Annotated in this window: 84 protein-coding genes and 2 tRNA genes (2 of these 86 only partly in view); 25 read left to right on the forward strand and 61 right to left on the reverse strand. The window is 52.8% G+C overall.

The window, feature by feature from the left end; all coding sequences use genetic code 11:
- From BOC67_RS08155 to BOC67_RS08170, 4 genes are all read right to left on the reverse strand, one after another.
- Positions 1–776: the 5' portion of a FecR family protein gene (locus tag BOC67_RS08155; protein WP_291909178.1), read on the reverse strand. The gene continues 376 nt to the left of window position 1, outside the view; only the first 776 of its 1152 coding nucleotides appear in the window; it begins with the start codon at positions 774–776; its stop codon lies beyond the left edge, outside the window.
- Between the two features lie 74 nt (positions 777–850).
- Positions 851–1435 (reverse strand): sigma-70 family RNA polymerase sigma factor, encoded by a 585-nt coding sequence (locus BOC67_RS08160; protein WP_291909181.1) that lies wholly within the window; start codon positions 1433–1435, stop codon positions 851–853.
- A gap of 204 nt (positions 1436–1639) precedes the next feature.
- A tRNA-Cys gene (locus BOC67_RS08165) sits at positions 1640–1710 on the reverse strand.
- A gap of 49 nt (positions 1711–1759) precedes the next feature.
- Positions 1760–1830, reverse strand: a tRNA-Cys gene (locus tag BOC67_RS08170).
- Between the two features lie 201 nt (positions 1831–2031).
- Here BOC67_RS08170 and BOC67_RS08175 point away from each other — a divergent pair.
- The 4 genes from BOC67_RS08175 to BOC67_RS08190 all read left to right on the forward strand — a co-directional run bounded on the left by BOC67_RS08175 (position 2032) and on the right by BOC67_RS08190 (position 5246).
- Positions 2032–2910 (forward strand): nucleoside phosphorylase, encoded by an 879-nt coding sequence (locus BOC67_RS08175; RefSeq protein WP_291909183.1) that lies wholly within the window; start codon positions 2032–2034, stop codon positions 2908–2910.
- Positions 2911–3036: 126 nt separating this feature from the next.
- Positions 3037–3822, forward strand: coding sequence for a diaminopimelate epimerase (gene dapF, locus BOC67_RS08180; protein WP_291909184.1), 786 nt, complete (start codon positions 3037–3039; stop codon positions 3820–3822).
- A gap of 21 nt (positions 3823–3843) precedes the next feature.
- Positions 3844–4782, forward strand: a complete 939-nt coding sequence (locus BOC67_RS08185) for a magnesium transporter CorA family protein (RefSeq protein WP_291909186.1) — start codon at positions 3844–3846, stop codon at positions 4780–4782.
- Positions 4783–4793: 11 nt separating this feature from the next.
- Positions 4794–5246, forward strand: coding sequence for an NUDIX domain-containing protein (locus tag BOC67_RS08190; RefSeq protein WP_291909189.1), 453 nt, complete (start codon positions 4794–4796; stop codon positions 5244–5246).
- 60 nt (positions 5247–5306) lie between these two features.
- On the opposite strand, the gene BOC67_RS08195 is transcribed toward BOC67_RS08190, so the two are convergent.
- Together BOC67_RS08195 and BOC67_RS08200 are read right to left on the reverse strand one after the other, a co-directional pair.
- Positions 5307–6329: a hypothetical protein gene (locus BOC67_RS08195; protein WP_291909191.1), complete on the reverse strand. Its 1023-nt coding sequence runs from the start codon at positions 6327–6329 to the stop codon at positions 5307–5309.
- Positions 6330–6350: 21 nt separating this feature from the next.
- Complete coding sequence (locus BOC67_RS08200; RefSeq protein ID WP_291909194.1) at positions 6351–7154, reverse strand: queuosine precursor transporter; 804 nt, start codon at positions 7152–7154, stop codon at positions 6351–6353.
- 343 nt (positions 7155–7497) lie between these two features.
- On the opposite strand from BOC67_RS08200, the gene BOC67_RS08205 reads away from it, so the two are divergent.
- Complete coding sequence (locus BOC67_RS08205) at positions 7498–10044, forward strand: YfhO family protein (protein WP_291909195.1); 2547 nt, start codon at positions 7498–7500, stop codon at positions 10042–10044.
- Between the two features lie 109 nt (positions 10045–10153).
- Positions 10154–11656, forward strand: coding sequence for an oligosaccharide flippase family protein (locus tag BOC67_RS08210; RefSeq protein ID WP_291909197.1), 1503 nt, complete (start codon positions 10154–10156; stop codon positions 11654–11656).
- Here the strand turns inward: BOC67_RS08210 and BOC67_RS08215 are convergent.
- The 6 genes from BOC67_RS08215 to BOC67_RS08240 form a co-directional block, all read right to left on the reverse strand.
- Positions 11653–12399 (reverse strand): glycosyltransferase family 2 protein, encoded by a 747-nt coding sequence (locus BOC67_RS08215; protein ID WP_291909199.1) that lies wholly within the window; start codon positions 12397–12399, stop codon positions 11653–11655. The two genes, BOC67_RS08210 and BOC67_RS08215, sit on opposite strands and share 4 nt — an antisense overlap.
- A 15-nt stretch (positions 12400–12414) precedes the next feature.
- On the reverse strand, positions 12415–13656 hold the full coding sequence (locus BOC67_RS08220; protein ID WP_291909201.1) for a glycosyltransferase: 1242 nt from the start codon (positions 13654–13656) through the stop codon (positions 12415–12417).
- 3 nt (positions 13657–13659) lie between these two features.
- A complete protein-coding gene (locus BOC67_RS08225) occupies positions 13660–14658 on the reverse strand; it encodes a polysaccharide deacetylase family protein (protein WP_291909202.1) in 999 nt (332 codons plus the stop codon).
- Positions 14645–15343 carry a methyltransferase domain-containing protein gene (locus BOC67_RS08230; RefSeq protein ID WP_291909204.1) on the reverse strand — a complete coding sequence of 233 codons (699 nt, stop codon included), beginning with the start codon at positions 15341–15343 and terminating at the stop codon, positions 14645–14647. Before BOC67_RS08230 ends, BOC67_RS08225 begins: the two co-directional genes overlap by 14 nt.
- Positions 15336–16172: a hypothetical protein gene (locus BOC67_RS08235; RefSeq protein ID WP_367115547.1), complete on the reverse strand. Its 837-nt coding sequence runs from the start codon at positions 16170–16172 to the stop codon at positions 15336–15338. Before BOC67_RS08235 ends, BOC67_RS08230 begins: the two co-directional genes overlap by 8 nt.
- Before the next feature lie 261 nt (positions 16173–16433).
- Positions 16434–17117: a C40 family peptidase gene (locus BOC67_RS08240; protein WP_291909209.1), complete on the reverse strand. Its 684-nt coding sequence runs from the start codon at positions 17115–17117 to the stop codon at positions 16434–16436.
- A 141-nt stretch (positions 17118–17258) separates the two neighbouring features.
- Between BOC67_RS08240 and dnaE the strand changes: the two genes are divergently transcribed.
- The 5 genes from dnaE (at position 17259) to BOC67_RS08265 (ending at position 25378) form a co-directional block, all read left to right on the forward strand.
- On the forward strand, positions 17259–20900 hold the full coding sequence (gene dnaE, locus BOC67_RS08245) for a DNA polymerase III subunit alpha (protein ID WP_291909211.1): 3642 nt from the start codon (positions 17259–17261) through the stop codon (positions 20898–20900).
- Between the two features lie 122 nt (positions 20901–21022).
- Positions 21023–21340 carry a thioredoxin gene (trxA, locus tag BOC67_RS08250; RefSeq protein WP_073087077.1) on the forward strand — a complete coding sequence of 106 codons (318 nt, stop codon included), beginning with the start codon at positions 21023–21025 and terminating at the stop codon, positions 21338–21340.
- 187 nt (positions 21341–21527) lie between these two features.
- Positions 21528–23663, forward strand: coding sequence for a M43 family zinc metalloprotease (locus BOC67_RS08255; RefSeq protein WP_291909215.1), 2136 nt, complete (start codon positions 21528–21530; stop codon positions 23661–23663).
- A 2-nt stretch (positions 23664–23665) separates the two neighbouring features.
- Positions 23666–24841, forward strand: coding sequence for an aminofutalosine synthase MqnE (gene mqnE, locus BOC67_RS08260; RefSeq protein ID WP_291909217.1), 1176 nt, complete (start codon positions 23666–23668; stop codon positions 24839–24841).
- Positions 24842–24850: 9 nt separating this feature from the next.
- Complete coding sequence (locus BOC67_RS08265; RefSeq protein ID WP_291909219.1) at positions 24851–25378, forward strand: DUF192 domain-containing protein; 528 nt, start codon at positions 24851–24853, stop codon at positions 25376–25378.
- Here the strand turns inward: BOC67_RS08265 and BOC67_RS08270 are convergent.
- From BOC67_RS08270 to BOC67_RS08280, 3 genes are all read right to left on the reverse strand, one after another.
- Positions 25366–25653 (reverse strand): hypothetical protein, encoded by a 288-nt coding sequence (locus tag BOC67_RS08270; protein ID WP_291909221.1) that lies wholly within the window; start codon positions 25651–25653, stop codon positions 25366–25368. The two genes, BOC67_RS08265 and BOC67_RS08270, sit on opposite strands and share 13 nt — an antisense overlap.
- A 26-nt stretch (positions 25654–25679) precedes the next feature.
- Positions 25680–27242 carry an FMN-binding glutamate synthase family protein gene (locus BOC67_RS08275; RefSeq protein WP_291909223.1) on the reverse strand — a complete coding sequence of 521 codons (1563 nt, stop codon included), beginning with the start codon at positions 27240–27242 and terminating at the stop codon, positions 25680–25682.
- Between the two features lie 367 nt (positions 27243–27609).
- A complete protein-coding gene (locus tag BOC67_RS08280; protein ID WP_291909225.1) occupies positions 27610–29874 on the reverse strand; it encodes a c-type cytochrome in 2265 nt (754 codons plus the stop codon).
- 167 nt (positions 29875–30041) lie between these two features.
- Here BOC67_RS08280 and BOC67_RS08285 point away from each other — a divergent pair, with 167 nt between their 5' ends.
- Entirely contained in the window at positions 30042–31310 is a 1269-nt protein-coding gene (locus tag BOC67_RS08285) for a nucleoside transporter C-terminal domain-containing protein (RefSeq protein WP_291909227.1), read from the forward strand.
- A gap of 157 nt (positions 31311–31467) precedes the next feature.
- Here the strand turns inward: BOC67_RS08285 and BOC67_RS08290 are convergent, their stop codons facing one another.
- The gene (locus BOC67_RS08290; protein ID WP_291909229.1) at positions 31468–31866 is read right to left on the reverse strand and encodes a DUF4259 domain-containing protein; all 399 of its coding nucleotides are present in this window, start codon (positions 31864–31866) and stop codon (positions 31468–31470) included.
- Positions 31867–31938: 72 nt separating this feature from the next.
- Positions 31939–35469 (reverse strand): chromosome segregation protein SMC, encoded by a 3531-nt coding sequence (smc, locus tag BOC67_RS08295; RefSeq protein WP_291909232.1) that lies wholly within the window; start codon positions 35467–35469, stop codon positions 31939–31941.
- Positions 35470–35736: 267 nt separating this feature from the next.
- Between smc and BOC67_RS08300 the strand changes: the two genes are divergently transcribed.
- On the forward strand, positions 35737–37968 hold the full coding sequence (locus tag BOC67_RS08300; protein WP_291909235.1) for an FUSC family membrane protein: 2232 nt from the start codon (positions 35737–35739) through the stop codon (positions 37966–37968).
- Positions 37969–38369: 401 nt separating this feature from the next.
- Here the strand turns inward: BOC67_RS08300 and uvrA are convergent, their stop codons facing one another.
- The 6 genes from uvrA to BOC67_RS08330 form a co-directional block, all read right to left on the reverse strand.
- A complete protein-coding gene (uvrA, locus tag BOC67_RS08305; RefSeq protein WP_291909237.1) occupies positions 38370–40835 on the reverse strand; it encodes an excinuclease ABC subunit UvrA in 2466 nt (821 codons plus the stop codon).
- Positions 40836–40977: 142 nt separating this feature from the next.
- Positions 40978–41562: a hypothetical protein gene (locus BOC67_RS08310; protein WP_291909240.1), complete on the reverse strand. Its 585-nt coding sequence runs from the start codon at positions 41560–41562 to the stop codon at positions 40978–40980.
- 174 nt (positions 41563–41736) lie between these two features.
- On the reverse strand, positions 41737–43323 hold the full coding sequence (gene bshC, locus BOC67_RS08315) for a bacillithiol biosynthesis cysteine-adding enzyme BshC (protein WP_291909242.1): 1587 nt from the start codon (positions 43321–43323) through the stop codon (positions 41737–41739).
- 195 nt (positions 43324–43518) lie between these two features.
- Positions 43519–44988 carry a glycoside hydrolase family 130 protein gene (locus tag BOC67_RS08320; RefSeq protein WP_291909245.1) on the reverse strand — a complete coding sequence of 490 codons (1470 nt, stop codon included), beginning with the start codon at positions 44986–44988 and terminating at the stop codon, positions 43519–43521.
- 18 nt (positions 44989–45006) lie between these two features.
- The gene (locus BOC67_RS08325) at positions 45007–46278 is read right to left on the reverse strand and encodes a glucose-1-phosphate adenylyltransferase (protein WP_291909247.1); all 1272 of its coding nucleotides are present in this window, start codon (positions 46276–46278) and stop codon (positions 45007–45009) included.
- Positions 46279–46310: 32 nt separating this feature from the next.
- Positions 46311–47738 (reverse strand): glycogen synthase, encoded by a 1428-nt coding sequence (locus tag BOC67_RS08330; RefSeq protein ID WP_291909249.1) that lies wholly within the window; start codon positions 47736–47738, stop codon positions 46311–46313.
- A 109-nt stretch (positions 47739–47847) separates the two neighbouring features.
- On the opposite strand from BOC67_RS08330, the gene BOC67_RS08335 reads away from it, so the two are divergent.
- Both BOC67_RS08335 and BOC67_RS08340 read left to right on the forward strand, forming a co-directional pair.
- Positions 47848–48741 carry a DUF72 domain-containing protein gene (locus BOC67_RS08335; protein ID WP_291909252.1) on the forward strand — a complete coding sequence of 298 codons (894 nt, stop codon included), beginning with the start codon at positions 47848–47850 and terminating at the stop codon, positions 48739–48741.
- Between the two features lie 85 nt (positions 48742–48826).
- The gene (locus BOC67_RS08340; protein WP_291909255.1) at positions 48827–51751 is read left to right on the forward strand and encodes an FAD-binding and (Fe-S)-binding domain-containing protein; all 2925 of its coding nucleotides are present in this window, start codon (positions 48827–48829) and stop codon (positions 51749–51751) included.
- A 66-nt stretch (positions 51752–51817) separates the two neighbouring features.
- On the opposite strand, the gene BOC67_RS08345 is transcribed toward BOC67_RS08340, so the two are convergent.
- Genes BOC67_RS08345 through BOC67_RS08360 form a run of 4 tightly spaced genes read right to left on the reverse strand, consistent with a single transcriptional unit; the run spans position 51818 to position 58291 of the window.
- The gene (locus BOC67_RS08345; protein ID WP_291909258.1) at positions 51818–52573 is read right to left on the reverse strand and encodes a class I SAM-dependent methyltransferase; all 756 of its coding nucleotides are present in this window, start codon (positions 52571–52573) and stop codon (positions 51818–51820) included.
- Positions 52574–52575: 2 nt separating this feature from the next.
- Positions 52576–55749: an efflux RND transporter permease subunit gene (locus BOC67_RS08350; protein ID WP_291909260.1), complete on the reverse strand. Its 3174-nt coding sequence runs from the start codon at positions 55747–55749 to the stop codon at positions 52576–52578.
- A 23-nt stretch (positions 55750–55772) separates the two neighbouring features.
- Positions 55773–56918 (reverse strand): efflux RND transporter periplasmic adaptor subunit, encoded by a 1146-nt coding sequence (locus BOC67_RS08355; protein WP_291909263.1) that lies wholly within the window; start codon positions 56916–56918, stop codon positions 55773–55775.
- Positions 56919–56944: 26 nt separating this feature from the next.
- A complete protein-coding gene (locus tag BOC67_RS08360; protein WP_291909266.1) occupies positions 56945–58291 on the reverse strand; it encodes a TolC family protein in 1347 nt (448 codons plus the stop codon).
- A 162-nt stretch (positions 58292–58453) separates the two neighbouring features.
- Between BOC67_RS08360 and BOC67_RS08365 the strand changes: the two genes are divergently transcribed.
- Both BOC67_RS08365 and BOC67_RS08370 read left to right on the forward strand, forming a co-directional pair.
- Positions 58454–59158 carry a TMEM175 family protein gene (locus tag BOC67_RS08365; RefSeq protein WP_291909268.1) on the forward strand — a complete coding sequence of 235 codons (705 nt, stop codon included), beginning with the start codon at positions 58454–58456 and terminating at the stop codon, positions 59156–59158.
- Positions 59159–59194: 36 nt separating this feature from the next.
- Positions 59195–60223 (forward strand): hypothetical protein, encoded by a 1029-nt coding sequence (locus BOC67_RS08370; RefSeq protein ID WP_291909272.1) that lies wholly within the window; start codon positions 59195–59197, stop codon positions 60221–60223.
- 50 nt (positions 60224–60273) lie between these two features.
- Here the strand turns inward: BOC67_RS08370 and BOC67_RS08375 are convergent, their stop codons facing one another.
- Together BOC67_RS08375 and idi are read right to left on the reverse strand one after the other, a co-directional pair.
- On the reverse strand, positions 60274–61245 hold the full coding sequence (locus BOC67_RS08375) for a hypothetical protein (protein ID WP_291909275.1): 972 nt from the start codon (positions 61243–61245) through the stop codon (positions 60274–60276).
- 339 nt (positions 61246–61584) lie between these two features.
- Positions 61585–62124 (reverse strand): isopentenyl-diphosphate Delta-isomerase, encoded by a 540-nt coding sequence (gene idi / locus BOC67_RS08380; RefSeq protein ID WP_291909277.1) that lies wholly within the window; start codon positions 62122–62124, stop codon positions 61585–61587.
- Positions 62125–62328: 204 nt separating this feature from the next.
- Here idi and BOC67_RS08385 point away from each other — a divergent pair, with 204 nt between their 5' ends.
- Together BOC67_RS08385 and BOC67_RS08390 are read left to right on the forward strand one after the other, a co-directional pair.
- On the forward strand, positions 62329–62802 hold the full coding sequence (locus BOC67_RS08385) for a GAF domain-containing protein (protein ID WP_291909280.1): 474 nt from the start codon (positions 62329–62331) through the stop codon (positions 62800–62802).
- A 41-nt stretch (positions 62803–62843) separates the two neighbouring features.
- Positions 62844–63605 carry a CpsB/CapC family capsule biosynthesis tyrosine phosphatase gene (locus BOC67_RS08390; RefSeq protein ID WP_291909282.1) on the forward strand — a complete coding sequence of 254 codons (762 nt, stop codon included), beginning with the start codon at positions 62844–62846 and terminating at the stop codon, positions 63603–63605.
- Here BOC67_RS08390 and BOC67_RS08395 read toward each other — a convergent pair.
- The 16 genes from BOC67_RS08395 to BOC67_RS08470 are packed head-to-tail and all read right to left on the reverse strand — an operon-like array spanning position 63589 to position 83062.
- Positions 63589–65130 (reverse strand): gliding motility-associated C-terminal domain-containing protein, encoded by a 1542-nt coding sequence (locus BOC67_RS08395; RefSeq protein WP_291909285.1) that lies wholly within the window; start codon positions 65128–65130, stop codon positions 63589–63591. The two genes, BOC67_RS08390 and BOC67_RS08395, sit on opposite strands and share 17 nt — an antisense overlap.
- Positions 65131–65158: 28 nt before the next feature.
- Positions 65159–65692, reverse strand: a complete 534-nt coding sequence (locus BOC67_RS08400) for a hypothetical protein (RefSeq protein ID WP_291909287.1) — start codon at positions 65690–65692, stop codon at positions 65159–65161.
- Positions 65689–66642: a glycosyltransferase family 4 protein gene (locus BOC67_RS08405; RefSeq protein ID WP_291909289.1), complete on the reverse strand. Its 954-nt coding sequence runs from the start codon at positions 66640–66642 to the stop codon at positions 65689–65691. The genes BOC67_RS08400 and BOC67_RS08405 overlap by 4 nt, the downstream gene beginning before the upstream one ends.
- A 1-nt stretch (position 66643) precedes the next feature.
- Positions 66644–67585, reverse strand: coding sequence for an NAD-dependent epimerase/dehydratase family protein (locus BOC67_RS08410; protein ID WP_291909290.1), 942 nt, complete (start codon positions 67583–67585; stop codon positions 66644–66646).
- The gene (locus BOC67_RS08415; RefSeq protein WP_291909294.1) at positions 67585–68712 is read right to left on the reverse strand and encodes a glycosyltransferase family 4 protein; all 1128 of its coding nucleotides are present in this window, start codon (positions 68710–68712) and stop codon (positions 67585–67587) included. Before BOC67_RS08415 ends, BOC67_RS08410 begins: the two co-directional genes overlap by 1 nt.
- Positions 68713–68743: 31 nt before the next feature.
- The gene (locus BOC67_RS08420) at positions 68744–69883 is read right to left on the reverse strand and encodes a right-handed parallel beta-helix repeat-containing protein (protein WP_291909297.1); all 1140 of its coding nucleotides are present in this window, start codon (positions 69881–69883) and stop codon (positions 68744–68746) included.
- A gap of 3 nt (positions 69884–69886) precedes the next feature.
- Positions 69887–70957 (reverse strand): glycosyltransferase, encoded by a 1071-nt coding sequence (locus BOC67_RS08425; RefSeq protein ID WP_291909299.1) that lies wholly within the window; start codon positions 70955–70957, stop codon positions 69887–69889.
- A 28-nt stretch (positions 70958–70985) separates the two neighbouring features.
- A complete protein-coding gene (locus BOC67_RS08430; protein WP_291909302.1) occupies positions 70986–72050 on the reverse strand; it encodes a glycosyltransferase in 1065 nt (354 codons plus the stop codon).
- Between the two features lie 18 nt (positions 72051–72068).
- Entirely contained in the window at positions 72069–73280 is a 1212-nt protein-coding gene (locus BOC67_RS08435; RefSeq protein WP_291909303.1) for an O-antigen ligase, read from the reverse strand.
- On the reverse strand, positions 73277–74320 hold the full coding sequence (locus tag BOC67_RS08440; protein ID WP_291909305.1) for a hypothetical protein: 1044 nt from the start codon (positions 74318–74320) through the stop codon (positions 73277–73279). Before BOC67_RS08440 ends, BOC67_RS08435 begins: the two co-directional genes overlap by 4 nt.
- Positions 74317–75606, reverse strand: coding sequence for an oligosaccharide flippase family protein (locus tag BOC67_RS08445; protein ID WP_291909306.1), 1290 nt, complete (start codon positions 75604–75606; stop codon positions 74317–74319). The genes BOC67_RS08440 and BOC67_RS08445 overlap by 4 nt, the downstream gene beginning before the upstream one ends.
- Positions 75607–75640: 34 nt before the next feature.
- Complete coding sequence (locus tag BOC67_RS08450; protein ID WP_291909308.1) at positions 75641–76639, reverse strand: SDR family oxidoreductase; 999 nt, start codon at positions 76637–76639, stop codon at positions 75641–75643.
- A gap of 25 nt (positions 76640–76664) precedes the next feature.
- On the reverse strand, positions 76665–77951 hold the full coding sequence (locus tag BOC67_RS08455; RefSeq protein ID WP_291909310.1) for a nucleotide sugar dehydrogenase: 1287 nt from the start codon (positions 77949–77951) through the stop codon (positions 76665–76667).
- A gap of 18 nt (positions 77952–77969) precedes the next feature.
- Positions 77970–80348, reverse strand: a complete 2379-nt coding sequence (locus tag BOC67_RS08460) for a polysaccharide biosynthesis tyrosine autokinase (RefSeq protein ID WP_291909313.1) — start codon at positions 80346–80348, stop codon at positions 77970–77972.
- 9 nt (positions 80349–80357) lie between these two features.
- Positions 80358–81185 (reverse strand): polysaccharide biosynthesis/export family protein, encoded by an 828-nt coding sequence (locus BOC67_RS08465; RefSeq protein WP_291909315.1) that lies wholly within the window; start codon positions 81183–81185, stop codon positions 80358–80360.
- Positions 81186–81235: 50 nt separating this feature from the next.
- Positions 81236–83062 (reverse strand): nucleoside-diphosphate sugar epimerase/dehydratase, encoded by a 1827-nt coding sequence (locus BOC67_RS08470; protein WP_291909317.1) that lies wholly within the window; start codon positions 83060–83062, stop codon positions 81236–81238.
- Between BOC67_RS08470 and BOC67_RS08475 the strand changes: the two genes are divergently transcribed.
- Entirely contained in the window at positions 83052–83276 is a 225-nt protein-coding gene (locus BOC67_RS08475) for a hypothetical protein (protein WP_291909319.1), read from the forward strand. The genes BOC67_RS08470 and BOC67_RS08475 overlap by 11 nt on opposite strands.
- 393 nt (positions 83277–83669) lie before the next feature.
- Here BOC67_RS08475 and BOC67_RS08480 read toward each other — a convergent pair whose 3' ends face one another.
- From BOC67_RS08480 to BOC67_RS08530, 11 genes are all read right to left on the reverse strand, one after another.
- Complete coding sequence (locus BOC67_RS08480; RefSeq protein WP_291909321.1) at positions 83670–84239, reverse strand: LUD domain-containing protein; 570 nt, start codon at positions 84237–84239, stop codon at positions 83670–83672.
- Positions 84223–85611 carry a lactate utilization protein B gene (locus BOC67_RS08485; RefSeq protein WP_291909322.1) on the reverse strand — a complete coding sequence of 463 codons (1389 nt, stop codon included), beginning with the start codon at positions 85609–85611 and terminating at the stop codon, positions 84223–84225. The genes BOC67_RS08480 and BOC67_RS08485 overlap by 17 nt, the downstream gene beginning before the upstream one ends.
- Entirely contained in the window at positions 85611–86348 is a 738-nt protein-coding gene (locus tag BOC67_RS08490; RefSeq protein ID WP_291909323.1) for a (Fe-S)-binding protein, read from the reverse strand. Before BOC67_RS08490 ends, BOC67_RS08485 begins: the two co-directional genes overlap by 1 nt.
- Positions 86349–86455: 107 nt before the next feature.
- Positions 86456–88675 carry a helix-turn-helix domain-containing protein gene (locus tag BOC67_RS08495; protein ID WP_291909324.1) on the reverse strand — a complete coding sequence of 740 codons (2220 nt, stop codon included), beginning with the start codon at positions 88673–88675 and terminating at the stop codon, positions 86456–86458.
- A 101-nt stretch (positions 88676–88776) separates the two neighbouring features.
- Positions 88777–92109 carry a family 20 glycosylhydrolase gene (locus tag BOC67_RS08500; RefSeq protein WP_291909325.1) on the reverse strand — a complete coding sequence of 1111 codons (3333 nt, stop codon included), beginning with the start codon at positions 92107–92109 and terminating at the stop codon, positions 88777–88779.
- Positions 92109–93266, reverse strand: coding sequence for an exo-alpha-sialidase (locus BOC67_RS08505; RefSeq protein WP_291909327.1), 1158 nt, complete (start codon positions 93264–93266; stop codon positions 92109–92111). The genes BOC67_RS08500 and BOC67_RS08505 overlap by 1 nt, the downstream gene beginning before the upstream one ends.
- A 16-nt stretch (positions 93267–93282) precedes the next feature.
- On the reverse strand, positions 93283–94461 hold the full coding sequence (locus BOC67_RS08510) for an AGE family epimerase/isomerase (RefSeq protein WP_291909329.1): 1179 nt from the start codon (positions 94459–94461) through the stop codon (positions 93283–93285).
- Positions 94424–97033 (reverse strand): sodium/solute symporter, encoded by a 2610-nt coding sequence (locus BOC67_RS08515; RefSeq protein ID WP_291909330.1) that lies wholly within the window; start codon positions 97031–97033, stop codon positions 94424–94426. Before BOC67_RS08515 ends, BOC67_RS08510 begins: the two co-directional genes overlap by 38 nt.
- Positions 97034–97113: 80 nt before the next feature.
- Positions 97114–98034, reverse strand: coding sequence for a dihydrodipicolinate synthase family protein (locus BOC67_RS08520; protein WP_291909332.1), 921 nt, complete (start codon positions 98032–98034; stop codon positions 97114–97116).
- An 18-nt stretch (positions 98035–98052) separates the two neighbouring features.
- Positions 98053–99576 (reverse strand): SusD family outer membrane lipoprotein NanU, encoded by a 1524-nt coding sequence (gene nanU, locus BOC67_RS08525; protein WP_291909335.1) that lies wholly within the window; start codon positions 99574–99576, stop codon positions 98053–98055.
- Between the two features lie 21 nt (positions 99577–99597).
- Positions 99598–102918, reverse strand: a complete 3321-nt coding sequence (locus BOC67_RS08530; protein WP_291909338.1) for a TonB-dependent receptor — start codon at positions 102916–102918, stop codon at positions 99598–99600.
- 494 nt (positions 102919–103412) lie between these two features.
- Here BOC67_RS08530 and BOC67_RS08535 point away from each other — a divergent pair, with 494 nt between their 5' ends.
- Positions 103413–104120: a FadR/GntR family transcriptional regulator gene (locus tag BOC67_RS08535; protein WP_291909340.1), complete on the forward strand. Its 708-nt coding sequence runs from the start codon at positions 103413–103415 to the stop codon at positions 104118–104120.
- Between the two features lie 312 nt (positions 104121–104432).
- On the opposite strand, the gene BOC67_RS08540 is transcribed toward BOC67_RS08535, so the two are convergent.
- Positions 104433–104624 (reverse strand): cold shock domain-containing protein, encoded by a 192-nt coding sequence (locus tag BOC67_RS08540; RefSeq protein WP_073086969.1) that lies wholly within the window; start codon positions 104622–104624, stop codon positions 104433–104435.
- A gap of 246 nt (positions 104625–104870) precedes the next feature.
- Between BOC67_RS08540 and BOC67_RS08545 the strand changes: the two genes are divergently transcribed.
- Positions 104871–106160: an MFS transporter gene (locus BOC67_RS08545; protein ID WP_291909345.1), complete on the forward strand. Its 1290-nt coding sequence runs from the start codon at positions 104871–104873 to the stop codon at positions 106158–106160.
- 43 nt (positions 106161–106203) lie between these two features.
- Here BOC67_RS08545 and rpiA read toward each other — a convergent pair whose 3' ends face one another.
- Positions 106204–106881 carry a ribose-5-phosphate isomerase RpiA gene (gene rpiA, locus BOC67_RS08550; protein ID WP_291909346.1) on the reverse strand — a complete coding sequence of 226 codons (678 nt, stop codon included), beginning with the start codon at positions 106879–106881 and terminating at the stop codon, positions 106204–106206.
- A gap of 76 nt (positions 106882–106957) precedes the next feature.
- Between rpiA and BOC67_RS08555 the strand changes: the two genes are divergently transcribed.
- Both BOC67_RS08555 and BOC67_RS08560 read left to right on the forward strand, forming a co-directional pair.
- Positions 106958–108577: a M28 family metallopeptidase gene (locus tag BOC67_RS08555; RefSeq protein ID WP_291909347.1), complete on the forward strand. Its 1620-nt coding sequence runs from the start codon at positions 106958–106960 to the stop codon at positions 108575–108577.
- Between the two features lie 39 nt (positions 108578–108616).
- Positions 108617–109396: a zinc-dependent peptidase gene (locus BOC67_RS08560; protein ID WP_291909350.1), complete on the forward strand. Its 780-nt coding sequence runs from the start codon at positions 108617–108619 to the stop codon at positions 109394–109396.
- Between the two features lie 44 nt (positions 109397–109440).
- On the opposite strand, the gene BOC67_RS08565 is transcribed toward BOC67_RS08560, so the two are convergent.
- Positions 109441–109836, reverse strand: a complete 396-nt coding sequence (locus BOC67_RS08565; protein ID WP_291909353.1) for a nuclear transport factor 2 family protein — start codon at positions 109834–109836, stop codon at positions 109441–109443.
- A 142-nt stretch (positions 109837–109978) separates the two neighbouring features.
- Between BOC67_RS08565 and BOC67_RS08570 the strand changes: the two genes are divergently transcribed.
- Positions 109979–110947, forward strand: coding sequence for an AraC family transcriptional regulator (locus BOC67_RS08570; RefSeq protein WP_291909355.1), 969 nt, complete (start codon positions 109979–109981; stop codon positions 110945–110947).
- 52 nt (positions 110948–110999) lie between these two features.
- On the opposite strand, the gene BOC67_RS08575 is transcribed toward BOC67_RS08570, so the two are convergent.
- Positions 111000–114371: a family 16 glycoside hydrolase gene (locus BOC67_RS08575; protein ID WP_291909357.1), complete on the reverse strand. Its 3372-nt coding sequence runs from the start codon at positions 114369–114371 to the stop codon at positions 111000–111002.
- 12 nt (positions 114372–114383) lie between these two features.
- Positions 114384–115343: the 3' portion of a Gfo/Idh/MocA family oxidoreductase gene (locus BOC67_RS08580; protein ID WP_291909359.1), read on the reverse strand. It continues 312 nt past the right edge of the window; only the last 960 of its 1272 coding nucleotides appear in the window; its start codon lies beyond the right edge, outside the window — the gene reads right to left on this strand; it ends in the stop codon at positions 114384–114386.

Consider the following 115343-nt stretch of genomic DNA (forward strand, 5'->3'; position numbering starts at 1 on the left):
TTCGTATAGGCGTTTACGTTAAATGCCGTACCGAGTACTTCAATAAATTTCCCGTCGCCCATATTCACGGTGAAAGGCTGTTGGCTGTTGGCCGTTACTTCAAAGTAGGCTTCCCCGGAGAGGGTTACGCCGCGTTCCCCGCCGGTGAAGGCCGCTGGGAAACGCAGGCTGCTGCCGGCATTGAGCCAGACTTTAGTGCCATCCGGCAATATCAGCGCAAACTGCCGGCCGTTAGGCGTGCTGATGGTATTGTATTGCAGCGGTCCGCTGGCCGTATGCTGACTATATTGCAACGTGCCGTTCTGCAGTTGAATGGGCGCGCCGGCCTGGGAGGCCACTACGCCGTTTTGCAGGCTGTCCAGCACCAGTTGCGTACCATCGGCGAGGGTAAGTATGGCCCCGTCGTGGCCGGGTGGGATCGCCCTTTCGGTGGCAGCTGGTTTTAGATGGTGGGGGGGAAAGATATAATGCAGGTAAGCGGCGGTTGCCCCTAACAGCAGCGCCAGTCCGGCGGCCACTGCCATCCACCGCCGTGCTGCGGGTATGCGGTGAGCCTTAGGTTTATCAAAGTGCAGCGTAGCGGTAAGTACGCCTTCCAGTTGTTGATCGTACGGCTGCACAAGGGCGGGATCGATATCCATGGCTGCCATGGATTGCGCAAAGGCTTCCCGGTTGGCGGAATCAGCCAGCATGGCCTCCCACTCCTGCTGTTCTGCGGCGGTGAGGCAATTGTTGGAATAGCGTTGCAATAAGTACTGAATACGTAGTTGGTCCATACCTGGCTGGTCTGATATATATACTAAACCTGGCGTCGGGATAAAATGTACTCATGCGCTGAAAAAAAATTTTTTCAGAGCATGCAGAGCAGGACGGGCAGGTATTTGCCGGCTTTCCGTAAATGCTCCCTGATGCTGTTTTGCGCGGCGCTTAAAGCGTTGCGCACGTAGCTATGCGAGAGTTGCAGTTCCGCTGCGATGGCGGCGCTGGTCATGCCGCGGGAGCGACTCATCAGGTAAATCTGTTTGCGCTGCGGGGGCAAGGCGCCTACCGCTTCGTGCAGCAGTTGTTGTGCTTCCTTATAGGAGAGCATTTCTTCCGCATCCGCGCCGGTGGCTTCTTCCGGGATGTCCGTTGGCATATTCCTGCGGTACTGCGCGTTTTTTTGCAGCAGGGTAAAGCACTGCCTGCCGGCAATTTGTTTGATGTAAGCGGTAAGGTGTGTCAGATGCGGGAGTTTATCGCGGTGCAGCCATACCCGGATGAACGTTTCCTGCAATACTTCCAGCGTTTCTTCATCGTTTTGAATAATACAGCGTATATGCGCGCGTATCAACGGCGCCAGGTCACGGAACAATACCGAAAAGGACTGCTCATCGCCATCGGCAATGCGTTCCAGTAAATCCTGATTTTGGTATGACTTATCTGCTTCGCTCACTGTCCACTGTTGTTAAAATAGCTGCTGGTATTGTTATTTCGAGAGAGCGACAAAGATAATCAAGAAAAGATTATCTGGTGCGGGAGGATGGAGGAGAAATTGCAGAAGTGGTGAAAAGCTGAATGGTAAAGGATTACCAGGTTCCTTGAACGGTTTCACCACACGGCATAAAAAAAAACCGCTGCTTCCAGCGGTCCGTTTCTGAGGTTCCAAGCGGATTCGAACCGCTGTACGAGCTTTTGCAGAGCTCTGCCTAGCCACTCGGCCATAGAACCGGTTTTGGAAGAGATAAAAAAAGACCGCTGCTTCCAGCGATCCTTTCAGAGGTTTCAAGCGGATTCGAACCGCTGTACGAGCTTTTGCAGAGCTCTGCCTAGCCACTCGGCCATGAAACCTTATATTTGCAATATTACCATTTTTCACCCATCTGGCAATCCTCTTCCGTTGTTGGGATTGCAAAAGTAGTAAAATTCTGATAATCACCAAATATTATCTAAAAAATATCTTAGAAAATATTTTGATAATAGGCCGGGACTTAGGAATATTGACCCCGGAACCAGAGCAAGAAACGTATTGTGAATAATAAAATATCTAACATGGATACACGTATCGCTGAGTCAGAACTCATTATTAATAGCCGTGGCGCAGTTTACCACCTGGATGTACGACCTGAAGAACTTGCAGATACTATTATTACCGTTGGCGACCCGGACAGGGTGGCGGTGGTAAGTCAGCATTTTGATAAAATAGAAGGCAAATTCCAACACCGGGAATTTGTGACCCATACCGGTTATATCGGTAACAAACGCCTCTCCGTAGTATCCACCGGCATTGGTACGGATAATATCGATATCGTGTTCAATGAACTGGATGCGCTGGTAAATATTGATTTTAATACCCGCCTGGTAAAGGAAAACCTCACCTCCCTGAAAATTATTCGCCTCGGCACCTCCGGCGCTTTGCAGGAAGGCATCCCGGTAGACAGCTTCGTGGTTTCTTCCCATGGCCTCGGGCTGGACAACCTCCTGAATTATTACGCTTTTGATAATACGGAAGAAGAAAGGCAACTGCTGGAAGCTTTCCGGGGCCAGGTAGCCCTGTACCCCGGCAGCGCGTTCCCTGCCATCTTCGCGGCAGGCAGTGAGCTGACCGGCAAGTTCCAGGACGGCTTCCACCATGGCATCACCGTTACCTGCCCGGGCTTCTACGCCCCGCAGGGCCGCGTGCTGAGGGGCGCCCTCTCCAACCCGAACCTGATCGATAACCTGACCAGGTTTTCGTATAACCATCACCGTATTTCCAACTTCGAGATGGAAACCTCTGCCATGTACGGATTGGGCAGGGTGCTGGGCCACCAGTGCCTCTCCATCAGCGCGATTGTCGCCAACCGTATCCGCCAGGAGTTCAGTAAGGACGGCGGCGCGGCAGTGCAGGCGCTGATTAAGAAGGGATTGGAAATTATCGCAACGCTTTAATATGTATTGCCCCCCGGGAAGGACAATGGGCCCTTCCCCGGGTTATCCCTCCGCAGGAAAGCCCCCCGCCCCCCATAACCTTTTGATATTTTGCGAGTCCAGAATATCTAAATTATATTTGTGCCCATGAAGCAGATCCATTTCTATAAATATCAGGGTACCGGGAATGACTTTGTCATCATGGACAACCGGGAAGGCCAATACGACTGGCTTACAGACGAACAGGTACATGAATTGTGCGACCGCCGCTTCGGTATCGGCGCCGATGGACTGATGCTGCTCAACAAAAGCGAAGCGTACGACTTCGCCATGAAATACTACAACGCTGACGGCCGCGAAGGCACCATGTGCGGCAACGGTGGCCGCTGCCTCGTAGCCTTTGCACATAAAATGGGCGTAGGTAACGGGAGCTTCTCCTTCATCGCGGTAGACGGCCCCCATGAAGCCACCATCGATGGCGACGCATGGGTGAACCTGAAAATGCAGGATGTCCATGACGTAGAACACGGCTCCATGTATTACTACCTGAACACCGGCTCCCCGCACTTCGTGAAATTCGTGGACGACGTACAGGCCATCGACGTATTTGATGAAGGCCGTAAGATCCGCTACAACGAAAGGTTTGCAGCCGTTGGCACCAACGTCAACTTTGTACAGCCCTACGAAAACGGCATCTTCGTACGCACCTACGAACGCGGCGTGGAAGACGAAACCTACTCCTGCGGCACCGGCGTTACCGCCGCCGCCCTCACCTTCGCCGGCAAAGAAGAAACACACTACTCCATCCCCGTTCAAACACTCGGCGGACAACTGGAAGTGAAATTCGACAAAACCGGTGAACGTACCTTCGAAAACATCTGGCTCTGTGGCCCCGCCACCCTCGTGTTCGAAGGACAGTTGAATATCCGGTAATCTCTACCCCCCATTTCCCTGATGATCCAGTATTTTAAAAATATTGATGCTAAAACAGTGGCAGTTCAGGCGCCCGAAGAAGGCGCCTGGATCAACATCACTCCCCCACTGAAACAAAGCGAATTCGAACAGCTGTCTGAAGAACTGGACATCCCGCTGGACTTCCTCACCGACTCCCTCGATATCGATGAGCGGTCCCGTTTTGAACTGGAAGACAAAGTAAAGCTGATCGTAATCAAAACGCCGGCAGAAAATAACTCCATCAACGAAAGTGATGCCTACTACATCACCATCCCGATCGTTATCATTCTGACCCACAACCAGGTAATTACGGTTAACTCATTCGATAACACCGCCATCAAAAAATTCCTGAACACCTTCCATAACCGCTCCCCGGAAAAGAGAAATATGATGGTGCTGAAGGTATTTGAAAAAGTGGTGGTCAACTTCCTCGACTACCTCAAGGAGATCAACCAGCGCAGGAATATGCTGGAACAAAAACTCTACGATTCCAACCGGAACGAGGAACTGCTCGCCATCATGCGGATACAGAAAAGCCTCGTGTACTTCGTCACTGCGCTGCGCAGCAACGAACTGCTGCTCATGAAACTGGAACGCACCAACTTCCTCGCGCTCAACGAAGACGAAAAGGAATTCCTCAACGACCTCATCGTAGACACGTCCCAGGCGCTCGAGATGGCCAACATCTACACCAACATCCTCAGCAGTACCATGGATGCCTTTGCCAGTATCATCTCCAACAACCTCAACGTGGTGATGAAACGACTCACATCCATTACCATCGTACTCACCTTCCCGATGCTGGTAGCCAGCATCTACGGTATGAACGTAGATATCCCCTACCAACACACGGTACACGCATTTTATATCCCGATCATCCTTTCCATCTGCATATCAGTAATCATCAGCTGGTATTTCATGAAAAAGAAATGGTTCTGATAAATTAAATTATGAAGACAGGTTTCAACGTTAGAGTCTATGGCATCATGATCAATGAGCAAAAACAAGTGCTCGTGAGTGATGAATATATCAGGGGCGGCTACTATACCAAATTCCCCGGCGGCGGCCTCGAATTCGGAGAAGGTACGCTCGAATGCGTGGTGCGGGAATGGCAGGAAGAACTGGGCCAGGATGTGAAGGTGGTGGAGCATATCTATACCACGGACTTCTTCCAGATTTCCGCATTTGATAACGTTACCCAGATCATCAGCATTTATTACCTGGTAACACCCACATCTCCCTTTATTGCCCCTGTTATTACCAAACCGTTTGACTTTGAAGTACCGGAAGGCACGGAAGAAATGGAACGCGCGAGGTGGATCGACTGGGAGGACTTTTCAGCGGATGCCGTGTCGTTGCCGATTGATAAGGTGGTAGCGGATTTGGTGAAGGCGAAGTATTAATATAACAATGCGCCAAAAATATTACGGGCTATTATCTGGTGATAATAGCCCGTTTTTGTTTTATTTCTTTTCTTCCAGTTTCTTCAGCCTCGCCTGCACTTCAGCCAATTGCTCATCCTGGCGAATGATATACAGCGTTAACTCTTCAATCTTCTGCAACAGTTTCTTATTCATCTCCCCTAATTCAATCCCTTCTTTTTCCACAGTTGCAGCGGAAGGTATTTCAGGGAGATGCTGGTGCTCCTTAATAAAAGCTGCCAGTCCCTGCAACGATGGCAACACATAATCAGGGGCGAAAACAAAGTCCGCCCATCCGGTACCGGTTACACGAACCTTTTGAGCAGTGATTTCTCCCTTGACCGATAATAAAGATAAAGGATGCACCGTGCCAATCCCGATAGGGCCTGAGTTGAAGTAATTTGGCAATCCGTCAGTTGACAAATGGATTTTCAGCTGCTGGGTATTCAGCCCGGTAGCTGTGTACATATTCACATGGCTATGTGTCTCACCCTGATCAGATCCTCCTGGTTTGAAATCAATGACATTATGCGCGTAGTTACCAGGCTTGCTACCGATAACCAAACTATGTCCGAAATACTGAATATTCGTAGTAGCCCACTCCACACTGGCATCCCAGTGCGGGTCCGAAAGGTACAGATCCCCTGCCACTTCCAGCTTCGCCGACGGATTCGTCATTCCTATCCCCACATTCCCGTTACTCGCCACCGTCAACCCTGCATGTTCGCTATTGTACCCATTCCCGCCAATAAATACCGGCATGGCCCCACCATACCCCTGATAGTATCCTTTCAGCCAAAGGCCCACCTGGTCTGCCATGTCATTCCCCGTAAAACTTTGCGTTACATAATTTCTTCTGCCAAGGCCCAGGTACCCCGTGGCCATATTCCCCGCCTGCTGCGGCATAGTAGCAGTAGTCAGCTGGATACCCAACGGAATTTTCACGGCCATCGCCGTGTCCATATTAAGGTTTTCCAAATTAATGAGATTGAATTTCGACTGCGCAGCAGTACTCAGCGCAAGGGCACAGGTTACCACACAAGTGGATAAAACTTTTTTTAACATAGGTATAATAAAAATTAAAACTTACTCATTCACCACCGGCGACTCCACCAACACCTTTCCCATCGCCTCCGCCTTCATCCGTGCCGTCGTCTCCGGACCCAGGTACTTATTAATCCGGTGCTCCAGGAAATAAATCAACGGCGTCAACGCCACCGCTACCACGGCCTTATACGTATAATTCACCACGCAGATCGCCAGCACCAGCTGCCAGCTCCATCCCTGCCCGAGCTTAAACGCAATGTACAATACGATAAAACTATCCACCAGCTGGGATACCAGCGTGGAGCCCGTCGCCCGCAGCCACACATACTTTTCGCCGGTGCGCTTTTTAATCTTGTGAAAAACCGTCACATCCACAATCTGGCTCACGAGGAAAGCCGTCAGGCTGCCGAGGATGATCCACATCCCCTGGCCGAAGATGCTTTCAAACGCCACCTGCATGTCCGGGATGCCTTCTGCCTGGTGACTCCCTTTCCAGAAGTCCGATGCCGGCACCTTCATGGCTACAAAAAACATCAGGAAAGCATAGGTGATCAGCACCACCGCGGTATAGGATATACGCTTTACCGCCTTCGGGCCGTAATATTCATTCACAATATCCGTCATCACAAATTCCAGCGGCCATAACAGCACGCCGGCCGTGAGCGTTACGGACAGCCCGCTCTGCCCAAACAGGGTAAACGTGTGCACGGGTAACCCCAGCAATTTTTCAAGAGAGAACAGCTTTCCGCCGATACATTCCGCCAGCAGCGCGTTGGCAACAAAAAAACAGGCAAATCCGATGAATAGCTTCGTAGGCTTATCATCCAATATTTTCTTCATCATCAGAATGAAACTATGAGTTGAACTATAAGTATTGCAAGATTCGACAAATATACCCACGGCGGGAGTGATTTCCATTCAATTTTCCGGAGGAGCAGCAACACGCCCACGACTATACTCAATAAAAAGTTCGTTGGAAACGCAATCCCTACCCCCAATACCAGCACATGCTTCACCAAACCGTCCCAGTTATGGTTATACGCTGTAATACGTAAAATTTCTCCGGCAATAAAGCACAGATTACAGATAAATACAAATTTTAACAGAAAACGTATCAGGCGCATATTGAAATTTCGGATAAATTACAGTTATTTTTGTTTCTTTAAAACTAAATTCAAAATATCCGATGAAGCAAAACTGGCTAAAAGCCATACTTCCACATCTGGCAGCGATCGGGATCTTCCTGATCCTGGCAACTGTTTACTGTGCGCCCGTTCTTGAAGGGAAAGTGGTAAACCAGTCCGACATGATGAACGTGCAGGGAATGGCCAAAGAAGCAAAAGATTACTACCAGCAGACCGGCGATGTTCCCTTGTGGTCCAACAGCATGTTCGGGGGTATGCCCACCTATGTGGTGTACACCGGCCCAAACCCCAACAAAATATCGGTGGTCAACAAAGCCGTGTGCCTGTTTTTGCCCGACCCTATCAACATGCTCTTCCTGGCCATGGTATGTATGTACGTACTGGCCTGCGTATTAGATATTAAGTACTGGATCAGGATCGCCGGCGCTATCGCCTTCGCATTCTGTACCTATAATGTGATCATCATCGACGTGGGCCACATCACCAAGATGTACGATATCGCCCTCATGCCGGCTGTGTTTGCAGGCATCCTGCTCACCTACAAACAGCGCTACCTGAGCGGCGCGGCACTCACCCTGCTGGCCACCTCCCTGTTTATCTACAACAACCACCTGCAGATAATTTATTACGCGCTGATCTGCATCGGCGTACTCGCCATTGCCGCATTTGTGCATGCCAGGAAGCAAAAGCAACTGCCGGCATTCTTCAAAGCATCCGCCATCCTCGTGGGTATGTGCGTGCTGAGTATTTTGCCAAACATGAACTCACTGCTCATCACGCATGAGTACACGGATTATACCATGCGCGGCAGCAAATCGGAATTAACCATCCACTCCCCTGAAGAATCCGGTACGTCTAAGAAAGATACCAAATCCACCGGGCTGGATATCGACTACGCGTACGACTGGAGCTATGGCGTGGGCGAATCCTTTACCCTCCTCATTCCCGGCTACGCAGGCAACTCGTCCAGCGCCAGACCAGGCCCCGGCTCCCATACCTTCGACGCGCTCGTGAAAGTAGGCGCGCCGGAAGCGCAGGCGGAGCAAATCCTCCAACAGGCGCCTTTCCCGATGTACCACGGCGATCAGCCGAAAGGCACATCCGGCCCCGTTTACGTAGGCGCTATCATCTGCCTGCTGGTCATGATCTCCTTCCTGATCGTACGCAGCTGGCATATGTGGTGGCTGATCCCTATCACCATCATAGGGTTCATCCTCTCCTGGGGTAACCATTTTATGGTTATCAACGAATTCCTTTTCTACCACTTACCTTACTATAATAAGTTCCGCGCTCCTGCCATGGCGCTGGTGATCCCGTCCTTCTCCTTTGTGGTGATGGCCATCCTCGCATTGCAGGAAATCGTTTCCGGCAACCTCAGCACCCCCGTACTGCTGAAAAAGCTCCAACACGGCGCCCTGGCCACAGCCGGCGTGATCGTGGTATTCGGCATCGCCGGCAGCTCCATGATGAGCATGACCAGCCACCACGATGCCCAGCTCCTCACCAGCTTCACCCAGTATTTCGGCGGAGAGGAAAATGCCAGAAGCATCATCCGAGGACTGGAAAAAGACAGGGCCGCCCTCGTACTGAAAGATTCCTTCCGCTCCCTGGTATTCATCCTCATTGCCGCAGGCGCGCTCTGGGCTTACCTGAAAAGCAAGATCAACATCAAAGTACTGGCAGTGGTGCTGATCGGCGCCATCACTATCGACCTCTGGCAGCAGGATAAAAAATACCTCAACAACGATAGCTTTGTAGACGAATCTACTTTCATGGCGGAACTGCAGCCTTCTGCGGCCGACCTTGAAATCAAAAAGGACCCGGACCCATACTACCGCGTGTGGAACCTCACCGCGCCGCTGGATAATGCCGCTCCGTCCTATTTCCATAAAAACATCGGCGGTTATAGTCCGGCCAAACTCTGGATCTACCAGGATATGCTGGATCACCTGCTGATCCCGGCTTACCAGCACATCGCCACCGGCAAGCCTACCACCCAGGATATGCGCATCCTCAACATGCTCAATACCAAATACCTCATCTACCCTGGTCAGAACAACCAACTGGTAGCACAACGCAACCCGGATGCCTACGGCAACGCATGGTTTGTAAAAGGTATCGTATATGCGCCGGATGCCAACAGCGAAATGACTACGCTGCAATCCCTCAACGTGAAGGACAGCGCCGTGGTGGACAAACGCTTCCAGCCTAAGCTGGGCGGCGCTTTCCAACCCGTGGCAGATTCCGCGGCGAGCATCAGGCTCACCAAATACGGCCTCAATAACCTGGAATACGCTTCCAGCAACAACCACGAAGGTTTTGCCGTATTCTCCGATATCTACTACCCTGCCGGCTGGTACGCCTATATCGACGGTAAGGAAACGGATATCATCCGCACCAACTACGGTTTACGCGGCCTGAAAATCCCTGCCGGTCAGCATAAGATCGAAATGAAATTTGCGCCGCCTACCTATTTCAAAGGCGTAAAGATCGCAGGCATCTCCTCTTTCCTCGTGATCCTGCTGGTGATCGGCGGCTTTGTAGCCCAGGCCCTGCTGGACAAAAAACAACAAAACGCAGGCAAGTAACTGCCTGACCATCATTAAATACCAGGCGGGTGTTTCCATAATGGAAACACCCGCTTTATTTCAGCCGGGCTGCTTATCTTTGCCCGAATCGATAAACTCTCACTTTTAAATGGGTATTGTAAGAAAACAAAGTTTATATTCCTCTATCTCTATATATATTGGTTTTGCATTCGGTGCATTTAACCAATTGGTATTGTTTCCCCGTTTACTGAATGCAGAGCAATATGGCCTCAAGGGCGTACTGATCGACGTAGCCACGCTGATGGCCATGGTGGCGTCCCTCGGCGCCGTTCCGGCCATCAATAAATTCTTCCCGTTCTATAAGGATTACCTGACCAAAAAAACGAACGACCTCCCCTTTATCACCAGCATCGTTGCCGCCATCGGGTTTATCCTCTTCGTCATTTTCAGCTTTATTTTCAAAGGCCTGATCGTCCAGAAATTCAGCGGCAACTCCAAATTGTTTGTCGATTACTTCTACATCGTATATCCCCTCACGTTCTTTATCCTCGCCTACAACCTCCTGGAAGCCTTTGCCTGGGGCCTCAAAAAAACCGTGGCCTCCAACTTCCTGAAAGAGAACCTGCTGCGGGTAGCCACCACCGTTGTACTCATCATTTACGGCATCGGCCAGTTCAGCTTCAGCACTTTCCTGCTGCTGTTTTGCCTGCCCTACGCCCTCATCGCCATCCTGCTCTGGTGGGTGATCTACCGCACAAACGAACTGAAAACCGTACCCAAACTCAGCCAGGTAACGCGGCGCATGAAAAAACGTATCCTTATTTTCAGCGGGTATGTGTTTTCAGCGAACGTATTTGCGCTGCTGGCCCGCACAAACGACCTGCTGATCATGTCCAGCATCATCGGCCTGGAAGCCGCGGGGGTCTATAGTATCGCGACCTTCGTTGCCAGCCTGATCGAGGTACCGCAACGAAGCATGTACGCCATTACCACACCCATCCTTTCCCAGGCCTGGAAAGACAGGGACCTGTCCAAAATACAGTCCCTCTATTCCAAAAGCTCCATCACCCTCATCATCCTCGGCCTCGGCATATTCGGCGTCATCTGGTGCAGCCAGCATAATTTAGTGCTGTTCCTCAACCACTTCCTGGATGCCAACCAGCAATCCGTGATCCCGCAGGTGATCCTGGTGCTCTGCATCGCGAAGCTGATAGACCTGATCACAGGGGTCAACAATATCGTGATCCAGACCTCCAATTTCTGGCGGTTCGACTTCATCACCTCCATCTGCTTTGTACTGGTATCGCTGTTCCTCACCTACTACCTGCAAAAACATTTTGAAATCCTAGGGGCAGCATATGCCACGCTGATCAGCGTTTCGCTGAACAACATCGTTCGGTTCGGCTTTATCTGGATTAAATTCGGCATGCAGCCGCTGAGCGTCAAAACGCTGATCACGCTGGTACTGGGCGCTGCCTGCATCGGCCTCACCCTGCTGATCCCGTTTGCATGGAACCTCTACGTGGATACCATGGTCAGGACCATCGTTTTCATAATTCTCTACGTACCGGCTGTCATCGCCCTCAGGCTGTCGGAAGATATTAATGGAATGTGGACGATGGTGTATGAAAAAATCAGGAAGCGCGCTTAATACTTCTTCTTAACGATATAACGGCCCACGATATACAGGTGATGCAGGAAGTTGGACACCTTGCCGTAGTAATGATCCAGGATGCGGTAACGTTCCTTCCAGGCCAGGCGCTGCCGCTGTTTGGAGGCGCCGCCCACCCGGAATCCGGCAATTACGAGGCGCGTATTGCAACAGGTCTTCGCCTGTTTTAATACCTGTATCATCCAGTCGATATCGGCGCAAACTTTGTATTGCAGGTCATACGCCGGACTGATGGCGCGTTTCACGATGAATGCCTGGTGGGACACCACCATGCCATGCTGCAGGCTTTTCCAGTGAAGGTGTTCCGGTACTTTATGAGGCGTTTGCTGTGACCTCAACCCCAACGGGCTGCCATCTTCCGCCAGGAACATCGCTTCCCCGTAATAGACATCCGCATCCGGGCAGGCCGCGAAAGTTTTTTCCAGCACCTGGTTATCATGCAGCAGGTCATCCGCATTCAGGAAGTACACGTAATCCCCGGTGGCTGCCTTCAAACCCTTGTTCATGGCGTCGTACAGCCCTTTATCTTTTTCGGATATTACGGTGGCGATGCGGTCGCGGTACCGCTCCACTACGGCCATGGTGCCGTCTTTGGAAGCGCCGTCCACGATAATGAATTCAATATGCGGATACGTTTGAGCTAACACACTTTGAATGGTCTTCTCAATATGCTTTTCCGCATTATAACATACAGTTATGATACTGATAACCGGTTGAGTCACTTTGAACCTGTTTGTTTACGAATGGCGCGCTACAGCGGCAAATAACTGATGGTATTGTGCTGCTATAGTTTCCATCCCAAAATGTTGGATAATATATTTTCTTGTTTGGAGAGAAAATTGTGCCCGCTTATCATCGTCTGCCAGTAAATCCAGCACTGCGCCGGCGAACTGCCGGTAGTCACCAGGTCGTACGACATACCCCGTCTGCCCATGACGTACAATTTCAGCACAGCCGCCTACATCAAAAGTGACGCAGGGGGTAGCGCAACTACCTGCCTCTATCAATACATTCGGCAGCGTATCCGCCTTGGTAGGGTATATGAATATATCGCTGGCGCTGTAGCATTGCATCATTTTCTCCATGCCGCTCACATAGCCGGTATAGATGCCTTTCAGGTGCTTGTACTCCACAGGCAGCCTGTCCTTCCCGATCATGAGCAGGTACACCTCCCTGTCCAGCTGCTCATCCAGCAAAGATAACACCTGCAGCAACTCCTTCCCGCCTTTGAACTCGCTGGCAAACAGCCGTTCGGATACAAAGCTGATCACCGGCCAGTCTTCCGTAAGGCCCAGGGCCGCCCGGGAGGAGGCTTTATCCTGCGGCAGGTATTGATCCGTATCAATGGGGTTGGGAATGTGGTAGAGCGGTTTGTTTTTAGTCAGCGGACTTTCCTTCGTCATGTTGTACAACCATTCCGCCGGCGATACGATGTACAGGTCGCTTGCCGCATACAGCCGCTGCTTGCGGCGGATGAGGTATTTGCCGTTATTGATACCCGTAGCGGGTGCGTGCTTATGCTCCCCTTTGGCCGGCAGCGCGGCTTTCCAGGAAGTGTCCCCGAAGGTATGCGCCGCGTTGGCAGTAATGGCCCACATATCGTGCAGGGTCCATACAATCGGCGCGTATTGCGATAACTTAGGCAGCAATGCCGCGTCAAAATAACCGCCGTGAATATTATGCAGGCTGATGACATCCGGTTTAAAGCGCTTCACCGTATCCATGATCACCGCGGAGGAGAAGGGAAACCAGAGGTATTGCAGCCCCATGAGGTTACTGGCTACGTTCCAGCCTCTTTCTATGAAGTTGATAACGGGGCCTTTGCGGGTCACCGTTACGTTGGCCGCTTTCGTATGATGCGTACCTGCTATAAAATGATTTTCCGTATGATAATATTTTTCCAGCGCAGCACCAATCCGCTGCCCTGCTATGGCAGCTCCCCCGCTATTTTCATACCTGTTTATAAAAAGTACTTTCACCTGTTATAGTTTAAAAAAGCGCTCCATTTTTTGCCTGAATACATCGGCCGGCCAGTCGCGCACCAATATCCGCGGCAGCGCAAACGGATTGCTCCACGTGTGTACCTGCCCGTAATAGTTCGCGCAGACCATTTCCAAACCCAGCTCCCTGCAGGCTTTGATACTATCCGCATTGTAATAGCGTTTGCTGCCGAGGAACTTCCTGCCCCCGAAAGGATAGGAAAAATGTTGCATGCGCTCCTGCAAAAGTGATTCCAATATCTCCTTACTCTGCCCTATTTCCTGCAGTTGCTGTGCATAGGGCAGCATGCCAACCGCCGGGTGGCGGTGCGTATGGCAGCCGATGCGCACATACTTGCTGGCAGCCATGGCCTTCAGTTCGTCGAAGGTCATCATGCGGTGGGTAGGCCTTCCTTCCCCGTCGCAGCCAGCCCAGGTGTAGAGGTACTGCATGGCCTGGTCGATCACATCCGGCGCGCAAAACCGCAGGATGGCCTGTAAGTCATAATATGCATCCCGGGTTGTCGCCGCGGTGGCCGTATTGAAATGGTGGGCAACGCCGTTGATGGTGATAGACAGCGCAGCCGGTAACGGGCGCCCGGTGAGGAGTACCCGTTCCAGGTCGTCCCACCACTGTTCCTTGCTGGTATTAAGCTTGGAGGTAGTGATATAGAAAAGTGCAGGCGTGGCCCGCTGCGTCATGATGGGCAGGGCTTCCAGGTAGTTGTCCGCATACCCGTCGTCAAAAGTGACGAGTACGGACCGCTCCGGGAAAGGCTTTCCGGCTTTTACATAGTGCAGGAACCGGTCCGCATCCAATACGTTATAGGAAGATTGAAGATGTTGCAGCTGCGCATCGAAGTTGGCAGGGCTCACGGCCAGCTCCTGCGGATCGGCAGATAAGTCCGTAACCCGGTGATACAGGAGGATCACCGCGGGCCGCTGTATCTTGTTGGCAACAAAATTCGTTGCGGAAAATATCAGGTCACTAAGCTTTCCCATTGGCTTTTTTCGTTGCTCTGATGCTGATGATAACAGGATAAACGGGATCATGATAATCCAGCTCTTCCCGGGTCACTTCCTCCGAAGAGATGCCGTGGAAAAGCGCGGTAGCCGCCAGTACATTACCATACGCCTGCACGGTAACGTTGCCTTCGCCGAATATTTCGTCAAACACCCGCTGGGCCGATTTGGTGGTAAAACGCCAGTAATCGCCCCAGCGCTGCATGTCGTACGCGGAGATCTGCGATACGCCGGCCAGCGTGGCCAGCAATACCCCGCCCGGTTTCAGGAGATAGTAAGCTCCCTCGATGGCGGTTTTATAATCGTAAATGAAATTGAAGGTCTGTGTGCAGATGAAGCAGTCGATCTGGTTTTCCGGCAGGGATTTGATATCCGTGAGGTCGCCCTGGATGGTTACATGCGCGCCTGGCTGCGTATGCAATACTTCAAATTTGGTCACCTGCTGCCCGAACTGCTTGGAATAGGAACTTTCCGCAATCTCCAGTACATGCCCGTGAATATCGGATAAATGCTGTTGCAGGAAACTTTCAATGTAATAGCGGTCTACAGGAGTACCACGATCGAATCCGAACGTCGTGGAAATAGGTTTCACGCTGCGGAGGTTATTCCAGTTTAACGGGGCTACTACTTCCCTTTTAAACTTCTTGAGTATCTTTTTAAGCATTGCCTGCAATTTTGCGCCAGATTTTAATAAGCTTATCCCTGACTTTTTCCCGGATGGTCATTCCTGCATTCTTACGCAGGAATACGCCGAAGCGTTTTTCTATTTCCAGGTTGTTCACCACGGGAATATCTTTCACCGGTATGACGCCGGGGTAAAGTTCAGTGTAGGTATAATCGTGTACGGTATAGTGGTGCGTAGCGCTGGGCACATTCCCATCGTGGCGCACGAGCGATTTCGTGGGATAGAGCGTCAGCATATCATGCAGGTAAGCGGCGGCTCTCCACCGGATGGCCCAGGAGCTTACTTTCCCCTGCTGTTGCTGATGCAGCATACGGAAGAAGGGATATCCGCCCCAGAAGTCAAATTCAGGCCGCAGCCCGCGATCCTTAATTTGTTGGATCAGTTTGGCAGAATCCGGCTCAAACTTGCTCCAGGCGCGCGCCCAGGTACCCCAGCCCCAGCAGCCGGGATCATGAATGGTCAGGGTGTCGTGCGGGTAATCCGCCGGTATCTGTATCGGGTAAATGTAGCCGTGAATCGCCAGCATTTTTTCATCCGCCTCGTATTTCACAAGCGCCTCGTTCATATATGCGAGGAAGTGCGGCGCTACGACCAGGTCGTCTTCCAGGACGATGATGCGGCCAAACTGGTTCACGATTTTCGTCACGCCGTAGATGATGGAATTGGCCAGCCCTTTGTTCTGCTGCGCTTCTTCTATGATCACCTCCCTGCACCATTGCCGGCTGCGCACAATCCTTCTCGTTTCAGCTACCAGTGCCAGCTGCTCTTCGGACGCTCCCGGTTTGGGACCATCGCAAAATATATACAAACTGCTTTCAGCAGCTTCCTTATTACGACTTAAGTGTTCTAAAGTACTGAGAGTCAGTTCAGGACGATTATAAACAAATAATACTACGGGCGCCAGTTCCATTAAGGATATTCTATATTTACAAAGCCGTGAAAATAGGACAAATGCCACAATTAAACAAATAAACGCAACCACCCCGGCATGGCCGGAAAGGCTGCATTTACGGGCTGTACGAGCGGATGTACTAACGTAGCAGACTATACGAAACAGGGAGCAGGCCGGTTATAATCTGCCGGCGCCGGCATAATATTTTTTCCAGTACATTTCGTTCAGGTCACTGATCATCACCCCGTTACTGGTGCTGGCATGAACGAATTTATCGTTGTTGAGATAGATACCTACGTGCGAGATGCGTTTGTGATGGATCCTGAAGAAGACGAGGTCCCCTTCCTTCAGCTGCTGCCTGCCCAGGCGGGTCACCTGGTTGTAGAGCTGTACGGAATTGCCGATCAGGTTCAGCTGAAACACCGTGTTCATCAGCATGTTCACAAACCCGCTGCAATCAATCCCCTCCTTGCTTTTACCGCCCATGCGGTAAGGGGTGCCCATCCAGTCGTCAATGAAATTATACAACTTGCCATTCAGCACGGATTCCACCGGCACGTCCAGCAGCTGGGAGTATTTGAACTGCCAGCTGGCGGCATTTTCCAGTACGGAACTGCCCAGGCTCACATTAGAGCTGATGGCAACATTTTTACTGTGGTTCGGATTTACGACTTCTTTAGGTTTTTGCCTTGTTGATATGCCTTCAATAAATTGTACCCGTTGCGCGGAATGATTGCCCGCAGTGGCCGGAGTGGCCTTCCCGGTGGATTTGGAGGTACTCTTATGAAGTGTCGAACAGGAACTAAGTGACAATGCACAAACCGATAATTTCACAATTAAATTCCTCTTTACACGCTTCATAATTATTGGACTGGTTAATTTTTCGCTAAAATATTTAAGATTTTCGAATTTCCATGGACGACGCGCTTCAAAATTTACTCACATAGAACGCTTTAAGGATTATTTTCCGACATTTGCTGTCTGACAAAAGAGGATAGCAAGATGAATTTCTCCCACTTACACGTACACACGCAATTTTCCCTGCTGGATGGCGCTGCCGACATAAAATCGCTGTACAAAAAAGCGATGGCTTCCAATCAGCCCGCACTGGCTATTACAGACCATGGAAATATGTTCGGTGTATTTCAGTTTGTGGCAGAAGCTTACAATAACAAACTGAACCCCGCCGATCCGAAGGATAAACGCCTGAAAGTGAAACCTATTGTGGGCTGCGAATTTTATCTCGTGGAAAACCGCCACAAAAGGTCGTTCACCCGCGAGGAAAAAGATATCCGCTACCACCAGGTGCTGCTGGCAAAAGATGATGAAGGTTACCGCAACCTCATCAAACTATGCTCGCTCGGATACATGGAAGGGCTCTATGGTAAATACCCCCGTATCGATAAAGAGCTGGTATTACAATATCATAAAGGGCTCATCGCCACTACCTGCTGCCTCGGCGCCTCCGTGCCCAAAACCATTCTCCGCAAAGGCGAAGAAGAAGGTGAAAAGGAATTCAGATGGTGGCTCGATCTTTTTGGTGAGGACTTCTATGTAGAACTCCAGCGCCACGGCATTCCCGAACAGGAACAGGTAAACGCAGTGCTGCTGCGCTTCGCTCAAAAATATAACGTAAAAGTCATTGCCTCCAACGACTCCCACTACGTGGACCAGTCGGATGCCAATGCGCATGATATCCTGCTCTGTATCAACACCGGCGAAAAGAAAAGTACGCCAACGATGAAGGAGTTTGCAGACGATGACGTGTCCGTAAAAAACCGGCGCTTCGCCTTCTACAACGACCAGTTCTATTTCAAAACCACGGAAGAGATGTCGGCCCTGTTCCACGACCTTCCGCAGGCGATCGACAATACCAACGAAATCGTGGATAAGGTGCAGCTGCTGGACCTCAAGCGGGATATCCTCCTGCCCAACTTCCCTATCCCGAAAGAATTTTTCACGCAGGACCAGTACCTGCGCCACCTGACCTTCGAAGGAGCCCGCACCCGCTATACGGAAATGACGGCGGAAGTGGAAGAACGCCTCAACTTCGAACTGCAGGTAATTGAAAACATGGGATTTGCCGGCTACTTCCTCATCGTGTCCGACTTCATCAAGGCCGGCCGCGATCTGGGCGTATTCATCGGCCCCGGCCGCGGATCGGCCGCCGGTTCCGCCGTAGCTTACTGCATCGGCATCACCAACATCGATCCCATCAAATACAACCTCCTGTTTGAGCGTTTCCTTAACCCGGAACGTAAGAGCATGCCCGATATTGATACGGACTTCGATGATGAAGGCCGTCAGAAAGTAATCGACTACGTAGTACAGAAATATGGCCGTAACCAGGTGGCGCAAATCATCACCTACGGTACCATGGCCGCTAAAATGAGTATCAAGGACGTGGCCCGCGTAATGGACCTCCCCCTGCCGGAATCCAACGCCCTGGCCAAACTGGTGCCTGAAAAACCGGGCATCCAGCTGGATCGTATCTTCAACGCGCCGCTGGAAGGCGAAAAAAGCCTCGCTGAAAAAGAAGGCCTCGCCGGTGAAGATATCGAGAACGTTAAAAAACTCCGTGAACTCATCAAAGGAGACGACCTGCAGGGAGAAGTACTCCGCGAAGCCTGCGTACTGGAAGGTTCCGTGCGTAACACAGGCATCCACGCGGCAGGTATCATCATCGCGCCGCAGGACCTCTACGACCTGATCCCCGTTTCCACCGCCAAGGACTCCGACCTCCTCGTGACCCAGTTCGAAGGCAGCATCATCGAGAGCGCCGGCGTAATCAAAATGGACTTCCTCGGGCTCAAAACCCTTACCATCATCAAGGGCGCCCTGGAACTGATCCGCCAAAACCACGGCGTGGAAATCGAAATCGATAACATCCCGCTCGACGACGCCAAGACCTATGAGCTCTATCAGAAAGGCGAAACCAACGCCACCTTCCAGTTCGAGTCCGCCGGTATGCAGAAATACCTGCGCGAACTGAAGCCGGACCGTTTCGACGATCTGATCGCCATGAACGCCTTGTACCGTCCGGGCCCGCTCGAGTATATCCCGGCGTTTATCCGCCGTAAACACGGCCTGGAACCCACCACCTACGACCTCCCTGAAATGGAGGAATACCTCAACGATACCTACGGTATCACGGTGTACCAGGAGCAGGTGATGTTGCTCAGCCAGAAGCTGGCCGGCTTCTCCAAAGGAGATGCCGACGTACTGCGTAAGGCCATGGGTAAAAAACAAAAGGCCGTACTGGATAAAATGAAATCGCAGTTCATGGAAGGTTGCCAGAAAAACGGGCATGACCTCAAGATCTGCGATAAGGTATGGACCGACTGGGAGGCATTCGCATCCTACGCGTTCAACAAATCCCACGCTACCTGCTATGCGTTCGTAGCTTACCAGACCGCCTACCTGAAAGCCCACTACCCTGCGGAATACATGGCGGCCGTGCTGAACAACGCCAGCAATATTGAAAAGATCACCTTCTTCATGGAAGAGTGTAAACGCATGGGCATCGACGTATTGCCGCCGGATGTGAATGAATCGTTCAAAGGTTTTGCGGTGAACAAACAAGGCCAGATCCGCTTTGGCCTCGGCGGCCTCAAAGGCGTGGGCGAAGCGGCCGTGGAAAACCTGCTGGAAGAACGTAAACGGGAAGGCAACTTCAAATCCATCTTCGACTTTATCAAACGCGTAAACCAACGCGCTGTCAATAAAAAATCATTGGAGGCCCTGGCCATGTCCGGCGCCTTCGACTGCTTCCCTGAACTCCACAGGGCGCAATATTTCCACAAACCTGAAAACGACCCGCTCACCGGTATCGACCGTATCGTGAAATTCGGGCAACAGGTCACTGCCGGCTCCTCGACCATGGGCAGCCTCTTTGGCGCCGATGAACTGCCGGATGTGGAACCGCCGAAAATCCCGCCCTGCGACCAATGGCCGCTGATCATGAAGCTCAATAACGAGCGGGATGTAACAGGTATCTATATCTCCGGCCACCCGCTGGACGATTACCGCTTCGAAATGAAGCATTACCAGATGAATACCGTGCAGGAACTCCTGGAATACCAGGCCGAAATCACTACCCCCGGCAGCACCGGTGGCCGCGCCCGGGAAAAGAACTTCCGCCTCGCCGTATTCATCACCAACGCACAGGAAAGGATTTCCAGGAATAACCGCCAGTTCGGTATTATGACCATCGAGGATTATACCGGCAAGTTCGAGTTTGCCCTCTGGAGCGAAGACTTTATCCGCTTTGCCCCTTACCTCAAACCGGGATTATGCCTGTTTATCAACGGGGGCTTCAAATCCAAGCGTTTTAACGACAATGAATACGAGTTTAAGGTAAACAGCATCCAGCTGCTGCAGGAGGTGAAAAAGACTCATACCAAGCAGGTATTCCTGATGACCTCTCCCAAGACGATCACCCGGCAGACGGTGGACTTCCTGGTAGAGAACGTCAACCGCTACCCCGGTAACAGTACCATGCATGTTCACCTGACAGATCTGGACACCCAAATGCAGGCTAAACTCCACACTTTCAACCGCAATATTGAAATGAATGACGAGTTGGCACAGTATCTGGCTAAACAGCCGGATATCGATGTGTATATAGACATAATCAATAAGTAAGATGTCAAAAATGCAGTAATTTGCACGTGGATCAAGATTTGACAGTAATTAGCATTGATTGATCGCAAAGCAGCAGAAAATCAAAACAATCATTATAACAAATCATTTTAAATTTAGAGTATATGGCTTTAGAATTCACAGATGCGAACTTCGAAACTGAAGTTCTGAACAGCGATAAATTAACTGTTATCGACTTTTGGGCTGAATGGTGCGGTCCATGCCGTGCAATCGGTCCGGTAATTGAAGAGCTGTCTAAAGACTACGCAGGTAAAGTAAATATCGGTAAAGTTAACGTGGACCACAATCCTCAGTTATCCGTAAACTACGGTATCACCAGCATCCCTGCTATTCTGTTCGTAAAAGGCGGTAAAGTGGTTGATAAACAAGTAGGTGCAGTTCCTAAATCAGTGCTGGAAAAGAAAATCCAGGCAAACCTCTAATCGGGAATTCACTGATGTGAAATATTCAGTACAGCCCCTCCGGTACCGGAGGGGCTGTCTTTTTTCCGGTCCGCCCACCGGCTCAGGCAGCCTTTACAGCAAAGCGATCCCTTCCCCCTCCCCGTAGCAAGTATAACAAAGAAACGTTATCTTACATCGTCAATTTTACAACCAAATACCCGAGCCTTTGCGCAAACTTTTTCTTATCCTGTTTACCTTATCAGCCGTATCTACGCTGCAGGCGCAGCGCAAATGTGGAACCAGCGAAGTGCTGCAGCAAATGGCAGCCGAAAAACCCGCCATGGCAGCAAGTATCCAGGCATACAACAACAGGCTGCTGCGCGGCCAGGTGCAACAAATGCTGAAAGCGAAAACAGAAGCGCTCCCCCGGGTGGTCACCATCCCGGTGGTCGTGCATATCGTACTCGATAACCCGGCAAGCGTTACGGACGCACAGGTACAGTCGCAAATAGCGGCCCTCAACCTCGATTATACCGCCTCCAATACAGATATCTCCAAAGTTCCGGATGTATGGAAGCCCATCATCGGCAATATGAACATCAATTTCTGCCTGGCCCAGCGCACGCCGGACGGCGAGCCTACCAGCGGCATCGTACGCGTGGCCAGCTCCCGCACGTTCGATATCACCAACGGCGCTCCCGATGTGAAGTATGACGATACCGGCGGCTCCAATGCATGGGACTCCCGCAAATACCTCAATATCTGGGTCACCCGCCTGTCCAGCGGCTACCTCGGCGTCGCTGCCCCTACCGGCAGCGGATTCCAGCCGGAGCAGGAAGGCGTGGTAATCGCCTATAACGCCTTTGGCACCATCGGTAATATCAGCTCCACGTATAATAAAGGCCGCACCGTGACCCACGAAGTAGGCCACTACTTTGGCCTTAAACATATCTGGGGCGATGATAACGGCGACTGCTCCGACGATGACGGCATCACCGATACGCCCCTCCAGGGCGCCAGCAGCTTTGGTTGCTTCACCTTCCCTAAAACGGACCGCTGCTCCCCCGCCGCCCCCGGCATCATGTTCATGAACTATATGGATTATTCGGACGACGCCTGCATGAACCTCTTCACCGCCGGCCAGGTAACGCGCATGCGCTACGTCCTGGAAAATATCAACCCTTCCCTGATGACTTCCGACGGCTGTACGCCGCCGGTGGTGTACCCGGATAATGCGGCTTTGACGCAGCTTTCCGCCCCGGTCGGCAAGCTATGCGATCCGAATATTGCGCCGGTGGTAACGCTGCGGAATAAAGGCGCTAATGCGCTGACCCGGGTAAATATCAATTATCAGCTGAATGGCGGCGCCGTGCATACCTATACCTGGACGGGCAACCTCGCGCCGCTGACTTCCACCAGCGTGACGCTCCCGTCTTCCAACATCCCAATCGGCAACTATAACATCAAAGCCTATACGCAGTTACCCAACGGGCAGCCAGATGGGGACCCCGCTAACGATACAGCTGCCGCCCGTTTCAATTACGACGCGGAAGTAGCGCTCCCGCTCATGGAAGGCTTCGAAAACGACAGCTTCCCGCCTCCCGGCTGGGCTATACGCAACCCTGACAGGAGCTTCACCTGGGAACGCATCCGGGATGTAGGCAGCAACAGCAGCGCCTCCGCCCTCATCCGCAACCTGGGCTATAATACCAACTTCCAGCAAGACGATCTGCTCTCGCCCGTACTGGACCCCCAGGGGCACGACTCCGCCTTCCTCTTTTTTGACGTAGCGGCAGCCGTGTACACAGACCCTGCTACCACCGGCAATATCTGGGACACGTTGCAGATTCATGTGAGCAGCGATTGTATGAACACCACAGAAATGGTCTACCAGAAGTGGGGGCCCAATCTCATTACCCATAAAACCGCCATTCAAACGGAATTTGTTCCTTCCTCCTCCGAATGGCGCAGGGATTCAGTGGATTTAACAGCTGCTGTACGTAAAGGAAAATTTCAAATAGCGTTCAGAAATATCTCAAATTCAGAGAATAACATTTATATTGATAATATCAGGATTGTCACCAGGGATGTGAATGAAGACCTGAGAAAACAGGGCGTCCTCGTGAACCCGAACCCCTCCGGCGGGATCGTTTGGGTCACTTTTTACCAGGTGCCGGAAGACTTGCAGCGGGTGGCTATCTACAACGCCGCAGGGCAGCTGATCACCAGCCAGCCCCCCACTGCTATCAACAGGGCCAACCGCATGACCTTTAATTTGGTAAATGAGCCAAATGGTGTTTATTTTGTAAAATTAATTTACAGGAACAGGGCCAACACCATTAAATTAATGAAAGTAAGATAACGATGAGACAAGATTATGCCGCTGTAGAAGTATTACTGCAGCAACCCGGACTGGATCAGTCGCTGAAAGCAATAGGCGAAAAAGTATTAAGACAGGAAAGACTGACGCCGGAAGATGGACTGACCTTATTTGAAAAAGGCGATATCGGATATTTGGGCGCATTAGCCAACCACGTACGAGAGCGGATGCATGGCGATAAAACCTACTTCAATCGTAACTTTCATATTGAACCGACGAACGTCTGCGTCTTTACCTGCCATTTCTGTTCCTACTCCCGCCTTTACAAAAACAGGGAAGACGGTTGGGAACTCAGCATCGACCAGATGCTGGACATCGTAAAAAGCTACGACAACCAACCCGTTACCGAAGTGCATATCGTGGGTGGCGTACACCCTAAAATGCAGCTGGACTTCTTCGTGGAACTGATCAAAAAAATCAGGGCTCACCGTCCGGACCTGCACATCAAAGGCTTTACCGCCGTGGAGCTGGACTACATGTTCCGCAAAGCAAAAGTGAGCATCGAAGAAGGTATGCGCATCCTCAACGAAGCCGGCCTGCAATCCATGCCCGGCGGCGGCGCTGAAATCTTCCACCCGGACGTCCGCGCTAAAATATGCCATGATAAAGTGGATGCGGAAGGCTGGTTAGCCATCCACCGCGCCGCACACCAGCGAGGCATGCACACCAACGCTACCATGCTGTACGGCCACATCGAAACCTTTGCCCACCGCATCGATCACATGGAGCGCCTGCGCAACCTGCAAGACGAAACCGGTGGCTTCAATACCTTTATTCCGCTGAAATTCCGCAACAAAGGCAACGATATGTCCGACATTCCGGAAACTTCCGTCGTGGAGGACCTCCGCCTGTACGCCATCGCGCGCCTTTACATGGATAACTTCCCGCACCTGAAAGCCTACTGGCCAATGCTGGGAAGAAATACGGCACAACTCACCCTGAGCTTCGGCGTAAACGACCTGGATGGTACTATCGACGATACCACCAAAATTTACTCCATGGCCGGTGCAGAAGAACAGAACCCCTCCATGAATACCGCGCAGCTGGCAATGCTGATCCGTCAGGCCGGCCGCCGCCCCGTGGAAAGGGATACCGTTTACAACGAAATCAAAGATTATACGGAAGTAGTTTTCTCCGATGAGGAACTGCTGCTGAAATAAACCTGATCTATGCATCTATATCTGAAACTTTTACTGGTAGCCGGGCTCTCCGCAGCCGGCTGCAACCAGGCTGCATCAAGCAACCAGGCTGCAACAGATACCTCCACTGCCCCCGTAGCGGAGCAGCAGGTGGAAACCGCCAACGGCATCGCCTTCCGGAAAGACGCGTCCCTGGCATTCGTTTCCAAATCCGGCGCCGATACCCTTCGCAAAATCGATATCCAGCTGGCCCAAACCGACCAGCAGCGCGAAGATGGCCTGATGTACAGAAAGTCGATGACAGATGACCAGGGCATGCTCTTCATCTTTCCGGATATGGAAGAGCGGTCCTTCTGGATGAAAAACACCTACATCTCCCTGGATATTATTTATATCGATGATAAAATGGAGATCGTATCCATCCAGAAATACGCCACACCGTTATCCGAACAAAGTCTGCCTTCCTTCAAAAAAGCGCAGTACGTGCTGGAAGTAAACGGTGGCTTCTGCGATAAATACCATATTGGTTACGGCGATAAAATCAGCTATACCAAATAACAATACCAATCCGCTGCTGTACAGGCAGCGGATTTTTTTATGCTTTTTCTGCCGATTGCCATCGGCACTTTTGATACATATTCTGACTTACGAACGAATACTCCGCTTTCCAGCGGGGTATTTTTTTTGCTCGCAAAGGGGCATAAGGAAAAATAAGTGCGCAAAGGTTTTCCATATAAAACAGGTTCCTGTTCAGAAAAAATACCAGATCGATCAGTAAAGCCACAAAAAAAGCCCCGCTGGAAAGCGGAGCCTTTTTTGCTCTTTTGATACATATTTGACTGCTAACACTATAGCCGGATTAATTATGAGCAATCTGCTCTGGGTACAGCGGGCCGCCGGCCTTGCTCAAACGCGGACCATAAATTTCCGCATAAGAACGTATATCCGTTCTCGTTACACGGCGGAACAATGCTTCCGGTTGTACCTTATCTGCAGCCGTAAAGCCGCAGGCGCCCATCAGCTCTGCCAGGGCATAAATGGTGTTGCGGTGATAGTTAGCCACGCGAATGCGTTTATCCGCCACGTTTACCCCGCGGTACAGGGTCGGGTCCTGCGTAGCCACCCCTACCGGGCAACTGCCGCTATCGCACTGTAACGCCTGGATGCAGCCCAGCGCCAGCATCATGCCGCGGGCACTGTAAGCAGCGTCCGCGCCCAGCGCCAGCACTTTCATAATATCAAAACCGGTGATGATCTTACCACTGGCCAAAATGCGGATATGTTGTTTCAGGTTGTAATGCTTCAGCATATTCACCACCATCGCCAGCGCGTCGTACAACGGCATACCAATGGAGTCGGTGAATTCCAGCGGCGCAGCCCCGGTACCGCCTTCGGCGCCATCCACGGTGATGAAGTCCGGGTAAATACCAGTGTTCACCATCGCGGTACAAATGCGCTCAAACTCGTCCGCACGGCCTACGCAAAGTTTGAAACCTACCGGCTTGCCGCCGCTTAGCTTACGCATCTGCTGCAGGAAGGCCAGCATTTCATATTCATTGCTAAACGCGGTGTGCGCCGCAGGTGATAATACGCTCACACCCGGCTTCACCTTACGGATAGCCGCAATTTCAGGAGTATTTTTAGCTGCCGGAAGTACCCCGCCCTTACCAGGCTTAGCGCCCTGGCTCAGCTTCAGCTCAATCATTTTTACGGAAGGCGCTGCCGCTGCCGCTTCGAAAACGGCCGGGGAGAAATTACCTGCCTCATCACGGCAACCGAAATAACCGGTACCAATCTGCCAGATCAGCGCGCCGCCATTTTCCAGGTGATAAGGACTGATACCGCCCTCGCCCGTGTTGTGGGCAAAATCGCCGATCTGCGCGCCGCCGTTGAGGGAAAGCACCGCCGTTTTACTCAGCGCGCCGTAACTCATGGCGCTGATGTTTAACAAGGAAGCGTTATATGGCTGGGAACATTGCTCGTTACCGATGGTAACACGCAGTGATTCAGGTTTTACTTTAACCGGGAACGCAGTATGGGAAGCCCACTCATAACCTGGCTCGTACATATCTGCCAACGCGCCGAAGGCAACGGTTTGCTTCACATCCTTCGCACGCTGATATACGACAGAACGCTGACGGCGACTAAACGGCCGTCCGTCCGTATCTGATTCAAAGAAATACTGACGCATCTCCGGACGGATGTTCTCCAACAGGTAACGCAGCCTGCCCAATGCAGGATAGTTACGCAGCAAAGCATGCGTTCGTTGAAAACGGTCGTACAGGGTAAGAATGCTCAAACCCACGGCCACAGGTAATAAGATCCAACCGCTAAGATAACCGCGATATATCCCCACTGCTACGGTAATGTCCAATACGAGGCATAAAAAGTAAACCGCCCATCGTGCAATCCGATGATTCATAAAGTTGTTTTTATAAGATTGTTTGGTAATTGCTTTGGATATTGCGCCTGCGTTGTGCCAGGCTGCGATCCTCCCGAACAACTAATCTCTTTCCATTAAGTTGTCCGGGTTAAAATGTTGAAGTCTTTGGGGCAGGATAAAAATGGCAACGTGACGCCGCAAGTACAGCAAGCTGTTGTACATAGGTTTCTCTGCGTTCGTATGTGTGTTGCCTTTGTCATTACAGGGCAAAGATAGGGTTAATTTCCTTCACGAAAATGCACTTCAGCTATGATTTCAAGACATTAAATATTGTTGCTTTTTCTTTTGTAAATATTCAATGCTGCTCATGCAACATTGAATATTTATGCATATTTCAGGAGTTTATCTATTGTAATTCCGCGGCTGTAAAGGGCTTTTGGCGGCCGTTATATTGCTTTCTCACCGCTTTGATATCTGCTTCCGTTACCTCGCCCGCTTTATTTTTCCAGGCCGCACGCAGGAAAGAGAGTAATTGCGCAATGTCCGCATCGCTGTATTCATCGCTGGCGCCAATTCCTGGCATGTCCCCGCTGATTTCGGGCGACTGGTACACCTTTCCATGCACGGTAACCGGCCCGGTAAGGCCATATAACACTATAGCCGCCAGCTTTTTCTTGTCCCCGTTCACCCAGTTGCTCTCGTTGAGCGGCGGCGCCATGGAAGCAATGCCGTTCCCGTTTTTACCGTGGCAGGTCTGGCAAATATTGGTGAACACCTCGCGCCCGCGGGGATACAGCAGTTCCAGCGCCTCCATCTTCTTCTTTTCGGCAGCGCTCTGCATATCCTCCATAGTGGCCGTCAGCGCCTTATACAGCGCAATCGTCGTGTCTTTATTCACCGCCTGCAACTGCTCCAGCAACGCCCGCTCCCGGTCCTGCGCATTGTTTACCAGGGCCGCGGCCATATAGCGATCGCCCGCATAATGTGCAATGATATATTGTTCCATCCTCCCGGCCGCAGCTTTATCCCACTTCCCTACCGCCGGCAGGAGCCACGCGGCATAACGTGCCGTGGCAGGTTGCCGCAATAAGCTGTCAATTATCCCGGTAATTATAGTGCTGTTTTTTTGGTTGTAGAGAAAACTTAATGCCGCTATGCCCTGTTTTGCCAGTCCGGGCGACGAACTGTCCAACGCAAAACGCACATCAGCCAAAGTGAGCGCCCCTAAGCCCTCGAGCGTCCAGAGGGCATGCCGCTGGGTAAAAGGCCTCGTAGTATCGTGCAGTGCAACCCGCAGCAGCGGCGCGGCAGACAGCATCTTCCTGTCTACCAGCTGCTGTTGCGCCATATCCCGGATGATCCCGTTTTGATGATGCAACAACGTCAGCAGGGAAGAGGTATTCAACCCCGCCTTCAGCAGTATCGGATGACTGCCCCTGGGCACAATGCGGTAAATACGGCCGCAGTTCAGCGGCAACGTGAGCTTACGGTCAGCTATCTGCTGCTTCAGGTAAGGCGTCAGGTAAGTTTTATGCTGGATAATGCCCCGGTACATGTCCGTGATATACAACGCCCCATCTGTGCCGGTGATCAGGTTAGTGGGCCTGAAACGCTCGTCCGTACTCGCCAGGAACTCTTTGCCTTTATATGCCTGCTCCCCGGTAACCACTCCCCCGCTGTCGCGCAGGAGGTTCCATTTGATCAGGTTGGCCGCCGGTTCGGCTACGAATGCGCTGCCATAGTATTTAGGCGGCAGCAACTCCCCCCGGTAAATATGCGGTCCGCAGGCCGCCGTAAAGGAGATCAGCTTGCCTTCTTCATTGAGTACGCCTTTCACATAGCCACGATTCACACCGAGGTTCTTACGCGCCGGATATACGTTGTTATCTTTCACCACCTTTTCATCGTAGCCGGCAGCTTCGCGCTGGTGCGTGTTTTTGCCGGAGAGGCCAGGCAGGAAGTAATCCCCGAGGAGGTTCTGGGAATTGTTGTTATAAAACAGGCGGCCCTCATCGTCCTGGGAAATTCCCCATTGCCCGCGGAACTGGGTATGTTCCTTCACCCACTTTCCGTCGATCTTACGGTAACGGCTATCCGATTTTGCGTTGTAGATCCAGTTGTCCATTGCCCGGAGCAACCCGTTGGGCTGGTGTTCCACATTGCCGCCATCGGCGTAATGGTCGTCTACGAGGGTGCGTTTCCCCGGCTTATTGCCATGGATTTCGTAGTACCAGAGGTTGGGCGGCGCCGCCACGAGGATACCGCTGTCTACCAGGCTAATGGCCCTCGGCAGCACCAGGGAATCGAGGAAAACGGTGCGTTCATCCGCCACGCCGTCCCCGTTCTTATCTTCGAGTATTACAATCTTTCCGTTCGCGATATCTTCGCCGTTACCGGTGGTATCCGGCATAAAGCCCGTCATCTCCACCACCCACATGCGGCCGCTGAAGTCGAACGTCATGGCCACCGGCGCAACTACCATGGGCTCCTGCGCTACCAGCTGCACTTCCAGGTCGTCGTCCAGCGACATATGTTTGATAGCCTCGCGGCCTTCCAGCACAGCGGCTGAATCCTTGTCCGTTTGCGCGGTATTGTCAGTAGCGGTATGTTGGTTACAGGCAACAAAAGCCAGTATTAACGCGGAAAAAATAAGGTATTGGTAACGGCCCATCTTATGATCTATTGCAAGGGTTAAAAATACAGTTTTTTAAAACTTTTTATGATCAACTTTACATCAGTGGCGGGTGCCAAATGAATTCCCTGCAATTCGCGGCGACTGAAGAAAAAACCCTTATCTTCGTCGCTAATTTGCATACATTTTACGATTTATTTGCATCTATGGGACGCTTTCAGGGCTTGATAGGCATTGTACTTATTTTGGGTATAGCCTTTTTATTTTCGAACAACAGGAGCAAGATCAATTACAGACTGGTATTAAGTGGTATTGCATTGCAGGTGTTGATAGGGATTCTTGTGTTTAAAGTACCGCCGGTTACCTGGTTCTTTCAGCAGGTAGGCCACGCGATGGGCAAGCTGGAAGCATTTGCCCGCCAGGGCGCCGCCTTCGTCTACGGAGGTATCGGCGTATCCCAGCCGCCAACCGGCACTATTGCCGATTATGCCAGCGGCGGATTTGTTTTTGCCTTCAACGTTACCGCCACCATCATCCTCGTTTGTGTGCTGGTAGCCGTTTTATACCACTTCGGCATTATGCAGCGCGTGGTAGCCGTCATCGCCCGTGCTATGAATATCATCATGCGGGTGAGCGGCGCGGAAGCGCTCAGCAACGTAGCCAGCGCCTTTGTAGGCCAGGTGGAAGCACAGGTAATGATCCGTCCTTACCTCTCCTCCATGACCAAAAGTGAATTGCTTGCATCCATGAGCGGCAGCCTTGCCTGTATCGCCGGCGGCATCCTCGTGGTATATGCCAACATGGGCTTCCAGGCAGGAATGGACATTGCGCCTTTCCTCATCACGGCCAGCCTCATGGCAGCGCCGGGCGCGCTGGTAATTTCCAAGATCGTATTCCCGGAAACGGAGGAAAGCGTAACCATGGGCAGGGTGAAAATGGAAGTGAAAAGCAATTATACCAACGTGATTGATGCTATTTCACACGGCGCCGGCGATGGTTTCAAAATTGCCATGAACGTGATCGCCATGCTGATCGGGTTTATCGCGCTGATCGCCCTGCTCGACTGGTGCCTCATTCACATAGGGCATATCTTCAATCCTAACTTCGACCTCAGCCTGGACTGGATTTTCGGTAAGCTCTTCACTCCGATGGCCTGGGCCATGGGCGTACCTACGGATGATGTGAGTAAAGTAGCGACCCTGCTCGGGCAGAAGTTAACCATCAACGAATTTGTGGCGTTTAAGAGCCTCACCTCCCATAAAGTAGAGGTAGTTTCTCCTAAAGCAATAGCGATTGTAACCATAGCCATTGCCGGCTTTGCGAACTTTTCCAGCGTGGGCATGCAGATTGGCGGTATCGGGGAGCTGGCGCCAGACAGGAGGAGCGACCTCGCGAAACTCGGGCTGAAGGCCCTGCTTTGCGGCACCCTGGCTTCCTATCTCTCTGCGACTATTGCAGGTATTTTACTGGGATAACGGAGGAGTGCCTGAAAAACCATACTAAGGTATTTTTTAGAGAACACACTAAAGCTATAAGAAGAAACGCCCGTCCGGCATATGCCAGGCGGGCGTTTCTCGTATAAGTTGACCACAGGCAACAGGCGCCTGTACGATGTCGAAATTGATGCAGGAACTAGATTTCCAGCCTTTTGATCAGTCCGGCCTGGATGCCTTCCCATTCTTCCAGCTGTCCGGCCTCTTCCCATGCAGTGCGCATACCGGAATCGGCAACGATCTTTTTAACTGCAGTGATGGCCTGATTTCTCAGTGCTTTCGTACCGATCAGGTTTAAGATATCCAGTCTGTCCAGCGGATCTTCCGGAAAATCCTCACTGGCACGGCCTACCAAAGCAGCTACTGTTTCAGCAGCAGCCAGTCCTTCTTCGCAATCGGAAACTTCAAGTTTCTCATGATTATTGATGATACGTGCCAGCGTATCAGCTACCATACCACCATCTTTGTTGTCGATCAAATCAAAAACCCAGTCTTGAGATCCTTCGTTTTCAAAGTTTCTGGTGCCCCATGCGCCCATAGTGTTTAGTGTTTTTTTATTTTTTCAGATAATATTTAGCAGTCAATATGTAATAACAAACTTAGTCGTTTATCAGTTCAAACTCCGGAAATCTACCGGCACCAGCTTGCTCACGCCGGGCTCCTGCATGGTCACCCCGTAGATCACGTCCACAGCGGCCATGGTCTGTTTGTTGTGCGTTACAATGATGAACTGGGAATTGTCGGAAAACTTACGGATCATGTTGGTGAACTTGCCTACGTTGGCATCGTCCAGCGGCGCGTCCACCTCGTCAAGGATACAGAACGGCGCCGGCTTGATCAGGTAAATGGCAAACAGCAACGCAGTGGCCGTCAGTGTCTTTTCACCTCCGGAGAGCTGCGTGATGGCTGCCGGGCGCTTACCTTTAGGCTTGGCAATAATTTCGATACCGGTATCCGCCAGGTTTTCGGGGTCGCTCAATATCATATCGCATTGATCTTCCTCGGTAAACAGGGCTTTAAATACCCGGATAAAGTTTTCTTTTACGGTGTTGAAGGTATCCAGGAACTTCTGGTTCGCAGTAGACTCTACTTCCTGGATGGTAGCCAGCAGGGAATCTTTCGCGTTCACGAGGTCCGTTTTCTGCTCCAGGATAAATTCATAGCGCTTCTTCATTTCCTGGAAAGCCTCGATGGCCGTAGGGTTGATCTCACCCATATTTTCGAGCCGCTTTTTCAGCCTTTCCGCGCTGGCCTGCAGTTCTTCCACCGGCAGGTCTGAACTACGCTGTTCGTCAATGATCTCATCCAGGTTCACTTTGAACTCCACGCTCAGCCTTTCCTTCATGGAAGCCAGCTGCAGTTTGAGTTCGTTCACCTTGTCCTTGATGGCATTGAGCTGGATGTCCAGCTGCTCGCGGGCCTTCTGCTTGCTGCGAAGGGTGGTTTCCAGTTCCTGCAGGTGGTTGCGGAAGTTGTAGTATTCCTGGTCTTTTTCGTTCAGGGCTTTCTCTTCCTCTTCGCGCTGGCGGAAGAGTTCCACCAGTCCATCGTCCGCATGACTGAGCTTTTCCACCGCCGCAGCGATGTTGGCCGCAGCGTCTTCCAGTTGCGCTTTATTGTTCGTGATCTGCGTGTGCAGGTCCGCGAGTTGTTTGCGTTTGAATTCCAGTTCCTGTTTCAGGGCCTGGATCTTACTCTGCTGGCGGGTATGTTGCAGGTTTTGGTTATTGAACTGCACATTCGCCATGTTGAACTGCTGCTCCACTTCCTGGGCTGCCCTGTCCGCCTCAATAATGCTGTCCTGCAGCTCATTTACGCGATCGTTCAGGTTGTCCAGCTCTTCCCTCACTCCTGAAATGCTTTGCTGGTTCGTTTCCAGCGATTGCTGCATTTCTTCCAGGCGTTTATCCCCGGCTTCGATCAGGTGATGGAAGTTCTCAATCCGGTTTTGCAGGCCAAACAGCTGGTTGCTCAGCTGGTTGATTTTATCACGGCCGGCGTTGATATTATTTTCGTTGAGCTGGCTGTTATAGCCCAGCACTTCGTTGTGTTTATCCTGGATGGCTACACGCAGTTTGCCCACGATGGCTTCGAGGTCTTTGATCTCGGCTTCGAGCTTTTCGAGGTTTTTTGCGCGTCCCAGCTTCTTCCCTTCAAACAGGCCAACGGAGCCCCCGGAGATGTTGTATTTTCCGCGGTGCATGCGGCCTGACTTTTCGATCAGCACCACATCATCGGCAGGCAGCTGGCTGAATTCGAACCGGCTGATATCTTCCCCGATAAATACTTTACCCAGCAGGAAATAGCCCAGGCCTTTGTACTTCTCCTCTATCTCCACCACCTGCAAAGCCGGAATAGTGCCCGGAGGGGTCACGATGTTAGCCGCTTGCTGGCGGAACTGGTCCAGGATGAAGAAGTTGGCTTTCCCTTTTTTATTGGCGTCGAGGAGCTGGATCGCCTGGATGGCTTCAGCAGTATTGTTGACGACGTAATAGTTAAGGTAAGGCTCCAGGAGGTTTTCCACGCAGGTGCGGTATTCCTCTTTACAGAAAAAGATGTCGGAGAGGATGGGTGCGGCGTTATTCCAGTCGGGGTTCTTTTTGAGGAACTTGATACTTTCCGGATAGCCTTCGAGGCTGTCGACCAGGGATTTGAGCAGGTCGTATTCGTTCTTTTTGGAATCGAGCTTACGATTTTCATCTACGAGCTGGTCGCGGAGTCCTTCGATATCTGACTGGGTAGCAAGGATTTTTTCTTTGGTTTCGTCCTGGAACCGGATCATTTCTTCCAGGGCGTTTTTTTCTGTTTCCAGCGTTTGTTGCAGGGTTGCTTTTTCCCCTTCCAGCTGCGTGATCTGTTGCAGGCGGCCGGCTTTCTCCTCCTGCAATTGTTGCATACTGCGTTGCAGGTTTTGCACGGAAGTATCGGCTACGGCTACTTTCTTTTCGGCTTCGAACTGTTGCCGCTGCCAGCGTTGCTGGTCGTTGCGGAGGGTTTCGAGGGCCTGTTTCTTTTGCTGGAACCGCTCTTTTTTCTCTTCCACCATTTCCCGGAGTGTTTCCAGCTCGTCGGTCATGGTTTCGAAGATTTCGGATTCTTCCACTACCTGTTTCTCAGAGAATTCGATGGAGGAAGTGAGCCCGGAGAGCTGGCCTTCCGCGCTGTTGAGGAAGTCCGTAATATTTTTTTCGCGTTCCCGCAGGTAGGTCAGCTGCTGGGTAGCGAGGTTTTTATCGTTTTCTTTGGTTCGGATGGTGGCCACCAGCTCGTTGAAGGATTTCTGCAGCGTCTGCAGTTCCCGCTCTTTGGCCACGAAGTGGAGCTTATCCTCTTCCACGGCGGCTTCCGCAGCTTTGATCTCCGTTTCCAGGGCCAGTTTGCGGTCGCTCTCTTCCTGTTGCTTATCGGAGAGCTCCTTGAAGGTGATGTTAAAGCCTTCCAGCGCTGCTTTGGCCAGTTCGATGCTGGCTTCGCGGTATTCCTTTTTCACCTCGTAGAAGCGTTCGGCTTTACGGGCCTGGCTTTCGAGGGTTTTCAGGTTATTATTGATCTCAAAAAGCAGGTCCTCGATGCGGTTGAGGTCCCCCTCGGTAGCATCCAGTTTCGCTTTGGCTTCCTTTTTCCTGGTTTTGTAGATGGAAATGCCGGCGGCCTGCTCGAGCATGCGTCGGCGGCTGTTCTCCTTGTCTTTGATGATATCGTCCACCATTCCGAGCTCAATAATGGCGTAGGAGTCCGTACTCACCCCGGTATCCATAAAAAGGTTATGGATGTCCTTCAGGCGGCAGGCTACATCATTGAGGCGGTATTCGCTATCACCGTTTTTGTAGAATTTACGGGTAATCGTTACCGTGGTGAATTCGGTAGGCAGTACATTTTTGGTATTCTCGAACGTGAGGCTAACCTCGGCCATACCACTGGAAGAGCGGGTTTTGGACCCGTTAAACACAAGCCCCGCCTGGTTTTCAGAACGCAGGTTACTGATCTTATGCTCCCCGATTACCCAGCGGATAGAGTCGATAATATTACTTTTGCCGCAGCCGTTAGGCCCGATTACCCCGGTAATCCCCTCATCAAACTGCAAAACGGTCTTGTCTGCAAAACTTTTAAAGCCTTTAATTTCTAGTGTTTTTAAGCGCACGACTTTACTCCGAGATTTTTAAGGCGTCAAAGATATAATTTTACCCGATTGAAAAGTAAATTAAGTGAGAACCCAGAATCTCCGGTATTTTTTTATACACACTTGTGAATATTTAATATTCCCGAACAAAACACCGGAATTATAATGGTCTGATTATAAATATACTAAAAACCGTAATTAAAATTTAAATTCCTGTAAGAATTAATACCCGGGATTCTTTTAACGGGGGCTAATAATTACCTTTGTGGCTCCAAAACCCGAAAGAGTTTGCGTACAGATAATTGGATCAACGACGTTAAGACATTCCTTTACAGTTATCATTTCAGCAACGGATTACGTACTACCATCAGTGTGGTGGTGCCTTCGCTGGTATTTATGGTCCTGGGCCAGCTGGAACTCGGCATTGCCATGTCGATGGGCGCGCTGTGTACCGCCCTCAGCGACGTTCCCGGCACCATCATCCACAAACGGAATGGTCTTATTATTAGTACCATCCTCATCTTCTTAACAGCCCTGGGCACAGGGTTGCTGATCCCGTATCATTTTGCAATGATCGCCTGGATCATTGCCTGCTGCTTCTTCTTTGCCATGCTGCTGGTGTACGGCAACCGGGGAGGCAACATTGGCACCGGCTGCCTGCTGGTGCTGGTATCCATCCTGGGGGAATCCCTGCAGACGCCCGCCGTAGTTATGCTTCACGCCCTCATGGTATTACTGGGCAGCATCTGGTATGCCTTGCTGGCCCTGATCCTCTGGCAGATACGGCCCTACCTGAACGTACAGCAGGCGCTGGGCGACTGTATCATCCAAACGGCGCGCTACCTGGAACTCCGGGCCAACTTCTACGTGCCCGGTGTGGATGTGGATGAAAACTACCGCCAGGTCGTAGCCCAACAGGTACTGGTCAACGAAAAGCAGGAAAACGTCCGCGAACTGCTCCTCAAACGCCGCTCCGCCCAACAGGGTACCACCAGCATCAACAAAAGCATGGTGCTGATCTTTTTGGACATGGTGGACCTCCAGGAGCAGATCATGGCCTCTCAAACCGATTACAAAGCCCTGCAGCGGGATTTTAAGGATGCTGACATCCTGGATAAATATCATTCCCTTATTCTCGACTTCGTAGAAGAACTCAAAAATATAGGCATTGCCGTGGCCGCCGGGCAGCGCAGTCTCCCCAAAGCCAACCTGAAGCTGGGCATGGAAAAGGTAAGGAAGCAAATTGCTGAAATCACCTTAAAGCTCCCTACCCTCCGGGAACGTACCCGCACGATGCCGCTCACCAACATCCTCTCCAATCTGCAGGATATGGCGCAGCGCGTGTACAACCTCCACCGCCTTACCCGGCTGGAACGCCTGAAGGACGAGTCTATAGACCCGAAGCTGGAACTCTCGAAATTCACCACCCGTAATAAGTACGACTTTGAAACCTTCCGGGACAACCTCACTTTCAAGTCGCACATCTTCCGTCATGCCATCCGGGTGAGCCTGGCCACCGTTACCGGCTACATACTGGGCATGGCTTTGGAACTAGACCGGGTGTACTGGATCCTGCTGACCATCATCGTCATCCTGAAGCCAGGCTTCGGACTGACCCGCTCCCGCAGCATCCAGCGTGTAATCGGCACCGTGCTCGGCGCATTATTCGCCGCCGGCCTGCTGTACCTGACCAGCAACGGGACGATTATTTTCTTTGCCATGCTGCTCTGTATCCTCGGCGCATACAGCTTCATGAGCTTCCGTTATACGCTCAGCGTGTTTTTCGTCACCCCGTTCGTCATATTCCTGCTGCACTTCCTCCACCCATCTGATTTGTACAATGCCGCGCAGCGGGTACTGGACACTTTCATCGGCGGCTCGCTGGCTTTCATTGCGAACATGGTCGTATGGCCCAGCTGGGAGCACACTTTCCTGCCGGACTACATGAAGAAAATGCTGGAAACCAACCGGCGCTATTTTGACACAGTGATGGGCGTTTATGTAAAAGAGAACGTCACCGTCACTGATTTCAAGCTGGCCCGGAAGGATACCTACGTCGCCAGCGCCAACATGATGGCCGCTTTCCAGCGTATGCTCACCGAACCTAAAAGCAAACAGAAAAACGCTTCCACGGTGTATCACTTCGTGGTGCTTAATCATACGCTTACTTCCCATATTGCCGCCCTGGGCTCCTATAGCTTGCACCATGGCGTACAGTTCCCCAAAGAGGAATACCAGGAGGTAACGGATTACCTGCTGCGCTATATGGACCAGCTGTTGCTCATGCTGGACCCCGCCACCAAGGCACAAGCCCAGCTGCCAGCCCCGCTGAACACCTTCGACCACCTGGACAAGCGCCTGGATGAACTCGTGCAGCGCCGCCAGGAAGAGATCAATGCCGGCGCGGGCGCTACGCCGCTCCGCGATGAAATGCTGGAAGCGAAACAAGTGCATGATCAGCTCATGGCGATATTGTCGCTGGTGAAGGATATGGGTAAAGCGTTGGCGGAAGTGAAATAGCAGGTGGACGCGGTTGCCCCCTCCAAACCTGCACCCTGGCAGTGTTGGGCAATCTTACCGTCCTGGTAAAATAAAGTTTATTAGGGTTGGGCGCGGTCATTCCGCGGTAGAAGCAGGCAACGAGGCGGAAGCCCGCGAAACCTGCTGCAGCGCACCCCGAGGGGAACTACGGGGCAGGCAGAGGGGAGAGGAACAAAGCCTGAATGTTAGCCGCATCCAGGCAGCACTAATTTCATTGCATCTCAAAGATGCGCTTTATGCAGCATGCATTACTAAATTAAGATGAATCAAATTAATTACCAAAAATTTTAGCAAATTTTTTTCACCCCAAAAGGCCTTCATCAAGCAACTATCAATAGTACAAACAACTCTTAAATCAACAATGCTAATTTTATTAGCACCTATAAATACCTTCCCAAAAACGCCGCCGTTTTGCTCCCCTTCACCTTCGCCACCTGTGCCGGCGTCCCCTGCGCCACTATACGCCCTCCTTCCTCGCCCGCACCCGGCCCCATGTCAATCACCCAATCGCTGCCGGCGAGTACCCGCATATTATGCTCTACTACAACCACCGTGTTACCGCCATCTACCAGTAAATTCAACTGCGCCATCAGCTTGTCCACATCTGCCGGATGCAGGCCTGTAGTAGGTTCATCCAGGATGTACAGCGTGTTGCCCCGTCCCATGCGCTGCAGCTCCGTAGCCAGCTTGATGCGCTGCGCCTCTCCGCCGGATAACTCCGTAGCCGGCTGCCCTAATCGCAGGTAGCCCAGCCCTACTTCCCGCAGCACGTGCAGGGAATGATGCACGGCGCTGTCATCTTCAAAAAACTGGTACGCCTCATTGACCGTCATCTGCAGCACTTCCGCAATACTCTTTTCCCGGTAGGTAATCTCCAGCGTTTTGGCGTTGTACCTGCTGCCATGGCATACCGGGCAGGGCGCATACACGCTTGGCAGAAACAGCAGCTCCACCATCACAAACCCTTCGCCGTTACAGTTTTCGCACCGGCCTTTAGGCATATTAAACGAAAATCTTCCTGCGTCATATTTACGCGCTTTCGCCGCCTTCGTGGAGGCGAACAGCTTCCTTACATGGTCAAATAAACCGGTATAGGTAGCGAGGTTGGAACGCGGGGTGCGGCCAATAGCCTTCTGATCCACCAGCACCATGCGCTTTACATGCTCCATTCCTCCGGCAATGCGGCCATCCAGCGTTTCCGGGCGATCCTCCGCCAGGTCCGGCCCCTCTTCCTCCTCCGCCAGCGGCGTTCCTAAATGACCGGCCACCAGCTCCACCAACGCCTGGCTCACCAGGCTGGATTTGCCGGAGCCGCTCACGCCCGTAACCGCCGTAAACAAATGCAAGGGAAAATCCACATCCAGGTGGTCCAGGTTATTCCGCGTGACGCCGCGCAACTGCAACCAGTGGCGCGCGCTACGCGGCCGATGCTTCGCCGGCGGCAGTTTGTCAAACAGGTATTTCGCAGTAACGGAAGCGGCTACACGCTCCAGGCCCGCCGGCTCGCCGCTGTATAAAATCTCGCCGCCGCCTTCGCCGGCAAGCGGCCCCACGTCCACAATCCAGTCGGCATGGCGGATCACCTCCAGGTCGTGCTCCACGACGAACAACGAGTTGCCGGCGGCTTTCAGCTTATCCAATGCCCGCAGCAGCGACTGCGTATCCGCCGGATGCAATCCCGCCGAAGGCTCATCCAGCACATATACTACTCCAAACAGATTGGAGCGCACCTGCGTCGCAAGTCGTAACCGTTGCAGCTCTCCGGGCGACAATGTAGGCGTACTCCTCTCCAGCGAAAGATAGCCCAGCCCCAAATCCAGCATGACCTGTAAACGCGCCACTATATCAGCAGCAATTCGCTGAATCACCATCGCCTTTTCGGGATGCTTTTCATCCGGCACATCGCGCAGCTTATCCTGCATCATTTCGTACAGGCGTTTCAGTGGGACGGCAGATATCTCCCCAATATCCAACCCTCCAAACTTTACCGACAGCGACTCCCGCCGGAGGCGCTTTCCATGGCATTCCGGGCAAAGCGTACTTAACATATACTGCTGCACGCGCTTTTTCATCATCGCGCTCTGCGTATGGGCAAATGTATGCATGACATATTTGCGCGCGCCCATGAAAGTACCCATATAACTGGGTTCCAGCTTGCGTTTGAGGGCATCCTTCACTTCTTCTAAGGTAAAGCCTGCATACACGGGAACCGTAGGCTGCTCCTCGGTAAACAGTATCCAGTTGCGTAATTGCTGCGGCAAGTGCTTCCAGGGTACGTCTACATCGTAGCCCATGGTCGTCAGGATGTCCCGGTAATTCTGCCCCTGCCAGGCAGTAGGCCAGGCGGCCACCGCCCGCTCCCGGATAGTAAGATTGGGATCGGGCACCATGGATGCCTCCGTGGCATCGTAAATCCGCCCCATACCATGGCAGGTAGGGCACGCCCCTTCAGGAGTGTTGGGAGAAAAAGCTTCCGCATGGATCGTGTCCACCCCCGGCGGGTAATCGCCCGCACGGGAAAACAACATCCGGAGCAAATTACTCAGGGTCGACACACTGCCCACGGACGACCTGGTAGTAGGCGTCCCGCGTTGCTGCTGCAATGCCACGGCCGGCGGCAAGCCTTCGATTTCATCCACCTCCGGCACCGGCATCTGGTGAAAGAGCCGCCTGGCGTAGGGCGACACCGACTCCAGGTAACGCCGCTGGGCCTCCGCATATAAGGTGCCGAATGCCAGGGAAGATTTTCCGGAGCCGGAAATACCAGTAAATACTACTAATGCATCGCGGGGGATGAGGAGGTCTACGTTCTTGAGATTATGCTCGCGCGCACCTCGTACATTCACAAATCCAGGGGTTGAGTGTTGTTGCATAACAGCAGCTGCCACAAGAATTATGCCCCGGGATCAGGTTGGTTCAGTAACAGCCAAAACAACAATGCCCCGGAGGAAAAATCCCCCGGGGCATTGCTACCTATCCTTATCCTGCCTAGAAGTTAAACAGGCAGTTCAAGCCAAATACATCATATACATTATCCGAAATCGTACGCATATACGAAGCGCGTATCTCGATATTATGATTGCGTTGCCCAACTTTAAAGCGTACACCCGCATCGCCGGCAGGCCCTACACCTGCTCCGCTGCCTTTGGCTGTATAACTGCCATAATCGCTGTAGTCCACATCTTCCCGGAAGGTAGCATAGTGGTAACCAAACCCGGCGCCTGCAAAAAATCCGAAACGCTTCCCATTGTTCTTTACCGCGCCGGCGCCGAAGTTAAAGTCGGCCGTTACAGGCGCATTGAACGCAAAGGAAATACTGGTGCTGTTTACACTGCTGCCCCAGGAAAAGGAAGAACCCAATGCAAACGTAAGAGGAACGCCCACAGAAACCGCGGCATTGTTGGAAACAGGAAAATTAACCCGGGGATAATAGAGCAGGGTAGCCAGTCCTTCCGCATCGCCCAATTCCGGCGCCTGCACCATCACACCGGTACCGGCGCCATGGCGGAATTCCTGCGCAAAGGCATGCATACCCAACATGCAAACCACCAACAGGGATAAAACTTTTTTCATGAAGTATAGAATTTATAGGTTACAAAAGAAGGTAATTTTCAGGGATTTTGAGCCAGAAAGTCCATAAAATATAGACTTTTATATATACCAACTTTTCTTGATGGCATTGCTATATAAAAAGCTGCCGGCCCTGCTTACTCATCGCAGGTCCGGCATATTTTTATATAGCAACATTTACTCTGCTATCACTATCGTAAACTGATCCGTCACCGGCGTCTGCACCTCCAGCAACCGGTCAAAGAAGGCAGGCCCCTCCATCGCATACCACGGGATGAAGTTCTCCTTCCGCTCCTGTAACGATCCTGCCGGGAACAACCGGGCTTTGATCGTCCGGATCTGGTCCGTCTGCCAGGCAAATTTCTTTTTCTCCGCACGGAGGAACTTATGTTCCAGCTTACTGATGGACTTCATGGCCCGCTTCCGTTCGGAATTTGCCGACGCCACGAGGGTCACGTCAATACTCCTCGCCTTCTCCTCCAGGATATCAAAGAGTTTTTCCATCTCCGCATACTCGTCTTTCAACACCAGCGCGGCATCTGTATGCTGCTGCACAAAGCTGTTGATAATGTCGTCCGTACTTTGGAACAGCGTACGAACGGGCAGTTCCAGCTTCTGCAGGCGTTTGTTACTCTGCTCGTCTACCAGCAGCAGGGAGTTGCGGAGCAACAGCACCGGGTAAGGCACGCCATAATGCGCAAACAGCTGCTGCAGTTCCAGCCAGTAGGCGATTTCCCCGCCTCCGCCGATGAAAGCGATGTTAGGCAGGATCGTTTCCTGGAACATACCGCGCAGGATCACATTCGGGCTAAACCGCTCGGGGTGGGCTTCCAGCTCTGCTTCCAGGGCTGCCTGGTCAAAACTGGTTTTGGTATGCAATACTTTCCAGTGGTCGCCTTCCCGTACAATACGTTCCCGCAAACCGGTTTCCAGGTAAAACAGGTTGATGTCCCTGGGGTTGGCCTGTATCTTATAATGATTCCCGATCTTCGCCAGGGTGTCCGCCACGAGGTCGTGCGACCGCTGATGCAGCAGTTCATCCTTCATAACGGGAATGTATAAACGTTTAAGTGCAGCATTGTCCGGCACCACCGTCACCAAACCGTAACGGCCAAACAGGGTATGCACCAGGTACAGCGTGGCTTCCTGGATGTTTTTATGTTCCAGGTAGGCGCTCCTCAGTATATCCAGCAGTTCCTGGCCATGCGGTAAAAATCCAATGCTATCCTGTATCTGGCTGATCACCAGTTCCAGCCCTTCCGGCGCCATACGGCCTACAGGCCCCTGCTGTTGCGTGTTCCAGGTGAGGGTCTTGCCTTCCAGGTAGATGCTACCTAATTCTTCCAGGTCCGCATCTTCGCTGCCCATATAATAGACAGGCACAAAATTGTATTGCGGGTACTGTTCTTTCAATTCCCCGGCCAGCTTGATGGTTTGCAGAATTTTGTAGGCAAAATAAAGGTAGCCGGTGAAAATATTGGGTTGGTGGGCAGTACAGACGGTGAAGGTTCCGGGTTGCAGCAGGCTGCTGATATTCTCTTGTACGGCAGCTACCGGCGTTAAAGCGGCATACTGTTGTTCCAGCGCTGCCACCAGCTCCTTACGCGGTGTGGCAAATGCCTTACGGGCTTCTATCGCTGCTGCAAAATCCGGTCTGACGGGCGAATATTTATAAAACGGTCTAATCTGTTGATCTTCTGCCAAAAAATCTGTTACCAGCTGGTTAAAATAACCTGTTTCCCCATAAGGAATATACTCGAGCATATCTATCAATAATTACGTATGATGAATTACAGATGTGGTGGAGCTCAATGAAACCAATACATCGAAAAATTTGAATGTACGAAGTTAAACAGTTTTTTATTACCAGCACCAGGTAATTAAGGAACGGCAGATTTGCAGGAATAATTGGAGGAAATCCTGACAAATGGAAAAGTTTTTTTTCCCTGTCGGGAGAGATTAAACGCCGTCGGCTTTAATAGTTGCCAGTAACTTATCCAGACATACGCTGGCAAAGCCGGAGGCATAATCCGACAAACCATAGGGGATGATCAGTTCGTTGTTATGGATAATGGAACCACAGCTGTACAGGACGTTGGGCACATACCCTTCTCGTTCGTCCTTCTTGGGCACCAGCAAAGGCTCCCGCAGGCGGCCGATTTCTTTGCGCGGGTCTTCCAGGTCCAGCAAACTGGCCCCGATGCAATAGGTGCGCATAGGCCCTACCCCGTGGGTAATCACCAGCCACCCTTCCGGGGTTTCTATCGGGGAACCGCAGTTACCCACCTGTACAAACTCCCAGGGATACTTGGGGGTTTGCAATATCTGGGGATTTTCCCAGATGTTAATTTTATCTGAGTACATGATGTACCCGTTGATGCCGTCAATCCGGGAAATCATCACATACTTCCCTCCGATCTTACGGGGGAAGAGCGCCAGGTTCTTATTCTGCGCCCCCTCCCCGTACAACGGCATTATCTTGAAATTGTAGAAATCTTTTGTTTGCAGGAGTTTGGGCTGGATGGTGATACCGTCGTAAGCCGTGTAGGTGGCGTAGTAGGTAACAGCCCCGTCTTCCCCGGTAAATTTCACGAAGCGGGCATCTTCTATCCCCCGGCTCTCCGCATCCGAATAAGGAAAAATAATCCGGTCGGAGATATCCGTATCCAGGGAAAAGTTCAGTTCATAATAACTGTCCGCCAGCCAGAGTACGCGTTCCAGCTCTTTCTTTAGCAGGTGATCCACCTGGTAACGCTGCTGCATATCCCGGATGGTGCGCTTCAGCGCCTGGTACTCGAATTTATCGGACAGGCTGTTTTGCACTTCCTGCATGATGGAATCCGGCAGCTTGATGGATACGGCATTCTGGAAAAACGTCTGCTTATGATATACCGCGTTGCGGATCACTTCCGCTTCGTCAATATAATTACCCGGCGATTCCAGGAAGATTTCGTTGTTCTTGTCGATCAGCCCATTCCGGAAGGCAATGGAAGAAACGTGCCCTTCTCCCACCGCCCTGAAGCTGATGATGATGCGTTTCTCTCCTTCTTCCAGCCCGCTCTGGTCAATATCCTCCACGATGCTGGGATTGAAGAAGGCGGCTGACTCGATGGAGTATTCGTTGGTAAAGTAGGAACCGATCAGGAGTTTTTTGCGATAGCTGAGTTCTTCGTAGCTGATTTGCAATGCCTCAAAGAGATGGCTTACCCGGTCCGCATGTCGTTCGAAGATCCGGGTAATGTTACGATGCCTCCTGGAAAACTCTCTCAGTATAGGCATGATCGTTAGGTTTACCTGGGAATCATCCATCTCCACTACTTTCTGGATAATCGATTTGGCCCTTGCTTCACCGTTGAAGAAGAACCTTGCCACCACCCTTTTCAGGTCAGGATAAATTTTTGTGCTTTTCCTATCAATAGACAATTGCATGTTTACCACATTTGGTCATCAAATCTCAAAGCCGTCGTTCAGTACCATGCCTTTTTTCACAACAACGATACCATCTTTTACGGTGTATTTTTCAAAATCCCCGTCTGCGAGGTGTTTGCCTCCGTTGATATGTACGTTGTTGCCTATACTAACGTTTTTATCTATTATGGCATTATTGATAACACAGTTTTCGCCGATACCGATGGGCGGAAACCCTTTTTCCTGCGCTTTTTGCAGTTCGGCCAGCGTCTGATAGTAATCGCTGCCCATGATATAGCTGTTGGTGATTACGCTGCCCTTGCCGATGCGGGTACGAATCCCGATCACGCAGCGTTCCAAACGACTTGCCAAAATAATACAACCATCCGCCACAATAGTTCTTTCGATGGCGCCTGAAATTTTTGCAGGCGGCAGCATACGGGCGCGGGAGTAGATGGTTTGCGACTCGTCGTAGAGGTTGAACAGGGGAATATCGTCCGTCAGTCCGATATTGGCTTCAAAGAAGGAAGGAATGTTCCCGATGTCCGTCCAGTAGCCTTCGTATTGGTAGCTGTAGACCTTATGCCCTTCGGAGATGGCAAACGGGATCACCTGCTTACCGAAATCTGCCTGTTCGGGGTTGCCCATGAGCATATCGAACAGCACCTGCCGGCTGAAGACGTAAATACCCATGCTGGCCAGGTACACCCTGCCGGCCTCTTTCATTTCAGGGCTCACTTCGGAAGCCCATGGCGGCAGCTGCTCCTGCGGCGGCTTTTCGGTAAACGATACGATCGCCCCTTCGGTATTGTTTTTCAGGATACCGAAGTCCGACGCTTCCCTGGCCGCCACCGGGATGGTAGCGATGGAAATATCTGCGCCGGTAGCCTTATGTTGTTCTATGAATTTACTGAAGTCCATTTGGTACAACTGGTCACCGGAAAGAATGAGTACATATTCGAACTCAAAGTTTTCCATATGGTGCAGGCATTGCCGCACGGCATCGGCCGTGCCCTGGTACCAGGTGGGGTTATCGGGGGTTTGCTCCGCCGCCAGGATGTCTACAAAAGCCTTGTCGAAATTGCTGAACCGGTAGGTGTTCTTGATATGCTTGTTCAGCGACGCGGAATTGTACTGCGTAAGTACGAAGATCCTGTTCAGTCCTGCATTCAGGCAGTTGGATATGGGGATATCAACCAAACGGTATTTACCGGCCAAAGGTACTGCCGGCTTGGAGCGGCGGCGTGTAAGCGGGTATAGGCGGGTTCCTGCCCCACCTCCTAATATAATGGAAATTACGGCGTTAGACATATATAATAAGGGAGTTATTTTCTTTTTTTAAATCAGGACGTATGCGCGCGCATTTGCTCGTAGAGATCTACATACTGCTTTGCCGAAGCGGTCCATGAATGATCCAGGTGCATGCCTGCCAGCTGCACATCGCGCAGCCTGCGCTTATCCTGGTACAATTCAATGGCCCTTTTCACGGAGCTGCATGCATCCCATACGGAAGGCTGAATGAACCGGATACCTACCCCGCCAGGATCGCCGAAGTCGGTAACAGTGTCCTTCAAACCTCCGGTACTTCTCACAACAGGGATCGTGCCATAACGCAGGGCGTACAGCTGATTCAGGCCGCAAGGCTCCACCCGCGAAGGCATTAGCAGAAAATCGCTGCCTGCGTAAATCAGGTGGGACAATGCTTCGTCGTACCCAATATGAAGATTAAATCCATAGCTGGCATAATTTCTTGTTTCTTTCAGCATCCACTCAATATGCGGGTCGCCGCTGCCGAGTACCAGGAAGTTTACTTCTCCCGGCAGCTCATGTAAGCTTCTTCCTATTATTTCGGGGAGAAGATCAGCGCCTTTGTCGCCCACGAGCCGCCCGATGAACGATACCAGCGGCAGGGACGAGTCGAGGCCAAACCGCTCGCATAGGTCTGTCTTGTTCACTTCTTTTCCTTCAGGAATCAATTCAGGGGTATAATTGTTCGATATGCGGGGGTCCGTGGCTGGGTCCCACACTACCGTGTCTATGCCGTTAATAATGCCGCTGGTCTTAGCCCGCTCGCTGCTGATCAGGCTTTCCAGTCCATTGGCGTTTTGATATAACTCCTCCATATAGCCGGGGGAAACCGTCGTCACCCGCCAGGCGCATTTAATGCCCGCCGCCAGGGGATTGATGCATCCGCCCCAATCCAGCAGGCCGGCCTTCCAGAGGTCGAACCCCGGGATGAGGTAGAGCTTATCCCAGCCAAACTGGCCCTGGTACTGGGCATTGTGAATGGTGAGTACGGAAGGCGCCTGGTTGAGGCGACTATATTTATACCCGTAGCTCAGCATGAATGGGATCAGGCCTGTGTGGTGATCATGGCAATGAATCACATCCGGCTGATGCTGCCATTCGTTAATCCAGTCCAGCGTAGCGATCTGAAAAGCGAGAAAACGCTCCGTATCGTTGGGGTACCCATATACGGCAGGTGTATCCAGCAACCCGGGAATGTCAACGAGATAAAGGTCGAACCCGAGGCTATTATGTCTCTCCTTAAAAACATTAAAATGATACCACTGATGCCCCAGCCACATACCGGACTGGTGTACCACATCAAACTCATGGGTATCAAAAAACTTATTCCTGTAGGCCGGCAGTACCACTTTGGCAATATGCCCCAGTTCCTGCTGGTATTTGGGCAGGGCCCCTACCACATCTCCCAGTCCTCCGACCTTGGCTACCGGGTAACATTCCGCGCTGACGTGTAATATTTCCATGCTGCTAATTGTATTTCCTTAAGTTAGTTGCAAAAAACTGAAATTCAAAATTTTCTTACCTTGCTGGCACAACCCTTGCCGACTGATTGTTATCTAATAAATATCAGTTATGAAGTTCGGTACGGTCCCCACATCCATGCTGGATGATATAGATTTCAAGCTCCCGGCGGAACCGCTGTGGAACAAGCGCATCCTCAAAGGCACGCCGGTACGCCATCCGCACATATTTTCAGGCGCTGCCAAATGGGCCCGCCGGGAATGGATTGACGTCCTCTACCCCGCCGGCACCCGCGAAAACCAATTCCTGCAGGAATACATCAAACATTTCAACAGCATTGAACTCAATGCCACCCGCTATAAGATTTATGATGAAACGGCCGTTCGCCGCTGGGGCGAAAAAGCCCGTGGACAGGATTTCGTATTTTGCCCCAAAGTGCCCCAGATCATCAGCCACTACGGCAGCCTGAGTAACGCGGCCGAACGTACGACGGAGTTCCTGGATGGAATGCTGGGCTTCGGCAAACACCTGGGGCCTATATTTTTACAGTTAAGTGAGAAATTCGGGCCGGGCCGGCGTAAGCAACTGTACGATTATGTGGCCCAGCTGCCGGGCGACCTCCAATTTTTCGTGGAAGTGCGGCACCCTGGTTGGTTCGAGGACGAAGCCGTACGCATGGAGCTTTTCCAGACGCTGGCCGATCATAAAGTGGGCGCTGTGATTACGGATACGCCGGGCCGGCGCGACTGCCTGCATATGCACCTGACCGTACCCAAAGCATTTGTACGGTTCGTGGCCAATGACCTCCACCCTACGGATTTCACCCGCATCGACGACTGGGCCCACCGGGTCAAATACTGGCTGGATAAAGGCCTCAAGGAATTCTATTTCTTCCTGCACACCAAATCGGAAAAAAATATTCCGGAACTGGGCATCTACTTCGCCGACCAGGTCAAAAGGGTGTGTGGAATTGAGATAAAAAAACCTGAGTATATAAAACATTGATTCTTTTTTTGACGATTATATTACAGGAGGTGAAAAAGCCGAGCTGATATATTAATTTTGCCCTCTCTAAACAGGTACATATATCATGCGCGACAAGCTAGAGCAATTGGCCGGGGAATTGAAAGGCACGTTATACACAGACGATACGATGCGGACCCTTTATGCCACAGATGCTTCGGCATACCGCGAAATGCCCTTAGCAGTGGCGATTCCGGCCGATGAAGCAGATCTTAAAACACTGATCAGATTTGCACGTGAAAATAAAACTTCCCTGATACCACGGACCGCCGGCACCTCCCTCGCCGGACAGGTAGTAGGCAACGGCATCATCACTGACGTTTCCCGCACGTTTACAAAAATTCTGGAACTCAATAAGGAAGAAGGCTGGGTGCGCGTACAACCGGGCGTTATCCGGGATGAATTGAACATGTTCCTCAAACCCCACGGGCTCTACTTCGGACCGGAAACCTCCACCGCCAACAGGGCGATGATCGGGGGGATGGTAGGCAATAACTCCTGCGGCTCCAACTCCGTGGTGTACGGCAGTACCCGCGAACACCTGCTGGAAGTAAAAGCCCTCCTCAGCGACGGGCAGGAAGTTACCTTCGGCGCTATGGACGCCGAAACCTTCCACCAGAAGTGCGAAGGCCCCGACACGCTGGAGACCCGCATCTACCGGCAAATCCGTACCGCCCTCAGTAATCACAACAACGCGGAGGAAATCAGGAAGGAGTTCCCTAAAAAGAGCATCCCCCGCCGCAATACCGGCTATGCGGTGGACATGCTGCTGGAAACCAACCCTTTCACCGCCGGCACGGAAGACTTCAACTTCTGTAAACTCATCGCCGGTTCAGAAGGCACCCTGGCTTTCCTGACTGAAATTAAATTACATGTAGATCCGCTCCCGCCAAAGGAAGTGGGCCTGCTCTGCATACATTTCAACAACGTGGATGAATCGCTCCGCGCCAACGTGCTGGTGATGGACTTCAAACCCAGCGCCAGTGAGCTGATCGACCACTACATCCTGGAGTGTACAAAAGATAATATCGAACAAAGCAAAAACCGCTTCTTCGTACAGGGCGAGCCCGGCGCCATCCTCGTGGTGGAATTCTGCCGCGATACCCGCGAGGAGATCGTGGAAATATGCGCCAAAGTAGAGGCTACGCTCCGCGAAGCGGGCCTGGGCTACCACTTCCCGCTGCTCTTCGGGGAAGACAGTAAAAAGATCTGGGCCCTCCGCAAAGCCGGACTGGGGCTGCTCAGCAACCTCCCCGGCGATGAAAAGGCCGTACCGGTGATCGAAGATACGGCCGTAGCCGTAGAAGACCTGCCGTATTTTATCCGCGACTTCAACGAGATACTCAAACAATACGGCCTGTACTCCGTACACTACGCCCATGCGGGCTCCGGTGAAATCCACCTCCGCCCTATCATCAACCTGAAAACCGTGGAAGGCAATCACCTCTTCCGCAAGATTGCCGAAGAAATTGCCACGCTGGTAAAGCAATACAAAGGCTCTCTCTCCGGCGAACACGGCGATGGCCGCCTCCGCGGCGAGTTCATCAAACAGATGGTGGGGGAAAAGAACTACGAACTGCTGCGGGAAATCAAATACACCTGGGACCCGGAAAATATCTTCAATCCCAACAAGATCGTGGATACGCCAAGCATGAACAGCATGCTGCGCTACGAACCTGGTCAGCCCGCGCCAAGCATCAATACCATTTTCCACTTCCCGGATCAGACCATCCTGCAACATGCGGAGCAATGCAACGGCTCCGGCGACTGCCGTAAGACGCAACTCAGCGGCGGCACCATGTGCCCCAGCTATATGGCTACCCGCAACGAAAAGGATACCACCCGCGCCAGGGCCAACATCCTGCGCGAGTTCCTCACGCATTCCAATAAGGAAAACCGTTTCGACCATAAAGAGATTTACGAAGTGTTGGACCTCTGCCTCGCCTGCAAGGGTTGTAAGTCAGAATGCCCGTCCAACGTGGATATGGCGAAGCTCAAGATGGAATTCCTGCAGCATTACTACGATGCCAACGGCGTACCGATGCGTGCCAACATGATCGGGAACTATTCCAAACTGAACGGACTGGCCTCTATAGCGCCATCTGTTTATAACGGCCTCGTTAAGAATCCGCTAACGGGCAGCCTTATACGTAAATTCTCCGGGTTTGCGCCCAAGCGCTCCCTCCCAACGCTGCATTCCACCACGCTGCGCAACTGGTTTACCCGCTCCTGGCCACGGGAAAAGAAAGGCAAAACCGGTAACCGCAAAGTGTACCTCTTCTGCGATGAGTTCACCAATTTCAACGATACCACCATCGGTATCAAAGCGGTGAAGCTCCTGCATAAATTGGGTTATGAAGTGGAGATGGTAGAGCATCCGGAAAGCGCGCGCGCGTATATGTCCAAAGGACTGCTGCGCAAAGCGCGGGAAATAGCGGAGGACAATGTCCGCATTTTCCAAACCATCATCAACGAGCAAACGCCGCTTTTGGGCGTAGAACCTTCTGCCATACTCAGCTTCCGGGACGAGTACCCTGACCTGGTGCGGGAAGGGCTCCGTAATGGCGCGAAAACGCTTGCCAAGCACGTGTACCTGGTCGACGAGTTCCTCGCGATGGAGGCCGAAAAAGGCAATATCACCGCTGCCCAGTTCACGACCAAAGCGCAACATATCAAATTACACGGCCACTGCCAGCAGAAAGCATTATCATCTGCCCTGCACAGTAAAAAAATCCTTTCCATACCGAGCAATTATTCCGTGGAGGTGATACCTTCCGGCTGCTGCGGTATGGCGGGCTCCTTCGGCTACGAAAAAGAGCATTACGACCTCAGTATGCAGATCGGGGAAATGGTGCTGTTTCCGGCGGTACGTAACGCAGCGCCGGGCACGATCATCGCAGCGCCGGGCACCAGCTGCCGGCACCAGGTAAAAGATGGCACCGGCGTGATTGCCAAACATCCGATTGAGATATTGTACGAAAGCCTGGCATAGGTTTTTATAAAATAAGAGAGGCTGTATCAGTATCCTGATACAGCCTCTTTTTATTGTCTTTACTTATTACGCTTCCAGTTTCCCCAGGTATATCTCCGTCAGAAAGTGAAATTTCACGATCCCGTTCACCTGGAATTTCTCATAGATATCTTCCAGCTCTTTGAGCATCGCTTCATGCTGCGGCCCTGACTCCGGCGCGTAGGAGGAGGACAGCAACCGCCCCCGAAGGCCTTTGAAATCGAACTGCTGCGCATGTTGCAGTTGTTTCAATTGATAGGCCGCAGGCGCGAAGAAGGCGGCAATTTGCGCAGGGGTAATGTTTTTGTGGTTCACCTTCGCATAGTCGGTACCGTATTTATGCAGCAGCGCTTCATAAGCTTTTTCAAATGGCTGCTCGGTTTGGCGCACATTCCAGATCAGCGCGGCGTAACTACCGGGCTTGCCTATACGCACAAATTCCGCTTTGGCCGCCGGCGCATCAAACCAGTGAAACGCTTGCCCCGCCACGATCAGATCCACACTATGATCCGGCAGGGTCGTCCGTTCTGCCGTACCCGTTACAGGCTCAAACTGCCCGTATGGGGTGAGCATTTTGATCATCTGCTCCCGCATTTCCTTATTGGGTTCCACGGCATATACTTTATTCCCCTGTTCCAGGAAAGGCTCCGCTGAGATGCCGGTGCCGGCGCCAATATCCGCCACCACCGTATCTTTCCGCAATACGCCTGCCTCTTTGAGGAAAGGAATCAGGCTGTCCGGATAATGCGGACGGTATTTTACATAGTTCTCTACTCTTGAGCTGAAGCGTTCTGTGTTTTTCATGGTTATTCTCCCAATCCTTTAGGTTTCTTCTCTTCGTTGCCGAACTGTTCGAGTTCCGCCAGTTTTTTCTTACCGTAAGCCAGTTTCGTAATGAGCACATACAATACCGGCACACTAAAGATAGCCACAAAAGTGGCAGCCAGCATACCTCCCACTACCGTAAACCCGATGTTTACGCGGGAAGCGGCGCCGGCGCCTTTAGCCAGGCATAGCGGCAGCACGCCGAGGATGAAGGCGAAGGAGGTCATAAGGATGGGACGGAAACGCAACTTCACCGCCTCCAGGGTGGCCTGCATGAGCGGCATACCGCGGTCCACACGCTCTTTACAGAATTCCACGATCAGGATGGCGTTTTTGGCGGACAACCCGATCAGCGTGATCAAACCAATCTGTGAATATACGGAGTTGGCCTGCTTGCTGAGGGACAATGCCAGGATAGACCCGAACAAGGCCACCGGCACGGCCAGCAGTACGGAGAATGGTACAGACCAGCTTTCGTACAGGGCCGTCAGCAGGAGGAATACGAATAATATGGACAGACCGAAAATGAGCAAACTCTTATTACCGGCTTCGATTTCCTGTTTGGAAATGTTGGCCCACTCGTACCCGAAGTTGGATGGCAATACTTTCGCAGCCACTTCTTCCAGGGCCTTGATGGCATCCCCGGAGCTGTAACCCACCTGGGCATCCCCATCGATTTCGATGGAGCGGTAGAGGTTAAAGTGGTTGATTACCGGCGCACCGCCGCCTTTGTTGCTCGTAATGAGCGCGCTCAGCGGGATCATCTGGCCGGTATTGTTACGCACGTAGTACGTGGCCAGGTTATCGATGCTGGTACGGTAAAGGGAATCCGCCTGCAGCACCACGCGGAAGCTGCGGCTGAAGCGGGTAAAGTCGTTTACATATAAACCGCCGAGGAATGTTTGCAGGGCGCTGAACACATCGCTCACGGCTACCCCGAGCTGTTTACATTTATCCCTGTCCACCTCCACGTTGAACTGCGGGGTGTTGGCGCTGAAGAAGGCGTATGCACGGGCAATTTCAGGCCGCTGGTTTGCCGCCATGAGGAACTGGCCCAGCACCTGGTTCAGCTGCGCCATATCCGGGTTGCTCTTTTGCTCCATCATAAAGGAGAAACCGCCGGAGTTACCCAAACCGCGGAGGGTTGGGGAAGGAATACAAATCACGGTAGCCCCGAGGATGCGGCCGGCTTTGGCTTGTATCCTGCCAACGACGGTGCCGATGTCGTCCCCATGCTTGTAGCGCTCGTCCCAGGGCTTCAGGCTCACGAAGAAGGTACCGGAGTTGGGCTTGGTAGCGTTGGCCACGAAGTTGATACCGGCGATGCCGAAGAAGTGGTTCACCGCGCTGTCGGCCAGCAGTATCTGGTTGATCTGTTCGATCACTTCCTTGGTACGGCCGGAGGAAGAGGCGTCCGGCAGCTCCAGGGCGATGAACATCGCACCCATATCCTCCTGCGGCACGAAGGTGGTAGGCGTTTTCTTAAAGAGGTAGGCGGCAGCGGCAAAGAGGCATACCAATATCAGCAGCACCAGCCAGGTTTGGTGAATGGCGTGTTTCACGCCGTTTCCATATCGCTCCGTCACCTTTCCAAACCAGACATTGAACTTATAAAACAGTTTGTTTAAACCATGGGATTCTTTGGTGAGATGGGCAGGCCGCAACAGAATAGCCGTTAGTGCAGGCGTAAGGGTTAGCGCCAAAAATGCCGACAGCAATACGGAAAACGCAATGGTAAGTGCGAATTGCTGGTACAAGCGCCCGCTCACACCGGGAATGAAGGCCACCGGCACAAACACGGCCGCCAGGATCAGCGCAATGGCAATTACCGGCGCCTGCACTTCGGACATGGCTTTAAACGTAGCTTCCCTGGGCGACATCAGGTCCGAATCGATATGATGCTGCACCGCCTCCACCACCACAATGGCATCGTCCACCACGATACCGATGGCGAGTACGAACCCGAAGAGGGTCAGCGTATTGATGGAGAAACCCAGCAGGGTAAAGAAGATGAAGGTACCGATCAGGGATATCGGGATTACCAGTACCGGAATGAGGGTGGCCCTCCAGTTCTGCAGGAAGACGAACACCACGATCACCACCAGCAGCAGGGCTTCTATAAACGTTTGAATTACCTCTTCGATGGAAATCCTTACGAAGGAAGTGGTTTCAAATGGCACCAGCCATTGCATATCTTCCGGGAAGGATTTGGACAGCTCTTCCATGCGGGCCATCACGCGGTCGTTCACGTCCAGCGCATTGGCGCCGGGCGACAGGTAGATGGCGCAACCGGAGCCGGTTTTACCATCCGCCTTTGCTTCGATAGCGTAGGTGAAAGAGCCGAGGTTGATGCGGGCCACATCCCGCAGGCGCACCAGCGATCCGTTGGGGCTGCGGCGGATAACGATGTTCCCGAACTCTTCTGAAGTGGCCAGGCGGCCTTTTACGCTTACCGTATATTCAAACGCCTGGTGCCTGTTCATTGGCGGAGCGCCGATGCTACCGGCCGGCACCTGCTGGTTTTGCTCGGTAATGGCGGCTGCCACATCGCCGGCGGTCAGGCCCAGGGCAGCGAGCTTATCGGGATTGAGCCAGATACGCATACTATAGTCCTGGGAAAAGGCATTTACATCTCCCACACCAGACAAACGGGCCAGCTCCGGCTTGAGGTAAATATTCACGTAGTTATCGAGGAACTCGCGGCTGTGCGTGCCTTTAGGCGAGTTTACCGCGATTACCATCAACATATCGTTGGAACGCTTTTTAACGGTCACCCCTACACGGCGTACCTCGTCCGGCGTACTGGGCAGGGCCAGGCTCACGCGGTTCTGCACGTCCAGCGTGGCGATATCCGGGTCCGTACCGAGGTTGAAGGTAACGGTCAGGCTCATGGAACCATCGTTGGCGCTCACGCTTTGGATATACATGGCGCCCGGCGTACCGTTTACCTGGTTTTCGATGGGGGTGGTCACCGTTTCCTCTACCGTTGTGGAGTTGGCGCCAACATAGCTGGCGCGTACGTCCGTTACCGGTGGCGCAATGTCCGGCAGCTGCGCGATCGGCAGGTTAAACATACAGATCAAACCTACAATCACGATGAGTATAGCAATTACGATCGTAGTATTCTTGCGCTCTATAAAGGTTTTCGAGATCATGCTGTGAATGCAGTTTTGATGATTTATTTTCCGGCAGGAGCTGGGGCGTTAGCCGGCGGCGTAGCGCCGGCAATATTCACCGTATCTCCCGGTCTTACTTTCTGCAAGCCATCCACCACTATCCTGTCGCCCACATTCAGCCCTGATTTGATCAGCAGCATGGTATCCGCCTGGGGCCCCGGTTCAATACTTTTCTGCTGGATGGCATTATCCTTATTGATCAGCATTACGCTTGTTTCAGAGAGGTTTTGTACGATGGCTTTGGCCGGGATGGCGATCTGGGAAGCCGGCGTCTGGTATTCCATGATCACTACCAGGCTCATACCGGAGGTCAGCATCCTGTCCGCATTGGCAAACTGCAGGCGCACCTTCACGGTACCGGTGGTCTGGTCTACAATATTATTGATGGTAATGATCTTGCCGGTTTCGCTGTAGCGTTCTCCGTTGTTGAACTGCAGGAAGAACTTAAAATCGCCCGGGGAGGTTTTCAGTCTGGAGAATTCCTGCACGCGGGACTGGGACACATCGAAGTCCACATACATGGGCTGTTCGTTGACCACCGTGTTGATCAGCGTTTGGCCGGCATTCACGATGTCCCCTACTTTGATCTGCACGATACCTATTTTTCCGCTTACCGGGGCTTTGATCTGGGAGTGGTTCACATCCGTCCCGGCTCTGGCTACGGCAGCCTGCGCGGCGGCCAGGTTAGCCTTGGCCGTGAGCAAGGCCGTATAAGCCTGATCCACGGTTTGCTTGGAGATGGCGTCGTGTTCGAGGAGGTTTTTATAGCGTTCGTAGTCGCGCTGCTTCTGGGCGAGGTCCGCCTCCGCCTGCTGGCGGGTGGCGGTGGATTGGTTCAGGGCGGCGGTGTAGCGACTCCTTTCTATTTCATACAATACCTGGCCTTTCTTTACATCGGCGCCATCAGGCACGCGGATGGCGTCCAGGAAGCCGGTAACGTCCGACCGGATTTCCACGATGTTGTTGGCGGTGAGGGTGGCCGGGAACTTCTCCGTTACCGTATAGGTTCCGGCCTGTACGGTATAGGGTACCACTGTAGCTCTCATCTGACCCATCATAGCCTGCTGGTTCTTCTTTCCCCCTCCGCAGGCGCTGAGGATGACCGCTGAGGAAAACAGGAGTATGTTCGAATATTTGTTAAGATACATATGGAGAAGAAATTACGATTGACGAATTACTTGATTTTACCCATGGCTTTATCCAGGTCAGTTTTGCTGATGAGGATGTTGAGCATGGCGTTGATATAGTCTACCCTGGCCTGGGTCAGTTCATTTTCGGCAGACAGCACATCCAGGCTGGTGCTTACCCCCTGGTCATATTTGTACACTACCCTGTCGTATATCCCCTGCGTGAGGTCCATATTCTTCCTGGCGGTAACAAAGTTGTCCTTATTATTCAGGTACACGGTATTGGCCTGCTTTACCTCGTTGCTGATGGATTGTACCAGATAATCGAGGTCGTTCCGGGATTTTTCAACCGTGATGCGGTTTTGCCTGATCAGGTGGAGGCGCTCTGTGCCGGTAAAGATGGGCCAGTTCAGGGAGAGGCCGAAAACGGACGCGCCGAAGCCGGTTTTATACAGGTCCCCGAAGTCGGTGGAGAAATAATTCCAGCCATAGTTGACAAAAGCGGAGAGCGATGGCAGGTATTTCATCCTGGTACTTTTCAGCTGCAATTCATTGAGGGCGATCTGGGTGTTTTGCATGCTGTATTCGATGCGGTCTTCCGGGCGGTAGCTGAGCGTGTCGGACAGGTAGTCTTCCACGTTGAAATCCTGCACGGTTTCCGTGAGGGTCAGCTGCGCCTCCTGGGGCATACCCATCTGGAACTTGAGCAACTGTAACGAATACACGAGGTTGCGTATCTGGTTCGTCACCTGGGTAACCGTATTATTATATGATACCTGGATGCGGTCCACATCAATTCTTTCGGACACGCCCTGGTCATAACGCTGACGGGTATCTTCCAGCGTCTTGGTAAGTTGCTGGAGGTTGGATTTGGTGAGGCGGATATTTTCCTGGTTGGTCAGCACCGCATAGTAGGCTTTGGAGATGGCTACCGTTGTTTCGATATTGGTGCGGGTCAGTGTTTTGCGGGCCAGGTCCGTGTACACGCGGGAGGCTTTGAGGCCCAGGAAGTAATCGCTGTTGAAGATCACCTGATCCACCTGCCCGGTGACGGAAGATGCAAACCGGGTACCAAATTGCACGGGGATTTTCACATCGTAGTTACCATTTGCGATATCGGGGATGAGGGAGGTGGCCAGTTTCATATTATCGTTGAAAGCGGCGGAGATATTCCCGTGGGGAAGCAGCTTGCCGGTAGCTTCCTTCACCTGTTCCTCTGAAAAGTTGACATCAAGGTGGGCATTTACCACGTCGTGGTGGTGCAGTAGCCCGTATTTGATACATTCTTCCAGGTTGAAGGCATAGGAAGCGCCTTTAGCGGTATCTGCCTGTCCGAAAACAGACTGAAATCCTGTAATTAGCAGCAGAGATAACAGCAATTGGTTGCCACGCATATAAAATCATTGACGGTCTATGACGATTATCAGGTAGATAACAATAAAATGATGAAAATGTTGAACCGGAGAAATTATGAGCAGGCAGTAAAAGGAGATGTTTGGGGGGAACTTTGTATATTGCCGGTACGAAGCTTATAAAGATACGCTCCTATTATGTCAATGTCTGTTATTAAGGAACCCAGAACTGAGCAGCGGGAGCTGGAACTGGTGCGCATAGCTCACTTTAGTGACGCAGTTTTTGCGGTGTCCATTGTCCTGTTGATCCTGGATATTAAATTACCTGAGATCCCTGATGCCGTACCGGTAGCCGATTACCTCACCTATTTGCGGCCAATGTCTATGCAGGCGTTGGTTTTCCTGGCAACGTTCATCTTCATGGTCAATTTCTGGCGCAGGCACCTGCAATTATTCCGGTTATTGCACCACCAGGATAATGGGCTGGTCACCAGGAACCTGTTTTTCCTGTTCTTCATCATCACCTTCCCTTTTGCGGCGCGGGCGATGGTGCATATTACGCCACACTTTATCCTGCCCCTGTTTATTTATCTCTGCAACCTGGCCGGCTGCCTGGCGGCAATGTTCTGGATGGCGTATTATGCTTTCCAGAAAAAGCCTTCCCTGACGGCGCCGGGGCACTATACCGAAAAAGAGATTATGTACCAGCGGTACAAGTACAATTTCCTGACCATGGCCACGGGATTTACGGTGATTTCCATGGTGTACTTCTTCTTTCCTGACAATGTGCATTACCAGTACCTGAGTTACTGGATCATCCCGGCACTGGCTTTGTTCAACCATTTCCGGTTAAAGATCAAGAAACGCAACACCCTGCGGGCGGTACATATTGTGGACAAGCAGTTGTAGTGGCCTGTAGCATTCATTCACCCTATCAAAATCCGCATGCCAGAGGTAGATAAAAAGGAAGCCAGCATATTACACCGTGCCATTGCCGAATGGCAGCAGCAGGCGCTGATCAGCGAGGATCAGGCCAGGCGGCTGAACGAATCGGTGAAGGTGCGTACCACGGACTGGCAGACCATCGCCCTGTATATATTCATTGCCGCTATTTCCTGCGCCCTGATGGCCTTTGGCTCCCTGGTGCTGGATGAGAAGTGGATAGAGATACTGCGTAAGAAATTCAGCCTGACGGACGGGGTGATTGCCTTCCTTTTTGCCGCCGTAACTGCTGGGCTGTGTTACCAGGGATGGCGGAAAAAACGCCATGAGCTTGGCTTTTCCTTCAACCGGGAGCTTTTCTGGCTGCTGCCGGTACTCAGTACAGGCGTTACCGTGGTGTACCTGGGCAAATCCATGGATTACCTCGGCGGCAACTACGGGGCCTTCTGGCTGATGGCTACCATTATATATGGCGTACTTGCGTTGGCGTTACATTCCCGTTTGCTTTGGGTGGCCATGCTGCTTTCCCTCATTCCGGCCTATGTAAAGCTGACCTATTATGTGACGGGCGACGCGCCCTACTTCCTCGGCATGAACCTCCCCTGCCGCATGGCGGTGCTGGGTTTCCTCCTGCTGCTGGCCGGTACGCTGGTAAAAAATACCCGGCTATACGCCCCTATTAAGGATATTACCCAGAGCGGCGGCTGGCTGCTGTTCCTGATCTCTGGCTGGCTGATCTCCATTTTCGGGAATACGGCCACCTGGTCCGAATGGCAGCAGTTGCGGCAGGTGCACCTCCTGTCCTGGGTATTCGTGTTTACCGCGCAATGCGTATTAACTTTCCTCTGGGGCTTAAAACAAAAAGACCCCATGATCCGCGATATGGGCGTGATCTTCTTCCTGCTCAATTTATACACCCGCTATTTTGAATACCTCTGGGACCGCACCAATAAAGGGCTGTTCTTCGCCATACTGGCCCTGAGCTTCTGGGGTCTGGGGCGGCTGATCGAGCGGAGGTACGGCAAAAAATAATGCAACAAAACAGGGTGTATCCCTGGCAGATACACCCTGCACCGGTCAAATCAATGCAAAACCTGTTGCATGGCCACGCCGTACCTGCCGGTATCAAGCACGCTCCATTCATAATTGCCGATCATCCAGCTCCGCAATACTGACACATAACGAATCAGTTCGTAGCTGAACGGGGTTTCATCGTAAGGCAGGAGTTTTTCCAGCACGAGGAAAACCGCCAGCTCTTCGTTGTGCATGCGCGTAGCTTCCGCCACGGCTTCCTGCAGGGAAATATTCAGTTCGTGCTGCAGCACCAATACGAGGTTATGTACATCCCCTGCTTTTGCTTCTTTTGTGCAGGAGATGATATCGTTTGCCCAGCAAACAATGTTGTTACAGGCTAAGATCATCCGTTGGAGAATGCCATTTTTCAGCAGGTCATCCGGCAGGTAAATTTTCTCAATGACGTCTATGGCTTCCACGTCGGCAAAGAGGGCGCCGGTGAAGGGGCGCATACGTACGTAATCTTTTACGGACGGTACTTTCCCGGCCTCGCGGTTTTCCGCTTCCCAAATACAGGAATTAAAGTAATCTTCCATACTGCGGATAAAGCGCAGGCGCCACGACGGCTTGCTGATGGCGCGCATGCGCTCCCAGATATCGGACAGGGAAGCCGGCAACGGCCCTGCATCTTCCAACCTATAAACTTTATTGGTATGAAAAATATCCATCAGGCCCGCCATAATGGTGCGGAGGTAATCAGATTTTTTACCGGCGGTATTTTCATCGCATTGATCATCGAGTAAAAACAGCCAGGTGTTAAAGTCGGCAATGAGGCAAAGTTCGGGGAAGGGAGCGTCCGGGAAGGCGCGGGCGGCCAGCCATGCAAAGCGGGCCTTGTTGAATTTGAACAATGCTTTCTCGTCCGTAATGAGATCGAATTTTTGCACCCACTGGTGTATATGAGTTTGCGCATCTTCGGCGCGGGCATTCACGCGGGAAGGGAAAGGATACCTGAGTTGCGGAAGGTTGATTAGATTCATGTGCCTCATTGTTTAAAAGTTAACATATTATAGTTTAGAGAATGCAGCGTTGGCAGCAGCCATACGGCCGCTGATGGTGGCATAGTAAGGAATTGAACAGGCATGCAGGTGTTCGTCGCCGGCGATGGCCGCGATGCTTATTCGGTTAACGGTTAAAACGATACAGTTAAAATTCAGTCGTTTTGCTTACAAGAGTGGCAGTAGTACCGGCGTCCGGAGCGGTCATTCGTCCCTGCAGGCAGCTTCCCCTGCAGTGCCGTCAAGGGACAACTCCAACACAAAAGGACAGATCTTTCTGGTCAGTGCAGGTAACATCTAAAGTTGGGCAAAACTGTTTATTTATGCTTTAACTTCGCCGATAGTGGTGTTGAGATGTTGCAAAACCATGGGTAATGCACGGTGGAACCAGACGGTAAAACTTTCCGGTTCGGCTTCCATCAGTGCGAGGATTTCGCTGGCAGGCATATACTTGTAGCTGTTAACTTCGGACGTATTTGCTGCAATGGGGCCGTTGTACGTGCCTACAAACACGTGGTCGAATTCGTGTTCCGTCAGGCCGTTGTCGAAAACATTTTTATACATGAAAGAAAATATCTCCTGCAGGGGACAGTCAAAACCCATTTCCTCCATGAGGCGGCGGTGTGCCGCGTCCAGCGTGGTTTCGCCGGGGTAAGGGTGACTACAGCAGGTGTTGGTCCATAATCCTCCTGAATGGTATTTATCCAGCGCGCGTTGCTGAATCAGGACTTCTCCGGCGTCATTCACAATAAATACGGAGAAAGCGCGATGCAGCAAGCCTTTTTCGTGGGCTTCCATCTTTTCCATTGCTCCTATGGCTTCGTCGGATTCGTTTACCAGTATAACTTCAGGATGTTTCATAGCGCAACAAAGATATTTTAATTATGCTTTCAGCATGCAGTAAAGCAGATTTTTTTGCCGCTGAAATCCAGACTGGTTTAAATGTTTGTATTAATGGTTACTGCTTTAAATATACGATATTAATCATAAAATGAGCAAATATTTGTATGGGTTCGGGGGCAGGAATGACAATACTGTGAAGTGCAAATAGCTTACCTTTGACCAATGGCAGAAGATTTAAAAGTAACCAACGGAACGAAGGCGGAACAATACATTTCACTGATTCCGCAGATAAAAGGATTGATAGACGGCGAACTTGATCTGATAGCAAACCTCGCCAACATTGCGGGTGCTTTGAAGGAGCAGTTCAACTGGTTTTGGGTAGGGTTTTACCTCGTGAAGGAAGACCAGCTCGTACTGGGGCCCTTCCAGGGTCCTATCGCCTGTACGCGCATCCGTAAAGGCAAAGGCGTTTGCGGCGCCAGCTGGGAACAGGCGCAGACGCTCATTGTACCGGATGTAGAGGCGTTTCCAGGCCATATCGCCTGCAGCAGTTTGTCCCGTTCTGAAATAGTGGTGCCCATCATCCGCGACGGTGTGGTAAAAGGCGTACTGGATGTAGACAGCGAACACCTGGCTCAATTTGACGAAACCGATCAATTATACCTGGAACAGATTGTGGCATTAATTTCGATGTAAAGGACCAGCATTTTAACTGTAATCTTTATTCGAAACCGCTTATGTTTTTTTTCCGTAAAAAAAATGCATCAGATGCCAACGCCAGCTCCCTGCTGGCATTTATGGGTACGGACCTGCACTCCCACCTGCTGCCGGCAGTAGACGACGGGGTGCAGGACGTTGCAACCAGCGTTCATTTTATCACTGCTTTACAGGAAATGGGCATCCGCCAGATCATAACGACGCCGCACGTCATGATGGACCGATTTCCCAACTCGGCCGCTACCCTTGCGGGGCCCTATCAACAGGTATTACAGGCGTTACAGTCCGCCGGCAACCCCATTTCGTTTAGCCATGCGGGTGAGTACTACCTGGACGAGTCGCTGCCGCAGCTATTACAGCAACCTTTGATGAAAATTTTCGGGAACGTGGTACTGGTGGAAATGTCATTCATGTCCGCCCCGCCGCAGATATTCCAGTGGCTGTTCGATATTCAAACCGCGGGATACCAGGTACTGCTGGCTCATCCCGAGCGGTACAATTATTACCACCAGCAGCCCGAGATGTACGCCCGTTACAGGGAACGCGGCTGTATGCTACAGGTGAATCTCTTATCTCTCACCGGCTATTATGGAAAACACATAAAAACAGCTGCAGAGTACCTGTTACAGAAAGGGCTGGCCGACTACATTGGCACGGACCTCCATCACCACAAGCACCTGGAGGCGATACGCGACATAGCGAACAACAGGAAGCTCCGCGCCCTGCTGGAAAGCTATCCGTTTAAAAATGCCGCCATCCCCATCGCTAACGTACCAGTGTAACCGTTCCCGTTTGCTTGCGCGCCTGCCGGCGGCTGTCCGTATAGGTGAGTACCCATACCAGCACCTGCGCCGGCATATTTTTTCCGCGCCAGGCGCCATCCCAGGCGCCTTCCGGGTCGCGCGTTTCGAACACCAGCTCGCCCCAGCGGCTATATACCGCCAGCCTGAAATCCGTTACCGCATCATGGACTTTGGCACGAAACAGATCGTTGCGCCCGTCCAGGTTAGGCGAAAAGGCCGTTGGTACAAACACGGCGCATTCCCGTATATAACGGATCAGGCTTGAATCCGCCGCGGTCTCACAATTATTTTTGTCTTTTATGCGGAGATGGTAAGCGCCCGCATCCAGCCCGTTCCATACACTGTCCGTTTGCCAGGGACCATTTTGGACACTGTAGCTATACGGCAGCGTGCCTCCGTTACCCCCGAGGACAATCTTCCCGTCCATTACGTCCGTGCAGCTTACATGGTGGATTTTGACGCGGCCAAACCGCAGCGGCTCGGGCTGCGGCAATATTGCCGTAGCGCTCATGGCGCAGCCCACCGCATCCCTGGCGGCATAGCAATAGGCGCCTGCCGTGAGTCCGCTGTAGACGCTATCCGTTTTGAAAGCAGCATCCGTTCCGAATGAAAAGGCGAACGGCGCAATGCCATTCTGCGGCCTTAAGGTGAGCGCGCCATTGGCATCTCCATAACATAATGGCATGCGGGGCACGGCCTTTACATCCAGCGTATAGGCGGCAACGTTAGCAACGGCAGTCACGCGGGTACCGTTGGCCGAAGTCACCGTTACACTGTACTCTCCTTCCGCCAGGCCGCTGACAGTCGCGGTGCGCGGGCCATGCTGCCACTCGTAGGCGTAGGGCGGCTTACCGCCTTTGGCGATTACGGTAATCCCGCCTGTGCTTTTGCCTTTGCAGGTGGGCTGTATGTCAAATGAAACGTCCGGCGCCTGCGCCAAAGCCTGCGACAGGTTATCCACCAGCGCGGCGGTATAGCTTTTACCCGCGCAGGAAGGCGGCAGGTATGCCAGGAGCTGGATATAGTTGTAATCCTTTGCCGGCCGTAGATTAGCCGTATATCTCTGCCATTGCGTATGTATGAAACTACCGGACTGCCACAACAGGTCCCCCGGTTCGGTGGCGCTGTTGCTGCCGTAAATGGCCATGGCGCCGGTACAAAGCGTTAGGGTGTCATAGCGTACAGGGAATGCGAGGTCAAAGGATAGCTGGTAGGTGCTGCCGGCTCTAAGCGGCGAAGGCAGCTGTTGGCCAATGCCTTCCTGCCAGCGGTTCCCAAAAATAAAGCCTGCATAGGTTTTACCATCAGATGCAGGCAGCGTAATTCCATAGTATCCGGGCTGGGTATCGGGCGATTGAAAAGCCCTGTACCAGGGGGCTGGTACGTTACCAGCCTTGGGGGGCCCTTCGATGGAAGGGTTGCCCAGGCTGATGTCCTGTGCAAAGGACGGGTTGTTCAATAATGCCACTGTTAATATCGCCCCGAGGGCTTTCAAAAATTGCATGTTTCCTTTATACTTTAATCATGGGGCGCTATACCACCAGCGTGAGCGGCGGCACCACCGTATTGGCTTTCACGCGCGCAAAACGCGTTACCACCGCACCGGCGCCAATCACTACCCCTTTTTCTATATGTGCCCCTCCGCCGATGTAGGCGTTGGGCGCGATGTGCGCATAGTCTTCTATGATGGCGTCATGGTCTACCACCGCGCCTGCATTGATGATCACGTGTGCGCCCAGCTGCACGTTGGCCTGCACCACTGCCCGGGCCAACACTACGGTGCCTGCGCCCGGGGTAACGCTCACGTCTACACTGGCATCCACATGTACAAAGGTACCGAAAGGATGGGCGACTGTATCCGCCAGCCGCTGCCGCACGGTATTGTTGCCAATGGCTATAATCATGGCAGCATCAGGGAATGCATCCTCCCGGTATGGCATCACGTCTGTAGCCGTGGTTTCCTGGTCATCAAAAAAGCAACGCACTTCATGGTTATGATCCCTGACTAAAGCGGACACAACGCGCGCATGCCCGCCGGCGCCATATATCACTACTTCTTTTTTCATACAGCAACGGATTTTGTCATCAATTTATTTTTCATCGCCACATAAATTCCTGCAAGCGGCAGGCAGGCTACCAGCATGGTGGTAATAAAATCCCAGTGGGTATTGAGCAGCAGCACATCGATCGCCAGCTGCAGGATGGCGTAGCCGGTACTTACGATCAGGTGCGGCACGCGCTGGTCGTTGGCCAGTACCTGGTAGAAATGCAAACGATGGGCTTCGAAAATATTTTGCTTCAGCAGCAGCCGGTGCAGGATGGTCAGCACGGTATCGCAACCGTAGACTGCCAGCACCAGTATGTATTTGATTTCCCCGCTCTGCCATACCAGGGAAAGGATCAGCAATGCCAGCCAGCATCCCAGGGATACGCTGCCCACATCGCCGGCAAAGCAGCGGGCTTTGGTACGGAAGTTAAAAAAGAGGAATACGAGGCAGGCCAGTATCGGGCAAATGATAAAGGCGCTGTCCGTAAATGGGTGCAGGTAGGTATTTACGTACCAGAGGCAGAGGAAGGCCACCAGGCTGTAGAGGCCCGTAATGCCGTTGATGCCGTCCATGAAATTATAGGCGTTGATCACGCCGATGATCAGCACTACGCTTACGGCGATCAGCCAGCCAGGCCATGCATTGTATGCGCCCATGCCATACAGGATCAGGGCTACAGACAGCAGTTGCACCAGGAGGCGCACTTTGGAACTCAGGCTGCTTACATCGTCCGCAAAGCTGATGGCGCTGATCAGCACGAGGCCGCCGATGGTGTACCAGGAAACGCCGTGAAAGCACAGCCCATAGGCAAAGGCAGCAAGGGGGAATACAATGCCTCCTCCACGTATAGTCACTTCCGTATGGGAGCTTCGCTGGTTCGGTTTATCGATGATATTGAGGCGGTCCGCCAGCTTGAAATAGCCCAGCATGGCCGCCAGTAAAATAATGGTTATGATCAGATAGGTCATATCAGGCGGTTTGAAAACTTCGGATAGTGGCTGTCAGGCCGGACCTCGCATCCAGCGGAAGCTTGTCCAGCCCCAGCACCTGTTTGATTTTAGCGTTGGAAACCTCATAGGAATCCGTCAGTTTTTGCAGCCGGTCCGTATTGAGGGGGAACCGGATAAAGTCCCCCACCCGGGCCATACTCCTGATAAACGAAGGATTGATATGCAGTTTCCGTATATTCTTTCCCGTTACCTCTTCCATGATCTGCACCAGGTCATTGGTAGACAGTGATTCATCGTCGGCAAGATTATAAACACCGGAAGGGATACGACCATCAGCGGCCAGTAGTGCATCGATCACGAAGCAGAGGTTTTCTACGGAAAGAAACGAACGTTTATTTTCGAAAGCGGTTAAAGGATAAGGGATGCCTTTTTGAACGAAACCATAGAGCAGGTTGAGGTTTCCCTTATTACCCGGGCCATGGATCATGCAGGGGCGCAGGATGTACAGGTGCTTATCCGGCGGCAGCAGCTGTTGCAACAGGTAAGCCTCTGCCATCTGTTTGGATTTGCCATAGGGCGTGAGCGGTTTGGGCTCCACGTCCTCGGTGAGCACCCCGCTGACTTTATCCGCGGCGGCTTTTACGCTGCTGCAGTAGAAAAAAAAGCGCGCATCGCTTTGCAGGAAGCGGTCAAACAGTTGCTGGGTGAGGTAGGTATTGGCTTCAAAGTAGTCTTTAGGCGAGCTCACGTTCTTCATGTCATGCGCCTTCCCGGCCAGGTGTACCACGGCGGCAACATCCGGCAGCGGCGACTGCTGCAGCTCTTCCCAGGTGATTGTTTGCGGGCATTTGTCCGACGAAGACCTATGCCGGGTAAGGCCGGTTACCGTCCACTTATTTTTCGTATAGGCCATCAGGTTAGTACCCACAAAACCACGGTAACCGCTCATTAAAATATTCATCACGATACGTTTGCTAATGATCTGTAAATGTAGAGGGTCTTCTCTATTACCTTGTCCACGCCAAATTCCCTTTCCGCCAGTTCCCTGGAGTTAGCGCCCATTTCCTTACGCAGGTCAGCGGATAAAATGAGGCGGCGCATCGCGGCGGCGAGCGTTTCCGCATCTTTGGCGGGCACGAGGAAACCGTTATAATCCGGGATGACGCATTCGCGGCACCCGGGAACATCGGTGGTGATGATAGGGCGGCCCACTGCCGCCGCTTCGATGAGCGACTTCGGCAGCCCCTCCCGGTAGCTGGGCAGCACCACGAGGTCAGCCTCCTGCAGGAGCTGGCGCACGTTTTTCTGGTAGCCGATCCATTTGATATAATCTCCGTCTGTAAGCCCGTTCAGCTCCTCCGCGCTGATGGCGGCGAGGTTTTCGTGGTCTACATCCCCTGCGAGGATAAACTGCGCGCTGTGTTCCAGCTCCTTTTTCAGCAGCTTGGCAGCGTCGATGAATTCCATCACGCCTTTATCCCGCAGCATGCGGGCAGGCAGCACTACTTTCACCCTACCGGCAGTTGCAGGTTTGAGGGCGAAGGTAAATTCGTTGAGGTCCACGCCGGAACCTTTGATCAGTGTTACATCGCGGTCATCCACTATTTTCAGGGACTTGAATACGCTTACATCATCTTCGTTCTGGAAAATGAAGTGGCGGTTACCGCCGCGGAAACCAAATTTCATCATCGTGAGGAGGACGCGCTGCGCCAACCCTTTACGGCCGCCGGTGAAATTGTATCCCAGGCCGCTGATGGCGTTGACGGTGCCTTTCATTTTCGAGAGGCGCGCCGCTATGCTGCCATAGAGCGCTACTTTAATGGTTACATGATGCAGCACATCCGGTTTATGCTGCCTGTACAGGTTGTACAAGAGGCGGATACAGTTGAGTTCTTCCTTCAGGTTCATACCCGAGCGTTTGAAAGGCAGGTGTATGACTTTGAGGCCATGGCTGCGGATTTCATCGGCCCGGCCGGTATCCGCCGTCACGATGGTGACGTCGTAACCGGCGGCTTTGGCCGCCAGCGCTACCGGCAACCTATGGGAAAGGAAGAACCAGTCTACGTTTACAACGATAAACAGTTTCATGTGATATGGTTAAATTTTTTCGGTTTCTCAGTTATTCTATCTCCAGGTTTTTCTTGTTGGCCTGTGCTTTCTTCAGTTTGTCCAGTTCATTGTTGCTACCGGGTTTTTGGATAGATATATTTTTGAACCTGCACCGCGGTGCAAAGTCGTAATTGCGCGCGCTTTTGAAAGGCATGCTGTTGTTCTTCCACACAGGGTCTATCACCTGGATGTTGCCGGCCAGCGGCTTATCGGCCGGGGTGTACTTACCGTCCATCCCTCCCATCCAGAAGGCGCTGGCGCTGCCATCATCCACGTGTTTGCTGATGGTGATGTTGACCTGCTTTTGATCCGGGCCGGGCAAGCGCCCCAGGCCCACCACGATGCCATATTTCGCGTTATTGAAAGTAACAGGATTGTCGATCAGCACATCGTCCACCTGCTCGGCGCTGCTATTCGGCTCTATATCGATCCCCGCCATGGGCAAGGTGCCGGAAGTATTGCTGGCCACCGGCCGGATGAGTTTCAGGCCTTTGACGGAACCGATGGTAATGCCATTTCTCCGGTTATTATCCACGTTCGCATAGTATATATTCACGTTGGTATTGGGCTTTGACTTTTCCGCCTGCCCTACGTAAATCCCATCTCCCCAACACTTACTCACCTGGGGATGATAGATATTGATATTATCACTGGACCGGATGTCGATCCCCATCCCCCACTCGCCACCGTTACCGCTGTGATGGTCCCTGTCGCCCACCAGCACAGGGTTATAGACCTTCACGTTCTGCACGTTCAGCAACTTCAGCATGGCGTACTTGGGTTTGTTGCTGGACTGTAACACCAGGGAGGAATTAGGCTGAAAAATAACGATGGAATTGCTTTTAAGCTGCAATCCATTGTCGTTGATCAGCACCGGGAAGTTGGGCATCTTCACCGTTTTATTGGTATTGATCGCGTTTTGCAGGGCCGCGGTATAATCCACCGACCCATCCCTGACATAGCCGGCGGGCAATGCTTTGGTGAGGTCGTAGGCTGCACCTGCCAGCGCCGCCGCTTCAGTAGCGTACTGACCGGCGGCCGACAGGTTACTGTATGTACCAGGCAAAGGTCTGTACTGAAAAATATCCTGCGCATAGCAGCCCATCCAGAGGGCGAGTGCGGCGGTAAATGCAAAACAACGTCTACGCATAAACTAAGCTTTTGTGTTTTCGTATATCGCTTCCCAGGTATTGAGGATCATAGACTTTTCGAAATTATTTTTAACAAAGGCTGCATTTTTCCTGCCCCATTCCGTTCTGGCGGCATGGTCCATGGTCATGAGCTGCTTCATGCCTGCACCCAGGGCCACGGGGTCGCGGGGCGGCACCACCACTCCTCCGCCGGCCCCTTCGAGAATGCTGCGGATACCTCCTACATCCGTGCCCGTTACCGGCAACCCGGCGGACATGGCTTCCAGCAACGCCATCGGCATGCCTTCGCTGCGGGAGGAAATCACGTAGCCGTCATATTCCGGGAGCAGGTGGGAAATATTTTTGACCAGCCCCAGGAAACGCACTTGCCGGTTGAGGCCTGCGAGTTCTACCTGGGCCTTTAACTCATGTTTCAGGTCTCCATCGCCCGCAATGTCCACGGTGAAGTGCATGCCCGAACGCAGGAGCAGTTGCAGGGCGTCAAAAAGATTCCTGTAATCCTTTACTTCGATTAACCGGCCAATGGCGATCCAGCGAAATACAGGATTCTGCGGCTTTTCCGCCGGCATCGCAAAACGGTCCACATCGATGGCGTTATAGATCACTGCCGAGCGCTGCGCATCGATACTGCCTTTTTCGTGCAGCAGCTCCAATGCAGGCGCGGATACGGCGGTGTGGTAATCCACCCAGCGGGAGGTCAGTTTGTAAAACAGGTACGGACTGATCACCCGTTTGCGGGCATCGTAATTACTGTGGGAAGTATTGATGACGCGGATACCGGGATAGCGCATTTTAACAAAGCGGCCGATGAGGTTCGCATGATAGAGATGCGTATGAATGATATCCGGTTTCACTTTTTTGATCACCTGGTTGAGTTTGCGGAAGGCGGACAGGATGGCCTTGGCGCCGTTGAGCCCGAGGTCGTAATGGCGCACGCGCTTATCTAACCTGCCGAGTAAGCCCAGGTCGGTTTTGATGGTAAGCAGGGAGATGTCATACCCCCTGTCCGCCAGTGCGGGAATGATTCCCAGCAGCTGACTTTCCGCCCCGCCAAAACCAAGGCTTGTAATCACAAATAATATTTTACGGTTCTTCATTTGCTTAAACGGACATAAAAAATGATGAATAGTCAAAGTTGCGCACCGTCAATTTTGGCGCGGCCATATGCCGTGCGTTGACGATGGCTTGAGCCAGCGCTTTTTCATCCTCTACCGGCACGGTGTAACCGTTGATACCAGGTTCTATAATTCCTTTGAAATCCACGCAGTTGGTGGCTACTACCGGGGTGCCCAGCAACAGCGCTTCCAGCACTACGTTCGGGAAGCCTTCCTTCCGGGAAGAGAGTACAAACAGGTCCGCCTCCCGGAAATACGGGTAGGGATTGGATTTGAAGCCATGGAATAATACGTGGTCCTGCAACCGGAGGTCGGTCACCAGTTTACGCAGCATATTACCATAACCCGGCTCTGTATTCTCCCTGCCTAAAATATGCAACCTTGCCTGTGGCACTGCCTGCAAAACAGCCGGCATGGCCTTTATCAGCACATCGAATCCTTTGGCGGAGTACAGCGTGCCGGCTGCTACTATATTGAATCGCGTGTTATCGTACACGTTAATCAGCTCCCGGCCCAAAGTTTCCACCTGTTGTATATTCACCAGGTTGGGAATATGGCGGACTTTTTTTGCCGGGATGCGGTAATAGGTTTCCGCTTCTTCCTTCATCTGCGCCGTTTGTGCGATCACGTGATGGGCGTGCCGGAGTACGCGGCTGTTGAGGAAGCGTTCCAACTTTCCTTTGAAGCCCGCGCCCAGCCTGTTGCTCGGCAATGTGGGCAGGCGTACTACATTCACGTATTTGCCGCCGGTGAGCTTGCGCATCAGGATGGTGATGATGCTGATATGGTTCAGCGTGGTGAACACCACATCGGGTTTCAGCGTCTTGAGCACTTTGAAGAGATCGCGGGTACCCGCGCTGGCAGTAGGCTTTTCCAGCTTGATCAGTTTCACCTGCTGCGTGATCAGGTCAATGTAATCGTAAGCCGGGCAAATCACCACCAGGTATATTTCCAGTTTGGAAGCGTCCAGGGAGTTGATGATGTTCATCACCACCTTCTCAGCGCCCCCGCCTTTTAAGCTGGGTAATATGAATACTATTTTCTTTTTCATCCACAAGAGGTTTAACGGTTAGTTAAGGCTCAATGGAAAACGCTGCAGGCTTACCATGAGCTCTTTCTCCTGTATTTCCTTCTCCGCGGTGATGATAATCACCAGTAACATCAGCATGATTCGCTTGTCATAATAGGCTACCAGGCCCATGTCCATCAGCATCAACACCAGCACAAATGCTGCCAGAAACAGGCCTGTACGGTGTTTCCAGAGCTTGTGCAAAATGGAAAAGTGAATGCTGTAGTAAATGATGGGTCCGAGGAAGCCTACCCCGAAAAGCAGCTCTATATAATTATTGTGCGCATAAAAATGGTAGTAGTATTTAAAGCTGGCGGCGCCGTAGCCGATGATAGGGCTGGCGGTGAACTGCTGCCAGCCTTCGCGGATAAACCTTACCCTGTCCTCCGTACTGCCTTCGCTATCGCGGCCGCCAATGGTCATAAACAAACGGCCGATGCGGTCAAATGCCGGCGCCAGGTTCTCATTGATAAAATCCCCTTTCAGGAAAAACGATGCCACCACTACGGCAATAGCTGCAAAGGCAATGGTTTTGAACGATCCCAGCAGGCTGCGGATGTTAATCATGAAATAGAAAAATATCAGCAGCAGGCTGAAACCGATCCCTTTACGGGAGGCCGTCAGGAAGATGGTGTACAATGCCAGGAGGATGTTCAGGATATGGATTCCCTTGGCGGCATTGGATTTCAGCTCATGACGGTGAAATGCCAGCAGGCTGAGGAAGATGGAGAACATCAGCATGATAGACAGGTAGTTCGGATTCAGCTCTGTTCCGATAAAACGCATCATCTCCTCATCGTGATTTTCCAGGAAGGCAAATACCGGAATACCTAATGCCAGGGAATAGTTAATAAAGGAATATACCAATACCAGCGTACTCATGGTGGAGAAGAGATCATATCTCACCATAAAATAATAGAGCACAAAGCTGTTGGCAACGAGGATGAGCATTACAAGCGAGTGTTGCAACGTAGCATCCGGATCGGGGGACCATAAGGTTGAAAGCAATGCCAGCATGGCCAGCAGGAAAATCCTGTAGCCATGCACGTTGGCACTGAAATTAAAGGTCCTCACATTATGGAGGTCCAGGAAGAAAGCGAAATACATGAGAATGGTAATACCCCAGCCATAGATCACCAGCCATTCCTTGTTGAGGAACAGGAGGCTCATCATGAACATGGTTACCAATATTTTTACCGGTAGTGGCTTCATGTGTACGCAGGTTTTTGTTTTGCAATCTGGTCGAGCAGGGCATCTACCATAAAATGCTGTGGTACAAAAGGTCCTTCGTGCCAATTCAGGCCGGCATCCCAATAGCCGGTACATTTGTTATATGCCGCTGTGGCAAAGCCGTAGCTCATTTCCACGATCAGCGGCTGCTGGCGGGGATCGTAGATGAAGTCCAGCGCCAGGCTTTGGGACTGCATTTTCTCCGCCAGGTCGAGCGTGATGCGCACGCATCTTTCATCGAACAGTTCGCGGTCATACCCAATAAGGCCGCTGCCGGAGGCGCGGAAATCCCCCTCGCGGTTGTAACGCCTGATCGCAAAGGCTTTCCCGGCGATGGCAATAATGCGGGTGTCGAATTTGTTTTCCGGCATGAATTCCTGGAAGTACACATATCCTTTTTCCCGGCCATGCATTTTTTCGTACATGGTAGGAATAAAGATCCGGCCTATGCCACGAAACAGACCGAGAAAAGCAGCCCCGTTTTTGTCACGTTTAAACCGCCACACCGCATCTTTGAAGCGATTAAAACGATCCCGGGCTGCAAATCCCCGGCCGAATGCTTTCCGCGTCAGTTTCCTGGCGGTGGCTGCATCCTTTACCAGGCGCACGTTTGAAGCACCTGCGCCTCCCCGGAGTTTAAACACTTTGGGGAAAGTGGTGGTATTGATCCATTGAAGTGCCTGTTCCTGGTCATAAAAAACATATGACGGTACCATGGGGGCGCCCAGCGCTTCCGCCAGGTACTTCTGCCCCACTTTATCATCGAAGTGCCAAACGGTTTTACTATCCGGAAACACCAGCTTGCCGGCCGCTTCCAGGGAATACGTCAGCTGCCGCGCAAAGCGCACCGCTTTGTAATCGCCATGGTGCCAGTGCCAGAGCAGGGCGTCACAGTCCTGCAGCTGCGCAATGATATCATTGCGGTAGCAGTCTACCAGCGTGTATGGTATCGCGTTAGCGCGACAATAATCGATCCACCTGTCGCTGAAAGATCCCGGTGTATGATGTATGGCTAATTTCATTTTTCTTCAGTTTTATATTTCCACCAGAGGCCCACGCCCATCATTCCTCTCGCCATGGCCAGGTTGATAGCCGCGCCCACGCCTGAAAACAGCATGATCAGCGGGAAGGCCATTACAAAGCCGGTGATGGAGGCGTACAAGGTATTTTTCATCACGAGCTTATCCGCCCGCTTCACAATGAAGTAGTTGGTGCCGTAGCAGTAGTACATCGCCATGAAGAACACGCTGATGGCCATGATGCAAAGGATCCAGACCGCTTCCCGGCCCTGCAGGTGAAATATCTTTGTAATAGGAATGGATAATACGCAAATCCCTGCGCAGAGGGCGATACCTGCGGCCAGTATCAGCTTCTGGAACTTGCCGAAGGCGCCGCTCCGGCGGTTGAGGAACGGGAAAAATACTCTCGACAGGATGTTCAGCCCTGCATTTGCTGCTTCAATCAGGCTTTTGGCAGCGCCATACACCCCCACTGCCGAGGTACCCGTGAGGATCCCCAGCAGGAAGGTGGTAGAATTGTTGTAGAGATTAGGCAGAAATTGGTTGATAAAGATGCTGAAGTTGCTACGCAGCACTTCCTTTATCCGGGCGAACCCGATGAACCTGAACTGCAGCCGGTAGCGCGTATGCATGAGGTACTGCGCATACAAGCCTGCGCCGATGTAGCCCAACGCCTGGAACAGCGGGTACCAGAAGAAGTCTTCGGGCTTACGGATAAAGACGAAAATGCAGACCGTAAAGAAAATTTTTATGCAGGCGGAAAGGATGGTAATGACTTTCATCTCTTCCACGCCCTGGAAGAACCAATCGGGGAACAGCGCATACCCGGCCAGCGCGGGGAACGTCAGCAGAAACACCAGTTTGTTTTGCGCAAACTGCGGCACCAGCAATACCAGCGGCAAAAACAGCAGGAAGGAAAACATTACCAGTATGGCCTTGGTAGAAAGAACCCGGCTGTAAATAAGGCTGAGAATGCGTTTGCTGTGGCGGTGTACGGCCACATCGCGGGTGGCGGTGATGTTAAAACTGAAGTCGGCAAAGCCCTGGAAGTACATCAGCAGGGAGTTGGCCAGCACGATCACCCCGTATTTTTCCGCTCCGAAGATGCGGAGCACGTAAGGAAGCGTGATAAGGGGCAGGATCATATTAAGCCCTTGCAACACCGAGAGTGCGCCAAAGTTGCGCAGGAGGGTTTTATGATCTCCTGACAGCTTCTTAGGGGCATGACTGCGGTATTTCACGGCAGTGTCTGACCACTTGCGTCGTAGCTTTGATATGGTTAAGTTCATAAAAAGGTTCTTCAACCGCTACTGCGGTAAAAATTTAGATTTCACTGCGCTGCAGGTTGGCTGCATACCAGCTCACGGCCAGTTGGAGGCCATCCTGCACTGAAAACTCGGGTTTATATCCAATCAGGTTACCGGCTTTACCGATATTGGCCAGGCTGTGGCGCACGTCGCCGGCGCGTTCATCGCGGTGCTGCGCCTGCAGGGTAACGCCCGTCATAGCGCTGATGCCGGCCCACAGTTCGTTGAGGGTGGTCCGTTCGCCAAAGGCGATGTTGATCACTTCGTGTTTATCCAGTTGCGGCAGCAGCATGGCTTTGATGTTAGCCTGCACGGCATTTTCCACAAAGGTGAAATCCCGGCTGGTTTCTCCGTCGCCATTGATGAAAGGCGCTTCGTTTTTCAGCGCAGATTCAATGAACAGCGGGATAACGGCAGCATAAGGTCCGCGCGGGTTCTGGCGGGGGCCAAATACGTTGAAGTAACGCAGGCCTATCGTGTGAAACTGGTACGTGCGGGAAAAAATATCTCCGTATAATTCGTTTACATACTTGGTGATTGCGTATGGCGATAAGGGCTTACCTATCTGGTCCTCCACTTTGGGCAGTCCCGGATGATCGCCATAGGTGCTGGAACTGGCGGCATACACCATTCGCTTGATGCCGGCGTCCCTCGCGGCTACCAGCATATTGAGGTGGCCGGTGATGTTGACATCGTTGGAGGTTACCGGATCGTTGATGGACCTCGGCACGGAGCCCAGGGCCGCCTGGTGCGACACATAGTCTATTCCCGCCACTGCTTCGCGGCAGGTATCCAGGTTGCGGATATCCCCTTCCATCAGTTCAAATGCAGGGTTATCGAAGAAAGGCTGCAGGTTGTCCCTGCTGCCGGTGGAAAAATTGTCCAGCACGCGGACCTTGCCGGCGCCGTACTTCAACAGGTATTCCACCAGGTTGGAGCCAATGAAACCCGCTCCCCCGGTTACGAGGAAAGCGGCGTTGCTGATATTTTCGGTATGATATGGTTTGTTGTACATTTTTTTGTTTTAAAGAGATCAACGGTTAAAGGCGGGCGTCTGTCAGTTCCTTCGGTAATACTCCCTTCACATCGTACACCACTGCGCGGTTCTTACAGAGCTTATTGATGTTTAACTCTTTAAATTCATTGTGGGATACGGCCAGGATAACGGCGTCGTAGTCGCATACGGTATTCAGCTCCTGGGTGGACTTCCAGCCGTATTCATGTTCTACTTCCGCAGGCGTTGCCCATGGGTCGTACACGGTGATGTTGGTACCAAAATCTTTCAGTTCGTTGAGGATGTCCACCACTTTGGTGTTGCGCACATCCGGGCAGTTTTCCTTAAAGGTGATACCGAGTACGAGGATTTTAGCGCCTTTCACCGGGATATCCTTTTTCACCATCAGCTTGATCACTTCCTGGGCTACATAAGCGCCCATGCCGTCGTTGAGGCGGCGGCCTGCCAGGATGATCTCAGGATGGTAACCGGCTTCCTGTGCTTTTTGGGCGAGATAGTATGGGTCCACCCCAATACAGTGGCCGCCTACCAGGCCCGGACGAAACTTCAGGAAGTTCCATTTTGTACCGGCTGCCTGTAATACTTCGTCCGTATCAATACCCAGGCGGTTGAAGATTTTCGCCAGTTCGTTTACAAAAGCGATGTTGATATCACGCTGGGCGTTTTCGATTACTTTCGCCGCTTCCGCCACTTTGATGCTGGTAGCTTTGTGCGTACCCGCCGTGATCACGGATTTATACAACTGGTCTACCTTTTCCGCTACTTCCGGGGTAGAGCCGGAGGTTACTTTCAGAATTTTGGATACGGTATGTTCCTTATCTCCCGGGTTGATGCGTTCAGGAGAATAGCCTGCAAAGAAATCCTTGTTGAAGGTCAGCCCTGAAATCCTTTCCAGCACCGGCACGCATTCCTCTTCTGTTACGCCGGGATATACGGTGGATTCATAAATCACGATATCTCCTTTTTTCAGCACTTTACCGACGGTTTCACTGGCTTTGAAAAGCGGGGTGAGGTCCGGGCGGTTGTTTTTATCTACCGGCGTAGGCACTGTAACGATGTAGTAGTTGCAGGGCGCGATCCGTTCCAGTTCATTGGTACAATACAAACCGGTTGGCGTGGTGCAGTCGGTCAGTACTTCCTTGAGTTGTTCTGCAGACACCTCGAGGGTATGATCGTTGCCGGCAGTGAGTTCAGCCACTCTGGCTGCGTTGATGTCAAAGCCGATCACCTTGTATTTTTTGGCAAATTCCACTGCCAGTGGTAATCCTACATAGCCCAGGCCAATTACTCCGATTTTGATATCCTGATTCATAGTGTTTTCAAAAATTTATTATTTGCTGAATACTTTTTTTAATTTTTTCATTACTGGTTTGTTGTCTGCTTCTTCCATATAGCCGTAGCCGTAACCGTAGCCATAGCCGTAGGATGTGCCTTGTTTCACATCGTTGAGGATGATGTTGAGCCGCGGCATTTTCTGCTGCAGGTCCCTCGTCAGTTTCACCTGTTCCTTGAAGGTGTATCCCTGGCGCATCAGGTACAGCGATGCATCCGCGAAGCGGCCGAGGAGTTGCGCATCGGTCACCAATCCTACCGGTGCGGTATCAACAATGATATAGTCAAACATTTTGCGCAGCTCTGCAAAGAGCAGGCCGGTATTTTCCATCAGCAGCAGTTCTGCCGGATTTGGCGGGATGGGCCCGGACGACATCAGCCAGCAGTTCTCATGGATACCGGAAGGTTTCAGCACGGAGTCGAGCGCTGATTTACCGATAGCGTAGGTACTGAAGCCGGTGTGGTTGCTGAGGCCCAGGTTTTCTGAAATTTTCGGTTTGCGCAGGTCCATTTCCATCAGCAGCACCCTTTTGCCTGAAAGGGCGATCACGGCTGCCAGGTTGGTGGCTACGAAGGATTTTCCTTCACCGCTCATACTGGACGTCAGCAGGATCACTTTTTCCTGCGGGTTGGCCATGATGAACTGCAGGTTGGTGCGCAAAGCCCTGAATTGTTCTACCAGCGGGGTTCTTACGTCTTTCCTTACCACTACCAGTTCTTCTTCCGTATTATGGCCAATCTCAGCCAGTACAGGCACCGGGGTGAGGGACTGCACTTCTTCCCTGCTGCGGATACGCCTGTTGAGGAGGTCGCCCAGGTAGAAAAGTCCTGCCGGTAAGCCCATACCAAAGATAAAGGCGATCAGATAGATAAACAAACCTTTCGGTTTAAAGGGTTTAGGGTCGCTTTTAGCCGGGTCTATCACTTTTGCGATAGCCAGGTTGGACGACTTGGAGATCGCCGATTCTTCCCGTTTTTTGAGCAGGTACAGGTAGAGTTCCTGTTTGATCGCCTGCTGGCGGGAGTAATCCAGGTACACCCTTTCAGTTCCCGGCACTTTTTTGATCTGGGAGTTGATCATGCCGGCGTCCTGCTGCAGCGCGCTAAGGCTCAGTTCCAGCCCTTTGCGGAAGGTGGAGAGGTTGCTGAGGAGGTCGCCCCGGAGGCCGGCCAGCTGCCCGTCGATATTGCGGATCATCGGGTTGTTTTCCGTATTGGCCAGCAGGAGGCGCTCGCGTTCCAGCTGCAGGGTGTTGTATTTTTCAACGATGCTGATGAAGGTAGGGTCCTGTACGACGATGGCCGCAGGTACTACCCTTTTATTGTTCTTTTCGTCTTTAACATAGTTTTCCAGCGATTGCACCACGTTCAGTTTCACCTGCTGGTCGATCAGCTGCTTGCGGGAATCGCCGCTGCCGGCTACCAGTTGCTTGGCCTGTTCGCTGATATCGGCCAGCTGGTTGGCTTCCTTGAAGCGCTGGATGTTCTTTTCCACGCCGGAGAGCTCCCCGGTAACGATGCCGAGGCGGGTATCGATAAAGGCGATGGTACTGTCGGCAATGCGGTTTTTATCATCCACACTGGCACGCATATACGCGTCTATGAGCCTGTTGAGTACCAGTTCCCCTTTCTTCGGGATGGAAGAGGACAGGGAGAGATCAATGGTGCTTACCTGTTTGTTCGGGATGCCTGCTTCCAGCTGGCGCTGATAGTCCGCCACGGTTTTGTCCACCGGGCTTACTTCCACGGTATATTCATTGTGGTCCAGCGCAAAGGCGGCGTTACGGTCTACCCGCACGAGGCCGGAGGTTACCTGCATGGTATCCCCCCAGGCGGCATGCCGGCTCCACTGCGGCGTACTGAGCAGGAAGCTGTCTTTCCCCAGCGGTTTAAGCGTATAGTTAGCCACGGCCACGCTGTCTTTCAACGAAAGCCAGTTCATGGTGAAAGGCACGTTGCCGAATAATTCCGTTTTTTTGAGCCTGCCCTCAATGAGGTACCGCACGTTGAGGTGCAGGTCTTTCACCACCTTTTCCATCAGGGAGCGGGAGGTGATAATCTCGAGTTCATTATCAACGCTGCTCTTGTTGTTAAACATTTCCATCTGCTGAAGGATTTCAGCGCCGGGAATATCCGTGCCTTTGGCCTGGTCTTCCACGAGTATTTTGGCGTTGATCTTATATCCCGGCGAGGCGTAGCGCAGATAAATGAATCCCAGAGCGCAGGTGAGGATCACGCTGAGCAGGAACCAGTACCACGACCTTGCCAGGCGGTCCAGCAGTTTACGCAGATCGAAAGAGGCTTCCGGCTGGGAGGCATGGCCGTTGCCATTTACCTGGTACTTCCCGTTGAATGATTGATATTTATTCTCCTGCATGGTAAATGATTAAAAGTTAATCCTGGATGCCACTACAATCAGCAGCGACAGTACAGAGGCCATTATTGAAATACGTTTCACCTGCTGCATATCTGTGGAGGCCACTTTATTTTTATTGGGCTCTACATATATCACATCTCCCTGACGCAGATAGAAGTAAGGGGAAGTGAACAGGTTGCTGTTGTTAAGGTCAAAGCGAACGAATTCCTTTTTGCCATCATTTTCCCTGATGAGGAGTACGTTCTCGCGTTTGCCGTAGATGGTGAGGTCCCCTGCCATGCCCAGCGCGTCCAGTAAGGTTACCTTTTCGTTAGGCATGATGTAGGAGGATGGTTTGGTTACCTCTCCCAGTACAGTTACTTTAAAGTTGGCGAAGCGTACGTTTACCACCGGATCTTTATAGTAGGTGGCGGCTTTAGCCTGGATTTCGTCCCTTACCGCATCGGTGGATTTACCTTTTACCTGTAGTTTGCCTATCATGGGGAGGGAGATGTTGCCGTCCTTATCCACGAGGTAACCGTTGATGGTGGTCACCGGCGTTCCGGCGGGCGCAAGGCCGGGTTGCGTCTGGCCCTGCTGGTTGAGCATGGCCGTCGCGTTCGGGTCGAGCGTTTGGATGGTCACCTGGAGGATATCATCCACCTGGATGGCAGGAGTTTTATAGATAGCCTGGGTGACTTCCGTATTTTTTAGTGTATCTGACAGATCCTTGAAATAAGTAATGTTTTTGGGTGTGCTGCAGGCAAACATGCCAAAGGAGGCCAGTAGCAGCAGCCAGTACAGAGATCTGTACCTGGGCTGCATTGCATCTGTCCGTTTTTCGTTTGTTACAATCATAATCACTATTCAATTTTTATATAGGCGTTAACGTTAGCGTCCGCCGGTGTTTACATCGTAATGGTCCCTTTGTCCAACTCTTCGTAGGAGGAGTTTTTGCTGATAAATTCGGGCACCAGTTTTTTCATGCGGGCCACGGTTGGCATGAGGTAATGCTTGCGCGCGGCGGCGATGAGGTCTTCCACTTCCTTGTTTACCACCAGGAAATCGTAGGTACGCACTTTGGCGATCATGATTTTTTCGTGGTAGGTAGGCATGGTGTTCTCTGCGTTGTTCAGCAGTTCCTCATAGAGTTTTTCGCCCGGGCGCAGGCCGGTGTACACGATCTGTATGTCTTTACCGGGTTCTTTACCGGCCATACGGATCATCTTGCGGGCCAGGTCGGCAATTTTCATGGGCTTGCCCATATCGAACACGAATATCTCCCCGCCCTGCCCCATGGAGCCTGCTTCCAGCACGAGCTGGCAGGCTTCGGGTATGGTCATGAAATAGCGGGTGATTTCCGGATGCGTTACGGTAAGCGGGCCGCCTTTTTCCAGTTGTTGTTTGAAACGTGGAATTACAGATCCGTTGGAACCAAGCACGTTGCCAAAACGGGTGGTGATGAAGCGGGTCGGCGGATGGCCGTAAACAGGCCCCGGCCGCTGAAATTGTTCGTTGAGGTAATTATTATAGGATTGAGAGAAGATTTCCGCGATGCGTTTGGAAGCCCCCATCACGTTGGTAGGGTTCACTGCTTTATCCGTACTTACCATCACGAACTTCTCCACGCCGTATTCTACGGACAGCTCCGCTACCACTTTCGTACCCAGCACGTTATTGATGACGGCGATGGAAGGATTCTTTTCCATCATCGGCACATGTTTATACGCGGCGGCATGGTACACGATCGCGGGTGCATAGATGTCGAACAGCTGCTGCATACGCGTGCTGTCGCACACATTCCCGATAAACGGAATGATCTGCACATTGCCGCTCTTTTCAGCCAGTTCCAGTTCGAGTTCATGCAGCGGGGATTCTGCTTTATCGCAGAGTACGATCAGGGCCGGTTCATATTTCACCAGCTGCCTTACGATCTCGCTGCCAATGGAACCGGCCGCGCCGGTTACCAGTACATTCTTTCCTTTCAGCTCTTCGCTGATACGGGGGTTGCGTATTTTGATTTCCGCCCTTTCGAGCAGGTCCTCGATATTAATATCTTTCAACTGTACACTATTATTTACTACACCATCTATCCACTGGCTTACGGGCACTACTTTCTGCACTTTCACGTCCAGCGTCATGCAGGCATCCACGAGTTCGTTTAGCCGTGAGGGTTCTATATCTTCTTCCGGGATCAACAAGGTATCAATGCCGGTTTGTTTCACCATGCGTTGTAATTGTACGGACTCCGCACCATATATCGGCAGGCCTTCCATAGACTTGCCTGCATGCGCCGGGTTATCCGCCAGAAAGGCCACCACGCGGATTTCCGAAGCGGGGTCTTCCGACAATGCCTTCCGCAGCAACAGACCGGTAGGACCTGTATAATAAATGGCCGCTCTAACGTTATTGCGTGAACGCAGCAGGGAGTAATAGCGGAAAGTCCACTTTACGAGCAGGCGGTACGACAATAAAGCGAATGTGCTGATAAAGAAATAGATCAGTATGATGGATAGCGGAAAAATATTGAACGCAGCGTACTGCGTGTACACGACACCGATAGTGTAGAGGATGGCGCTGCCTAAGAGATTCATGCCCGCGATGTGGCTGATATCAGCCATCCCGGTATGTCTTACAATGCCTCTGTATGTCCGCAGGGACAGCGATAACAGGAGATTCACTCCCAGCACCAGCAAAGAGATTTGCGCAATCGGATAATGCGCAATGTCATTCATATCAAAATTCAGCCTGAGTAAAAAGGCGAGATTGATAGCGAGGATAGAACACCCTAAGTCCAGGATCAGAATGAGCCATGACGGGGTGATCCATGATGTTTTCCGCACCATAGGTTTCAATAATAAGATATGGTTATATAATATTCTCTCCGTTCAGTCCATTATACAGCCGCTGGTGGAAGGCTTTCATAGAGGCCATCGTTGTATGGACTAAACAAGTTAACAAATTTGCATTCCTACGTTTCGAATTTGTTTTCGGTTTTCAATAGTGAATGCAAAGTAGAAAATAAAATCTAAAACTCTATCAACGAAACGGAAAATTAATATGTAATTTCTTTAATTGATGTTTACATCTCTCTACAGTCCGCTCTGGTAGCTGATCTAAAGTTGTGTTGCGATACATGGTCTTTCAATTTTTCTGGTTAGCAAATGCTGATGATATGGTCTAACGACTTGAATCACTTAGTTCGATATGGTTTTTTCTCAAAGCACTGAGTAGGAACAAACATTATACCAACAAATGGAGAGAGGGGATATTTTTTTGATAATATTAAACGCCGCGATCGCAACGTTTAATATTATCAAAAATAAAACAGCTATTACTTCATCACGGGGTAACCAGTACCAGCAAGCTTTTCGCGCCATGTGCGCCAAGTACGAGGGATTGTTCTATGTCCGCTGTTTTGGATGGACCTGCAATAAAAACACCGAAGCCTGTTTCGGGTCCGCCTATTTTTTTGTAGGCTTCATGCATGGTAGGTAATATATTTTTTTGGGAGATGATAAGCACGAGATGCTGTGTAATGAACGGCAGGGCGCGCACTTTCATTTCACGCTCCGATAACCATATGGCTCCGTTTTCGGCCACAGCCAGCTGACCCGGAACCAGCGCGACGTCCACATCTTCCAGGAGATGAGGATCTTCGTTTATCCATTCCTGTTGTATGGCTGTCCTCGCATCCAACGTTCTTTTTCTTTCAGGGAGATGTTTATCCAATGCGCGGATAATATCTTCTTCCCCGTTTACTTCTTCCACCACGGCGCCCAATCCTTCTACCACCCGCTTATAATCTTCGAAGGCTCCGGGCATATCCGACAAGCCTTCCAGCGAAGGCAACGGGGATGACTCCGGTTGATTCTTTTTAACTGCGTTTAATATATTATCCCTGCTGCTCATCTTTATTATTTTTTGCGTACCATTCGGAGAAAGACATTTTCGGCGGCGCCGGCATATCTCTTTGTTTATACCATGGATTGAATCCGTTGTTAACCATTCCCGGCATGGCTTTCAGCACCCAGCGTCCCATCTTGCCGGCGATTTTAAAGGTAGCCGGCGAAGATAATACGGCGGTCATTGCCTTCATGCCCATTTTTTTCCCGGTAGCGGCATAACCTTCCTGCACAATCACCTGCCGCCATTTATATAACTGCGTATGAATATCGATCTTAACCGGGCAAACATTGCTACAGGAGCCACAAAGTGTGGATGCGAACGGTAAATCCGCATAGTCTTTCATGTCCAGGTTCGGCGCCAGGATGGAACCGATTGGCCCTGCCACCGCCGTGTGATAGCTATGCCCGCCGCTGCGGCGATACACCGGGCAGGTATTCATACAGGCGCCGCACCGGATACATTTCAGGCTGTTCCTGAAATCTTCGCGGCCCAGCTGCCGGGAGCGGCCATTATCCACCAATACAATATGCAGCTCCTGCCCTTCCCGCGGCTGGCGGAAATGGCTGCTGTACGTAGTGATGGGCTGCCCCGTAGCGCTGCGCGCCAGTAAGCGCAGGAATACGCCGAGGTGCTCCCTTTTCGGTATGATCTTCTCGATGCCCATGCAGGCGATATGCACTTTGGCCAGGTGAGCGCCCATATCGGCATTCCCTTCATTGGTGCATACCACCATCTCCCCGGTTTCCGCTACGGCGAAGTTGACCCCGGTGATCGCTGCATCTGCCTGCAGGAATTCCTGGCGCAAATGCATGCGCGCGGCCGCGGTCAGGAATTGCGGATCTGCATTGCCGGCAGGCGTTCCCAGGTGTTCATGGAACAAATCCCCAATCTCTTCCTTCTTTTTATGAATACAGGGCAGCACGATGTGGCTGGGCGGTTCTTTCGCCAGCTGCACAATGCGCTCGCCCAGGTCCGTATCGATAACATCGATGCCGTGGGCTTCCAGGTGCGGATTAAGATGACATTCCTCCGTGAGCATGGACTTACTTTTCACCAGTCGCTTCACCTGGTGCTTTTGCAGGATGTCCAGCACGATGCGGTTATGCGCTTCAGCATCCGCGGCCCAGTGCACGGTAGCGCCGTTGGCGATGGCCTGCTGTTCGAACTCCACGAGGTAGTCGTACAGGTTACCGAGGGCATGTCTTTTTATATCGGAAGCGGCCTGCCGGAGCTGTTCCCAGCCATTTACCGACCAGGCCATGCGGTCGCGTTTTTTTCTTACCCACCACAAAGTTTCGTCATGCCAGTTGACCCGGGGTTCGTTTTCGTTGAACTTGCCGGCCAGCGTGGCGTGATCAGACGTATGACTGTTCATCAGATAGTATTGTTAAGGATTTCAGCGATATGCATTACGCGCAGCGGTTGCTTGCGGCGGTTGATAATGCCTTCCAGGTGCATGAGGCAGCTCACGTCCGTACCGGTGATCACTTCCGCTTCGTGCTTTACGTGATCGGCTACACGGTCGACCCCCATTTTTACGGACACGGCTTCCTCCGCTACGCAGAAGGTGCCGCCAAAGCCGCAGCACTCGTCCTTACGGTCGAGTTCCACCAGCTCCAGGCCTTCCACCATGCTGAGCAGCTGCCCGGGCTTGGAATAAGGCTGGTCCACCAGCTCGCTCATCTGCGCGAGGTGCAGGCCGCGCTGCCCGTGGCAGCTCTGGTGCAGGCCTACTTTATGCGGGAAACGGGCAGACAGGGATTGTACTTTGAGTACGTCCGTGAGGAATTCAGTCAGTTCGTACACGCGCTGACGTATGTGGGTAGCTGCGTCTTCCCTTGCCGGCTCGTGCAAATGCTCTTTAATATGGAGCACGCAGCTGCCGGAGGGGGCAACGATATAATCAAATCCCGAGAAGTGATCTACAAACAGGCTGTTGCAGCCGTGCGTAAGATGTTCGAAACCGGAATTGGCCATCGGCTGTCCGCAACAGGTTTGCCCTTGCGGATACGCCACCTGGCAACCCAGCTTTTGTAGTAGCTGTAACGTGGCTATGCCTACCTGCGGATAGAACTGGTCTATATAGCAGGGTATAAAAAGTCCGACTTTCAAAATGCTTGATTTATAAGTTGTCTGCAAATTTAGCGGGTGCAACTATAGTAAACCATGCATATTTTTACCGGTTTCTGATTTTATATTAACATCTTTGTGGTAATATTTTAATCTGCCAGGGTTTCTTCCCGCTGCTTACGCTGCATGTAAGCCTGTACTGCGCGGATTTGGGCAAAGCTGGCCGCATCCCCCGTGCGCTCCTTGATTGGCCCCGCAGCGGTTGCGCCGAGGTCCCGGATATGGTTCATAATGAGCTTCACGGTGCCTTCCGGTACAAATTTTTCCAGCTCTAACTCTCCCGCCTCTACGCATTGCGCCAGGTGCGATTCAATGGTGCTGAGGGCCAGGTTGCGCGAGGCGGCAATTTCCGCCACGGACTTCCCGCCGAGGAAGAGCTCCAGCGTGCCTTTACGGCTGCTGCCCTTTTCCACCTTGCCTTTGGTTTTGGCCAGCACTTCCGCCGCTTCCGCCTTATTGCGTTTGGCGAGGTAGTCCGTCAGGCCGGCGTTGAACTGCAGGTCCCCGTAACTACACTCCCACACCTGTGCGAGCTTGTTCCAGAAATCCGATTCCAGCGCCATCAGCTGCAGGTGGTATTTCTTGGCCTTGGCCTTCTTTACTTCCTCTATATGTTCCCGCAGGGGCAGGATCATCTCTTCATAGATACTTTTGGTAAAGTAGCCTACGGCTTTGGTGATACGCTCCGCCAGCTGCTCCGTTTCGCCGGTTTGGGCCACTACGTCCAGCAGCTGTTTGAGCTGGTTGGTGAATTTGGCGGCTACTTCCGCCTGTTGTACGATTACGCTGGAGAGGTAGCGGGTGATTTTAAGCGCCGCGTCGAAATCCGGCAGCTTTTTATCCTCTATCCATACGGCATGGGATTTAATGAGCGACTGCATCTTGTACCAGTCGAACAGCTGCATGAGGGCATTTGCCTGGAATTTTTTACGTTCCATTTCCAGCAGTACCACCAGTTCATTCGGTTCGCTTTCCCGGCGGGAGAATTCCACCACACGCGGGTCCGTCTTAATACTGCCAAACCCGATGCGGGAGTGCAGCACCAGGCCTTCCAGGGAGGTACAGCGGCTCAGCGCCACATACACCTGGCCGGCTGCGAAGGCGTAGCCCGCATCGATGATGGCCCTTTCAAACGTAAGCCCCTGGCTCTTATGGATGGTGATTGCCCAGGCGAGGCGGATCGGGAATTGCGTAAAGCTGCCGATTTCCTCCTCCTCGATGCTGTTTTCCTCTGCGTTGTAATGATAACGGATATTTCGCCAGGTTTCCTTTTCCAGCTTCATCTCCTCGTGGGAGCCGGACAAAACCAGCGTGATCTCTTCATCGTCAATTTCCTTGACGGTGGCGATCTTACCGTTGTAGTACCGGCGTGGCTGGGCGATATCGTTTTTCAGGAACATCACCTGCGCGCCTACTTTCAGTTGCAGGACCATCTCCGTCGGGAGGGCTTTATCGCTGAAATCCCCTTCTATCTTGCCTTCGAAGCGATAAAGCTTCCCTTCCATGGAATTGAGGCGGTAGGCGTTGATATCGTCCGCCTTACGGTTATGCGTGGTGAGCACGATGTACTCCCCGTCTTCCCCGGTAAACTCCGGCTGGTAGTACCCATTGAGCAGCTGCAGGTCCTGTGCTTCCACTTCGTTGTTGCGGATGCGGTTCAGCACATCGATGAAGACCTGCTCGTTTTGCCGGTATATTTTCTTCAGCTCGATGTACAGCGGGGTTTCGTTTTCCAGCGCTTTCGCATCGAAGAAGAAGGGAGAATTATAGTATTGGGAAAGCAGCGCCCATTCATCTTCCGGGATCACGGGCGGCAACTGGTACAGATCCCCGATGAAGAGCACCTGCACTCCGCCAAACGGCTGCAGCGGCTTGTTCCGGAAATGCCGCAGGATCTGGTCAATCGCGTCCAGCATGTCGCAACGCACCATACTCACCTCATCGATGATGAGGAGTTCCAGTTCCTGCAGGAGCGACTTCTTATCGTTCGTAAACCGGATGTTGCGGAAAAGCGAATGCCTGTCCGTACTGCTCACCCCATCGTCCGAAAAGCCTCTTTTCGTACCCGGGATATACGGGCCGAAAGGCAGCTGGAAGAAAGAGTGCATAGTCACACCGCCCGCATTGATGGCGGCTACACCGGTAGGTGCAACGATCACCGTGTTTTTGCGGGAATGTTCTTTTATATATTTCAGAAATGTAGTCTTTCCTGTACCTGCCTTACCTGTCAGGAAGATATGGCGGTTGGTCTGGTTAACAAAATCTGCCGCCAGGTGAAAGATGACATTTGCGCTATCTGGTTGGGCCATTCAGTGTCAAATTGAAACTGCGAATATAGGTATTTAGCGCGACACGTTGGGGGGGCTTTCGGGGGATATTTTCCCCCGAATGAAATTCAGCCGGCAGCGCCCTACAGGCGTGGCTCTGGGCGTAATTCAATACGCATAGTGCTCGCCGGCAACCCATCTCCATTCACCAGGTTTGCATCCGTAAAGGGCGACCAGCCATAGTACACCGCCCGGGTACCGGCAGGTACGGGTATCCGGATAACATGCCCTGTCATCACCGCATGCAGCTTCCGCCCGTCTTCCAGGGAAAATCCCCTAAGAGGCTGCCCGTCCGCCGTAGTAATGTTTTCTTTTTTATCATAGGTAAGAAAGGCAGTATCGCCCCGCAGCACTGCGCTTTCAGGCGCCGGGCCACGATAGGCCAGCCGGTATCCGTATGTACGCGCCAATGCCACGCGCGCCAGCCGGGTACCCACGGTGCGCTTGTCCGTAGGATGCACATCCGTCCGGTCCCCTACGTCGCTGGTGACGGCCATCCCCGCATACGGAATGCTATCCGCCATACGGAGCTGCTGCGCACGAAACAGCGGCCAGTATTCCGAATGATAACCTTTTTCCGTACTGATGCCGGACAGCAGGCAAAAATAAAAAGGCAGCTGCGGGGAATGCCACTGCGCCCGCCAGTCCGCCACCAGCAAAGGAAACAACTCCCCGTGCTGGATCACCCGCTCCTTACTCAGCGCGTTACTTTCGCCCTGGTACCAGATGATACCTTTTACCTGCATCTGCGTTAGCGGGGCTATAGCGGCCTCGTAGAGGAAGCCCGGCTGAAACGGGTGCCGGTAGCCGTATTCATTGGCAGGCAGCGAAATATTTTTTTGCAGCAGCGCATCCAGGTTTTCATGCGCGCGCTGAATGCACCAGGGTTCCAATGCTTTGTTGGTCCACCAATTGCCTGCGAACACGTTCCCCGCGTTATGATGGGCAGCCGCTCCGGATCGTAACCAGGCCTCCGCCGGACTACCCCCAACGGATATATTTATCAGTCCCACGGGTATATGCAACCGCTGCACTAAATTTTCCCCAAAATAAAAACCAACGGCGGAAAACACACTTGCTGTAACACTATCCGATACCCGCCAGCTGCCGCTGTAATACTGCTCCGGATGCAGGAAAACCGTATCCTTCACCGTATAAGGCACGTTGTAGGTGCTGGTATTTTTCTGCCGCTGCATTAACCGCAGCAAATGGTTGGCAGCCGCCGGCAGCGCGGCCCTGGCATGGGCCTCCTGCGCCATCGTAAACTCCATGTTGGATTGGCCCGCGCATACCCACACATCTCCGACCAGTACGTCATAACAACTGATCGTACGCCGGCCGTCCGTAACAGATAAGACTTGCGGCGTGGTATCCGCGGCAGATGCAGGCAGCACAGCCATCCACGCCCCATCCTGCTTCACCTTTGCCACGGTTAATTGATTGCCAAACCGGATCCGCAGCACCGTGCCCGGCAGGCCGGTACCGAAAATCTGCATGGGCTTATCCCGCTGTAACACCATATGATCCGTGAAGTAGTCCGACAGCGCAAAAGCAGGCTGCTGCAGCGGTACAAAGGTTCCCATCCACTTCACGGGATTCTGCCAGTCGGCCGCTTTCCCCACCGCGCGCGGCAGGTGCAACACCACCTCATTCCATCCCTTGCGAAAAGGAACCATGGAAGGCGGGCGGTATTCATAGCCTTCATCCGTCAGCGGAAACTCCCCTTCGCCCTTGCGGCCGGCATGCTGCCACTGCGGCGGCGGCACAGGCTGGCCGTTGACGGTAACCTGGCTGCCCTTGTTGTCCCAGGCGCCGGCATCAGGGGTATTGCTGAAATAGGAGCGGGACAAATTATTGAACCCAATCCACACGGGCAGCAGCGTGTCGCGATCCGCGTAAAAGCTGGCCGTAGCAGTCCATTGCAGGGTATCCAGCCCTGCGGGAATCAATCCCTCCACGAGCGGATGCCAGAAATGCCGCAGCACCAAAGTGCCGCCCCTTGCGGGAATGCGCGATACTATATTTCCGCGTGTATCCTTTCCCGTTAGCGTCCATTTCGTTTGCTGCGGCTGGTATGCAAAAGGCAGCCCTTTGAAATATTGTTGCCGGTGCGTGAGCAGGCGCTGTTCGAAATCGTCAAAATCCTTCACCATGGCGGCATCCCGGAGGTCCAGGTTGGCCTTCCAGCCGATAGTACCGCCGCCCCGCCAGCTGCGCTCTGCAAACGCCAGCATCGCGGGATATACCGGGTTCATGGCAAGTAAATCCTCCTCTGCAGCCACTTTGCGGTCATGCCAGAGGCAAATAATACCGCCCAGTACGTTTTGATCCGCACTAACGCGATCGCCTATACGGCGTTGGAAAATCGTGGGCACGCTTTCCAGCGGGTCCATATGATTGAGGTACAGGTGCCGGGAATCCAGGTAACGGGTATTTCCCCGCGCCGGCGCATCCCGCATCCATAGCTGGTGGATGGTAGTTGCCGGGATATTGCCGCCGGGGTCCCAACCGATGGTTTGCACGCCCATACCGTTGATCATGCGGATCATTTCCGGCAGGAAGTTGTTGTTGGTGATCTTCACCTCATCCCCGCCGATGTGCAGGTAAGGCGGGCGGAACTCCCGGATGAAAGCCGTTACTATGCGGCGTAAATAATGCATCCCGCTGTCCGACTGCATGTCAAACCCCGTCGCCCGCCGGAAGCCAGCGCTGTGGCCCGGCATGTCGATTTCAGGAACGAAAAGAATATGCCGTTCCGCACAATAGCGCATCAACTCATGGATATCCGCATTGGTATAATACCGGCCTTTCTGGCGCATCATATTGCTGTCCGCCGTCAGCGCAGGAAAGCCCGGCGCCTCCCAGCGCCAGGCAATATCTTCCGTGAAATGGAACTGGAATACGTTCAGTTTGTAGTCCGCCATTTTATCGATCTGCTGCTTCAGCAGGGGCATGGATTGGTAATTCCGCCCAACATCCACCATATAACCGCGCCACGGAAAGGCCGGACTGTCGGCGATCTCGCAGGCCGCAAATACGCCCCCCTGCAGCAGCTGGCGTAAGGTACGGCTGCCGTTGAACATGCCGTGGTCCGTTGCCGCCGTAATCACGATCTTCGCAGGCGTTACCTGTAGCGTGTACCCTTCCCCGTTAGTAATATGTTTGTTTCCTTGGAGAGAGATATTAGCGCCGCCGGCAGCGCCTGCGCGTACTTCGGCACGGATGCCTTTATCCTTCAGCCATTGCTGTAACTGCGCCGCCGTGGCTGCAAACCCACTATCATAGCAGATTTTCACCGCCTGGCGCAGGGGAAAACCGCCGGCCTGCCAATGCAGCGTTTGCGGCCGGGGAATCAGCGCGGGCCGCTGGGCGGACAATTGTAAGGATAAAAATAAAAGCAGGATCGTCCACCTCATCACTTCGCATTTACTTCCCGGAATACGATTTCGCTATACCCTTTGTATTCGTACAGTATCCCCAGGCGCTTGTTCCGCAGCAGCGCCAGGTCCGAATACGCGGTATAATCCCCTTTCCGGTTGTCCGTAGCCGCCACCGGGATGGTTACCGGCCAGGTTGCTCCTTCGTCATAACTGATGCGCACCGTGAGATGATTGCGCTGCAAGGTATCCGCCGCGTTGGCAAACGCCAGCACCGCTTTCTTCTTTTTCCAGCCGATGTTCAGGATACTGCCCTGGCATACGGGGTCCGGCAGTTGCGGATCAAAGTAGGTAGTATCCCAGGAGGCGCCGCCATCCTTGCTGATGCCTACAATGCGTTGCCGCTTCTCCCCTTGTTGGTTGCGCGCATTCAGCATGAGCCGGCCGTTGCTTAGCTCCGCCGCGGTGCATTCATTGGAGCCCGGCACAGGAAGCGTGGCCGCGAGGTGAAAGGTTTTGCCATGATCATCCGTATAAAAGCCGTGGGCCGCATAGTCCGTAAAGCGCGACTGCGGCGCGCCCTGGGAATGGTTGGCGGCAACGTATATGCGTCCCCGGTAGAGGCCCTGTGTGAACTGTAACGCATGCCCCGGCGTGTTGGCATAGCTGCGCCAATCCTCCGGGTAATCGTAAGCCGGGTTGGTCTGCGGCTGGCGCGGCCGGTGTACCTGCGCGGTAATATTCACCGGGGCGGACCAGGTTGCGCCGCCATCCGCACTCGTTATGTACCATACCTCGCGCAGCCCTTTGCCCTTGCGTACTTCCCCTTCATGGTTGTTGCCGGTGTTGTAGAAAAGAAAAATACGCCCTTTGGGATATTGCGGGTCCGTCAGGTCCACCACGGGCGCAGGGTTGCCCGCTTGCAGGCTGTCATAGTCCACTACCACCTGCAGGGGCGACCAGCTCTTACCGTTGTCCGTGCTGGTTTTCAGCACGAGGTTAATATCGCCGAAATCTCCCGCGTGGTTCACCCGGCCTTCCGCAAAAGCCAATAGCTTTCCATCCGGCAGGCTAACGATGGCGGGGATACGAAAACTCTTATAGCCGTCCGTACCGCTTTTGTACACGGTCACGGGCGACTGACTGCGGGCTATCAGGCCGCAGGCCAATAAAATAATTGTAAATAACTTGTTCATGTTCCAAATAAGCATACTAAATGAAGGATTGCAACAACCGGGCGCAGTACCACTCCTGCCGCGGCAGGTGGAAAGGCCCTTTGAATAAATTCCCTTTCAGGGTCACGCTCACGCGGCCATCCCGGTGCAGATAGCCGTACCATTCGCCGTTTGCCGCATCATGAAAATGTTGGTAGGCGTATTGATGAATCTTTGCATGCCAGTCCGCATACTTTTCATTTCCCGTCATCACATACGCCAGCAAGGTAGCAATAATTGCTTCATTTTGCGGCCACCAGAATTTCATATCCTGCCAGTATTCCTGCACGGGCTTGCCGTACACGTCCCGGAAGTAGAGGATGCCGCCGTATCGCTCATCCCAACCCCGCTCCCACATGTAGTCGAGCATGCGGCAACCGAGGCGGATCAGCGCCGGATCATTGTTGCGGTGGCGCGCTTCATGCAAGATAAACCAGGCGCCTTCAATGGCGTGACCGGGGTTTAGGGTACGGCCATCGAAGTGGTCGATAATACTGCCATCCGGCGCCACTTGTTCCATCACGCAGCGGATATCATCCTTCACAAAATCGTTTTCAATTTCGCTGATCCAGGCGCTGATCCGGGCATCGCAGCGCGGGTCGCCAATGGTATCCCGGAGCTGCTGCGCCGTGTTGATCATGATCATGGGCACGCCAATGCCTTTTGCCGGCCGCACATCCGTAAACTTGGGCTCCAGCAATCCGGGGGTGGTAGCGTAGGCAATGCATTTGCCGAAGAGCTCCCGGGCTTTGTCCGCAATCACCGCATCCCCGCTGGCTTTCGCATAAGCGGCCATGGCGATTACGGCAAAGGTTTCGGAAAAAAAGTAACGGCGTTTGCGGATGGGGCGGCCTTCCCGTGTAACGTGGAAGAACATGCGGCCATCCGTATCAAAGCAGTGGTTCAGCAAAAAATCGATACCTGTCTTAGCGCCATCCAGCCATTCCTGCCGGGGCTCCACGGTATTGTACAATGTGGCCAGCAGCCAGGCGGCGCGGCCCTGTATCCATACGGCCTTGTCATCATCCAGGAGCCGGCCCTGCTCATCGCGCATGAGGAGATAGCCGCCATATTCCTGGTCGATAGACCGTGGAAACCAGAATGGAAGCGTATCTTCCAGCAACTGGCTGTTATAAAACTCATACAGCGCGCGCAACTGTTCTTTCGTATATGCCATGTCTGATTTTTTTATCCGGGAAACTGAAGATCAACCCTGCCAGCACGCAGGCCACGAGGCCTGTGAAAGCGTACATCAGCAGGTGTATTTGCGTGTACCGCAGCAGCAGTACCTGTACCACGGCGCTCACTGCAAAACCGATGATAGCGCCTTTGGCCGTAGTACGTTTGAAGAAGATGCCCAGCAGGAACAGCCCGCCCACGGAGCCGGTGAACAGGCCCATGATGAGGTTAAACTCATCCCAAAGGGAGGTAGCGCCCCAGGAGGCCATCATCCAGGCCACCAGCGTGCCAAACAGGCCCACTACCAGCGTCACTATCCTGGCGGTTTTCAGGTAGTATTTATCCGCCCGGCCGGGCAGCTGCCGCCTGAAGAAATCATTTACCACCACGGTGGCCACGCCGTTTACGGAGCCGTTCAAACTCCCCATGGCCGCGGCAAAGATGGCGGTGATTACCAGTCCTGCTATGCCTTTGGGCAGCTGCGTCACAATGTACCAGGGGAAAATCGTATCCTGGTTGTTAAGCGCAATGTTCACCTGCGCGGGATGATCCCGGTAAAACAGGAACAGCAGCGTGCCGATGGCAAAAAAGATGATGGTAGACGGCAAGGTAAGCCAGGCGCCGAGTTGCAGGCTTTTCACGGCCGTCTTTTCATCCGTCGTGGTTAAATAGCGCTGCACCACCGTTTGATCGCAACCGTACTGGATGAGGTTGAGCGCGAAGCCGCCGATCACCACCACCCAAAAAGTGCTGCTGGTAAAATCGAAACGGAGGTCAAAAAGTTGCAGCTTTTGGTAAGCTTGTAAGGTATGCAGGTTATGGGACAGCGGATGATCCAGGTCCAGCGGAATCAGCACCAGCGCGAGCAGCGCGCCGGTCAGCAGGATGATGACCTGCACCACTTCCGTCCATATCACCGCTTCGATGCCGCCTAACACGGTATAGAACAAACTCACCACGCCCATAACGACGATGCTTGTTCGTACGTCTATGCCCGTTACAACGCTCAGGGCTATACTGGGCAGCAGGATCACGATGCCCATGCGGCCCAGCTGCAGCAGGATGTACATCATGGCGGCAATGCCGCGCACGCTGTAATTGAAGCGGTTTTCCAGGAACTCGTAGCTGGAAGTGACGCCCAGCCGGCGATAGAACGGGATGAAATAACGCACCACCACCGGCATGATCATGATGATGGTCATCAGGAGAAAAAAGTAAGTCCAGTCTGTAGCATAGGTCTTGGCAGGGATGCCGATAAAGGTAATAGCGCTGAGCTTAGCCCCGAATATGCTTAAACCCGTGGCCCATCCCGGAATTTTTTGCCCGCCTTTGAAATAGTCTGCCGTACTGTTTTGCTTCAGGCTGGTCCAGATACCGATGCCGAGCATCAGCACAAAATAGGCAGCCAGTAAGATATAATCCAGCGTGGAGAAGAAGGAGGGCCGGCTCACCACACCCCTGTACACGGCGGTGGTGCGGGTTCCGGGCTTTACCTCCCCGGAAGGGATGAATATTTCATCGTTCCATTTCACGGCGGTGGTGGTTACGGCCGCGGGGAACGGGAGGTCCGTTAATTTAGTCCATACGTCCGTAGCGGTATTGTACAGCAGCAGGCTCCTGTTGAAACCCGGGTGGCTGTGGAGCAGCGCCAGTTTTTCGTTAGCAATCCTGTCTTTTTCCGCCTGGCTGCCGGCGGCTTTGATGGCGGCGTTAAAGCTTTCGATGCGGTGGAACAGCTGCCCGTCGTCCCCGCCGGTGAGCAGGATGTAGGTGCTACCGTAGGGCAATGCCGTGCCGGCGGACCAATGCAGCATTGCTTTACCATCGCTGACGGGGCTGGCGCTGGTCCATTGGCCTGTTTTAGGCGTATAACGGTACACGTCCCCGCTGAGCTCACTGATGCCATTATTGGTAGCGGCTCTGCCGCCAATGGCGTATAGGCATGGGTATTCCCCGTTTGACTGTGTAACCAGTTGGAGATGGGAACGCACTGTTGGCAGGGAGGCTACCTGTTTCCATACCGGTCTGGCGGCGGCTACATCCATCATCCATACGGCGGCTGTAGGGCCGTTGAGCGTTTCCCCGCCGGCTAAGTACACCTGCGTGCCGAGTACCGCCGCTCCTGCGTTGGCCGTAGGTACAGGCAAGGCAGGGAAAGTGGTAACCGCCACACTGCCGTTCCATTGCAGCAGATACACCGCGGCGGACAGGCCGGCAGCGGTTTCCCCGCCGATGCACAATACGCCTTGCGGCAGCGTAACGCTGGCGCCGTAGGCCACTGGCTGCGGGAGGCGGTAATGCGTTGCAGCCTCCCAGGTGAACTGCTCCTGCTGGCGGGACAGTACAAATATTTCATCATGGTAAGCCTTCTTACCTCCCTCCCATGGCATAGCATCCGGGAAGTTGGCCCCGCCAGCCACCAGCAGGCGATCGCCGGCAATGCCCGCAAAAGCGCCGGCCACGCCGGGTTGCAGCTGGCCGGCCACCGACCAGGAGATGTGGTTTACCTCCTGTTGCTGCGCCCGCGCGTTCAATCCCCATAACATAATCAGTAACAATAAAATTCTCACGAAAAATTATTTTATACGGTGACAGCACCCGGCGGAAACCGGGCGCTGTTAACGATGGTTGCTTCAAAAAGAAGTGCTCCCTACTTGGAACAATACTCCCCAAACCCAAGCGCCGCCACCTCCGCCTGAAATGCCTCAAACTGAACCGGCGTCATATTCTTCACCGGCAGGCGAAACCCGCCGCAGTCCAGCCCGATCATTTTCATATAGGCTTTACCGGTAGCAATACCGCCATATTTGCCCAGCAGGCGAATCATGTCTATCGACTGCTGCTGCAACCGCTGCGCAAGCGCCAGATCCCCTGCGGCAAAAGCATCCATCAGGCGGTAATACAACGGCGCGGCATAGTTGAAAGTACTGCCCACGCCGGCTTTCGCGCCTACGGCCAGGGAAGCCAACAGGTTTTCGTCCCTGCCCCAGAGCATATCATATTTCTTATGTTGAAAGTTGATACAGCTTTGATAATCCATGAAATCCTCATGGGTATATTTCACGCCTGCGAAGTTGGAGATCTGCCCGTCTACCGCTTTCAGCAGGTCGGCCATCGCATACCCCACGCCCGTCAGCACGGGGATGTGGTAGTAATAAAACGGCATATCCGGCACAGCGGCAGCCACCATTGCGCAGCACTCTGCCAGCACCCCTACGCTGGCAGGTTTGAAGTAAAAGGGCGCCGTCAGCGATACGGCGTACAGCCCTTCCTGGCGGGCATGCAGGGCCTGGTCTATGCAGTCCTGCAAACTGGTGCCGCCTACCAGCGTCATGATTTTAAAATCTTTATCGCCTTTGGCGGCAGCGGCCCAGGCGCTGGTCACCAGCATTTTTTCCCGGCTCGTGGTGGACACGCCTTCGCCGGTGGAGCCGTTAATAAAAGCGCCGGTGACGCCATTCTTCTTCAGCATGGCATAATAAGCCGGTATCAAATCCAGGTTCAGGGAACCGTCCGGATGCATGGGTGTAAACGGCGCAGCAATCAATTTGCTCAAATGCTCTATCGTCATATCTGTAATTTAAAAATGCTAAAACTGCGCATATCCGGGCGTTTGCACCAGGCTGCGGTTATTGGTGAGGGAGTTGCGGTCGATTGGCCAGAGCAGTTTATACGCCTCGGCAGATTTGAGCGTCGTGTATTTATACACGTAGTTGTCGCCCATGCGGCGCAGGTCGTACCAGCGCTTACCTTCAAACACGAATTCCAGCAGCCGCTCCCGCAGCAAGGCTTCCTTCGCATCCTTATCCACCGCCTGGTTCGGGTAGGCGTAAGCGTTAGTGTAATTACTGCCATAGGCACGCGCTCTCACTTTATTTATCTCGGCCGCAGGATCTTCGCCCAGCAGCACTTTACTTTCTGCCAGTAATAACAACAGATCCGCGTAGCGGTAAATGGGAAAATCATTGGTATAAGCCCTGGCGCCGGCATTCTGCTCGCCCTGGTACTTTTTCGCAAATGCGCCCACGATGGAATAGCTGCCCCCTGTTTTCGTATAGGCGGGCTGGATAGTAGCATATTTGCGGCTATCCGCATCGCTGTACTGCCTGAAGGTGGCCACCCGCACGGGCGCGCGGAGCAGCCCTCCCCAGTTGTCCGTAGCCACGTCGAACTGGCGGTTCGCAAGGGAATCGTAGAAGTTGGCGATCAACCCGGATTGCGGCACAAACTGCCCCGGTACAAAGCCGATAGTAGCTTCATTCAGCTTATAGCGGATGGCAAAAATCATTTCCTTGTTGCCCTTGCTGTTGCTGCTGAAAACATCTGCGAAATTATCCATCAGCCCCAGGGATGGCACATTGGTTTGTATATCCGTCAACGCGTTTTTTGCTACGGTGGCATCCGCAGCGCCGCCGCCCCGGTAGCTGGTCCAGAGGTAGGCCTCCGCCTTCAGCATCAGCGTGGCCGCTTTGGACCAGAAGCCTTTCTGGTTGCGGAAGGAATAATCAGCCCCGAAGTTGCTGACAGAGCTGTCGATATCCGATTTGATCAGCTTCATCACTTCCTCAGCAGGACTGGCCGCTTTCGCCAGGTTGCCAATATCGACACTGGTCGACGGCGTGGTAGTGATGATCACATTGCCCCAGCTGCGCAGCAGCTGAAAGTAATAGAACGCCCGCATACCGTAGGCCTGGCCCAGGTAGTAGTTCCTGTTTGCCGGCGTGAGCAGGCTGGTAGCCGTCGTTTTGCTGATCAGCAGGTTCAGCTGGTTGATGTTGAAGTAAAACCCGCCGAAGTTGCTGACGCCCGGCGCATCCAGGTCCATCGTCTGCAACCACATGCGCTCCGCCCCCTGGGTGGCCTCGCCTGTAAAAGAGGGGCCCAGCACGGTTTCCGTACCGAATATATCCGAGCGCATTTCTCCAAGCGATTGAAATGCGCCATTGTTATTTCTAAACGCGGCATGCACGCCGGTTACAAAGGCGTCAAACTGGTCCGGCGTTTTCCAGTAGCTCTCATTACTGAGGGAGCTGATGGGCGTGAGGTCCAGCTTGCCGGAACAGGCCTGCATCAGCAGGGCTGCTCCTATTATAGCGATGATCTGTTTTTTCATATGCTGTAGAATTTGGAAGGTTTAGAACGTCACCTGTACGCCCAGCACAAAGGACCGTGGCGTAGGATAAGTACCTGCGTAAATGCCGCTGATGTTACCGCTGCCATCTACCGGCGCTTCCGGCGAAGGGCCGCTGAAGTTGGTTAAATAAAACAGGTTGTTGCCGCTGATGTACAGCCTCGTGGCGGACAAAGCGTGTGTGCGTTGCAGTAAGGACTTCGGAAACTCGTAGCTGAGCGTTATTTCGCGGCAGGCGAGGTAATTCCCTTTTTCGTAAAAGCGGGAGTTGTTGCCATTCAGCACCTGGTTGGCGTTGTTGGCGCGGGTATAGTTTTGCTTGGAGCCCGCCACCTGGTCCGCAAAATAGACTTTTGGTATATCCGTTACCGTATTCGCGGGCGACCATGCCTGTTTCTGTAAATCGATGTAGTTGAAGGTACCCTGGTAGTTGCCCAGCGTGCGCGCCACGAGGTCGTTATAGATGGTATGGCCGGTAGCGAAGTCGAACCGGCTGTACAGCGACACGCCTTTGTAGCTCAGCGTTGCATTAAAACCACCCGTCCACTTAGGGAAGATGTTGCCAAGGTACACCTGGTCGCGGGAATCGATGGTATCGTTGCGGTCCTTATCCAGCCAGTTTACATCTCCCGGCGTAATGCGGCCATTGGCGCCGGCGGCGAGGTTAGGGCCGGTAATTTTAGCGACGGCATCATAGCGGTTGCCGGCAACGGCTGCCACTTCCTTATCATCCCGGAAGATGGATACCTGTTTGTAGCCGTAGATATCGCCGAGCGACTGCCCTTCCTGCAGGCCGCCTACCCATATGACTTTGCCGGAAGCTTCGTCATAGACCTGGAGGCCGCCCTGGCGGTTGTTTTCGTTGCCGTTGTACGGCAGCTGGAGAATTTTATTTTTAACGAAGGAGGCATTGGCGCCAACGCTGAGCCGCACCCCGCTTTTGGATTGCAGCACGGTCGCATTCACTTCAAACTCGTATCCCTTGTTCTGGAACGTGCCAAGATTTGTTTTCACAAAATCGAATCCCACGTAGCTGGGCAAAGCCAGGTTGGTCAGCAGGTCCGACGTTTTGCGGTTGTAATAATCAAACAGCAGCGTGATGCGGTTGTTGAGGAAGCCGAGGTCGATCCCCAGGTCCGTGGTTTTACTTTTTTCCCAGCGCAGTTCAGGATTGGCCATGCCCGTGTTGAGGAAGCCCGCGTTGCCGTTGTAATTCGTTTGCAGGCTATACACGCCCTGCACGTCGTACCGGCCGAGGCCCGCCACGTTACCGTTTACGCCGTAGCTGGCGCGTGGCTTGATGGTGCTGACGATGTTGGCGATGCCGAGATTTTTATAGAAAGGCTCGTTGTGCAGGTTCCAACCGAGGGACATGCCGGGGAAGAAACCGGAGCGGTTGCTTTTAGCGAGGCTGGACACGGCATCCTGGCGGAATACCAGCGTGAGCAGGTAACGTTCGTCGTAGTTGTAGGCGAGTCGCCCGAAGGTAGAAAGAATGCGGTATTCCGAGCGAATCGTATAGTTATTATTCGGATCGGAGGAAGAAGTAGTTGGATTGAACGTCGTAGAGGCGTTGGCGGTAGGAATATCGTCCGTTGGCGCGTTGATGCCGTCTACCTGCAGCCCGAGGGATTTGATGCCGAAATACTCCGCGCCCACCATAGCGGAGAGGTCGTGTTTGCCGAAAGCTTTGGTATAGTTGAGGATGCCGTTGTATTGCGTTTGGAAGTCGCGCCCGAAGCCGGTGATGGACTCCCTCCTCGTATTACTGAACGATGGCGGGTTGGCGAAGATGTTCGCATAAGTTTGCGTGGCCTGCTGGAAGGATTGGTTCAATCTTTCGAACAGGTACATATTGGCCGTACCGCGGAAGTAAAGGCCAGGCAGCAGGTCCCACTTCACGTAGGCGTTGGCGGAGATGCGGTTAGCTTCCGCGCTGCGTTTCGTTTTTTGCAGCCAGTAGAGCGGGTTGCCGTCCGCTACGCCGTTACCCGGGTTGGGTAAGGTTTTGGCGGAATCCAGCCATGGGTTGAAGGTAGGCCAGATGGCCATGCTGCGGTAGAGCGAGTTCACTTCCCCTGCCAGCACGCCCAGTTGCGATGCGGTAGACATGCTGACGCCGGTACCTACTTCCACGTTGGGCTTCACTTTATAGGAGCCGTTCACATCCCCTGAAAACCGCTTGTAGCCGGAGCCTACGATCACGCCGTCCTCTTTATAGTAGTCGAAGCTGGCGTAATATTTTCCCTTGTCGTTACCGCCGGTTACGTTTACGTAATGGTCCTGCGTGTAGGTATTGCGGAAAACGATATTTTCCACTTCTCCCCCATGGTCTTTAAAAATGATGGTACCGCCGTAGGGGTCGCCCACGGTATCCCAGCCTTTGCTGAGGAGGTTGGCGGTGCTGCTGTTATACGGCCGGATGTCGAACGTGGCCAGGTCCGCCGGGTTGGTGGAAAGCCCCATCCCGCGGGAGGTGTTCACCTGGCTGAGCGTACGGCCGGCGTTGAGGTAGCCGAGGCGGGTATAGTAAATAAAATCTTTCGCGCCCATGTAGCGGTAGCCTTCGCGGGCTTTGTTGTAGCCGCCGGTGAACTTATAGGAAACCTGCGCTACACCGGCTTTTCCCTGTTTGGTGGTGATGAGGATAACGCCGTTGTTGGCGCGGGCGCCGTAGATGGCCGTAGCGGCGGCATCTTTGAGCAATTCAATGCTGGCGATATCTTCAGAGGGCACGTCCGCAAAGGATCGCACGACGCCGTCCACGATGGTGAGCGGTGCGCCCGGGCTGTTGATGGAGGCGCCGCCGCGGAGGATGATGACCGGCGTTGCGCCCGGCTGGCCGGTGGCGGTAACTACCTGCAGGCCTGAAACGGTTCCCTGCAGGGCGCTGCCCACGTTGGCGCGGGGCGCGTTGGCCAGTACTTCCTTGTCGAGTTTGGCGATGGAGGTGGTGACGCTGCGGCGGGACTGCGTACCATAGCCGACTACCACCACTTCATTCATTTTCTGCACATCCGCTTCCAGCCTGACGTTGATCTCGGACTTGTCCGTCACCGGGATTTCCTGCGGCAGGTAGCCGGTGTAGCGGATGACGAGTGTTTCGCCGGGATTGACGAGCAGGGAGTAGGTCCCGTCCGGGAGTACCTGCGTGCCCCTGTTGGTCCCTTTTACGCTGACGGTGGCGCCGATGAGGGGGGATTGATCTTCGCGGGACTGTATGCGTCCCGTGATCTTCCGCGACTGAGCCAGTGTGGTAGCGGCATAGCATAGGCCTATCAGTAGTAACAGACCTGTTTTCTGGTTGATAAAAAAGCGCTTCATAACGGACATTTAGAACTTCAGTAAAAGTATTATGTATAACATAATGCAGTCTAAAAGTAGGAAAGAAATTTAAATAGGCAAGTATTTTTTTCTTTTTTAGTTTGGGCAAATCCCTTTATTTTTGGCGGAAAATGTCTACAGTAGCGGGGATATCGGGTTTTAAAAGCCGGTATAAGCGGAAATGAATTAAGTATGACATTAAATAATTTTTTAGTTTTAGGGAGAGATCTGGTGACGCACTGAGTATAGAAACGGCAGTGATAAGGAGTAGCGAGGCGGAAAGCCGGTGGAACGTGGACGTACAAGGAGACTGTCCGGGTTAAACGCTTAAAGGAGGGAAAGGCCGCTGCATTTAAGGCGGGTATTTCGCAATGAAAACAGGCCGCCCCTATCGAATACTTTTATCACTTAAATAAACGGAGGTACTTACTTTTACCACATTAACATAAACAACATAACACCCAACTTTCATCTAAAAATCAAGTTCAACATAAATGAGTCCCCTGGAAATAACTAAGAATCTGCAATCGATAGATACCAGCTCGCTGGTAGATAAAGTAGAACGCAAGCTGATTGAACTCCTCATCAGCAAGGACATCAAGGTAGGCGATTCCATCCCCAAGGAGCTGGAATTAGCAGACGTACTGGGGGTGAGTCGCACCGTAGTCCGGGAAGCCCTCACCCGCCTCAAAACCCTTGGGCTGATTGAAACCAAAAAGAAGCGCGGGGCCGTACTCACCAACCCCGACCTCACCGGCTTGCTCGAAAAGAGCCTGTACCCCGAAATCATGGATAAAAACACCCTCCGCGAGATATTCGAAATGCGCCTGGCCCTTGAAATAGGGATGGCGGACTTTATCATGGAGCGGGTAACCCCGGAGGATGTAGCGGCTTTAAAAGCCATCGTGGAAGACGAGCCGGCTGTGGCGGACCAGCACCTGTTCCAGATAGAGCAGGAAATCCGCTTCCATGGCAAGCTCTATGAGATCAGCGGCAACCAGGTACTGAAACGCTTTCAGCAGATGCTGCTGCCGGTGTTTGATTATGTGCATAAGAGCGGGCTGCTGAAAAAAATGCCGAAAACGAAGAAGTTCGTGTCGCATAAAGGGCTGGTGGAGATTATTGAAAATGGGTCGGCGGAGATGCTGCGGAATGCGATGCGGAATCATTTGGAGAATCATTTCGCGCGGATATTTGAGTAGGGCGGGTGGTTGCTTGCAAAGGGCGGGTGGTTGCTCGCAAAGAGGCATAGGGAGCAAAGGGCGCAGAGGGCGGGTGGTTGCTCGCAGAGGGCGGTTGGTAGCTCGCAGAGGGGCATAGGGAGCAAAAGGCGCAAAGGGTGGGTGGTTGCTCGCGAAGGGCGGTTGGTTGCTCGCAGAGGGGCATAGGGAGCAAAGGGCGCAGAGGTGGGTGATAGCAGAGGTGGATGAAAGCAACGTTTAAGGAAGACATAAAAAAAAGACCTGCCGGGGACGGCAGGTCTTTTCAATTACCAAACTATTATCGGAATAATGTTATGCTAATCTTACGTTAACAGCATTCGGGCCCTTTCTACCTTCTTCCACGTCGAATACAACGCGGTCGTTTTCGCCGATGCTTTCTTTAATACCAGATACGTGAACAAAGATTTCCTGATTCGTACCTTCGATTTTAATGAAGCCAAAACCTTTAGTTTCATTAAAAAATTTTACAACACCTGTTTGCATTTATTTAATTTTTAATAGTGAACGTATTCTCGCCTATTATAACTCAGCAGGCTCACTGCGCAACTAAAAGAAAAAAGTGGAAAGCTGATCGGGAAGTGATGATCACAAACAGAAATGCAATTCAATATTCTTAAGAAGCGTTACGAAGATAGGTGTAAAATGCTTACCATCCTAATTTTTTTCTATTTTAACATAACCTTGCACGGAATAGACATTTTAACGTTTTAGATATACATTTGTAAGTATATGAAACATCCTGATTCATGGCGTATAAAGGCCATCCTGACTGGTTCTGCCGGAAATATGGTAGAATGGTACGATTGGTACATCTATTCCACTTTTTCATTATACTTCGCGCCGGTATTCTTCCCTAAAGGCAATTATACAGCCCAGCTGCTCAATACAGCCGCCATTTTTGCCGTAGGATTCCTCATGCGCCCCATCGGTGGATGGATGTTTGGTACCATCGCCGACCGGAAAGGCCGCAAAACCGCCATGACGCTCTCTGTACTCATGATGTCCTTCGGGTCCATGCTCATCGCCTTTACGCCCGGATATGCCCAAATCGGCATTGCGGCGCCCGTCCTCCTCTGCCTGGCACGCCTCCTGCAGGGCCTCAGCGTAGGCGGGGAATACGGTACCAGCGCCACCTACCTCAGCGAAGTAGCCACGGCCGACCTGCGGGGCTTCTATTCCAGCTTCCAGTACGTGACCCTCATCGGCGGCCAGCTCCTGGCACTCGGCGTGCAAATGCTCCTGCAAAAAGTTTTCCTGACGGCGGATGAGCTGCACCGCTGGGGATGGCGCATCCCCTTTGTCATAGGCGCGCTGCTGGCATTCTACGTGCTGTACCTCCGCAAAAACATGCACGAATCCACCGCCTTCCAAAAGGAAAAACCATCAAAAGATAAAGGTTCTGTAAAAATACTCTTCACCCAACATCCACGGGCAGTATTAACCGTGGTAGGACTTACCCTGGGCGGCACCGTAGCGTTTTACACCTACACCACCTATATGCAAAAGTTCCTCGTCAACACCGTCCATATGAGCATCGAAAAAGCGACTACCGTCACCTTTTTCCTGATGCTGATCTATGCCTGCCTGCAGCCGCTGGCGGGCTGGCTGTCCGACAGGATCGGCCGCAAGCCCCTGCTGATGGCCTTTGGCATACTCGGCGCCCTCTGCACCGTGCCGCTGCTCACCACGCTGAGCCATACGGATACCGTCTGGGGCGCCTTCTGGCTCATCCTCGGCGCACTGATCATCGTCACCGGCTATACCAGCATCAATGCTGTAGTGAAAGCAGAACTCTTCCCCGCCGAAATCAGGGCACTGGGCGTCGGCTTCCCCTACGCGCTGACCGTAGCGGTTTTTGGCGGTACGGCGGAACCGCTCGCCCTCTTCTTTAAGCAACAAGGGATGGAATCCGGTTACTATTGGTACGTTACCGGCTGCATTTTTATCTCTCTATTGGTATATATCACCTCGAAAGACAGTAAAAAACATTCTTACCTGGATAAGGAAATGAAGGCGTAAGACCGGGCCTTATGTCAAAACGGCTTTCCGGAACGCAACGCCGCTAACGGCTAATCTCCCGCACGGCGCCATCCTCCCTGCCCACAATCAACAAATCCGCCATGCCGATGAACAAACCGTTTTCCACCACGCCGGGTATATCATTCAGCTGCGCATGCAACGCCTCCGGGTCTGCAATGCGCTCGTAATGGCAATCTGCTATGTAATTCCCATTGTCCGTTATAAACAGCTGCCCCTCCTTCTTCCGGAGTACTGGCCTGGCATGCAGCTGTTCCAGCTTCCGGAAAGTCAGCTCCCAGGCAAAAGGGATGATTTCCACCGGCAGGGGAAACTGCCCCAGCTGCTGCACCACCTTGCCCTCGTCGGCAATGATGATCATCCTGTCCGATGCCGCCGCCACAATCTTTTCCCGCAGCAGCGCGCCACCACCCCCTTTGATCAGGCGTAACTGCGCGTCCGCCTCGTCGGCCCCGTCAATGTCCACATCAATTTTCTGTACCTCGCCAAACGGGATGATCGTGATCCCCTGCGCACGTGCCAGCTGCTCCGATTCTTCAGAAGTGGCCACTGCTTTTATGTCCAGTCCGCCCCTAACCATTTCGCCTATACGCATAATGGCGTAATAGGCCGTGCTGCCCGTTCCCAGGCCCACCGTCATCCCCGGGCGGACGTACGTCGCGGCCTGCTCCGCAGCCGCTTTTTTCGCGATATTTACCTGCATATAACAAATATAAGCGATCGATACTATTTGGAAATATTGCCGAACTCAACTAATTTTTGCTATAAATCCTTTTGCTTTGAGAAAATTTTCATTCCTGATACTGGCGGCCTCCCTCGGCCAACTCCCTGCCTTTGCGCAGGAAAATCCCGCCGCCGGCGCCATCAATGCCAGCGTGCTGACCCAACACATCAGCGTACTCGCCTCCGATGCTTTCGAAGGCCGCAAACCATTTACCCGCGGGGAAGACAGCGCCATCAACTACATCGCGGCACAGTTCAAAGCCCTGGGCCTTAAACCCGGCAACGGCAACAGCTACTTCCAGGAAGTACCCATGGTCAACATCTTCTCCCAACCTGCTTCCGACCTCGTCATCAAAGGCAAAAAAGGCAGCATCAGCCTCAAATACCTGGACGACTACGTAGCCGCCACCCGCCGCGTGCAACCACAGGTGACGCTCAATAATTCAGCACTCGTGTTTGCCGGTTACGGCATCGTAGCGCCGGAATATAACTGGAACGATTATAAAGGCCTGAACGTAAAAGGTAAAACAGTCGTCGTCCTGGTAAACGATCCCGGCTTTGCGGACAGCACGCTGTTCAAAGGCCGCACCATGACCTACTACGGCCGCTGGACCTACAAGTTTGAAGAGGCCTCCCGCCAGGGCGCCGCCGGCTGTATCATCATCCACGAAACCGCCGCCGCCAGCTACCCCTGGAAAGTGGTGCGCAGCAGCTGGAGCAATTCCAAACTGCACCTGCAAACGGCGGACAACAACATGTCCCGCACCATCCTGGAAGGCTGGATCAGCCAGGAATCCGCCCGCAAGCTCTTCGAACTCGCCGGCCTCTCCCCTGACCTCATGGCCCAGGCTAAAAACAAAGGCTTCAAACCGGTGGACCTGCACCTGCAAACTTCCCTGGTGATCAATAATACCATCAAACACTCCACCTCCCATAACGTGCTGGGCGTGCTCCCGGGCGCCAAAAGGCCGCAGGAATGCGTGGTATATTCCGCCCACTGGGATCACTTCGGCATCGGTGAAAATATCAACGGGGATTCCATCTACAACGGCGCGGTAGACAATGCCAGCGGTACCGCCGGGCTGATTGCTCTCGCCACCGCTTTCAGCAAAGTAAAACCTGCCCCGGAACGCTCGCTGCTCTTCCTCGCCGTCACCGGCGAAGAACAGGGCCTCCTGGGTTCGGAATATTATGCCAGCCACCCGGTATTTGCACCCGGCAAAACCGTTGCTGACATCAACCTGGACGTGATGAACTACTTCGGCCGTACAAAAGACGTCACCGTCATCGGCAAAGGCCAGTCCGAACTGGATGAATACGTTCAACGCGCCGCCGCCAAACAAGGCCGCATCACCGTCGGGGAAGATCACCCGGAAGGCGGCTGGTTCTTCCGCTCCGATCATTTCAACTTCGCGAAAAAAGGCGTCCCCGGTTTGTATATCGGTCCCGGCACCCAGGCCATCGGCAAGGACCCGCAATGGGCCAGGGAACAAATTGCTACGTATAACCGCGAGCGTTATCACTCGCCGAAAGATGAATTCGACCCCAACACCTGGAAACTGGATGGTATGATCGAAGACCTCCGGCTGGTATTTGACGTAGGACTCACCCTCAGCAACGAGGCCACCTTCCCTAAATGGAAAGATGGCTCCGAGTTTAAGGGCATCAGGAGGTAATTTTAAGATGAATATAAGATGGTACTGTTTGGATTAATTATGATGGGACTGATCCTATTCCTCTACGTGAGGAATATCTTCGTCCGCAGGAAAAAGTTGAGGAACTCCGTTCCCGATACGTATAAACCGCTGCTGCAGCACCATGTGCGCTACTACCAGCAGCTGGATGAAGCGGATAAGGAACGTTTCGACAGCAAGGTGGCGCGCTTCCTGAAACGTACAACTATCGAAGGCGTAGGCACCACCGTGGAACCGCTGGACCGTGTGCTGGTGGCCGCCAGCGCCATTATTCCCATCTTCGGGTTCAAGGACTGGGAGTATTTTAACCTCACCAACGTGATCCTCTACCCGGATACTTTCAACGAAAGCTACCAGTACGAAGGGAATCGCCGCAACATCCTTGGCATGGTGGGCAGCGGCTCGCTGAACGGCCAAATGGTGCTCTCCCGCAGCGCCCTGCGGGAAGGCTTTGCCAACGTCACGGATAAGAACAACACGGCCATCCATGAATTCGTACACCTGCTGGATAAATCCGACGGCTATGTGGACGGTATGCCGCGCCACCTGCTGGAACACAGCTACAGCATCCCCTGGATGAAGCTCGTGCACCAAACCATTCAGCAAATGGCGGAAGGCCATACGGACATCAATCCGTACGGCGCCACCAACGAGGGAGAATTTTTTGCCGTTATCTCCGAGTACTTTTTTGAAAGGCCCGACCTCCTGGCGGAAAAACATCCGGAGCTATACGCTATGCTCACCAAAATTTTCCAGCAGGACCCCGCTGCCAATCACCAGCATCCTGAAACAAGCTTTTAATTTCAAAAAGGAGCGGCTGCCCGTATGCCGCTCCTTTTTTAAGCTTACTTGCCCCAAAAGCTGTTCTCCTGCTGCTCATCGGCAGTAAATACCGTCACCGCCGTGATCTTTCCATCCTGCACCGTATATACGTCCACGTTCTCCACGTCCAGCGTCTGATCCGCACGGGTGGCCTTCCATACGAGGTTGACCGCTACGGCATCCCCGTTTACCGCATAGGATTTCACTTCCGCCAGGGACAACGTTTTTTCAGACACTTCAAACATCCCGCCGCACATGCCAAATACTTCTTCCATAGACTTTTTCAGGCCGGAGAAGCGGTTATCGCCCGGCTGCTCCCACTGCACCTGCGGATGCAGGAGCGTAGCCACCTTTTCAAAATCAAATACTTTCACGGCTGCAATAAATTCGGTAACGACAGATAAAGAATTGTTTTCCATGGTTTGCATTTTTTTTGTTTGCTAAATTTGATAGAACAAAAGTAGCTGACAAGCCAGGCTGCTCACTTACCAAAAGGCGACAATCATTTACCATTTTGCGCCAGCCGCCACAAGCGGTCAAATCTCTTGCTATCTTTAGTACATGAAAGATCTTGTTAAACATATCATTGCCTACGCGGCCATGCGGAATATAAATACAGCGCAGCTGTGCAGGTTATCCGGTATCGATATGGCGGCGCTGAAAAAGAAGGACGGCCCCGCGCCTGCTCAACCGCAGGTCGACAACCTCTGGAAAAACGCCGCGCACCTCAGCGGGGATCCTTTATTCGGGCTGCACTTCGGCGAATCCCTCCGGACCACTGCCCTCGGCATTGTGGGCGGCATCATTCAAACCAGCGCCACAGTCGGCGAAGCGCTGACGCACGCCGCCGCCCTCGTCCACCTGATCACTGACCAGTGCCGGATGGACATCGTACAGGGCAAAGGCGCTTTTAAAGTAAGGCTAACGCCAACGGCTAAACGCGATTTTGATCCGCTGATGGAAGTATTACTCGTCATCGTAGTGCATGAACTCGATGGGCTGCTGCTCACGAAGATTGCGCCCAAAGCGGTGGCGCTGCCTTACAAGGTGACGAACCCTGCGGAATACGAAAGGGTATTCCGTTGCGCGGCAGGAAAGTCTGCGGGCGAATACAGCCTTACGTTTCCACAACAATACTGGCATGAGCCGATTGTTACTGCGAATTATGAATTGCAGGAAATACTGCTGAAGAAGACCTCCCATCTCTCCCCCAACAAAAAAAACCAAACCCTGGGCGCCAGGGTACATAATTACCTGCTCGCGAACTCCTACCTGGGCGTGGCTTCGCTGAGCGATATCGCTTCCAACTTCAACATGAGCGCCCGCACCCTGCAACGGCAGCTGAAAAGCGAAGGCTACTCCTTCCAGCGTATAGCCGACGACGTTAAGCGTTCGCTGGCGGAGCATTACCTCTCCTCCGGCAATTTTGCGTTAAAAGATATTTCGTGGATGCTGGGGTACAATGAACTGAGCGCGTTCAGCAGGGCGTTTAAAAAATGGACGGGAGTGACGCCGGAAAATTTCAACTAAAAAAAAAGGACGACCCTCGGGCCGCCCTTCTCTCTCACTAAAAAATATTTAACTACAAGGTTTTCACCCGGATGTTGCGGAAGCGCACCACATCGCCATGGCCGAGGAAACCGATATGACCGGTTTCATTCTTCAGGCCGGGGTGATCTTTGTGATCCAGGGTACCATTGGCGCTGGCGGCCGCAATATCGCCGTCCAGGATGGTTTCCCCGTTGAGGATCACTTTCACGCGGGTGCCTTTCACAATCACTTCTTCGTAGTTCCACTCGCCCACCGGCTTCAGGAAGCCGCGTTTGGCGGGGATCACACCGTACACGGAGCCATGGTATTGGTATTCGTGCAGGTTTTTATACATATCCGCCTCGTTGTCTATAATCTGCAGTTCCATGCCGTTGTAGGCAGCGTTGCCTTCCAGCGGGGCGCGGATGCCGAGGCCGTTGTTTGCGCCCGGCGTAAGCTGAAACTCGAAGCGGAAGTTGAAATCCCTGAACTCCTCTTTGGTAAATAGGTTGCCATGGCCGCCTCTTTTCGGATAGATGACGAGGTTGCCGTCTTCCATGATATAATCGGTGGTATTGCCCGTCCATGCGTGCATATTGGCGCCGTCAAAAAGGACCTTGAAGCCGGCTTTCTTCTCCTCGTCGCTCAGCACGAAAGGCTTCGGACGCGGCAACTCCTTGATGTAGAGGTCGCGGTAGGCCACATAGGTGCCATGCGCCTGCAGCTCTATCTGCTCCTCGGGGAATATCGGCAAGCCACGCTCCCAGTAGTTTTCCATGATCGTATTATTGGTCACCAGCTGGCCATTCAGGTACACGGTCACGCGGTCCCCTTTCATGATGATGTGGAAGTGGTTCCATTCGCCGATGGCATTGTCCGCCAGCGCCAGTGGCTTGCTCGCGTTGGTTTGGTTGTTGTAAAGTCCGCCGGAGCCCACTTCTGCGCCTACATCTCTGCGGGAGGTATCCCAGATCTGCACCTGCGGCGTACCACGGAGGTAAATACCGGCATCGCCCTGCGGCGTAATCTTCCAGTCCACCAGCATTTCGAAGTCGCCATACTTTTTCACCGTGCAAAGGTTATCCCCTTCGCCGTTGAATACGAGCAGGCCATCCTTCACGGACCAGCCTTTGCGCATCTTCTCATCTGCCTTTGCCTGCGCGGCTTTCAGCGCTTTATCACTCATTTTGGCGCGTACGATTGGGTTTTCCACGAGGCCTTTCCAGCCGCTCAGATCCGTGCCGTTGAAGATGGGCACGAAGCCTTCGCCCGCCGGCATTTCGTTCAGGTATTTGCGGATGGACTGCCGCTGGTAGTCGGCATCGCCGCCTTTGAGCTGTGCGCTTGCTTTTTCGAGGAGGGATTTCACTACAGGGCCGGCGTAGGTTTTATCCGCCAGCGCGATGTCCATCACCGCGTCAGCAGCTGCAGCGCCGAGGTTGGGGGATTCCAGGTAGCGGCCCGCCAGCAGCAGCGCGCTGTAGGACCTGCATTTATTCAGCACCTGTAAGGCTTTCAGCTGCACTTTTTCGCTGGAAGTGATGTCCAGTGCATTGCGCACCATCAGCGTCTTCTGGTCGGAAGGAATGTTTTTGGCAGCAGCCAGTCCAACATAGCCCAGCAGCGCCTGTTCCTGGTAAGCGACGTAATCCTTGTTGCGCGCGATGTTTAACAGCGGCAGCGCGGCATCGGCATTGGACCAGTCGGCCAGTGCGCGGATGGCGGCATCTTTCGTATTGGCGTCCCCGTTATTAAAGGCGTCTACTACCGCCTGCAGGGCATCTTTGGTACCGATGCCCGCCAGCACGCCCAGGTAGCGGGATTTAGCGGCGGCAGGGGCAGCCTGCATAAATTGCTTCGCCTGATCTGGGGAGATGGCAGCCCCGGTCAGCGCTTTCTGCGCGGCGGTGGTTTCCAGGCTGTTGGTAGCGCTGTTGAGCAGGGTCACCAACACCGGGATGCTTTGTTTATCCGCAATGTCCGGCAGGGCTTTGTACGCGGCGATGCGCAGGTTTGCGTCCGCGCCGGCGGCAGCGTCCGTAATTAATTGCGCATGCGCCGACGCTTTACGTGTAGCCAGCACCGTTATAGCGGCGGATTTAGCGGCCGGCGGCAGCGAAGGGAATGCATTGGCTACGGCTGTTGCCACTTCCCCGCCGGGCATGATGAGCAGCGCGTTCTGCACCGCCTCTACTGTAGCAGGGTCTGTGGAGTTAAAGGTTTTTATTAATAAGGGGAGAGATTTAGTGCCGCCTATGCGACCGGCCGCGTCAATAGCGGCAGTTTTCACGGGCGCATCCTGACTTTGAAATAGCTCCGTCACCGCATCCAGTGCAAAAGAGGTCTTGTTATCGGCGAAGATGCGGATAGCCGCGGCTTTCGTGGCATTATCCGCGGTGCGGAACTGCTTCAGGACCATGGCTTGCTGGGCGGGCGTCAGCGCGGCGCTGTGTGCGCCGATGAGCTTCCAGGCAGCATCCTTCACCCGCGGGCGGGTATCGTTCGCGGCTGCAAGCCAGGTGGAGAGCGCTTTTGCGCCATCGTTAGCGGCGATGATATTTAACGCGGCCACATAGGCGTTTTCCTGCGGCACGCCTTTGGTAACCGGCAGCAGGGCTGTAGCCAGGGAGGTGGCCAGCTTTTTATCGTCCAGGGCGGCCAGGTAGGTCAGGTAGGATGCCGTAGCATTCGTACGGTCGTACCCGTAGCCTGCTTTGGCGGCGTTGGCTTTGAGCGTGGCAGCGGCAGCTGGGTCCGCAATGCGGGACAAAGCATAGTTCGCCACCTTTGCCAGATCCCCGTTACCCGTGCCGGCCAGCTTCATGATCGCGGCGTTGGCTGCTGTAGCATTCGCGTCTCCGAGGGCCTGCACTAACGTAATTTGTCGTGTACCCGTTGCCGTAGCCAGGGCGTTCAGGAGGGCCTGCGTACTTTCGGGAGTATTGATTTTCACAAGCGCGCGGGCTGCAGGATCGCAGAGGCGCTCATCCGCCAGGTAAGGTGTGAGCGTGGCTACGGAAGGGTTGCCGGCCAGCGTTTGCAGCTGGCTGATGAGGAAGGCTTTCACTTCCGGGTTGGCAGCTTTCGCGGCAGCCTGGGAATAGGCTTTCACGGCGGCAGCGCGATTGCTTTCCTGCCCTGGCGCCGTTACATAAAAGGCATAGCCGGCGAGGGCGTATTCCATTTTGGTATTGTCGCCTTTGCCGGGAGCGGAAAGCAGGTCGGCCATCTGGGTGATACCGTTTGGACCGAAGCCGGCAATTTCTTCAAAATATTTATTCAGGTCAGCCCGGTTGTTGGCCGGGAAGCGGGCCAGTACGTCGGCCACTTTGGTATGGAGCGCGCGCTGATCCGGGGCTGGCTGGGCAAAAGCGCCCAGTCCGAGGAGCATCAGCGGCAGTATGCTGAAAGAGAACTTTTTCATGAGTCGTTAAGATTAAATGGTCCAGGGCCCGCGCATAGGCTGGAAGATGAGATTATTGGCGCCTTCATCGTTGATGAACACCTGGTTTACGGGGTCGAACTGCAGGTTGCGGTTGAGCTGCAGGGCGATTTTGCCCATGTTTACCAGCGTGGCGGAGCGGTGGCCATTTTCCTCGTTGAGGGCAAATTTGCGGCGGAGTTTTACGGCCTCTACGAAGTCCGTTTGCTGCGGCAGCGGATCCGGGAAGGCGGCGAGTTTCTTTTCCAGGTCCGGGATGGTGGATTTGAAGCCGGGATAGAGTTTCCCGTTAGGGCCTTCGATGTAGGCGGCTTTTTCGTCCTTGCCTTCACCGTCGAGGATGATCTGGCAGCCATCGTCGTAGGTGTAGATGATGCGGCGCCACGTGCCTACGGCGTCCGGGTGTTGCTGCGGCGCGTCCACTTCTACTTTTACGGGGCTGGTATGGTCTTTCCCGAGGAAGTACTGGATGGGGTCCAGGTAGTGTTGTCCCATATCCCCGAGGCCGCCTCCATCATAATCCCAGTAGCCGCGGAAGGTTTGGTGTACGCGGTGCTGGCTGTAAGGCTTATACGGCGCGGGGCCTAACCACATGTCGTAGTCCAGCTCCGGCGGTACGGGCATTTCAGGCAGGTTGGTTTTACCTACCCAATAGAATTTCCAGTCGAAGCCGGTGTGTTTGCTCACGGTTACTTTCAGTGGCCAGCCGAGCAGGCCGCTGTCCACCAGCTTTTTGATCGGCTTCACGGTGGTGCCCATACCGTAGAAGTTGTCCGAAAAGCGGAACCAGGTATTGAGGCGGAAGATGCGGCCGTGTTGCTGTACCGCTTCCACGAGGCGTTTGCCTTCGCCGATGGTGGCGGTCATAGGTTTTTCACACCAGATATCTTTTCCGGCGCGGGCGGCATCGGCGGCGATGATGCCGTGCCAGTGCGGCGGGGTGGCGATATGAAC

Origin of the sequence: Chitinophaga sp. CB10, assembly GCA_001870995.2 — a bacterium.
GTDB lineage: Bacteria > Bacteroidota > Bacteroidia > Chitinophagales > Chitinophagaceae > Chitinophaga.

Bases quoted from the DNA above. Each gene is read 5' to 3' on its own strand.
- BOC67_RS08395 (WP_291909285.1), bottom strand. From the start codon at position 65,130: ATGCAATTTTTGAAAGCCCTCGGGGCGATATTAACAGTGGCATTATTG.
- BOC67_RS08270 (WP_291909221.1), bottom strand. From the start codon at position 25,653: ATGTATCAAAAGAGCAAAAAAGGCTCCGCTTTCCAGCGGGGCTTTTTT.
- BOC67_RS08265 (WP_291909219.1), top strand. From the start codon at position 24,851: ATGCATCTATATCTGAAACTTTTACTGGTAGCCGGGCTCTCCGCAGCC.
- BOC67_RS08450 (WP_291909308.1), bottom strand. From the start codon at position 76,639: ATGTACAACAAACCATATCATACCGAAAATATCAGCAACGCCGCTTTC.
- BOC67_RS08330 (WP_291909249.1), bottom strand. From the start codon at position 47,738: ATGGAAATATTACACGTCAGCGCGGAATGTTACCCGGTAGCCAAGGTC.
- BOC67_RS08435 (WP_291909303.1), bottom strand. From the start codon at position 73,280: ATGAAGCCACTACCGGTAAAAATATTGGTAACCATGTTCATGATGAGC.
- BOC67_RS08415 (WP_291909294.1), bottom strand. From the start codon at position 68,712: ATGAAACTGTTTATCGTTGTAAACGTAGACTGGTTCTTCCTTTCCCAT.
- BOC67_RS08410 (WP_291909290.1), bottom strand. From the start codon at position 67,585: ATGAATATTTTAATGAGCGGTTACCGTGGTTTTGTGGGTACTAACCTG.
- nanU (WP_291909335.1), bottom strand. From the start codon at position 99,576: ATGAAAAAACAGATCATCGCTATAATAGGAGCAGCCCTGCTGATGCAG.
- BOC67_RS08540 (WP_073086969.1), bottom strand. From the start codon at position 104,624: ATGCAAACAGGTGTTGTAAAATTTTTTAATGAAACTAAAGGTTTTGGC.
- BOC67_RS08510 (WP_291909329.1), bottom strand. From the start codon at position 94,461: ATGGCATATACGAAAGAACAGTTGCGCGCGCTGTATGAGTTTTATAAC.
- dnaE (WP_291909211.1), top strand. From the start codon at position 17,259: ATGAATTTCTCCCACTTACACGTACACACGCAATTTTCCCTGCTGGAT.
- BOC67_RS08370 (WP_291909272.1), top strand. From the start codon at position 59,195: ATGCCAGAGGTAGATAAAAAGGAAGCCAGCATATTACACCGTGCCATT.
- BOC67_RS08455 (WP_291909310.1), bottom strand. From the start codon at position 77,951: ATGAATCAGGATATCAAAATCGGAGTAATTGGCCTGGGCTATGTAGGA.
- BOC67_RS08375 (WP_291909275.1), bottom strand. From the start codon at position 61,245: ATGAATCTAATCAACCTTCCGCAACTCAGGTATCCTTTCCCTTCCCGC.
- BOC67_RS08465 (WP_291909315.1), bottom strand. From the start codon at position 81,185: ATGATTGTAACAAACGAAAAACGGACAGATGCAATGCAGCCCAGGTAC.
- BOC67_RS08385 (WP_291909280.1), top strand. From the start codon at position 62,329: ATGGCAGAAGATTTAAAAGTAACCAACGGAACGAAGGCGGAACAATAC.
- BOC67_RS08230 (WP_291909204.1), bottom strand. From the start codon at position 15,343: ATGCTTAAAAAGATACTCAAGAAGTTTAAAAGGGAAGTAGTAGCCCCG.
- BOC67_RS08575 (WP_291909357.1), bottom strand. From the start codon at position 114,371: ATGAAAAAGTTCTCTTTCAGCATACTGCCGCTGATGCTCCTCGGACTG.
- BOC67_RS08345 (WP_291909258.1), bottom strand. From the start codon at position 52,573: ATGAAAAACACAGAACGCTTCAGCTCAAGAGTAGAGAACTATGTAAAA.
- BOC67_RS08225 (WP_291909202.1), bottom strand. From the start codon at position 14,658: ATGGGAAAGCTTAGTGACCTGATATTTTCCGCAACGAATTTTGTTGCC.
- BOC67_RS08560 (WP_291909350.1), top strand. From the start codon at position 108,617: ATGATGGGACTGATCCTATTCCTCTACGTGAGGAATATCTTCGTCCGC.
- BOC67_RS08405 (WP_291909289.1), bottom strand. From the start codon at position 66,642: ATGACCTATCTGATCATAACCATTATTTTACTGGCGGCCATGCTGGGC.
- BOC67_RS08535 (WP_291909340.1), top strand. From the start codon at position 103,413: ATGAGTCCCCTGGAAATAACTAAGAATCTGCAATCGATAGATACCAGC.
- BOC67_RS08445 (WP_291909306.1), bottom strand. From the start codon at position 75,606: ATGAACTTAACCATATCAAAGCTACGACGCAAGTGGTCAGACACTGCC.
- idi (WP_291909277.1), bottom strand. From the start codon at position 62,124: ATGAAACATCCTGAAGTTATACTGGTAAACGAATCCGACGAAGCCATA.
- BOC67_RS08240 (WP_291909209.1), bottom strand. From the start codon at position 17,117: ATGAAGCGTGTAAAGAGGAATTTAATTGTGAAATTATCGGTTTGTGCA.
- BOC67_RS08420 (WP_291909297.1), bottom strand. From the start codon at position 69,883: ATGCGTAGACGTTGTTTTGCATTTACCGCCGCACTCGCCCTCTGGATG.
- BOC67_RS08275 (WP_291909223.1), bottom strand. From the start codon at position 27,242: ATGAATCATCGGATTGCACGATGGGCGGTTTACTTTTTATGCCTCGTA.
- bshC (WP_291909242.1), bottom strand. From the start codon at position 43,323: ATGCTCGAGTATATTCCTTATGGGGAAACAGGTTATTTTAACCAGCTG.
- BOC67_RS08195 (WP_291909191.1), bottom strand. From the start codon at position 6,329: ATGTTAAAAAAAGTTTTATCCACTTGTGTGGTAACCTGTGCCCTTGCG.
- BOC67_RS08365 (WP_291909268.1), top strand. From the start codon at position 58,454: ATGTCTGTTATTAAGGAACCCAGAACTGAGCAGCGGGAGCTGGAACTG.
- BOC67_RS08475 (WP_291909319.1), top strand. From the start codon at position 83,052: ATGTCATTCATATCAAAATTCAGCCTGAGTAAAAAGGCGAGATTGATA.
- BOC67_RS08205 (WP_291909195.1), top strand. From the start codon at position 7,498: ATGAAGCAAAACTGGCTAAAAGCCATACTTCCACATCTGGCAGCGATC.
- rpiA (WP_291909346.1), bottom strand. From the start codon at position 106,881: ATGCAGGTAAATATCGCGAAAAAAGCGGCTGCGGAGCAGGCCGCGACG.
- BOC67_RS08285 (WP_291909227.1), top strand. From the start codon at position 30,042: ATGGGACGCTTTCAGGGCTTGATAGGCATTGTACTTATTTTGGGTATA.
- dapF (WP_291909184.1), top strand. From the start codon at position 3,037: ATGAAGCAGATCCATTTCTATAAATATCAGGGTACCGGGAATGACTTT.
- BOC67_RS08520 (WP_291909332.1), bottom strand. From the start codon at position 98,034: ATGACGATAGAGCATTTGAGCAAATTGATTGCTGCGCCGTTTACACCC.
- BOC67_RS08190 (WP_291909189.1), top strand. From the start codon at position 4,794: ATGAAGACAGGTTTCAACGTTAGAGTCTATGGCATCATGATCAATGAG.
- BOC67_RS08335 (WP_291909252.1), top strand. From the start codon at position 47,848: ATGAAGTTCGGTACGGTCCCCACATCCATGCTGGATGATATAGATTTC.
- BOC67_RS08545 (WP_291909345.1), top strand. From the start codon at position 104,871: ATGAAACATCCTGATTCATGGCGTATAAAGGCCATCCTGACTGGTTCT.
- BOC67_RS08185 (WP_291909186.1), top strand. From the start codon at position 3,844: ATGATCCAGTATTTTAAAAATATTGATGCTAAAACAGTGGCAGTTCAG.
- BOC67_RS08570 (WP_291909355.1), top strand. From the start codon at position 109,979: ATGAAAGATCTTGTTAAACATATCATTGCCTACGCGGCCATGCGGAAT.
- BOC67_RS08340 (WP_291909255.1), top strand. From the start codon at position 48,827: ATGCGCGACAAGCTAGAGCAATTGGCCGGGGAATTGAAAGGCACGTTA.
- BOC67_RS08210 (WP_291909197.1), top strand. From the start codon at position 10,154: ATGGGTATTGTAAGAAAACAAAGTTTATATTCCTCTATCTCTATATAT.
- BOC67_RS08485 (WP_291909322.1), bottom strand. From the start codon at position 85,611: ATGAACAGTCATACGTCTGATCACGCCACGCTGGCCGGCAAGTTCAAC.
- BOC67_RS08400 (WP_291909287.1), bottom strand. From the start codon at position 65,692: ATGAAAAAAGAAGTAGTGATATATGGCGCCGGCGGGCATGCGCGCGTT.
- BOC67_RS08325 (WP_291909247.1), bottom strand. From the start codon at position 46,278: ATGTCTAACGCCGTAATTTCCATTATATTAGGAGGTGGGGCAGGAACC.
- mqnE (WP_291909217.1), top strand. From the start codon at position 23,666: ATGAGACAAGATTATGCCGCTGTAGAAGTATTACTGCAGCAACCCGGA.
- BOC67_RS08310 (WP_291909240.1), bottom strand. From the start codon at position 41,562: ATGAAAAAAGTTTTATCCCTGTTGGTGGTTTGCATGTTGGGTATGCAT.
- trxA (WP_073087077.1), top strand. From the start codon at position 21,023: ATGGCTTTAGAATTCACAGATGCGAACTTCGAAACTGAAGTTCTGAAC.
- BOC67_RS08175 (WP_291909183.1), top strand. From the start codon at position 2,032: ATGGATACACGTATCGCTGAGTCAGAACTCATTATTAATAGCCGTGGC.
- BOC67_RS08390 (WP_291909282.1), top strand. From the start codon at position 62,844: ATGTTTTTTTTCCGTAAAAAAAATGCATCAGATGCCAACGCCAGCTCC.
- BOC67_RS08290 (WP_291909229.1), bottom strand. From the start codon at position 31,866: ATGGGCGCATGGGGCACCAGAAACTTTGAAAACGAAGGATCTCAAGAC.
- BOC67_RS08460 (WP_291909313.1), bottom strand. From the start codon at position 80,348: ATGCAGGAGAATAAATATCAATCATTCAACGGGAAGTACCAGGTAAAT.
- BOC67_RS08320 (WP_291909245.1), bottom strand. From the start codon at position 44,988: ATGCAATTGTCTATTGATAGGAAAAGCACAAAAATTTATCCTGACCTG.
- BOC67_RS08355 (WP_291909263.1), bottom strand. From the start codon at position 56,918: ATGTATCTTAACAAATATTCGAACATACTCCTGTTTTCCTCAGCGGTC.
- BOC67_RS08280 (WP_291909225.1), bottom strand. From the start codon at position 29,874: ATGGGCCGTTACCAATACCTTATTTTTTCCGCGTTAATACTGGCTTTT.
- BOC67_RS08430 (WP_291909302.1), bottom strand. From the start codon at position 72,050: ATGAAAAAGAAAATAGTATTCATATTACCCAGCTTAAAAGGCGGGGGC.
- BOC67_RS08480 (WP_291909321.1), bottom strand. From the start codon at position 84,239: ATGAGCAGCAGGGATAATATATTAAACGCAGTTAAAAAGAATCAACCG.
- BOC67_RS08350 (WP_291909260.1), bottom strand. From the start codon at position 55,749: ATGATCTCGAAAACCTTTATAGAGCGCAAGAATACTACGATCGTAATT.
- BOC67_RS08500 (WP_291909325.1), bottom strand. From the start codon at position 92,109: ATGAGGTGGACGATCCTGCTTTTATTTTTATCCTTACAATTGTCCGCC.
- BOC67_RS08360 (WP_291909266.1), bottom strand. From the start codon at position 58,291: ATGCGTGGCAACCAATTGCTGTTATCTCTGCTGCTAATTACAGGATTT.
- BOC67_RS08470 (WP_291909317.1), bottom strand. From the start codon at position 83,062: ATGAATGACATTGCGCATTATCCGATTGCGCAAATCTCTTTGCTGGTG.
- BOC67_RS08200 (WP_291909194.1), bottom strand. From the start codon at position 7,154: ATGATGAAGAAAATATTGGATGATAAGCCTACGAAGCTATTCATCGGA.
- BOC67_RS08495 (WP_291909324.1), bottom strand. From the start codon at position 88,675: ATGGCCCAACCAGATAGCGCAAATGTCATCTTTCACCTGGCGGCAGAT.
- BOC67_RS08440 (WP_291909305.1), bottom strand. From the start codon at position 74,320: ATGAAATTAGCCATACATCATACACCGGGATCTTTCAGCGACAGGTGG.
- BOC67_RS08565 (WP_291909353.1), bottom strand. From the start codon at position 109,836: ATGGAAAACAATTCTTTATCTGTCGTTACCGAATTTATTGCAGCCGTG.
- BOC67_RS08530 (WP_291909338.1), bottom strand. From the start codon at position 102,918: ATGAAGCGCTTTTTTATCAACCAGAAAACAGGTCTGTTACTACTGATA.
- BOC67_RS08505 (WP_291909327.1), bottom strand. From the start codon at position 93,266: ATGAACAAGTTATTTACAATTATTTTATTGGCCTGCGGCCTGATAGCC.